Genomic DNA, 113,711 nt, shown 5'->3' with positions numbered 1-113,711 from the left:
GCGGGCGCGGGTGCGGCCGCGGCGCCGAACCTCGGGCTGCCGGCCAACCTCGAAGACCTCAAGAAGTGGAAGTTCGACGACTGGGAGAAGTGGGCGAAGGACTACGCCCTCCCGGCCGCCGCCAAGGGCTTCTGGACGCTGGACAAGCTGCTCAAGGCCAAGCCCAACGAGCCGCTCCCGCCGCCGCCCGCCGCGCCGCCGGCCGCTCCGGCCCAGCCGACCCAGGCCCCGGCGCAGCCCGGGCAGCCCACCCAGCCGCCGGCCCAGCCCGCGCAGCCGACGGCGCCCGGCGCTCCCAGCGCCCCGGCCACGGCGCCCGCCAAGCCGCCGGCCGGCCAGCCCACCCAGCCCGGGCACCCGACCCCGCCGCCCGCGGCGCCGAAGCCGTCGAACACCCAGCAGCCGGCCTCGCAGGCCCCGGCCCCGCCGGTCCAGCCCACCCAGGCCCCGCCGCAGCCCGCGCAGCCCACCCAGGCTCCGGCCCAGCCGTCGCAGCCGGCCAAGCCCGCCCAGCCGTCGCAGGCCCCGGCGCAGCCCGCCCAGCCGACCCAGGCCCCGGCGCAGCCCGCGCAGCCGGCCGACAACGGCAACGACCCGCTGCCGAAGACCGTCAACGCCCAGCCGCTCCCGCACCCGTACACCAAGCTCGCCGTGCACGGGAAGCTGTTCGCGGACGCGCCGGGCAGCGGTGCCGAGGCCGCCGCCGGACTGAACCACTACCAGTGCTCCGCCACGGTGGTCGCCGACCCGGCCCACCCCGGCAGGAGCAACCTGGTCTGGACGGCCGGCCACTGCATCCACCAGGGCAAGGGCGGCAAGTACTTCAGCAACATCTCCTTCATCCCGGCGTTCAACAGCAGCGGCGCGCTGAGCGGCGGCAAGCAGGCCGAGGAGGCGCAGTACGCGCCGCTCGGCATCTGGAACGCCACCCAGGCGGTCACCTCGCCGCAGTGGAAGGCCGAGGGCGGGGACGGCGGTTCGCCGGCCACCCAGTACGACTTCGCGATCATCCGGGTGCAGCCCGGTGAGGGCGGCAAGTCGCTGGAGGAGACGGTCGGCGACGCCGTGCCGGTCTGGTTCAACGCCCCGCGCGAGCAGCTCAGCATCACCGAGTACGGCTTCCCGGCCGCCCCGCCGTTCGACGGCATGGAGCTCAACCGCTGCGAGAGCGGCCGGCCGAGCCGGATCTCCTACGACCCGGCCCGCCCGCCGATGCACGCCATCGGCTGCACCATGACCGGCGGTTCCAGCGGCGGTGGCTGGCTGGCTGTCAAGGACGGCAAGCCGGCGCTGGTCAGCAATGTCTCGGTCGGCCAGCACGTCGGGGACCCGAAGTACCAGGCCGGTCCGTACCTGGACGACGTCGCCGCCGGTGCGTACGACTTCATCTCCAAGAAGGGCTGACGCCCGCCGGACGCAGGACGGCCGCCCCCGCGCACTCCGGTGTGCGGGGGCGGCCGCGTTCACGCCCGACCCGGTGACTCGGCCGGCGACCGGATTCGGCCGGCGACCGGGCTCGGTCGGCGGACCGGCTCGGCCGGCGACCGGGCTCAGTCGGCGAACGCCGTGAGGTCCAGCGCGGCCAGCCGCTCCGGGTCGGTGAGCACGTCGATCGCCGCGATCAGGCCGTCCACCACGGTGAACGCCATGATCGACACCGGCCGCCCGTTCGCCCCGATCACCACGACGCCCGCCGCGCCGTTGACCAGCGCCGGCCGCGCGTACGGCGACAGGCTGCGGAACATGACCGCCTGGCCCGCGACCGTGCGGGCCCCGTTGAGCACCACCGGACGCCGCTGCTCCCGCCCGGCGGCGGCGCCGTCGGCGCGCAGCACCACGTCCGGGTCCAGCACCGCGAGCAGTGCGTCGAGGTCCCCGGTGCGGGTGGCGGCGAAGAACGCGTCGACGGCCACCCGCTGGCGGGCCAGGTCCCGGTCCGGCGCGGGCGCCCGGCCCTGCACCTTGCGCCGGGCCCGGCTGGCCAGCTGCCGGGTGGCCGCCGCCGTCTTCTCGACCAGCGGGGCGATCTCCTCGAACGGCACCGCGAACATGTCGTGCAGCACGAAGGACACCCGCTCGGCGGGCGAGAGCGACTCCAGGACCACCATCAGCGCCAGCCCGACCGAGTCGGCCAGCAGCACCTCCTGCTCCGGGTCGGGCGCGTCCGCCCGTCGGAGCAGCGGGTCCGGTATCCGCGACGGCTCGACGTCACCGCCCCCGCCGCCGGCCGCGAACCGGCCCTCGAAGGACTCCTCGCGCCGCTGGGCCCGCGAGCGCAGCTGGTTGAGGCAGATCCGTCCGATCACCGTGGTCAGCCAGCCGCCGAGGTTCTCCACCGCGGAGGTGTCGGTGCGGTCGTAGCGCAGCCAGGTGTCCTGGACGGCGTCCTCGGCCTCGGCGATCGATCCGAGCATCCGGTAGGCGACGGCCCGCAGGTGCGGCCGGTGCGCCTCGAACGATTCCGCGTCCCCCGACCCGGCGCCCACCGCGGTGTCGGCGTCCCCCGACCCGGCGCCTCCTGCGGTGCCGGCGTCGTCCGCTGCTCCCGCCGCCAGAAAGTTCTCGTCCACCCGTGTCACATTCCTCTGCCGCCGTGGGTCAAAGCTCCGGAAGCACGAAACCTAGCGGGTCCGCCGGAAGCGCGGCCTCCGTTCGCCCAAGGAGTGACGATCATGACTCTCCCGACCAGCGCCCCCGTTCTCGTGACCGGCGGCACCGGCACCCTCGGCCGCCACGTCGTTCCGCTGCTGCGGGCGGCCGGCCGGGACGTCCGGGTGCTCACCCGGAACCCCCGCCCGGCCGCCGACGGCGTCGAGTACGCGGCCGGCGACCTGCTCACCGGCGCCGACGGCAAGGGCGTGGACGCGGCCCTGGCCGGGGTCGAGGTGGTCCTTCACCTGGCCGGCGACGCCAAGAACGACGAGGCCACCACCCGCAACCTGGTCGCCGCCGCCCGGCGGGCCGGGGTGAAGCACCTGGTGTACATCTCGGTGATCGGCGCCGACCGGGTGCCGCTCGGCTACTTCCGCGCCAAGCACGCCGCCGAGCGGCTGGTCGCCGAATCGGGCATCCCGTACACCACGCTGCGCGCCGCCCAGTTCCACGACCTGACCCTGAAGACCGCGGCCGCGATGGCCAAGCTGCCGGTCGTGCCGAAGCTGGGCGGCATCCGCTGGGAGCCGGTGGACTCGCGCGACGTCGCCGAGCGCCTGGTCGAACTCGCCCTGGCCGCGCCCGCCGGGCTCGTCCCGGACCTCGCCGGCCCGGCCGTCCGCACGCTCGGCGACCTCACCCGCGACCACCTGCTGGCCGCCGGGAAGCGCCGCCCGATGCTGCCGCTGCGGGCCCCCGGCAAGGTCGGCCGCTGCTACCGGGAGGGCGTCAACCTCGCCCGGCCCGGCGCCGCGCGGGGCACCCGCACCTGGGAGGCGTTCCTCGCCGAGACCTTCCCGGCGGGCGCGACCGCGGCCGCCGGGAAGGTCGGTACCCGCTGACGTCCGCCGGGTCAGGACCAGGTGACGGCGGCGGGCTCGCCGCTCTTCGCCGCCGAGGCCACCACGGCGGTCGGCACCACCTTCGCGAACCGCATCGCGTGCAGCACCGTGGCGGTGGCGCGGGCGAGTTCGGCGGCCGGGACGGTCACGCCGTCCGGCCCGGTCAGGTCGAAGGCGTGCATGGCGTCGACCGGGAAGACCGTGTCGTAGCCGAGGTTGCCCGCCATCCGGGCGGTGGTCTCACAGCACACGTTGGTGATGATCCCGGTCACCACCACCTGCCGGGTGCCCCGCTCCTGGAGCCAGGCGTGCAGGTCCGGGGTGCCGTAGAAGGCGCTGTTGACCGTCTTGGTGATGTGCAGCGCGGGCTCGACCGCCGCCACGAAGTCCTTCAACTCGTAGCCGGAGGTGCCCGGTTCGAGCGGGCCGCCGGTGGTGGCGTGCTGGACGACCACGATCGGCCGCCCGGTTGCCCGCCACACGTCGATCAGTTCGCCGATCCGCTGCTCGGCCCCGGGGTTGTCGCGCCCGCCCCAGAACGCGGTGTCCTCGAAGCCCTTCTGGACGTCGATGACGACCAGGACGGCGTCGGTGTCGATGGTGAGCGGGGCGTCGAAGGCGCTGGTGTTCGTCATGCGTCCATGCTGCGGCGGGCCCGGGCGCACCCGTGAGCGGCGGTGGAGCCACCTGTCGATACGATCCTGCCACTACGCTTCCCCCCATGCGCACGGTGGGGTGTCTGGTCTTCGACGGGGTGCGGCCGTTCGACTACGCGGTGATCGGCGAGGTCTGGGCCGAACGGTCGGGCCTTCCCGGCATCCCCGGTTTCGAGCTGCGGGTCTGCGGCCCGGACGGTGCCCGGGTGCGGCTCGGCGGCGGGCTGGAACGCGTCCCGGACTTCGGCCTGGACGCGCTGGCCGCCTGCGACCTGGTGGTCGTGCCGGGCGTGGAGCGGCCGGAGGAGTCGCGCGACCCGGCCGTGCTCGCCGCGCTGCGCGCCGCCCACGAACGCGGCGTCACCGTCGCCTCGCTCTGCGCGGGCGCCTTCGTGCTCGCCGAGGCGGGCCTGCTGGACGGCCGCACCGCCACCACCCACTGGGCCCTCGCGGAGGACCTCGCGGAGCGCTTCCCGGCGGTCGACGTGCGGCCCGAGGTGCTGTTCACCGGCGAGGGCCGGCTGTGGACCTCCGCCGGGGTGGCGGCCGGCATCGACCTCTGCCTGCACCTGGTCCGCGCGGCCCACGGCGAACGGGCGGCCGCGTCGATCGCCCGCGCGATGGTCACCGCGCCCTTCCGCTCCGGCGGCCAGGCCCAGTTCATCCCCTCCCCGGTCCCGGAGCCCGCGCCCGCCGGCGACGACCCGCTCGCCCGCGTCCGGACCGAGGTCCTGGCTGCCCTGGACACCCCCTGGACGGTCCGCCGGATGGCCGTCCTCGCCCTGATGTCCGAACGCACCTTCGCCCGCCGCTTCGCCGCCGCGACCGGCACCACCCCGCTGCGCTGGCTGCTCGACCAGCGCATCCTCACCGCCCAGCGCCTCCTGGAGGACACCGACCTCCCGGTGGACGCGGTCGCCGTCCGCTGCGGCTTCGGCTCCGCCGTCTCCCTCCGCCCGCCCTTCACCACCCGCCTCGGCGTCCCGCCGCGCGAGTACCGCAGGACGTTCCGCGGGCGCGACGTGGGCTGACGTCCGGAGCGCTGGCCGCGCCGCCGCGCCGCCGCGGGGAATTCGGTGGTGTGGGGCGGAACCGGTGTGCGACGGTCGGCCCATGGGCAACTCCACGGCGTACCCCGTCCTGCGGACCACCGACGCGGCCGAGGCGTACGCGTGGGGCGAGCGGCTGCGCGCGCTGCTGGCCCACTGCGAGGACGAGGTCGGACTCGGCGCCGAACTGCTGACGGCCGCCGACGTCCGGCGGACGGCCGAGGTCCTGCCCGGCGCCCGCTTCCACTACGTGGACGCGCGGACCGGTCCGACGGGGGAGTACCTCCGGTTCGAGCTCGACCCCCGCACGGCGGACGATGCCGCGCTGGAGCCGCACCTCCCCCTGGACGTCACGGTGGACGTCCCGACGGGGAGCGTGGAGGAGCGCTTCGCGGCGGCCGTCGGCCGGGGCCGGGGCACGGCCACCGTGGACTGGCGCGGCCGGTGGCCGGACGACCCGGAGACCGGCAGCGTCGGCTCGCCGAAGTACGACGGGGTCCAGATCGTGTTCCACGGCGATTCGGCCCAGTGGGGTGCGTGGGCGGCCCACCACACCGTCTTCGTCCATGCGGGCAAGTTCGGTGACGAGCGGCGGGCGCGCGAGCTCGCCGAGGCCGTCGGCGGCGAGGTGCTGGGCGAGCCGCAGCTCGGGTGGTGAGACCGCACCCGGGGAGGGGCCTCGGCCGCAGGCCGCCGCCGCGCCCTCAGTCGCGGGCCGCGCCCTCGATCCGGGGCGTGAGCCCGTCCAGGAGGGTGGTGAGGCCGGACTCGAAGAGGGTGTCGAGGTCGAGGTCGTAGCCCTCGTCCAACTCGGCCGTCAGGCGGGTGAAGACCGGGAAACGGGCCGCGGCGGCGCGGGCGTCGAAGGCGGCGAAGCGGGTGTCGGTCCACTCGTCCCCGGTGAGGCCGGTGGCGGCCTGGGCCCGGGCCTCGCGTTCGAGGTTGGCGGCGAGGCCCTCGACGTAGCTGTAGAACAGCACGTGGATGTCGAGGACGGTGCCGGCCGGGAGGCCGCGGCCGTCGAGGGCGGCGAGCGCCCATTCGGCGTGGGTGAGCAGGTTGGGCAGGAGCAACGGCCGGGTGACGGGGCCGAGTTCGGCGAGCCAGGGGTGGCGGCGGAACAGCGACCACAGGGTGCGGGCGCCGAGTTCGAGCCGGGGGCGCCAGTCGGCGGGCGGGTCGGCGGGGTAGCCGGCCTCGCCGAAGGCGGCGTCGGCGGCGAGCAGGACGAGTTCGTCCTTGCTGGTGACGTACCGGTAGGCGGACATCGGGGCGACGCCGAGCCGGGCCGCCACGGCGCGCATGGACAGGGCGGCGAGCCCTTCCGCGTCGGCGATCTCCAGGGCGGCCGCGATCAGCCGCTCGCGGCTCAACTCGCCCTCGGGCGGCGCCGGTCGGGGGGCGGCGGGGGACGAGGGAGCGGCAGCGGCAGCGGCGACCACGGTGCCGACCCGGGGCCGGGCCTCGACCAGGCCCTCCGAGCGGAGCACGGTGAGTGCCTTGGTCGCGGTGGCGAGGGCGACGCCCCAGTCCTGGGCCAGCCGCCGGTTCGAGGGGACGCGCGCGCCGGGGGCGAGTTCGCCGGTGCTGATCCGGCGGCGGAGGTCGGCGGCGATGCGGCGGAACGGCGGGTCCGTCTCGGGTGCCACGGCGGCGCCCTCCTGTTCGGGAATCTTTTCGCGGCCGCGCCCGGCCTGTACTAGCGCAGACGCTACCAGGGGAATCAGGCCTGAACCGCCCGCTGTCCTAGCTCAGAAGCGGCTCTGACCTGCGGGTTTCGTGCTTGCGGGGCTCTGCATGTACAGCGTACATTCAGATTGTTCGCGGCGGACGACGCCGCACCGGCACACCGAACCAGGGAGCAGTCATGCAGAACGTCCTCGTCTCCGGCGGCGGCATCGCCGGCACCTTCCTCGCCCACTGGCTGGCCCGCCGCGGCTTCGCCCCCACCGTCGTCGAGCTGGCCCCCGGCCCGCGTACCGGCGGCCAGGCCGTCGACATCCGGGGCGTCGCCCTCGACGTGATCGAGCGGACCGGCCTCACCGAGCAGGTCCGGGCCGTCCGCACCCGGATGCGCGGCATGTCCGTGCTCGGCGCCGACGGCACCGAGCTGCACCGCTCGGAGGAGTCCACCTACAGCAGCGGCCGGCTGGACAGCGAGGACGTCGAACTGCTGCGCTCCGACCTGCTGGAGATCCTCTACGACCACACTCCGGCGGGCGTCGAGTTCGTCCACGGCGACAGCGTCACCTCGCTCCAGGAGGACGCACGCGGGGTGCACGTCACCTTCGCGCACGGGCGGCCCCGCACCTTCGACCTGGTGGTCGGCGCGGACGGTCTCCACTCGCGGGTGCGCCGGCTGGCCTTCGGCGCGGAGGAGCGGTTCCTGAGCCCGCTCGGCACCCATCTCGCGATCTTCGGCGCCGACAACTTCCTCGGCCTGGAGGACTGGCAGGTCTGGCAGCGCGACGGCGACGCCGGTTACGGCATCTACCCGGTGCGCGGCAACACCGAGCTGCGCATCGTCTTCGGCTGGGGCAGCGACGCGCCCGCCGAGCGCGACCCCGAGGCGGCCCGCAAGGCGGTCGCCGACCGGATCGCCGCGCTGTCCTGGGAGCGGACCAGGCTGCTGGACGCCCTGCACCGTTCGACGGACTTCTACGCGGACGTGATGGCGCAGGTCCACCTGGACTCCTGGTCCGCCGGCCGCACCGTGCTGCTCGGCGACGCGGGCTACTGCGCCTCGCCGCTCTCCGGCCAGGGCACCAGCCTGGCCCTGGTCGGCGCCTACGTGCTCGCCCAGGAGCTCGGCCGGGCCCGCGACCACGGCACCGGCCACCGCGCGGCCTACGGCAGCTACGAGCGCCGGATGCGCCCCTTCGTCACCCTCAACCAGGCCCTCGCCACCGAGAACCCGGGCGGCCCGGCGGCCGAGGAGTCCGTCGAACGGGCGAAGAACGCCATCCTCCTGGACGCCGCGTAGCCGGGCCGCGTGCCGGACGTACCGCCGTCGCCCGATACCCTTTGGTTCCATGACCGAGGTTTCCCGTCCCGTCCGCGTCCGTTTCGCCCCGAGCCCCACCGGCATGTTCCACGTCGGCGGTGCCCGCTCGGCGCTGTACAACTGGGCGACGGCACGACAGCAGGGCGGTGTCTTCGTCCTGCGGATCGAGGACACCGACGCCGCCCGCAACAAGCCCGAGTGGACCGACGGCATCATCAGTGCCCTCGCCGCGATCGGCATCCACGAGGGCGACGCCGCCTTCGAGGGCCCGTACTTCCAGTCCGCCAACGCCGGCACCCACCGCGCCGCCGCCGAGAAGCTGTACGCGGCCGGCCGCGCCTACTACTGCGACTGCACCCGCGAGCAGACCGCCGAGCGCACCGGCTCCGCCCAGACCGGCTACGACGGCTTCTGCCGCGAGCGGGGCCTGGAGTACGCCGAGGGCCGGGCCCTGCGCTTCCGCACCCCGGACGAGGGCGCCACCGTGGTGGTGGACCTCATCCGCGGCGAGCCGGCCTTCCCGAACTCCGCGATCGAGGACTTCGTGATCGCCCGCGGCGACGGCAGCCCGGTGTTCCTGCTCGCCAACGTGGTCGACGACCTGGAGCAGGGCGTCACGGAGGTCATCCGCGGCGAGGAGCACCTGTCCAACACCCCGAAGCAGCAGCTGCTGTGGGAGGCCCTCGGCGCCACCCCGCCGGTCTGGGCGCACCTTCCGGTGATCGTCAACGAGAAGCGGCAGAAGCTGTCCAAGCGCCGCGACAAGGTGGCGCTGGAGGACTACCTCGCCGAGGGCTACCTGCCCGAGGCGATGGTCAACTACCTGATGCTGCTGGGCTGGGGCCCCAAGGACGACGTCGAGATCCGCCCGTACGCGGAGCTGGAGCAGCTGTTCAGCATCTCCGAGGTCAACGCGGGCTCGGCGTTCTTCGACGTGGCGAAGCTGCGCTCGTTCAACGGCGAGTACATCCGCGCCCTGACGGTGGACGCGTTCATCGCCGCCTGCGCGCCGTTCCTGGCCGCCGACCGCGCGCCGTGGGCCGCCGAGGACTTCGACCCGGTCGCGTTCGCCGAGCTGGCCCCGCTGGCGCAGTCCCGGATCGCGGTGCTGGGCGAGATCGTCGAGCAGGTCGACTTCCTGTTCCTGCCGCAGCCGGTGGAGCACGAGCAGTCCTGGGCGAAGGCCATGAAGGACAAGGACGGCGCGCTGGCCCTGCTGCGCACCGCCCGCGAGAAGCTCACCGCCCTCGGTGAGTGGAAGGCCGAGCCGCTGAAGGCCGAGCTGGAGGCCGTCGCGGCCGAGCACGGGCTGAAGCTGGGCAAGGCGCAGGCGCCGATCCGGGTCGCGGTCACCGGCCGCACCGTGGGCCTGCCGCTGTTCGAGTCGATCGAGGTGCTGGGCCGCGAGCGGACCCTCGCCCGTCTGGACGCGGCGGCGGAGCGCCTGGCCGCAGCCTGACGCGAGCGCTGTTCCGAGGGCCGTACCCCGCACGGGCGGGGTACGGCCCTCGGGCGTTCCCGGGGTGGTCGGCGGCGGAAATTGACCCACGTTTCCGGTGCGGAAATGCACCCGTCAGCGGGTCGATCGGGTCAATAGAGTGATCATCACAAGGCCACGGCAGGGGAGCCGGAGCCGCCCGAGACGGGGAGAACCACCATGAACGCCAGCCCGGCCAAGCCGATCCTGACCCGCGCCGCCACCGCCGAGACCACCAGCGACCCGAGCAGCGTGATGACCCTGCTCGCCGACCACGGCACCGACGGCAGCCCGGTCACCAGCTACCGGTCCACCTTCGCCAAGGGCGCGGTCGGCGCCCCGGCCCACTTCCACACCAGGGCCTCCGAGCTGTTCTTCGTCATCGGCGGCCAGCTCCAGGTCCTGCTGGACGAGAAGGTCGAGACCCTGGAGAGCGGCGACTTCCTGCTCGTCCCGCCGCACACCCCGCACGCCTTCGCCGCCGCGCCCGGCTCCGAGGCCGACGTGCTGTTCGTCTTCACCCCGGGCATGCCGCGCTTCGACTACCTGCGGCTGCTCGGCCGGGTGATGCGGGGCGAGGCGAGCCTCCAGGAGATCAAGGACTCCTCGGAGCTGTACGACAACCACTACGTCGACAGCCCGCTGTGGCGCGCGACCCTGGAGGCGGCGGCCGGGAAGTGACGCTCGGGCTGTCGCGCTCAGACCGTCACGAGTCTCGGCGACCGGCCGAAGACGAGATCGGTGAACCCGGGCGCGGGGGTGACCAGCACCCAGACGAACTTGCCGATCCCGCCGGCGCGGGGGCACCAGCCCCAGCGCTCGGCGAGTTCGTCGACGAGGAGGAGACCGCGTCCGGACTCCTCCTCGGGGTCGACGGAGGGGCGGAGGACGGGGCGGCCGGTACCGGCGTCGTGCACCTCGAGCCGGAGGCGGTCGGCGGGGACGACGGCGAACCGGACTTCGATCAGCCGGTCCGGCGGGGCGTCGCAGTGCCGGACGGCGTTGGTGACGAGCTCGCCGAGCAGCAACTCCGCGATGTCGGAATAGCGTTCACCGCGGGGGAGTCCGGCGAGGTAGGCGCGGAGGAAAGAGCGGGCGAGGGGGGCGGAGTCGGTCCGGGAGGGGAGCCGGGCGGCGAACTCGCGGGGCCGGCGGGGGATGCGGAGACAGGGCATGGCGAGGCCTTCGGGTGAGAGGGGGGAGTGGAACAGGCTCGCGAACGGGGCGCGATATTCACGCTGTGCGAGGAGAAGACTGCGTTCCGCCACAATCATCTACTTGTGACGGGTACGGTGACGACCAAACCGCAGTGCAGGGCATGTGCAGCACGTGAGGGGGCCGGTCGTGGCACACCGGAGGAGCAAGCTCGAACCGACAGCGAGCTCGGCGGTGATGTTCGGCGAGGAGCTGCGCTTCTACCGGGAACTGGCCGGCTACACGCAGGAGGAGTTGGCCAAACTCCTGCACTGCGATCGCACGGTGCTGACGCGTTGTGAGGGCGGAAGGCGACGGATGCAGCCTGAGATGGTCGAGGATGCCGACCGGTTGTTGAACACCAGTGGGCTGTTGAAGCGGCTCTGGGAGCGGGTCGACTGGAATGCGGAGATCGAGCATCCGGACTGGTTTCAGGAGCACGTCGAGATGGAGGCCGAGGCTGTCGGCCTTCGAGTGTTCCAGTGCTCAGTCATGCATGGCTTGTTGCAATGCTCCGCGTATGCGAGGGCAGTGTTCGAGGCAGGGGATGCAGCAGGAAATCCGTCCTTGATCGAGGAGCGGATCTCGGCGCGACTGGCCAGGCAGGAACGCTTTCGCGATCCCCTGGGTCCTCTGCTCGTGGTCATCCTGGACGAAAGCGCCATTCGGACCGTCTATGGCGGTCCTGGAGTGATGCGGCGCCAGATGGAGCACGTGTTGACCGTTGCCGAGCAGCCCAACATCGTCGTCCAGGTCGCGCCGTTCGCCGACCGGCGAACGATCATCGACAAGTCCATGGTCCTGCTGGAGATGCCTGACGGCCAGCACTGGGTCTACTCGGAGAGCCTTGATCGCGGCCATCCGAGCAATGATCCGACCATCGTTTCGAGTCATCAGCGCAGCTATGATCGCCTCCGCGGGGAAGTGCTCTCGATGGACGACTCGCTCGCGCTGATTGCCGGGGCGCTGGAAGGGTTCAGCTATGACGAGGAACATGCTCGACGGCGCCGAGTGGCGCAAGAGCAGCTACAGCGGGGGCAACGGCGGCGACTGCGTAGAGGTGGCCCTCACGTCCCCTACCCCCGCCCTCGTCCCGGTGCGTGACTCCAAGGACCCCTCCGGTCCGGTCCTCCTCTTCCCCGCCGCGGCCTGGGATTCCTTCCTTGCCGCCGTCCGGGACGGGTCGCTCCCGGCCGGCTAGCACCCTGATCGCCGATGAGACGGAGGATCCGCCGTGATGGAGAACATGACGTCGGCCTGGCGCAAGAGCAGCTACAGCGGGAACAACGGCGGCGAGTGCATCGAGGTGGCCCTCACCTCCCCTGCCTCCGCCCTCGTCCCGGTGCGTGACTCGAAGGACCCCTCCGGTCCGGTCCTCCTCTTCCCCGCCGCCGCCTGGGGTTCCTTCCTCGCCGCCGTCCGGGACGGGTCGCTCCCGGTTGGTCAGTAGCACCCCTGGGGATGGGCTAGTATTTACCCATCACCCAGTTGCGCGGGTGGCGGAATAGGCAGACGCGCTGGATTCAGGTTCCAGTGCCCGAAAGGGCGTGGGGGTTCAACTCCCCCCTCGCGCACACAGAGAACGGCCGGTCGGATCCTCGGATCCGACCGGCCGTTCTGTTTCCACCCCCCAGCTCGGCCTACTCGCCTGGGTCGGATCGAGCGCATCCCGACCCACACTGCTGCTTGTGGTGAAGCCCCTTCCGTCGAAGCGCTCATGTTCAGCCCATGTGCACCCCGAGGTGGCGACGAACACGATCGCCGCCAACACCTCCCGGTCCCCGTAACGGCGCCGACCACCACCCTGCGGCCGAACCGGCACCTCCGGCACCACCACCTGGAACAGCTCCCACAACTCGTCCAGGACGAGACGCTCCACGATCGTCACGGAAACAGCCCGTTCAGCTACCCAAACAGGTTGCTCACCCGTTGCTTCCTGCGATGAGCAGGCGATAGCCGTAGTCCACGGACTCCCGCTCCAGCAGGTCCGCGTGGCGTCGCCGCCAGGCCCCGGAGGCGAGGTCGGCGCGCAGTCGTTCGATCGCCGGTTCGACCACGGACGGCGGGAGTTGGGCGAACGTCGAACTGGCCTGCCGGACCACGGCATCGAGGTAGCACTCCGGCCGCCGCCAGTAGGCGATCTGGAAGCCGTCGGTGAAGTCCTGCGGAATCTCGAAGGGCAGCACGGTGTGCGCGCCCAGCGCCTCCACCACGGTGGACAGGGGCGTGAAACGGGCCTGTTCGAGGCGGCGGATCTCGGGCAGGTACTCCTCGATCAGCCACAGCCCGGGCCGGTGCCCGGGATCCCAGGTGAAGACGACCTGCCGGCGCGCTACGCGCCGCAGCTCGCCCAGGCCGCGGCGCAGGTCGGGCCAGTGGTGCACCGTCATCACCGCCATCGCAGCGTCGAACGCGCCGTCCTCGAAGGGAAGTTCCTCCGCACCGGCCAGAACCTTGCGCTGTCCGGGATGCTGTTCCAGCATCACCCGCGAGGGGTCCACCGCGGTGACCTCGGCGTCGGACGGCTCGTAGGAGCCGGCGCCCGCACCGACGTTGACGACCGTACGCGCTCCGGCCAGCGCCCGGTGGATCAAATCGGCCAGGCGCGGGTCAGGGCGGCGGACAGCCCGGTAGCCGACACCGATGCGGTCGTACACCGCCGTCGCCGGGGTTCCCCCGGCAGCAGAAGCAGAAGTCATGTGCCGGAGTCCACCACCACGGTCCCCGGCCGGGCGAGAGATTTAGTATGGGCCGAATGTTGCTGCTCCGGCTCGATGTGGAAGCCCTGGCCTCGGTCCGGTTCGCCTGCTCCCCCCTGCAGGAGACCGTTCAGAGCCTGCGGGCCTGGCGCAGCCCCACCCGCTACGCCGTGCACCAGCCGCTCTTGCGGCAGGCGGCACCCCGCCTCCGGCACCTCGACTGGCCACTGCTGCAGGCACTGGTCGGCCCGACCCGGCTGGCCCCCGACTTCCTCACCCCCCACCCGCCCCGGCCGAACACCGACATCGACGACGAGTTCGCCGCCCTGCGCTCGACGCCGGCGCGGCGCGTGACACACGAACTGCTCCAGGCCGCCGACGGCCACCCCCTGAACCCGCTGCTGTCCGACGCCCAGGCAGACCCGCTCGGCCTGCTGGAACGCATCGCCCAGGCCCTGCACACCTACTGGCTCCTGGTGATCGCACCGCACTGGCCACGCATGCACGCCGTGCTGCGCGCCGATGTCCTCCACCGCGCGCGCCGCCTCACCGACGGTGGCGCGGCCGCCCTGTTCGCCGACATCGACCCGGGCCTCACCTGGCAGCCGGACCCCGGCACCCTGGCCGTCGACGCCTTCCCCGCCGAGCACCACGACCTGGTCGTCGACGGACACGGCGTGACGTTCACACCCTCCCTGTTCTGCGACCACGCCGTCACCGTCGTCGACCTCGGCCTGCCGCCCCGGATCTGGTACCCGGCCCGCGGCCTCGCCACGGCCTGGCACAGCACCTCGACCGCACCGCCGGCGGCACTCGCCGACCTGCTCGGCCGCACCCGCGCCCGGATCCTCAGCCACCTCGCAGAACCGGTGAGCACGACCGAGCTGGCCCACCGGCTGAACGTCAGCCCCGGAACGGTCAGCCAGCACCTCGGCGTCCTGCACCGCGCCGGACTGGTCACCCGCGCCCGCCACGGGCACCTCGTCCTCTACCTGCGCAGCCCACTCGGCGACCAGCTCCACACCTGAACGCGCCCTCTCGCATTGCGGAGAGGCAACGACGTGACGACGGCGCGCCCGGGCCCGCCGGAGCACCCGCCATCGCCTGCCGGAACAACTCCCGACCGTCGCCCAGCACCGGACCTGTGGCTTTCTGCACGGCCAGCCAGGACTCAACGGCCCAATTGAGACGACCTCTAAGGATCATGGTCGGATCCGGGGATCCGACCGGCCGTTCTGGTTGTGTCTCGTGGTGCCGCCGCAGGCCGGGGCCGGTCGGGGTCAGATCCAGGTGTAGTTCTCGTCCGTGATCGGCGCCAGCTCGAAGTGGCGGACCGGGGCGGTGGGGCTGTCGAGGGCGGCGATCTGCTTGCCGATCGGCGGGAAGAGCGGCAGACCGTCCACCTTGCGGTAGTCGTGCCACTCGACGGTGCCGACCTCGTGGCTGCCGTCGGGCAGCTCGTCGAACTCCTGGGTGGCGAGTCGTGCGCGGACCTCGGGGGTGACGTGGAGCCGGTAGATCAGGTGGAACTTGCGCGGCGGCGGGGTCGGGCCGGGCCGGCTGATTCGGGCGTCCGCCATCCAGATCAGCTCCGGTGCGGTGGTCGCCAGGGCGGGCGTGAGGCCGAGCTCTTCTTCGAGCTCGCGCAGGACGGCCTCGCGGTAGTCCTCGCCGTCGTGCACGTTGCCGCCGATGGTGCTGTAGTGCACGGAGTCGGCCCGGTTCCGTCGCAGCAGCGCGACATCGTCGCCGCAGAAGACCAGGCCGGTGACGCGAACCTTGATCCTGCTGAACGGCTTGGGCGTCTCGGTGGTGCTCATGGGGTTGGTTCTCCTTGATGGGGATGGTGGTGTGCTGGGGTCACCCGTAGGTCTCGCCGCTCAATGCCAGTGAGGAGTCGGTGTGTTGAGGGTTCCTGGCTTGCCCCGGGGGGGTGAAACGGCGGAGCCGGCGGCCGGTGGCGTGCATGACCGGGGCGAGGTGACAGGGGTCCATCTCCTCGATGAGGACGGTGGGCTGCTCGGTCGGGGGGTTCTTGAGGCCCGTGACGGAGACTATTCCCCGGTTTCAAGGCCGGACGTGGTGCCTCGTTGTCCGAGTGGGGCGTTCAAGCCCCCCGTCGCGCAAACAGAGAACGGCCGGCCGGACTCTCGGGTCCGACCGGCCGTTCTGTCTCTCGGATCTGCGGATCGCCCCTCACGGCACGGTGAGGGGCGACCCGATGCGGTGCCGTTCAGCCCAGGAAGTCGACGCGGTCGATCAGGCCGTCGCGCACGCGGTAGGCCACCAGGACGCGGAGCGGCTCGGCGGACAGGCCGTGGGCGATCTCCTGGTCGACCACCCAGTCGCCCTCGGTGAGCCGCCCCACGATCTCCGCCCGGCACCGGCCCTCGGCGAACTGCCCGGCGTACGTGTCCCGCAGGGCCGACCTGCCCTGGAGGAGGCTGCCGTCGGTCCGTCGGATCGTGACGTCCTCGGCGTAGGTGGCGACGAAGGCGTCGAGGTCGTGGCTGTTGTAGGCGGCGAGCTGCTGCTCGACCACGTCGCGCGGTTCGGTCATGTGCGTGGACGTTCCTTCTTCGATGGGTGGTTCAGCCCGCGAGGCGGCGGGCGGCGAGCTCGGCGTAGAGCGCGGCGCCGTCGGGGAGGACCGCGTCGTCGAACTCCGCATGGGGAGAGTGGTTGGACGGCAGGTTATCGGGGTCGCTGCCCTTCGGGGCGGCGCCGAGCCAGGCGAACGAGCCCGGGACCGCTTCGAGCACCCGGGAGAAGTCCTCCGACCCGGGGATCGGGTTCGGCAGCGTCCGGAAGCGCTCCTCGCCGAAGACCTCCCGGACGGTGTCCCCCAGGAAGTCGGTCTCGGTCCCGTCGGTCACGGTCACCGGGTACTCGGGGAGGTACTCGATCTCCGCGCGCAGGCCGTGGGCGGCCGCGATGGCCCGGACCAGCTCCACCGAGGCGTCGGCGACCTTGGCCTGTGCCTCGGCGGAGAAGGTGCGCACGGTCGCCTCGAAGCGGGCGGTGTCGGGGATGATGTTGCGCCGGGTGCCGGCCTCGAGGACCCCGACGGTGATCACCACCGGGTCGAACACGTCGAAGCGGCGGGTCACCATGGTCTGCAGGGCGGTGACGATCTCGCAGGCCGCCGGTACGGGGTCCTTGGCCCGGTGCGGCACCGCGCCGTGGCCGCCCGCACCGTGGAGGGTGACGTGCAGCGCGGCGGACGCGGCGAGGATCGGTCCGCGCCGGGAGCTGAACTCCTTGTGCGGCATGGTCGAGGACACGTGCAGGGCGTACGCGGCGACCGGGCGCCGGCCCGCCGCGTCCAGCACGCCCTCCGCGAGCATGGCGCCGGCGCCGTCCCAACCCTCCTCGCCGGGCTGGAACATGAGGACCACGTCGCCGTGCAGTTCCTCCCGCCGGGCGGCCAGCAGGTGCGCGGCGCCCGCGAGCATGGTGGTGTGCAGGTCGTGGCCGCAGGCGTGCATCGCGCCGTTCTCGGCGGCGAACGGAACTCCGGTCTTCTCCACGACCGGCAGGCCGTCCATGTCGCCGCGCAGCAGCACGGCCGGTCCCGGCCGGCCGCCCCGCAGCACCGCGGTGACCGAACTCAGGCCGGTGCCCAGGCTCACCTCCAGCGGCAGCCCGTCCAGGGCCCGCAGCACCCGCTCCTGGGTGCGCGGGAGGTCGAGGCCCACCTCGGGGAAGCGGTGCAGGTCCTGGCGGAGCCGGACCAGGTCCGGGGCCAGCGCGAGGGCGTCGTCGTGCAGGGACACAGGTACCTCCATCGGACCCGCGGGCGGCGGGATTTGTGCGGAGCGGTCTCGTACCGGGATTCTGGGCCTCGCGGCGGGAGTCTCCCGCGGATTCGCAGGATCACGCCACGAAGGGGCCCTCCCGTGAACGAATCGTCCGGAAGCCGACGGTGACCGGCGCGACGGTGACCGGTGCGGAGGTGGCGGGCAAGGAGGCGACCGGCGCCGAGGCGACGGTCGACGAGCTGGACCTCGCCCTGGTGAACGCGCTGCAGCTGCGGCCCCGGGCGCCCTGGTCGCTGCTCGGCCAGACCCTCGGGATCAGCCCGGTCACGGCGGCCCGCCGCTGGCGGCGGCTCTCGGAGGCCGGGATCGCCTGGGTGACCGCCTACGGCCTGCCGCACCCCGAGGACCCCGGGTGCGTCGCCCACCTCGACCTCGACTGCGCCCCCGACCGGATCGGGCGGATCGCCGGCGAACTGGCCGAGGACGCGCACGTGCTGAGCGTCGAGCACTTCTCCCAGGGCTGCGACCTCGCGCTCACCGCGGCCTTCACCGACCTGGCGGCGCTCTCCCGGTACACCGCCGAACGGCTCGGCCGGCTCCCCGGGGTGACCGCCGTCCGCGTCCACCTGACGACGGGCTACTACGCCGAGGGGGTCCGCTGGCGCCTGGACTCGCTGGACCCGGCCCAGCGGGTGGAACTGCACGACGACCACTCGGCGGGTCACGGGAAGCCGCCCGGAGCGCGGGCCGAAGTCCGGGAGGAGGACCGGGAGCTGCTCGTCAGGCTGGGTGTCGACGGCCGCCTCGACCAGGTCGGGCTGGCCGCCGCCACCGGGCTGAGCCCGTCCACGCTGCGCCGCCGCCTCGACCGGCTGGCCGGCTCCGACGCGATCCGCTTCCGCTGCGAGATCGCGGCCCGCGACGCCGGCCGGCCGGTCCTGGCGACCTTCCGGGCCGACCTCCCCCCGGACCGGCTCGACGAGGTCGGCCCCCAGCTCGCCAGACTCCCCGAGGTCCGGCTGTGCGTGTCCGTCACCGGCGCGCACAACCTCCTGCTCTCGGTCTGGCAGCGCTCCCTCGCCGACGTCCAGCGGCTGGAGGCCGCGCTCGCCCGCAGGTTCCCCGACCTGCGGGTGGCCGAGCGACGCGTGGCGCTGCGCACGGTGAAGCGGATGGGCCGCATCCTCGACGCGGACGGTCGCGCCGTCCGCGCCGTTCCGATGGACATCTGGCGGGACCCGGTCCCGGCTCCGTGACGGCCGGCCGGTCCCGAGGGTTCTGACAGCCGGCCGGTCCCCGCGTCCTGACGGCCGGATCCCTGGGTCCGGCCGGAGTGGCTCAGCAGACGGCGGGCACCGTGACCGTGGCGGTGGCCGGCGGCCGGCCCGCCCTGGTGGTGGTGAAGGTGGCGGTGATCCCGGTGCCGCACGGGACGGTGCTCGCGACCGGGCCGACCGTGATTCCGCCGGCGGGCACCACGGCGCCGAGGTCCTCGCGCTCCAGGCTCGCGCCGGCGGTGGTGCCGAGTTCCAGCCGGAACGAGGCGGACTGCGGGGGCCCGCCGGCCGGGCCCGCGAAGCCGGTGGCGGACGCGAGGCGTCCGTCGACCGTCAGACAGACCTGGGCCCCGACGCCGTAGCCGCAGGTGGTCGTACCCGGGGGCCGGGCGGTGGCCTGGCCGGCCCCCGCGATGCCGAGCCCGGACAGGACGGCACCGGCCGCGAGGACGGCGACGAAACGCTTCATCGGAGTTCTCTCCTTCGAGGACAGGAGGAGCCGTGGCCCTCATGTGTTATGTCACGCTGCACATGGCACATGTTCCACGGGGCCGCGACTCCACTCCCGATCGGGCCCGACTCCCGGCAGGAGTACCGGATCCGGTCCCTCGATGGCGCGAATCCGAGCCCGACCCGCCGTTCCGGTGCTCCGGGGTGCCGCCTCACCGGGCCCGGCGGGCCTGCTTCAGCTCCTCGTGCACGGCCCAGGCGTCGGCGACCGGGCCGAGGTGGGCGAGCTTCTCGGGGTTGGTGACGGAGCGGACGCTCTGCACCCGGCCCTCCAGGACGTCGAGGACCAGGACGGTCAGCACCCGGCCGTCGCCGTCGCGGAAGACGGCGCCGGGCTCGCCGTTGACCTCGTGGACCTCGAAGGTGACGTCGATCCGCGCCATCAGCGGCACGATCGCGGCGAGCAGGCGGGCGACGTTCGCCGCGCCCGCCACGGCGCGGGCGAGCTGCGGGGTCCTGCCGCCGCCGTCGCCGACCATCGTGACGTCGGCGGCCAGGAGGTCCTGGAGGCCGGCCATGTCGCCCTCCCGCAGGGCGTCGAAGAAGCGCGCCGCGAGTTCGTCCCGCTCCGCGCGCTCGGGCTCGAAGCGGGGGCGGCCGTCCCGCATGTGCTTGCGCGCCCGCACCACCAGCTGCCGGCAGGCCGCCTCGGAGCGGCCCACCGCCGCGGCGACCTCGTCGAAGCCGAAGCCGAACACCTCCCGCAGCACGAACACCGCCCGCTCCAGCGGACTGAGCCGCTCCAGCAGCAGGAGCGCCGCCATGGAGACCGAGTCGGCCAGTTCGGCCGCCCTGGCCGGGTCCTCGTACGGGTCGGTGAGCAGCGGCTCGGGGAACCACGGGCCGACGTACGCCTCGCGCCGGACCCGGGCGAGGCGCAGGACGTCGATCGAGATCCGGGTGACCGTGGTGGAGAGGAAGGCCTTCACCGAGTCGGGCCGGGTCGGTGAGGCGTCGTAACGCAGCCAGGCCTCCTGTACGGCGTCCTCGGCCTCGGCCACGCTGCCCAGGATCCGGTAGGCGATCGAGAACAGCAGCGGCCGCAGTTCCTCGAACTCCTCGACCTTGCTCACGCCGGTTTCCTCCCCCTCGAACGGACGGTTCTCGAAACGATCATGCCGGTGGCCCGCCGGGTCCGCAGTCGCGGCCCCGGCCCGCCGGGTGCCGGGGCCGCCGCCCCGGCACGCCGCGGGCCCCGGCGCCAGGCGGACCCGGGCGGTCAGTGGAACTGCCCGGCCACGTAGTCGCCGGCCGGCTGCTGGGTGATGATGTTCGCCCGGTTGGCGAGGTTCATGAACGAGATCAGCATCACCAGGGCCGCCAACTGCTCCTCGTCGTAGTGCTGGGCGGCCTTCGCCCACACCTCGTCGGGGACCCCGCCGGCCCCGTCCGCGACCCGGGTGCCCTCCTCGGCGAGGGCCAGGGCGGCGCGTTCGGCCTCGGTGTAGACCTTGGCCTCCCGCCAGGCCGCGACCAGGTTCAGCCGCACCGCGCTCTCGCCGGCGGCCGCCGCGTCCTTGGTGTGCATGTCGATGCAGAAGGCGCAGCCGTTGATCTGGCTCACCCGCAGCGCCACCAGTTCCTGGGTGGCGGCGGGCAGCGGCATGGCCTTGATCTCCTTGCCCAGCCCCATCAGGACCTTGATGGCCTTGGCGCCGGTCGGGTTGCCGAAGAAGTTCAGTCGCGCGTCCATGGGTGTGCTCCTCGGTGGTGGTCGGTGCTCCGCTCGGGTGCTTCACCCTCAAGACGGGACGGCCCGGCTCGCTGTGACACGGTCCGGAGTGACGCGCGTCACTCCGTCGATCCCGCCCCGTTTTGCAAAACCTTTGCGAAGTCCGTTGACAGGTATAGACCTTGGCGTGTTGAGTCGTCGCCGCCCAGTACCGGGCGCACCCTGCGGACTCCCTGCGCCGTCCACCGTTCCCACGATCGTGCGGCCCACCGCACTAGGGGTGATCTCGTCCATGCGTGACCGACTCTCCACCCGCCTGACCTTCGGCGCCGCCACCGCGGCCGTCCTGGCGCTGCTGGCCCCGCTCGCCCCGGCGGCCGCGGCCGCCGACCTCGACGGGGCGGCGGACTCCGCGCGCCACGGCGGGGCCGCCTACAAGCGGGTCGGGTACTTCATCCAGTGGGGCATCTACGCCCGCAACTTCCACGTCAAGGACCTGGAGACCAGCGGCACGGCCGGAAAGCTCAGCCACATCAACTACGCCTTCGGCAACGTCGGTCCGGCCGGCACCTGCCAGATCGGCGGCCCGGGCTCCGACGGGTGGGCCGACTACGTCCGGCCGGTCGGCGCGGAGGAGGCCGTGAACGGCGTCGCCGACACCGACGGCCAGGCCCTGGCGGGCAACTTCAACCAGCTGCGCGAGCTCAAGGCCAAGCACCCCGACCTCAAGGTCATGATCTCGCTGGGCGGTTGGAGCGGTTCGGCGTACTTCTCGGACGCCGTGCGCACCGAGGCGGGCCGCAAGGCGCTGGTCTCCTCCTGCATCGACCTCTACCTGAAGGGCAACCTGCCCAAGGACGGCGCCCGGGGCGGCGCGGGCGCGGCCGCCGGGATCTTCGACGGCATCGACCTCGACTGGGAGTGGCCGGGTTCCGAGGGCAACCCCGGCAACGGGATCCGCCCGGAGGACAAGCAGAACTTCACCAAGCTGGTGCACGAGTTCCGCACCCAGGTGGACGCCTACGCCCGGACGCTGAAGGGCCGCAAGCACTTCGAGCTGAGCGCGTACGTGCCCACCGCGCCCGCCAAGATCGACGCGGGCTTCGAGGTCCGGAAGATCATGAAGGACTTCGACTTCGTCAACCTCCAGGGCTACGACTTCCACGTCTCCGGCGAGAAGACCACCGCCCAGCAGTCGGCGCTGTACGCGCGCGACGACTTCAGCCTGGACGGCACCGTCGACGCCTGGCTGCGGCGCGGCGCCCCGGCGCGCAAGCTGGTCACCGGCCTGCCCTTCTACGGCCAGGGCTGGACCGGCGTCACGGGCGGCGGCAACGGTCTCGGGCAGCCGGCCGCCGGGCCCGCCCCGGCGACCTGGACGGCCGGCACCGAGGACTACAAGGCGCTGAAGAAGCTCGCCGACTCCGGCACCTACAAGCTGTACCGGGGTCAGCGCAACGGCCACGCCTGGCTGTTCGACGGCACCGCGCTGTGGACGTACGACGACGCCACCGTGCTGCGCACCAAGGCCGAGTACGTGCGCCGCGAGGGCCTCGGCGGGGCCATGATCTGGTCGCTGGACGGGGACACCCCGAACGGTGAGCTGATCACCGCGATCGACAAGGGCCTGAGCCGCCGGTAGTCGCGCCCCGGCGCACGCGGACGCGGGTCCGCCCCTCGGGAGGGACGGACCCGCGTCGTGCAGCCTGCGGCCGGTGGATCAGGCGTTGATGCAGGTGTTGCCGAACGCCGGGTTGAGCGCACCGACCAGGTTGATCGAGTTGCCGCAGATGTTGATCGGGATGTGGACCGGGATCTGGATCTGGTTGCCGGACAGCACGCCCGGGGAGCCGAAGGCCAGGCCGTTGGCGGAGGCGTCGGCGGAAGCGGTGCCGGCGCCGGCCAGCAGGGCGGCCACGGCCAGCACTCCGGCGGCGAGGGCGGTGCGAGTACGCATGTCTCTCCTTGGTGTGGATGAGTCAGCAGATCAGATCACCAATCACACCGGCGGAGGGTCCCGATCCCCCCGTATTGGTCGGAACGCGGGCGTGTCCCCGGCCTCGCCCGAGCGTGTCCCGGCATCGCCCGCCCGGGTGGGCGGTGCTCCGGGCCGGGGTGGCACCGGGGCCGGCCCTCCCGGTGCGGGAGGGCCGGCCCGTGGCGCGCTCAGCGCGCGGTCTGCTGGTCGAACTGCTGGATCAGACCCTCGGCGATCTGGGTGGTCAGGTTGCCCCGGGTGAGGTCGAACAGGTGGCTGGCCCAGGGGAGTTCGACGCTCCGGAGCGGCCGGCCCGACCCCGCCCCCGGCGGCTTCCGGCCTCAGCCGGCCGGGATCTCCTGCTCCGCCCAGATGGTCTTGCCCCGGCGGGTGTAGCGGCTGCCCCAGCGGGTGGTGAGCTGGGCGACCAGGTAGAGGCCGCGGCCGCCCTCGTCGGTGAGCCGGGCCCGGCGCATCCGGGGCTGGGTGGAGCTGGGGTCGGACACCTCGCAGGTGAGGCGCTCGGCCCGGATCAGCCGGACGCCGACCGGGCCGCCCGCGTACCGGATGGCGTTGGTGACCAGTTCGCTGAGTACCAGCTCGGTGGTGAACTCCAGCTCCTCCAGCCCCCATTGCCGCAGCTGCGCGGTGGCGGCCTCGCGGACCCGGCCGACCCCCGACGGGTCCGCCTCCAGGGTCCAGCCGGCGGTGTCCGCGGCCGGCACCGCGCGGGTCCGGGCGAGCAGCAGGGTGACGTCGTCGGTGAGTCGGTGCGCCGGCAGGTCGGCGACCAGGTCCCGGCCGAGCTGCCGCAGCGAGGCCCCGGCCGGGGTGACGGCGCCCTCCGGCGGGGAGGCCGCGGCGGCCAGCCGGTGGGCCAGCGCGTCCATGCCCTCCTCCAGGTCGTCCGCGTACCCCAGCAGCAGCCCGTCGGTGTAGAGCGCGAGCAGGCTGCCGGGCTCCAGCTCGACCTCGGTCACCTCGAACGGCAGCCCGGTCACACCGAGCGGCGGGCCCGGCCGGATCGGCACGTAGGTCACCCGGCCGTCCGGCGCCGCGACGGCGGGCGGCGGGTGCCCGGCGGAGGCCATCGCGCAGCGCCGGGACACCGGGTCGTACACCGCGTACACGCAGGTGGCGCCGAACGGCACGGTCTGCTGCTCGTCCGTGCCGTCCCCGGTGCCGTCCGACCACACGCCGTGGCCCACCGGGGGCCGGGAGGCCGCGCCGGCGCCGTCCAGGGCACCGGTCCCGGCGTCGAGGTCGTCCGGCCCCTCGTCCTCGTCCTCGTCCGGCCGCTCCGCCTCCACCATCAGCTGGGCCACCAGGTCGTCCAGGTGGACCAGCAGTTCGTCCGGTTCCAGGTCGAGGTCGGCCAGCGTCCGCACCGCCGTCCGCAGCCGCCCCATGGTGGCGCTGGCGGCCAGACCGTGCCCGACCACGTCGCCCGCGACCAGCGCCACCCGGGCGGAGGACAGCGGGATCACGTCGAACCAGTCGCCGCCGATCCCGCTCGCGGTGTCGGTGGGCAGGTAGACGCTGGCGGTGGAGACGGCGGTGGTCTCGGCCTGCGAGGGCGGCAGCAGGCTGCGCTGGAGGCCGACGGCGGCCCGGTGCTCCCGCGCGTAGCGGCGGGCGTTGTCCAGGGCGAGTGCCGCCCGGTCGGCGATCTCGCGCAGCAGCTCCAGGTCGGCCGGCAGGTAGGGCGGCCGGTGCGGGGCCCGGTGGACGGCCACCCGGCCGAGCAGCCGGCCGCCGGCCCGGAGCGGGACGGCCATCGAGGCGGGGAAGTCGGTGTGCACGCCCTGCTCGTCGGGGTGGGCGTGCACGGCGCCCCCGACCGGTGGCGGCGGTGGCGGGGCGACCGGACCGCCCGGGCCCGCGGCGGGCTCGCCGGGCGGGGCCGACACCGCGACGGCGGCGCGGCGCAGCAGCACCCGCCCGTCCCGCCCGGGCGAGGGCTCCCCGCCGGTGAACACCGCCTCGGCGACGTCCACCACCGCCAGGTCGGCCAGGCCGGGGGCGGGCTCGGCGGCCGGGTCGGCGCCGCCCGGTCCGGTCCGGGCGGCGGGCGGCGCGAGGACGGCGGCCAGTTCCTCCGCCGTCCCGGCGACCGAGAGCGAGCCGCCGACGGCGGCCGTGGCCCGGTGCAGCAGGGCGAGCCGTTCGCCCGATCGGTGCAGTTCGGTGACGTCGGTGAACAGCGCGGTGACCCCGATCACCTCTCCGTCCGGGGCCTGGAGCCGGAACGCCGAGATGGCCATCACCGCGCCGCCGGCCGGGTCCTCGATGGTGCGGACGATCTCCTCCGCGCCGATCAGCGGCCGGCCGGTGCGCAGCACGTCGTGCAGCCCGCGTTCGACGGCGGCGGCGTCCTGCGGCTGGAGGAAGTCGCCCAGCCGCCGGCCGCGCAGGTCCGGGGGGAGGCCGCTGTAGGGGAGCAGATGGGTGTTGGTGCGGACGAGGCGCAGCCGCTCGTCGAAGACGGCCAGGCCGACCCGGTCCTGGAGGAACAGCTCGCTGGTGAACGCCTGGTCCTGGCGCCAGCGGGCGATCTGCGGGGTGGGGGCGGCGAGCACCAGGTAGCGGGCCGTGTCGGAGCCGTCCGCGACCGCCGGAGCGTCCAGGGGCAGGACCTGGAAGGAGAGCCCCAGCAGTTCGCCCCGGCCGGAGCGGAACACCGCCTCGCCGGACCAGCCCGCCGCCCGCTGCCCCTCGGTGAGCTCGGACATCGCCGGCCACCCCGAGGGGTCGGCGAGCAGCTCGTGCACCGGCCGTCCGTGCACCTGCCCGGAGCCGAGGCCGAACATCCGGGCCGCCTCCGGGGTCCAGCGGACGATCCGGCCGTCCGCGTCGAGCAGGGCGCCGACGGCGTTGTCGACGAACGGGGATCGGCCACGCTGCAGCGGGTCCGCCGTGCTCATCCGGTCGGCTCCTCTCCGTCGGCGGGATCACGGCCGCGATCTCTCCATCATCCTCCGGCCCGCCGCGCCCGCCAGTTCCCGCCGGTCCCGGTCGGCGGCCCCCGTCGCGCAGGAGGCGGTGCACGGGGGGTTCTCGGGCGTCGGCTCTTATTGTAATCTCCGTCAATAAGCGCGGGCCGACGCCGCGGAGGCGAGTCCCCGCGCAGGCCACGCACCTGACGGAGGCAGCCATGGCTCACTCGGCGCAACGCACCCCCACCCTCACCCCAGGCGCCCCAGGCGGCCGCGGACGGTCCCACAGCGCCGCCGACGACGACGTGTCCGAGCGGCTGCTCGACTCGGCCGCGACGCTCTCCTACGACCCGGCCACCGAGATCGACTGGGACGCCCCGCTTGAGCCCGGGCACTACGGGCTCAACCCGGAGTGGAGCACCCTCTACGGCACCCCGCTCTGGTCGGAGATGACCGAGGAGCAGCGGGTCGTGCTCACCCGCCACGAGGTCGGCTCGATCATGACCACCGGCATCTGGTTCGAGATGATCCTCCAGCAGATGGTGCTGCGCGACCAGTACCTCAAGGACCCGGCCAGCGCCGAGTTCCGCTTCGCGCTCACCGAGATCGCCGACGAATGCCGCCACTCGATCATGTTCGCCCGGGCCTGCGAGAAGATGGGTGTCCCCCAGTACAAGCCCAACCAGCTGGTCGCCCAGGCCGGGCGCGCCTACAAGGCGCTCGCCCGCGGCGAACTCGCCTACGGCGGCATCCTGGTCGCCGAAGAGGTGCTGGACGTGATGCAGCGCGACTGGATGCGCGGCGAGAACGTCCTCGACATCGTCCGCGGCACCTCCCGGATCCATGTGGTCGAGGAGTCCCGGCACATGAAGTTCGCCCGCCAGGAGATCCGCGAACGGCTGCGCGGGGCCGGTACCCTGCGTCGCCGCAACGCCGCCTTCGGCATCGCCGCCGGCGCCTACGTCATCGTCACCAGCATGGTTCACCCGTCCGTGTACAAGGCGGCCGGACTGGACGTCGCCCGGGCCCTCGCCGAGGTCCGGGCCAGCGAGCACCGGCGCGCCATGATGCGCACCAGCAGCCGCCACCTGATGGCCTTCCTCGCCGAGAACGGCCTGCTCACCGGGCCGTCGACGAAGCTCTACCGCCGCATCCACATGCTCTGAGCACCGCGCCCCGCATCCCCGCACGCCGACCCCCACCCAGCGAGGAACCCCGCCCCCGCCATGGCCTACGCGATCACCCGGTCCTGCTGCAACGACGCCTCCTGCGTGTCCGTCTGCCCGGTCAACTGCATCCACCCCACCCCCGACGAGCCCGACTTCGGCCGCACCGACCTGCTCTACATCGACCCGGCCGCCTGCATCGACTGCGGCGCCTGCGCCGACGCCTGCCCGGTCGACGCGATCTTCCCGGTCGACCGGCTCGCCGGCCCCGACGCCGTCTACGCCGACCTCAACCGCGACTGGTACCGCGACCACCCCACCGACCACGCCTGGGGCGCGCCCGTCTTCCCGCGCAGCCTGCCCACCGGCCTCGACCTCGGCACCGGCCCGCTCCGGGTCGCCGTCGTCGGCACCGGCCCGTCCGCGAGCTACACCGCGCAGGCCCTGCTGCGCACCACCGGCGCCGAGGTCACCATGATCGACCGGCTGCCGGTGGCCGGCGGACTGCTGCGGCACGGGGTCGCCCCCGACCACCAGTCGACCAAACGGATCGCCGAGAGCTTCGCCTCCGTCTTCCACGACCCCCGGCTGCGGGTCCACCTCAACGTCGAGGTCGGCACCGACCTCGACCACGCCGAACTCGCCGCCCACCACCACGCGGTGGTGTACGCGGTCGGCGCCGCCGCGGACCGCCGGCTCGAGGTGCCCGGCGAGGACCTCCCCGGCAGCCTGCCCGCCACCACCTTCGTCCGCTGGTACAACGCCGAACCCACCGTGCCCGCCGACGCGGTCGCCCTCGGCGCCGGAACCGGCCCCGGCGCCGAACGGGCCGTGGTCGTCGGCAACGGCAACGTCGCGGTCGACATCGCCCGGATCCTGCTCACCGACCCGGACCGGCTGGCCGCCACCGACATCGCCGACCACGCCCTCGCCGCGCTGCGCCGCAGCCCGCTCCGCGAGGTCGTCCTGACCGCCCGGCGCGGGCCCGAGCACGCCGCCTGGACCGCCCCCGAGTTCCTCGCCCTCACCCGGCTCCCGGGCGTCGAGATCGTCGTGGACGACCGGCCGGAGGTGAGCGCGGCCCTGGCCGCCGCCCCCGCGGGCTCCGAGCTCGCCCTGCTCGCCGCATTGCCGAGGGAACGCCTGGACGGCTCCGCTCCGCCCCGGCCGGGCCGCCGCATCGTGCTGCGCTTCCACGCCGCACCCGTCGAACTCCTGGGCGGGGAAAGGGTCGAGGCCGTCCGCCTGGCCGGCGACGACCGGCCCCTGAGCGCCGCCCTGGTGGTCCGCTCCATCGGCCACCGCGGCGTCCCGCTCCCCGGGCTGCCCTTCGACGAGGCCACCGCGAGCGTCCCGCACCGGGGCGGTCGCGTCCTCGATCCGGCGACCGGCCGGCCGCTGCCCGGCACCTACCTCGTCGGCTGGGCCAAGCGCGGCCCCTCCGGCGGCATCGGCGCCAACCGCGCGTGCGCCGAGGAAACCGTGCACGCCCTCCTGGCCGACGCCGTCGCGGGCACCCTGCCCCACCCGACCGGTGACCGCAGGGCCTTCGACCGCCTGGTCCGCACCCGCCGCCCCGACGCCCTCGGCCTGCGCCAGCTCCGCGCCATCGACCGCGCCGAACGTGCCCGCGGCGAGGCCACCGGCCGCCCCCGCGTCAAACTCCCCACCGTCCCGGCCCTCCTGGCGGCGGCCCGACGCTGACCCGCGTTCAGACCACCTCGGCCCCGACGGCACGCAGCACGTCGCCGAGCCACACGAAGCCGTACCCGACGGTGCGCGACTCGTCCTCGGCCATCCGCCGCAGTTGCTCCCAGGCCTCGGAGGTCATCCCCAGAGTGAGCTGCGGTGGTCCCCCGTAGACGTCGGCCGCCTCCGCCGTCGGCACCGACCAGTACGGATCCGCCACGGCGATCCGTCCCTCGGAGGCCTGCGCCTCGGCCCGGCGCACGAGCACGTCGAGCACCCGCCGCAACTCGGCGAGCGGGATCCGCACGGAGGGCTCGGTGGGAAACAGGGTTCCCGGCCGGTCGAAGGCCGTCCGCAGGGCGTGACCGGTCTCGGGGGCGGTGCGCAGGTGCAGCAACTGCTGCCAGCCCTTGAGGTAGCCCTCCAGCTCGTCCAGGGGGACGTCCTCGACCTCGGCCTCGAAGCGGGCGAGGTCCGGTCCGGTCAGGGTCTCGCGGAACTCGCGGATGGTCCGTGGGCTCCCGGGGCGAGCGCTCATGGTGGTGCCTCGATTCGGCCGGGCGCGCGGAATCCGCCACCGCGGGAACGCCGTGCCCGAACCTACCCCCCGCCCGTGCCTCGGTTGCCCGGGCTCGAACAAGTCGGATCATCCTCCGAATGCCCGTCAGCTGAAGAGGGCGCTCAGGTCCAGCGGCGTGATCAGGTAGCTGTCGCTGGACGCGTCGTGGGCGTGCAGGAGGGCGGTGCGGCCGGCCGGGACGGTGGGGTCGCCGGGCGGGGTGCGGACCGCGACGAGGAGCGGCGAGCCGTCGTCCGCGGTGACCTCGGCCCAGCCGCCGGCGGCGGTGGCGTCGCCCGGGAGGACGAAACAGGAGCGGCCGACCAAGGGGAAGGGTTCGGAAGCGAGCAGGTCGCCGGGAAGCTCGTCGGGAAGAACCCCGGGCACGGCGTCGACATGGGGATCGGCGCCGCACCCCCCGTTCCGGGTCCCGGTGGCGTGGCCGACGTCGTGTCCCCCGGACACGACGTCGGCGCCAAGGCCGCTGAGCAGGGCCAGCATCCAGTACTCAGCGGTCGCCACCAGAGTCGGAAAGCCGGGTGCGGCTCTGAAATTCCCCCGCAACCGCCCCGCCCCCCAGACTCTTCCTGCAGCGCCGGATCCCCCGTGCGCCGCAGTGATCCTGTCAGGGCGAAGGCATCCGCACACTGCCAGGATCCGGCAATCTTGACGAGGTTTTGACACCCTGAAAATATCCGGAAAACGCAAGCAACGCGGGGCGGTCCGAAACGTCTGACGGAACGGATCACAGCGGCTGGTCGGGCCAGTCGAGCAGTCGCGCGCCCATCACGGCGGTCTCCAGGGTGTAGCGGTGCAGGGCGTCCGCCGGGTCGTAGCCGGTGAGGTCGCGGATGCGTTCCAGTCGGTAGCCGAGGGCGCGCACGCTCAGCCCGAGCCGCCGGGCGGTCTCCGCGTTCACGTACCCGGCCTCGGCCTGGACGGTGATGGTCCTCAGCAGTGGACGGGCGCCGCCGCGCGCGGTGGTGAGCGGACCGAGCACGGTCCGCACCAGGTCGGCCATGGCGGCCCGGTCCCGCATCAGCACCGGGAAGACCAGCAGTTCCTCGGCCCGCAGCCGGGCCGCGGGCAGGCCGAGCCGCTCCGCGTACTCCAGCGTGGCGAGCGCCTCCTCGTAACTGCGCACGATGCCGCCGGTGCCGGCGTGCCGGCGGCCGGTGGCCACCCGCAGGGCTGGCGGGTAGCCGGGTCCGGGGCGCAGGGCGAGGTCGGTGAAGGCGGCGAGCACGGCCTGTTCGCCGTCGGAGGCGATGCAGACCAGCCGCCCGTCGCGGACTGCCAGCAGCAGGGTGCGGTCGTCGTAACGGCCGGTCAGTTCGCGCAGGACCCGGTGCGGGGTGGGCGCGCCCTCCAGGTAGGCCTCGGCGCCGACGGCGACGGCGACGGTGTAGCCGGCGGCGAGCCGCAGGCCGAAGCGTTCGGCGCGTTCGGCGAGCCGGCCGAGGTCGGTGCGGCCGTGCAGCAGGTCGTTCACGAGTTCCCGCCGGTTGGCCTCCTCCTGGCGGACGGCCATCCGCTGGGCACGTTCGTGGCCCTCGGCGACGGCGCCCAGCGCGGCCTGGGTGGCGGCGAGCACGGCGTCGCCGGTGCGCCGGACCTCGGCGGTGGTGACGGCGGTGAGGCCGGGGAAGGTCTGCCAGGACGCCCGGGTGGCGCCGAGGCAGACGCCGACGAGGTCGCGCAGGCCGTGGCCGGCCTCGGCGGCGCGTTCGCCGAGGTCCCGCAGGCGTTCCAGTTCGGCGCGGCGGAGCAGGCGGCCGGTGCGGGAGACCTCGGTGAGCAGGGCGAGGCAGTGGTCGGCGAGCCGGCCGGGGATGTCGGGGGTGCCGGTTCCGTTGGCCGCCGTCATGGTGTCGTGTCCGCCCCGGCCCGTGGGTTCGGTGCGGTCGTCCGGCGGGCCGTCCGGTCGGCCGATCGGCCTCTCCGCCGGTCGGCCGGACCGCCGGGCCGTGGGCCGGTCGGCCGGCCACCCAGCCCGGGAATGCTATCGGGTCGGCCGGCCGCCGCCCCCGGCCGCCGGGGAGGCCGCCGCCGGGGAGGCCGCCGCGATCGGCGCCGCGACCGGCAGCAGCGGCCGGTGGCAGGCGACCGTCCGCCCCGGCGCCACCTCGCGCAGCTCCGGCACCTCGCGCGCGCACCGCTCGTCGGCGAACGGGCAGCGGGTGCGGAACCGGCAGCCGGACGGCGGGTCGAGCGGCGAGGGCGGATCGGCGGGGAGCAGCCCGGTGTCCCCGAGCGGCCGCCCGGGCTCGGGGACGGCGGCGAGCAGCGCGGCCGTGTAGGGGTGGGCCGGTGCGGCGAGCACCTCCTCGGTGGGGCCCTGCTCGCAGAGCCGGCCGAGCTGGAGCACCGCGACGTCGTCACTGACCGCGCGGACCACACCGAGGTCGTGCGAGATGAACAGGCTCGCCAGGCCGCGTTCCTCGGTGAGCCGGCGCAGCAGGTTGAGCACGGTGGCCTGGGCCGAGACGTCGAGCGCGGACACGGCCTCGTCGGCGATCAGGACCCGGGGTTCGGCCGCCAGCGCCCGGGCGATGGCGACCCGCTGCGCCTGGCCGCCGGAGAGCTGGCCGGGCCGGCGTCCGCCGAACAGGGCGAGCGGCAGCCCGACCGCCTCCAGCTGGCGTTCGACCACGGCGGCGCGGTCCACCGCCGGGTCCGGGTGGGCGTCGAGCGGTTCGGCGACGAGGTCGCGGACGGTGCGGCGCGGGTTGAGCGAGGAGACCGGGTCCTGGAACACCATCTGCAGCCGGGGCCGCAGCGCCCGCAGTGCGCGGGGGGCGAGGGCGGCCAGGTCGGTGCCGTCGACGGTGACGGTGCCGGCGGTGGGCGCGGGCAGCCGGAGCAGGGCCTTGGCGATGCTGCTCTTGCCGGAGCCGGACTCGCCGACCAGGGCGAGGGTGCGGCGTTCGCGCAGGGTCAGGTCGACCTCGCTGACGGCGTGCAGCGGGCCGGAACGGGTGCGGTGGACCACCGACAGGCCGGTGGCCCGCAGCACGACGGGGGACGGTCCGGGGGTGGGGGCGACGGTGGTCATGCGGTCTCCTGGGCCTTCGTCACGGACACGGCCGACGAGGCCGACGGTGCGGAGAGCGGGAAGTGGCAGGCGGCCGTGTGTCTGTCGCCGGCCCGGTGGAGCGGGGGCGCGTCCGTCGAGCAGACCGCCTCGGCGCGCTCGCAGCGCGGCGCGAAGGGGCAGCCGACGGCCGGCCGGAAGAGGTCCGGCGGCGAGCCGGCCACGGCGGGCAGGACGCGGCGCAGCGGCCCGGTGACCCTCGGCACCGAGCGCAGCAGCGCGGCGGTGTACGGGTGGGCGGGCGCCTCGGTGACGGCCTCGGTGGGTCCGGTCTCGACGATCCGCCCGCCGTACATGACGGCGATCCGCCGGGCCCGCCCGTACAGCAGGCCGATGTCGTGGGTGATGAGCAGGGTGGCGAGGCCGCGCGTCCCGCGGTGCCGGTCGAGCAGGTCGAGCACGGTGCGCTGGACGGTGACGTCGAGCGCGGTGGTGGGCTCGTCGGCGAGCAGCAGGGCGGGGGAGCCGGCCAGCGCGGCGGCGATGCCGACCCGCTGCCGCAGCCCGCCGGACAGCTCGTGCGGGTAGGCGCGGGCGCGTCGGGCCGGGTCGGGCACGTCGACGGCGGCGAGCAGTTCGGCGGCGGTGCGCAGCCGTTCCCGGCGCCGCATCCGGCGCCGGTTGGTGAGCGACTCGGTGACCTGGTCGGCGATCCGGACCACCGGGTTGAGCGAGGTCATCGGGTCCTGGTGGACCATGGCGACGCCGGTGCCGAGGAGTTCGGCGCGCCGGCGCGGGGCGGCGGTGAGCAGGTCCTCGCCGTTCAGCAGGATCCGCCCGGTGGCGGTGGCCCGGGTGGTGCGGGGGTGGACGCCGAGCACGGTGCGGGCCAGGACGGACTTGCCGGAGCCGGACTCGCCGACCACGCCGAGGCACTCCCCGGCGTCGATGCTGAGGTCGATGCCGTGCAGGACGTGCAGGGTCCGGCCGTCGGGGGTGTGCAGGGTGGTGTCCAGCGCGCGGACTTCCAGGACAGGGGTGGTCATCCCCGGCCTCCCTTCGAACGGAGCTGCTCGCCCAGGTAGTTGAGGGCGAGGACGGTCAGGCAGAGCACCGCCGCCGGGGCGAGCGAGATCCACGGCGCGCTGCCGAGGGTGGTCCGGCCCTCGGCGATGATGCCGCCCCAGGACGGCTCCGGCGGGCGCAGGCCGAAGCCGAGGAAGCTGAGCGAGCCCTCGGCGACGATCGCGACCGTGGTGGCGGTGAACGCGAAGGTGAGCGCGACGGGTGCGACGTGCGGGACCACCTCGCGGCGCAGGATGCGCAGGGGTGCGGTGCCGATCATCCGGGCGGCCTGGACGAAGCCGCGTTCGCTGAGCGACAGGACGACGGCGCGCACCACCCGGGTGAAGTGCGGCACGGTGAACAGGCCGATCAGCGTGCCGATCACGGTCAGGCTCGGGCCGCGCAGCGCGACCGTGATCATCACCAGGATCAACGAGGGCACCGACATCAGCAGGTCGGTGGCGAAGCCGATCACCTTGTCCACCGGGCCCCGGAACCAGCCCGCCGCCAGGCCGAGCGCCCCGCCGCCGAGCAGACCGACGGCGATGGTCAGCCCGGCGACGGCGAAGGAGGCGCGGGCGCCGGCCACGGTCCGTTGCAGGACGTCCCGCCCGGCGGCGTCGGTGCCCAGCCAGTGGCCGGGGCCGGGGGCGGCGGCGGGGTGGGCGAAGTCGCCGTGCAGCGGGTCGAACCCGGGCAGCAGCGGGAGCAGCAGGGCGGCCAGCGCGACCAGCGCCAGCCAGGTCCCGGCGGCGAGGACCCCGGGGGCCGGGCGGCGCGACGCCGTCCGGCGGCCCGCGGCCGTCGCCCCGGTCACTGTTCCGGTCGGTCCGGTGGGTCCGGTCGCTTCCGTTGCTTTCGTTGCTTCGGGAAGGGCGGTCTCAGCGGCGCTCATCGGCGATCCTCGGGTCGACGGTGCGGTACAGCAGGTCCACGGCAACGGTGGCCGCCACCACGCCGACGGCGCTGACCACCACCACGGCCTGCACCACCGGGAAGTCGCGGCCGGCGATCGCGGTGGCCGCGAGGGTGCCGACGCCCGGCACCGCGAACAGCGACTCGACCAGCACCGAGCCGCCGAGCGACATTCCGATGCCGATCCCGACCAGGGTGACCAGCGGCAGCGAGGAGGGCCGCAGCGCGCGCCGCAGCAGCAGTCGCACCGTGCCCATGCCGCGGCTGCGGGCGGCGGCCACGTAGGTCTGGTCGAGGGTGTCGATCAGCTGGCCGCGCAGGGTGCGGGTGAACACGGCCGCCTCGGTGAGGCCGAGGGTGAGCGCGGGCAGCACCAGGTGGCGCAGGTTGTCGAGCGGGTCCTCGGTGAACGGCGTCCAGCCGGTGGCGGGCAGGATCCGCAGCTGGACGGCGGCGAGCCAGATCAGCACCAGGCCGAGCACGAAGCCGGGCACGGCGAGCCAGACGAACGCGCCGGCGGTGGCGATCCGGTCGACCGCGCCGCCCGGCCGCCAGGCCGAGTACAGGGCCACCGGCAGGGCCAGGCCGAGCGCCACCAGCTGGGCGGCGACGAAGAGTTCGAGGGTGACCGGGATCCGGTCGGAGAGTTCGGCGGTGACGGCGGCGCCGGTGGAGAGCGAGTGGCCGAGGTCGCCGTGCAGGGCGTTGCCGAGCCAGCGCCAGGCGGCGGCGAGCACGTTGTCGTCCAGACCGAGCCGGGCCTCGTACGCGGCGACCTGTTCGGGCGTGGCGGTGGGTCCGAGGGCGGCCAGGGCTGGGGAGCCGGGCATCAGGTGGGGCAGGGCGAGCGCCGAGACGGTGACCAGCAGCAGCACCGAGGCGGCCCGCCCGGCCCGTCCGGCGGCGCGCCCCGCCGTCCGGAGGGCGGGCGCCGGCGGGGTGGAGGTCACTTCTTCACCCACAGCACGGCGGGGGAGACGCTGACCACGGTCCGCCTGGAGACGTCGGGCAGCCCGCCGACCTTGGCGGAGGCGAGCAGGCCGACCGGGTTCTCGGTCAGGAAGAGCATCGGGGCGTCGGCGACGATCTCCCGCGCGGCCTCCTGGTAGGCGCGGGCCCGCTGGGCCGGGTCGACGGTGCCGTGTCCGGCGGTGATCGCCTGCGCGGCCTTCGGGTTGTTCCAGCCGATGAAGTTGTAGGGGGAGTTGGGCAGGTACAGGCTGGTCAGGGCGGTGTCGGTGTCACCGAACATGCTGGTGACGAAGTCCATCACCTGGAACTGGCGCTGGTACATCGCGGTGCCGAGGGCGGCCGGGTCCAGCGGCTTGATGGTCATCCGCACGCCCGCCTCGGCGAACATCTGCTGGAGCACGGTGGCCCGCTGCTGGGCCTCGGGCCGGCTGTCGACCAGGTAGTCGAACGCGAGGTCGGCGTGGCCGGCCTCGGCGAGCAGGGCCTTGGCCTTGGCGGCGTCGTGCGCGGGGTAGCCGGGGTCGGCGCTGCCCCGGTAGGGCGAGGTGGAGCCGATCGGGCCGTCCGAGACCTTGCCCTGGTCGAGGTGGACGACCCGCTCGACGGCGGTGCGGTCCACGGCGTACTGGAGCGCCCTGCGGACCTTCGGGTCGTCGAAGGGGGCGGACTTGGTGTTGAACAGCACGGTGGAGGTAGAACCGGGGCCGGTCGCGGCGCGCAGCCCGTCGCCGGCGGCCTGCTTGTACTGCGCGGGGGTCTCGGTCCAGACGAGGTCGGCGTCGCCGGAGCGCAGCGACTGGTAGCGGCTGTCGGTGTCCGGCAGCACCTTGTAGACGAGCTTGTCGGCGTGGCCCTTGGGGCCTCGGTAAGCGGGGTTGCGCACCAGGGTGGCGGAGACGCCGGGCTGCACGCTCTCCACCGTGTACGGGCCGGAGCCGACGGCGGGGCTGTCGGCGGCGGCGGGCGCCTCGGAGATGTAGCCGAGGGAACGGGTGAACAGGTTGGGGAAGGCGGCGTTCGCGGTCTTGAGGGCGAAGCCGACGGAGGTCGGGGAGTTCACCGTCATGGCGCCGATGGTGGCGGCGTCGACGGCGCAGCCGCACTTGGCCTCGGGCTTGGCGAGCCGGTCGACGTGGTCGACGACGGCCTGCGCGTCCAGCGGCTTGCCGTCGCTGAAGGTGACGCCCTCGGGCAGCTCCAGCGTCCAGGCGGTGGCGTCGGCGTTCGGGGTGAAGGACTTGGCCAGGTGGGGCTGGACGGCGCCGTTGTCGGCGTTGACCATCAGCGGGTCGTAGAGCGCGTTGGCCAGGATCATCAGCGGCATCGAGGTGAGTCCGCCGTCGGCCGGGTCGAGCTTGGTGAACGGCCGGTCGAGGCCGATTCTCAGGGTGCCGCCGTCGACGGCGGGCCCGTCGTCCTTGGGCGCGGAGCCGGTCGCGCCGCCGCCGGAGAGGGTGTCGTCGGAGGCGGAGCAGGCGACGGCGGTGAGGGCGAGAGCCGCCGTGCAGACCGCGGATGCCAGAACGTGCGTGTGCCGCTTCATGGTTCCTCGTGGGGTTCGGTGGGGGCGGGGGAGGGGCCGGGCAAAGGGGGAGAGCCCGGGGGAAGCCGGGGGAGAGTGAGCGGTCCGGACCGGACCGGTCGCCGTCGGTGCCCAGCTTTTGGAAGTGGCACAACTGCCAATTGGCAGTTGTGCAAACTTCACATGACGAGCTGACGACGACTTCGCACGCGGCTTGAGCGGCTGCTCCGGGCGTGATTCGGTACGACTACGGCCGTTCGCGGCAGAGCAGTTGACGAGGAGCGAGCAGGATGCAGGGGCAGGGGACGGACACCGCGGCGGAGCCCGGGCTGCGCGACCGCAAGCGCGCGCGGACCAGGCAGGCGATCCGTACGGCGGGGCTCGACCTCTTCGAGGAGCAGGGCTTCGAGAGCACCACGGTGGACCAGATCTGCCGGCGCGCGGACGTCGCCCACCGCACCTTCTTCCGGTACTACGAGTGCAAGGAAGCCCTGCTCTTCGGCATGGACTTCGGGCTGGTACTGCTGGACGCCTTCGCCGCCGCGCCCTCCGGGCTCGGGATCTGGGAGGCCTTCGAGCACGCCAGGGTCACCACCGACGGGCAGTTGGAGGAGCTGGCCGAGCACACCGTGCGGCGCCGGGAGCTGCGGCGCCGGTTCATCGGGATCCGCAGCGTGCACGACTTCGCCCTGATCATGATCGACGCGTTCTCGCAGCGGGCGGCGGCGATCGCGGCCGACCGGCTGGGCGTGGACGTGACCGCCGACCTGCGGCCGCAGGCGCTGGCTGCCCTGCTGGCGGGCATGACCCGGCGGCACGTCGTCAACGGCGAGGAGGGGCGGCCGCTGGAGGACTGGGCGGTGGCGTTCCGGCAACTGCTCGGGCCGCTCGCGGAGCCCGGGGGCGTGCCCGGTCCGGGGCCCGTTCCGCTGTCGCCCGGGCCCGGGGTGGCCTCCGCACCCGTCGGTGGCGCCGGGTGAGCGCGCCCGGCTACCGGGCGGGCCCGGACCCCCCGGTGCCGGCCGTCCCGCCCGGCTCGCGGTAGTGCAGCACGAACCGCGCGCTGCTGCCGTCGATCCGCCGCCGCACGTACAGCGCCGGCGTGCCGTCGGGCGTGCAGCTGACGCCCTCGCGGACCAGCAGCGGGGTGCCCGGCGGCACCCCGAGCAGCTCCGCGTCCGCGAGGTCCGCGCCGATCGCGCCGAACGCCCGCCAGTCGTACTCCAGCTCCACCCCGGCCGCCCCGGCCAGGGCGGGCACCATGTTCCCCGGCCGTCCGGGCTGCAGCAGTTCGGCCGGCAGCGGCCGGGTCGGCACCCAGTAGCTGTTCGCCACCCGGGGCCGGCCGCCGATCCGGATCACCGTGTCCACCCGGGACAGCTCCCCGGTGGCGCGGCCCAGGTGCCGGGCGGCCTCCTCGTCCTCGGCGGAGCCGCCGACGGCCGGTGCCGCCACCACGGCCTCGCCGTCGCCCTCGACGGTTCCCGCCGCCCCGTCCGGCAGCTCGGTGCCGAGCGGCAGGGCGCGGTGGACGCTGCCGAGGTCGAACCGCTGGCTGCGCGGGTCGACGGCGATCGAGACCCGGACCGACGGCGGGCGGACGAAGGTCCCCACGCCCCGGCGGATCTCCAGCACCGCGGCCCGCTCCAGCTCCGCCACCGCCTGCCGGACGGTCAGCCGGTTGACGCCGAAGTCGGCGCTCAGCTCCGGCTCGCTGGGCAGCCGGGAGCCCGCCGGGTACGTCCCGGCGTCGATGCGCTCCTGGAGCTGCCGGGCCAGCCGGCGGTACAGCGGGGTGTCGCTTCGGTGCGTTGCCACGCGCCCGATCCTACGGAGCCGCGGGGCGCCTCCCGTCCGGGCTTGTCCGGAAGTTCACCCCGGCGCCGCTTGCCCCGGCCCCGATCCTCCGGGTAGACATCTAGATGTCTGGACATCTAGATGTCTTGTCCCCCAGCTTTCCCGCTCTCCCGCTCGTCCCCCCACCGAAAGGCCCCGTCATGACCCTGGTCAACTTCCGCGACCCCGCCACCCTCGCCGACCCCGCCGGCCGGTGGATCCGCCCCGGCGTCCTGCACCGCTCCGCCCAGCCCTTCCCCCAGGACGACGCCGGGATCGCCGCTCAGCTGCGCACCGCCGGCGTCCGCACGATCGTCGACCTGCGCGGCGACGGCGAGGCGCGGGACGAGGACTGGGCGGTGTCGGCGGCCGACGGCGTCGAGGTGGTCGCCGCCCGTATCCAGCCCACCACCGCGGAACTGGAGGCGGCCATGCAGGCGATGGTCACCGACGCAGACCTCGGCGCCTTCTACCTGCTGATGGCCGAGTCCGCCCCCGAGGCCGTCAGGCTCGCCGTCGAGGCCGCCGCCCGCCCCGGCGGGGTGCTGCTGCACTGCGCCGCGGGCAAGGACCGCACCGGCTTCCTGACCGCCCTGCTGCTCGACCTGCTCGGCGTGCCCGCCGAGGAGATCGTCGCCGACTACGCCCGCACCGGCGCGGCGCTGACCCAGATCTTCCAGGGCCTGGCCGAGCGCAACCGGGCCGCGCTGAACGACTACACGACCGGCAACCTGGTCGTCCCCCGTCCGCTGCTGGAGGCCCCGGCCGGCGCGATGGCCGCCTTCCTGGAGCTGGTCGGCAGCCGCTACGGCGGCACCGAGGGCTTCCTCGCCCACTGCGGCGTGGACGCCGCGACCGTCGCCGCCTTCCGCGCCAAGGCCGCTCCCGCCGCCGTCCCCGCCGTTCCCGCCGGGCCCACCGGGCCCACCGCCGCTCCCGCCGGGGTGACGGCGTGAGCACCGTGAGCCGCCCGCCGCTGCTGCGCCACACCGACGGCACACCGTTCCGCGACCTCAACCACAACGGCACCATGGAGCCCTACGAGGACCCCCGGCTGCCCGTCGAGGCGCGGGTCGAGGACCTGCTGGCCCGGATGACCCCGGCGGAGAAGGCCGCCCAGATGCTGCACGGCCGGATGCTCCCCGGCAACCAGGGCCCCTTCCCCTCCGGCGAGCACCTCATCACCGAACGCGGCCTCACCGCCTTCGGCATGATGGCCGTCCCCGACGCCCGCGCCATGGCCGAGTGGAACAACCACGTCCAGGACCTCGCCGCCGCCGCCCGGCTCGGCATCCCGGTCACCCTCGCCTCCGACCCCCGGCACGGCTTCACCGCCAACCCGGCCACCGCCTTCACCGGCGGCGGCTTCTCCACCGGCCCCGAGCCGATCGGGCTGGCCGCCACCGACGACCCGGAACTCGTCGAGCGGTACGCCGCGCTGATCGGCCGCGAACTGCGGGCCGTCGGCATCCGGGTCGCCATCCACCCGATGGCCGACCTCGCCACCGAACCGCGCTGGGCCCGGATCAGCGGCACCTTCGGCGAGGACCCGGACCGCGCCTCCCGGATCATCGCCGCCTACATCCGCGGCCTCCAGGGCGAGCGGATCGGCCCGGACAGCGTCGCCTGCATGACCAAGCACTTCCCGGGCGGCGGCCCGCAGTTCAAGGGCGAGGACTCGCACTTCGCGGCCGGCCGCCGGCTGGTCTACCCGGGCGGCGCGCTCGACCGGCACCTGCGCCCCTTCGAGGCCGCGTTCGAGGCCGGCACCGCGCAGATCATGCCCGCCTACGCGATCCCCTCCGGCAGCGGGCTGGCCGAGGTCGGCGCCAACTTCAACCACGACGTCATCACCGGTCTGCTGCGCGGGAAGTACGGCTTCGACGGTGTGGTCTGCACCGACTTCAACGCCATCACCGGCATGGACGTCCCCGGCATCGTCAGCCTGCCGCCGCGCCACTGGGGCGTGGAGGAGCTGTCCGTGCCGGAGCAGGTGGCGCTGACCCTGCACGCCGGGGCCGACCAGCTCGGCGGCGAGACCGACCCGGAACTGATCCTCGGCGTGGTCCGCTCCGGAGCCGTCACCGAGGCGCGCCTCGACGAGTCCGTCCGCCGGATCCTGCGCGACAAGTTCCGCCTCGGCCTCTTCGACGACCCGTACGTGGACGTCGAGGCCGCCGTCGAACTGGTCGGCGCACCCGGGGGACGCGCGCTGGGCCGCGAGGTCCAGGCCCGCTCGCTGGTGCACCTGGCCGGCCGCCCGCTCACCGGCACCCGCCTCTACGTCGAGGGCGTCGACCCGGCCGTGGCCGCCCGCTACGGCACCGTCGTCGACCGGCCCGAGGACGCCGAGCTCGCGGTGCTCCGGCTCGCCACGCCCTACGAGAAGCGCGAAGGGCTGCTGGAACAGGCCTTCCACTCCGGCTCGCTGGAGTTCGAACCGGCCGAGGCGGACCGGCTGGCGGAGCTGGCCCGGGCACTGCCCACGGCGCTCGTCGCGCAGCTGGAGCGCCCCGCCGTCCTCACCCCGCTGGCACCCCACGCGGCCCTGCTGGTGGGCGAGTTCGGCGCCGCCGACGACATCGTCCTGGACGCCGTGTTCGGCCGCACCCCGATGACCGGCACCCTCCCCTTCGACCTCCCGCGCTCCGACGCGGCCGTCGACGCCGCCCGGGAGGACGTCCCCTTCGACACCGCCGACCCGCTGTTCCGCTTCGGCCACCCGACCGCCCCGCGCGGCGAGGCGGGCTGACCGGGTCCGCCCCCGCACGACACAAGCACTGTCGACACGGCGGCACCGCCGGACGCCCGCCGTCCGGCGGTGCCGCCGTGTCGCCGCGTCGGACGCCCTGCACCGCCCGCGGGTCGACGCGGCGGCGGCCCGCTGCCCCAAAGGCCGTGCGGCTACGAATGTTTCAAGCCATCCGAATCTCATACGGCTAACAACCCCTTCGGCCCTGCCACCGACGAGCCGTCCGGCGAACGGCGGCGGTCCGCGCTCTCATGTGCCTGGGCATCCCACGCCCCACGGGAAGGCAGGAACATGAGGAGATTCAGGCACACCGTCACCGGCTCGGCGCTGGCCCTCGCGGCCTCGGCGGTCCTCCTGGCCGCGGGCGGTACGGCCAGGGCGGAAGCCGGCTACGACCAGATCACCATGCTGAAGCAGGAGAAGACCCAGTGGTGCTGGTCGGCCTCCGGGCTCACCATCGCCAAGTTCCAGGGCTACGGCAGCACCCAGGCGGACTTCTGCAGGCGCGCCTCCTCGTACGCGGGCGGCCCGAGCTGCGACAACCAGCCCGCCAGGCTCGAGGACATGGCCAACGCCTGGTACGACCTGGGCATGGCCAACCCCGGCACCGGCCTGGTGCGCGCGGCGTCGTTCGCCGAGGTCACCAGCGACGTCAAGGCCGCCCGGCCGATCGGCGCCCGGATCGGCTGGAAGTCCGGCGGCGGCCACATGAACGTCGTCTACGGCTTCGACACCTCGAACAACACCATCGCCGTCGGCGACCCGTGGCCGGACACCACCACCTACACGTGGTGGAACTACAACGACTACGTCAACAACAGCTCGTTCCGCTGGACCCACTCCCGTACCGGCATCTCCCGCTAGACCGAGAAGACAGAGAAGGAGTGACGACACATGCGTGACCGAGTCGAGTCCGCCGGCCGGAAGTCCCCCCGGTTCTCCCGGCTGTCCCTGGTCGCGGCGCTGGGCGCGTCCGTGCTGCTGTCCGCGGCCGGCCCGGCCCGGGCGGCCGACATCCCCGACTTCCAGGCCGCCCTGGACCTGGTGCGGTCGGCCGGCGTCCACGACGCCGTCTGCCGTTTCCTCGCCACCCCGCTGCCCGCCGCCGGGCCCGACGGCGGGCCGGGCGGCGCGGTGACGGTCCCCGACACGCCGGACCCGTGCGCGGGCCTGCCCGCGTTCACCCTCAACGACCCGCTCGCGGTGCACGAGATCACCCCGGAGTTCGCCGCGGGCACGGCACTGCCCGTGCCGACCTCGGCGGTCAGGCTGAGCAACCTGGTCTCCTCGCTCGGCGCCGCCGTCAACGACCGCACCGCCACCGTGCTGCTCGCCCCCACCGAGGGCGGCGGCTGGCACCTGGCGGGCGTGCGGGACGGCGACAGCGACGCCGGGTACGCGGGCAGCGCGACCCCGGGCTCGCTGGTCTTCACCGAGCCGCAGATCCGCGGCTGGTACCGGTTGACGCTCACCACGGTGGAGCCGCTCAACGACCAGGCCAGGGAAGGGCTCCGCGGCCGCTCGTCGATGTCGCTTGCCGACTACCAGCAGGTGCTCAAGGGCCGCTACGCCGACAAGCTGCCCGGCTCCGAGTACGACACCCGGGGCATGTCGAGCGGCTACGGGCCGGACGGCGGGGCGGCCGAGCCGTCCGACCGCACACCCCTGCTCGCGGGCGGTTCGATCGCGGCCCTGGCCCTCGCGGGCGGAGCCGCCGCCCTCGGCCGGTCCCGGCGCCGCCGCCGCGGCACGGTCTGAGCACCGCCGCCGCCCGGGCCGCCGTCCCACGGCGGCCCGGGCGGCGGCCGGCTCCCCGGGCTCCTTGCGCACAACCCCTAGGCGCCGAGAGCCTTGCCGTACATCGACGAGGTGCGCCGGACGGTCATCCCCAACCGCTGGTACAGCGGCAGCGCGCCCGTCTCCGAGTGCGTCCACAGGGTGCACCGCTCCCGGCCGTGCCGGTGGAGCGCGCCGAACACCTCGCCGAGCAGCAGCCGCGCGATCCCCCGGTGCCGGTGGTCGCGGCGGACCGCCAGTCGCTCGACCTGGCCCTCGCCGCGGTCCGGCAGGTCCAGGGCCAGCGCCGCGCCGACCATGTCCCCGCCGGCGAAGGCCACCCGGGAGAGCGCGGGCGCGAAGGCGTCGTGCCCGACCGTCCGCGGTGCCCACTCCTCGTAGGGACTGCGCCGCACCTGCCACTCGTCGAACGCGTCCTCGGTCGTCCGGTGCGCCGCCCGCTCGTCGCCCGGGCGGAACGGCCGCACGGAGATCCCCGCCGGCGGTCCGGCCGCCATCGGGGCGGCGGGCAGGGCGATCCCCAGCTGCCACTGGGAGACGAACGGCAGGTAGCCGCGTGAGCGCAGCAGCCCCACGGCGGCCCGGTCGCCGTCCTCGACGGCCTGCGCGAGCCGCTCCCCGCCCGCCCGCCGGGCCCGGTCCTCGGTCCAGTCGAGCAGCCACCCGCCCAGCCCGGCGCCCCGGTGACCGGGGTGGACGTCGACCCGGCTGCGCCGTCCCCCGCGCACCCACGCCCAGCCGGCCACCTCGCCGCAGGCGTCCCGCACCAGCAGGGTGTCCCGGGCGGGGTCGAGGCCGGGGTGCGCGAGGTCGGCGGCGACCTCGCCCGGCGTGCTCTCGGGCCGGCCGAGCAGGTCGCGCTCGCAGGCGGAGACCAGCCGGGCGACGGCGGGGGCGTCGGCGACGGCGGCCGGGGCGGACCGGTACTGGGCGGGGAGCGGCGGGAGTCCGGCGAGGTCGGTCATGCGTCCTGACTCTGCGCCACCCGCGCCGGTCCTGTCGACCGGATTCGGCGGACCGGTTCGGCAGACCGGTCCGGTGGCCCTGACCCGGTGGCCCGGTCGGGCCCGGGGACGGAGGAGGGGGCCGCCTCCTGGCACGATCGCAGGAGATCGGAGGCGGCCCCCGGGACGGACCGGTCCTGGACCACGCCGCTGACTGGGCATCGACCGCGTGGCTCGGACCGGTCGCGATCCGTCACGCGCCGGTCGGGCGACCGGGCGTCCGGGTCACGTCCCCATCCGACAACCTCAACCGCGGATGAGGTCAAGCCCCGCCGTCCGGAGGCCGGTCCCGCCGCCCGCAGGACCGCCCCGCAGGACCGCCCCGGACGGCCCGGCAGGACGGCTCAGGAGGACGCCCGCAGCTCCCGGATCCGGGTGATCCGGCCGCGGGCGTCCACGACCAGGTCGTAGGTGTCGCCGTAGCAGGCGTAGGGGGGTTCGGGCTCGCCGCCGGACAGACAGGTGTCGAGGTGGTCCAGCAGGACGGGCAGCTGGACCTCCTTGGCCGGCTCGTCGTGCGGGAGGTCGACCAGGGTGGCGGTGGCGTGCGCCGCCAGGGCGAGGTCGGCCGGTTCGGCGTCGGCGGGGCAGCCCGGGGACACCGGGCGGACGCTCAGCCGGCCGTCCCGGACGTCGAGGACCTGGACCACCCGGCGACCGGCCCCGGTCTCGCAGGCGGTGGGGGAGACGGCGGTGGGGGAGACGCCGGCGGGGGAGGCGGCCGGGGAGGCGAGGTCGAGGTCGGCCCCGGCCTCGGGGGCCGCCCAGTACTCCTCGGTGTCCGGGTACCAGTCCTCCGCGGCGTCCTCGGTGTCGTCGGCGTCCTCGGCGTCGCGCACGTCGCCGACCTCGTCGGAGGACATCGCCAGGGTCGGGTCCTCGTCGATCGGGGTGCAGGCGGCGAGGCCGGTGGTGACGGCGCAGCAGAGCAGCACGGCGAGGAGGAGGCGGCGGGGCGCGGTCATGGGACGAGTCTTCCAGGAACGTGACCGGAGGAGACACCCGCGTACAGGTGGAATCCGTCCGACCGGTTCCGCTCCACCGAATCCGCCGTCCACCGTTTCCGCCCCGGACGCGCGACCGCCCCGGACGTACGACCGCCCCGGACGTACGACCGCGCGTACCCAGGACCGCCCGTACGCACGATCGCCCGTACACAGGACCGTCCCCGCCGGGCGTGCGGGCCCGGCGGGGACGGAGGACGGAGGGCGGACGGAGCGGACGGAGCGGACGGAGCGGGGCTACGCGGCCACGGAGTGCGCCGGGTCGTAGGCCCGCCGCACCCGCTCCTGCGCCTGCGGCCCGGCCCGCAGGTGGTCCAGGCCCAGCAGGACCGCGCCCAGCACCGGCGGCGCGACGACGATCCGGGGCTCGGCGAGCGGTGCCTCCCGGGCCAGGCGCGCCGTCAGGTTGTCCAGCAGCAGTGACTGCCGGGCGGCCAGCACTCCGCCGCCGAGCACCACCGGCGTCGGCGTGTCCAGCAGGTCGAGGCGGCGCAGGGCGACCAGCGCCAGCCGGGTGATCTCGTCGGCCTGCCGGTCGATCAGCTCCAGCGCCGCCCGGTCGCCCTCCCCGGCGACCGCGAACAGCACCCGCACGATCTCGTGCAGCCGGGCGAACGGCAGGTGGCCGAGATGGACGGCCTCGGCGACGGCACCGGCGCTGGGCAGGCCGAAGTGCTCGGCGATCGCGGGCGCGAGCGCGGTCGGCCCGCCGCGCCCGTCCTCCGCGCGGACGGCGTGCCACATGCTGCTGACGGCCAGGCCCGCGCCGCCGCCCCAGTCGCCGGTGAGCTCGCCGAGGGCGGGGAAGCGGGCGGTACGGCCGTCCGGCAGCAGTCCGACGCAGTTGATGCCGGCGCCGCAGACGACGGCGACCCCGCGCGGGCCGTCGGTGCCGGCCCGCAGCAGGCCGAAGGTGTCGTTCACGACGGTGTTGCTGACGCCCCAGGGGTGGGACTCCAGCGCCACCCGCAGCGCCTCCTCCTCGACCGGGAGGTCGGCGTTGGCCAGGCAGGCGCTGACGTGGCTGGTCAGCGGGCCGGTCCAGCCGGTCAGCCCGGCGGCCGCGGCGGCCTCCTCGACCAGCGGGGCGAGGCCGGCCACGGCGGCGGCGCCGCCGGTCTTCTGCGGTGTGAAGCCGCCGCCCCGGGCGGAGCCGAGAACACGGCCGTCGGCGCCGACGAGGGCGACGTCGGTCTTGGAGTTGCCGGCGTCGATGGCGAGGACGCCGGGCAGGTGTGGTTCGGGCTGGTGGGTCATCGGGTCCCCGCGGCTCGTCGTACGTGGCCCGGCCGGGGGTCTTTCCCGGCCGGGGATGGCTTCTCCTCCCGGTCTCCGCCGGGCGCCGGGCGCCGGGCCGCGGGAGGCCCGGCCCGCACTCCCCCCACGGAGTGCGGGCCGGGGGACCGAGGCCCGGTCCGGCGCCGGGACGGGACCGGCACGGAGGCCGGGCGGGTCAGGCCCAGGCGAGGTGCTCGCGGTTGTGGGCGAGCAGCCGGTCCGTGAGCCGGTCGGCGAGTTCGATCTGGCCGACCAGCGGGTGGGCGAGCAGTGCGTCGAAGACCCGGTCGCGACCGCCGCGCAGGGCGGCGTCCAGGGCCAGGTGCTCGTAGGAGGTGACGGCGGCGACCAGGCCGGCGTACAGCGGCTCCAGCGGGCGCTGCGGCAGCGGGCGCACGCCCGCCGCGTCGACCTCGGCCGGCACCTCGATCACGGCGTCGTCGGGCAGGAACGGCAGCACTCCGTCGTTGCGGGTGTTCACCACCTGCACCGAGGTCCCGCCGCCGGTGCCGAGCAGGGCGGCGATGAGCTGCACCGCCGCCTCGGAGTAGAACGCGCCGCCGCGCCGGTCGAGCAGCTCCGGCTTGGTGTCGAGGGCCGGGTCGGCGTACAGCTCCAGCAGCTGCCGCTCGATCTCGGCGACCTCGGCGGCCCGGGAGCCCTTGACCTTCAGCTCCTCCACCACCAGGTCGTGCTGGTAGAAGTACCGCAGGTAGTAGGACGGCACGACGCCGAGCCGCTCGACCACCCGCTGCGGCAGCCGGATGTCGTCGGCGATCTCCTTGCCGAAACCGGCGAGCAGTTCCGGCAGCACCTCCCGGCCGCCGGCCGCGCCGGGCGCGTCCAGCAGGGTGACGCCGCGCTCCCAGCTGAGGTGGTTGAGGCCGACGTGGTCGAGGCGGACCAGCTCCGGGTCGACCCCGAGGTGCTTGGCGAAGCGGCGCTGGAAGCCGATGGCCACGTTGCACAGGCCGACGGCCTTGTGGCCGGCGTTCCGGAGCGCGCGGGTGACGATGCCGACCGGGTTGGTGAAGTCGACGATCCAGGCGTCCGGGTTGGCGCGGCGGACCTTCTCGGCGATGTCGAGCACCACCGGGACGGTGCGCAGCGCCTTGGCGAGGCCACCAGCGCCGGTGGTCTCCTGGCCGACGCAGCCGCACTCCAGCGGCCAGGTCTCGTCCTTGTCGCGGGCGGCCTGTCCGCCGACCCGCAGCTGCAGCAGCACCGCGTCGGCGTCCGCGACGCCGGCCTCGATGTCGGTGGTCGTGGTGACGACCGCGCCGTGGCCCTGCTTGGCGAAGATCCGCCGGGCCAGCCCGCCGATCAGCTCCAGCCGGTCGGCGGCCGGGTCGACGAGGACGAGTTCGCCGATCGGAAGGGTGTCCCGGAGCCGGGCGAAGCCGTCGATCAGCTCCGGGGTGTACGTAGAACCGCCGCCGATGATGGCCAGCTTGAGTGCGGACATCAGCCCTTGACCCCTGTCAGTGTCACGCCTTCGATGAAGGCCTTCTGTGCGAAGAAGAAGAGGACGATCACCGGGGCCATCACCAGCAGGGTGGCGGCCATGGTGAGGTTCCAGTTGGTGTGGTGGGCGCCCTTGAAGGACTCCAGTCCGTAGGAGAGGGTCCAGGCGTCGTGGTTGCTGCTGGCGTAGATCTGCGGGCCGAAGTAGTCGTTCCAGCAGTAGAAGAACTGGAACAGCGCGACGGCGGCGATGGCCGGCTTGGCCATCGGCAGCACCACCCGCAGCAGGGTGCGGAGTTCGCCGCAGCCGTCGATCCGGGCCGCCTCGATGTACTCCTTGGGGATGGTCAGCAGGAACTGCCGCAGCAGGAAGATCGAGAAGGCGTCGCCGAAGGCCATCGGGATGATCAGCGGCCAGAGCGAGCCGCCGAGGCCCAGCTGCTTCGCCCAGAACAGGTACATCGGGATGATGGTGACCTGCGGCGGCAGCATCATCATCGAGATGACCGCCATCATCGCCAGGTTGCGGCCGCGGAAGCGGAACTTCGCGAGCGCGTAGGCGACCGGCAGGCTGGAGACGATGGTCAGCACGGTGCCGGCGAGCGCGTAGAGCAGGGTGTTGCGCCACCAGGTCAGGAAGCCGGGGGTGTTCCAGACCTTGCCGTAGTTGCCCCAGTTCCAGGAGGTGGGCCAGTAGTCGGTGGTGAGTGCCTGGCTGTCGGTCATCACCGAGGTGAGGAAGACGAAGACGAACGGCAGCAGGAAGAAGAGGCCGGCGGCGATCGCCAGCGAGTGGACGGCCACCCAGTTGAGCAGCGCGCGCCGGCGGGCGACCCGCTCGGCGGCGGTGACGGGGCCGCGGGTGGCGCCCCGGCCGGTCCGCTTCCCGGGGGCCTCGGAGGGGAGGGTCGAGCTGAGAGTCATGATCGTGTCCTCACTGGGCCGCTAGTCGTCGCTGGCCATGAAGCCGGACTTGCGGCGCATCAGCACCGAGGTCACGGCCATCGAGATGACGAACAGCACCAGGGCCACGACGCACGCCGCGCCGTAGTTGAAGCGCTGGAAGCCGAGGTTGTAGACCATCTGCGGCAGGGTCCAGGTGGAGCCGTTCGGGTAGCCGGGCTCGAACTGCTGGCCGGAGTTGCCGGCGTTGCCGGCGGCGACCCGCCCGGCGACGAACGCCTGCGTGTAGTACTGCATGGTCTGGATGACGCCGGTGACCACCGCGAACATGATGATCGGCGAGATGTTCGGCAGGGTGACGTAGCGGAACTTCTGGAACGGGCCGGCCCCGTCGAGCTCGGCGGCCTCGTACTGCTCCTTCGGGACGTCCAGCAGGGAGGCCATGAAGATGACCATCAGGTCGCCGACGCCCCACATGGCGAGCAGGGTGAGCGCGGGCTTCGACCAGTTCGGGTCGGCGAACCAGCCGGGCTGCGGCAGTCCGATCTCGCCGAGGAAGTGGTTCACCGGGCCGGTGCCGGGGTTGAGCAGGAAGGCGAAGGCGACGGTGGCGGCCACCGGCGGGGCCAGGTACGGCAGGTAGAAGGCGGTGCGGAAGAAGCCGACCCCGGTCTTGATCTTGGTGATCAGCAGCCCGATGCCGAGACCGAACGCCACCCGCAGGCTCACCATGACGACGACCAGCCACAGGGTGTTGCGCAGGCCCTGCCAGAACGCCGGGAGGTCGTTGAAGACGTAGTCCCAGTTCTTCAGGCCGGTGAAGGTGGGCGAGCCGAAGCCGTTGTACTTGGTGAACGAGAAGTAGATCGTCGAGATCAGCGGGTACAGGAAGAAGACGCTGAACCCGATCAGCCAGGGGGAGAGGAAGGCGAGGGTGCGGGCCGCCGCCCGGCGGCGCTTCCGGCGCAGCAGCTGCTGCACGGGAGGCGCCGCCGGGGCGGTCGCTCCGGCCCCCTTGCGGGTGGCGGACGCGAGTGACATGGGAGCTCCGAGGACGGGCCGGGCGTGCGGGGTGCGGGGTGCGCGCTACTTGGCCTGGGCGATGGCGGCGTCGATCTCCTTGGCGGTGGCGGCGAGGCCGGCCGTGAGGTCGGTCTGCTTGCCGGACTCGTAGTCGTAGCCGAGGTTCTGCACGGAGACCAGGTAGCCGCCGCCGTTGACGACGGCCGGCGTGGTGCCGGAGCTGGCGTGCTTGGCGATGTTCACGAAGGTCTTGAAGTTCTCGTCGGCGACCAGCTTCGGCGACTCCAGCGCGGCGAAGGTGCTCGGCACGTTGTGGATCGCGTTGGCGAAGGAGACGACCGCGTCGGTGTCGGTGGTCAGGAACTTCACGAATTCCCAGGCGGCGGCCTGCTTCTTGCTGGTGCTGGCGATGCCGACGATGGTGCCGGTCTGGTAGCCGCGGCCGTAGGTGTCCTGCTGGTCGTCCGGCACCGGGAACGGCGCGGTCGCCCAGTCGAAGTCCGGCTTGTCGGTGGCGAGCGAGGCGGTGCGCCACTCGCCGTCGATGGCCATCGCGACCTGGCCGGTGTGGAACGGGTTCTTGGCGCTGAACTCCTCGCCGAAGGTGGCGCGGTACTTCTCCAGCTTGTCGTAGCCGCCGAGCTTGTCGACCATGCTCTTCTGCCACTTCATCATCGCGGCGACCTTCGGGTCGGTGGCGACGGTGGACTTGCCGGCGGAGTCGAAGTACGTGGGGCCGTACTGGCCGAGGAAGTGCTCGGTGGTCGACTCGTAGCCGTGGTACAGCGGCATGAAGCCGAGCTGCTTGTAGCCGTCGCCCTCGGGGACGGTGAGCTTGTTGGCGACCTCGGCGAACTCGGTGAAGGTCTTCGGCGGGTTGGTGATGCCCGCGTCGGCGAAGGCCTTCTTGTTGTAGTACAGGCCGAAGGCGTCGCCGAGCAGCGGCAGGGAGCACTGGTTGCCCTGGAACTGCGTGTAGTTGAGCATCGCGGCCGGGAAGGTCTTGGCGGCGTCGATGCCGTCCTTGGCCAGCAGCGGCTTGAGGTCGACGAAGGCCTTGGTCGAACAGAACATGCCGACGTTGTTGGTGGTGAAGGAGGACACCACGTCGGGGGCGTCGTCGCCGCCGGCCCGCAGGGCCTGGTTGACCTTGTCGTCGGCGATGTTGCCGACGGCCTTGACGTGGATGTTGGGGTGGGCCTTCTCGAAGGCGGCGATGTTGTCGTTGATCGCCTTCACCTCGGAGTCCTGGCTCCAGCCGTGCCAGAAGGTGATCGTGACGTCCTTGCCACTGGCGGAGTCGTCGCCGGAGCCGCCGTCGCTGCTGCCGGTGCAGGCGGTGGCGAGCAGGGCGAGGACGGCGCTGCCGGTGACGGCGGCGAGCGTCCGGCGGCTTCTGCGGGCGGGAGAGGTGGTGGATTGCACTTCGAGGTCCTCCTGGGGGTGCCGCGGGCAGGCGTCATTGCCTCGGGTCCCGCGTTCGGGATGGGGAGAGGTGGGTGCAGGGTCGAGCGGTGCGGGCCGTGCGTCGGGCTGTGTGCGTGGGCCTGTGTGCGTGGGCCTGTGTGCGGGGGACGTCAGTGGGTCGAGAAGACCGCCTCGCGGGCGGCGGCCAGCGCGCGGGCCAGCGCGCCGATCAGGACCGGTGAGCCGGTCAGCGTGCTGCCCCGGACCTCGGGCCGGGCGGGCGAGATCCTGGCCAGCTCCTCCTCGACCAGGGCCCGCAGCCGTTCGCCGCCGGCGGTCGGGACCCCGCCGGAGAGCACCACCAGCCGGGGGTCGACGACGGCGACGATCACGGCCAGGCCGACGGCCAGCCGGGCGGCCAGCTCGGTGAGGAAGGAGTCGCCCGCGCCGGGGGTGTCGAGGGCCCGGGCGACCGCCTCCTCGGCGCTCGGCGCGGCGATCCCGTGCTCCTTGGCCAGCGCCCGGACGGCGGGGGCGCCGACGAGTTCCTGGAAGCCGCCGGAGTTGCGCCGGCGGGCGTCCCGGACCGGCGAGCCGGGCACCGGCATGTAGCCGACCTCCCCGGCGCCGCCGGTGAAGCCGCGGTGCAGCCGGCCGGCGATCACGATCGCGGCGCCGGTGCCCTCGCCCGCCCACAGCAGCACGAAGTCCTCGAAGCCGCCGGCCGCGCCGGAGGACTGCTCCGCGACGGCGGCGAGGTTCACGTCGTTCTCGATCGTCACCGGCGCGCCGATCGCCCCGGCCAGCCCCTCGGCCAGCCGCGGCGCGTGCCAGCCGGGCAGGTGCGAGGCGTACCGCAGCTTGCCGGTGACCGGGTCGGGCGCGCCGCCGACGCCGATCACCACGGTGTGCAGGGCGTCCTCGGCGAGCCCGGCGGCGCGGACCGCCCCGGCGACCGCGTCGGCCACCCGGGGCACGGTCGCGGCGGCCTGCCAGCCCTTGGTGGGGACGACGTGCTCGGAGAGGGTGGTGCCGCTGATGTCGGCGACCGCGACCCGGACGTGGCTGTTGGTGACGTCCAGTCCGGCGACGTAGCCGGCGGCGGGATTCACCTGGTACAGCTGCGCGTTGGGCCCCGGTCCGCCGGCCGTGGTGCCCACCGGCAGCACCAGCCCGGCCGCTTCCAGCCGCGCCAGCAGCTGGGAGGCGGTCGGCTTGGAGAGTCCGGTGAGGGTGCCGATCTGGGTGCGGGAGAGCGGCCCGTTCGCCAGCAGCAGTTCGAGCGCGGCGCGGTCGTTGATGGCCCGCAGGAGGCTGGGAGTGCCGGCGAGGGGGGTCTTGGTGTGGCTTCTGGTCACGGGACGATCCTCCTCCTCGGGGCGGCCGGGATTCCGGTCGGGCCAGGCGCGAACTGTTAGGAAACTTTCCAGTCGCTTGGGACAGGACCGTACGGGCCCCGTCAGCGGAGTGTCAATGGCCCTTCGCACGGAGGATGCCGACTCGTTACCCGACGGCCCCGGGACAGCACGGAGCCCCGCCTCCGAGTGCTGCGGAAGCGGGGCTCCGGGAGGCCTGCGCCGATCGGTCAGGGCGCCTTGGTGCCGTCGTCGGGCGGGCGCACGGGGGCCGGTATCGGGGTGGCCGCCTTGTAGCCCGCCGAGGACGGGTCGGCCAGCGCGGACGGCGGGGCCGGATCGGTGCCCGGCGCCGGGGCCGCGGCCGCGCCGAGGACCATCGCGGCGGCCGTCCCGGCGGCCGCGCCCGCGGCGACGGCCGGCCCGACCTCCTCCTTGACCTTGATCCCGGCCTCGTCGAAGACCTGCTTGAGCCGCTGGCGCAGCGCCCGCCCCACGCTCAGCGACTTGCCGGGGGCGGTCCGCGCCTCGACCCGCAGCACCACCGAGTCCGCCGCCACCGACTCCACGCCCAGCACCGAGAACGGCGCCCAGACCAGCTCGTCGAACGGCGACTCCTTGGCCAGCGCCTCGGCGGTGTCCTTGATCAGCGCCTCGACCCGCTCCAGGTCCTCCTTGTAGCCGACCTGGACGTCCACCGAGGCGGTCGACCAGCCCTGGCTCATGTTGGCGATGCGCTTCACCTCGCCGTTGCGGATGTACCAGATCTCGCCACCCGCGCCGCGCAGCTTGGTCACCCGCAGGCCGACCTCCAGCACCGTGCCGGTGGCCACCCCGGTGTCGATCTCGTCGCCGACGCCGTACTGGTCCTCCATGATCATGAAGACCCCGGAGAGGAAGTCGGTGACCAGGTTGCGGGCGCCGAAACCGATCGCCACACCGGCCACACCGGCACTCGCCAGCAGCGGCGCCAGGTTCACCCCGAGCGCGGACAGCACCATCAGCGCCGCCGTGCCCAGGATCGAGAACGACGCGACGCTGCGCAGCACCGAGCCGATCGCCTCGGCCCGCTGCTGGCGCCGCTCGGGGTTGACCACCCCGGTGTTGGCCAGCAGCCCGCCCAGCCGGCTGGGCTCGTCCTCGTTCTCGCCCGGCCGCACCATCCGCGTTATCAGCTGGGTGATCACCTTGCGCACCATCGCCCGCAGCACGAGGGCCAGCACGATGATGAAGACGATCCGGACACCGCTCGCCAGCCAGTCCTGCCAGTGCGAGTCGAACCAGCTGGCGGCCTGCCGGGTGGTGTCGGAGACCTCCTGCGCGCTGGTCGGGATTCTGAGGTCCGGCAACTCCGGAGCGGTGGGGGTCGGGGACGGCGCGGGCGTCGAGGCCGGCGTCGTGGTGGACGCGTCGGCGAGGAGGCCGGCGGCACCGGAGCGGAACACGTACGGGACCTTCCTGCAGGGGTCGTGACCCGGTCCGCCGCCGCGGCGCCCGCCCGGGACTGGCACGCCCCTGGCCTGCGGACCGTCCGTCTACCCTAGCCGCCGTCCGGCCGCCGGCTCGACACGCCGAACGGTCCGGGCCGGTCCGCCGCAAGGCGCGCGCACCCGTCCGGACGCCCCGTCAACGCGTCCGCACGCCGGGTTCCGCGCTGCTCCGCTCGGCCCAGCGGTACCCCGGCGGGGCACCGGAGTGCAACCCGCGCTTCCCCCGGGCATACCGGGTATGACAGAACCCACACCCGGAGTTCACACCGGGTCCGTTACACAGGAGTGGTGGCGCCGTACAAAGGCGTAAGGCGACACTGGGGTGGATCACGCACCCGTTGCGCGATCGAACCGCTCGTCCCGGCGCGAGCCACGCGCCGCAGGCGTCCAAGGAGGCATCCGTGCCGCATGTCCTGGTCCTCAACGCGTCCTACGAGCCGCTCGGCGTCGTATCGATGCGCCGCGCACTCATCCTCGTCCTCAATCACAAGGCGGTCAGCCTGGAGGACTCGGGGGTCACTCTGCACAGCGCCACCAGCGCCCTTCCGGCGCCGTCCGTCGTCCGTCTGACCCGCTTCGTCCGGGTCCCGTTCTGCGGGCCGGTCCCGCTCACCCGCCGGGCGCTGTTCGCCCGCGACCACGGTCGTTGTGTCTACTGCGGGGCCGCCGCCACCAGCGTCGACCACGTCATCCCGCGCAGCCGGGGAGGCCAGCACCGCTGGGACAACGTGGTGGCGGCCTGCCGCCGCTGCAACCACACCAAGGCCGACCGCCACCTCACCGAGCTCGGCTGGCGGATGAAACGACCACCCGCGCCGCCCAGCGGCCTGGCCTGGCGGATCATCGGCACCGGGATCAAGGACCCGCGCTGGCGGCCCTACCTGGAACCGTACGGCGGGAACGACCAGCTGCGCGCCCCGCAGTGGGGCGAGTACGAGCACCACGACCATACCGACCCGGCCCACCCGGTCCCGCTCGGCCGGGCCCACGCCGGCCACCCCGCCCCCGTCCGCCGCGGTGAGCAGCCGGAACCGCTCTCCGCCTGAGTCCGCACCACAAGGGCTTGCCCGTCATATTTCCCGGTACGCCTCATGGGCCGCCGCGCACCCCGCACCGGGGAGCGCGGCGGCCCGCCGTCCGCCCCGGTACGGGACGCGCGGCGGGCCGCAGGACGCGCGGCGGGACGGAGGTCAGGGCTTCGGCCGCGGACCCGTCGGACTGCCGCTCGGCGTGCCGGCCCCGGCACCCGGGCCGGTGGCCGTCGGGGAGGGAACCGGTCCGGTCGGGGAGGCCGAGGGTGTCGGCACGGCCGGCGGCGTGGTCGCCGTCCCGCCCCCCGGGCCCTCGGGCCGGCCGCCCGACTGCTGGCCGCCGCCCGGCTGCCCGGTCGGCGGTGTCACCGGCGGGGTGACCGGAGGCGTCACCGGCGGCACCACCTGGTCCACCGGGGCGACGGCGTACAGCTCGACGCCCCAGAGCGAGTAGCCGTACTTGGTCGCCCTGGCCACACCCTGGATCCGCAGGAACTTCGCGCCCGGCGCGTCGAAACGCACCGTCTCGTTGCCGCCCCTGCCGTCCCCCACGGTCGCGACCGTGGTCCAGGACCGCCCGTCCGCCGAGGACTGGATCTTGTACGCGGCGGCGTAGGCGGCCTGCCAGTGCAGCACCACCGAGCCCAGGTGGGTCGCCTTCGGCAGCTCCAGCTGCACCCAGGCGTCGTCCGCCGCCGGTGAGGACCAGCGGCTCTTCGGGTCCTGGTCGGCCACCGCCGCGGCCGGGAAGTTCGGGGTCTCGTCGCCGGAGGAGGTGGCCTGCGCGGTGATCGCCAGATCGGGACCGCCGGTCGGCGGCACGACATGCACCTGGAGCACCTGGCGGACCGTCGTCTGCCCGGCCACGAACACCACCGGCACCTGGTACGTCCCGGACGGCGTCTCCGGTCCGGCGGTGACCAGCAGCGGCACGCCGACCTTGCCGCCGCGCGGCACGCTCACCCCGGTCACCGGCGCCACGGTCAGCCCCTTGGCGACACCCGGCACCTCGGTGCGCAGCTCCCCGGTGACCCCCTCCGGCCGGCCGGCCTCGACGGTCACGCGGGCCTGCACCGGCGCGGCCTCGCCGATCACCGCGTCCACCGAGGCGTCGGCCAGGCTCAGCCGGGCCGCCGGGGCGTCCGCGTACCAGGGGATCACCTGGTTGACCACGGGCGGCTCCCCGCCCGGCTTCCAGGCCAGCCGGAACGCGTCGGCGGGCTGACCGCCGGCCGCGAGCTCGTTCCACCCCGGCTGCACGGTGCCGATCTCGGTCCAGGTGCCGTCCGGGTGCCGCACCGCGACGGCCGCCGAGGCCCGCACCCCCGGATCGGTGAGCACGGTCAGCCGGTCCAGCGGCCGGGCGGCGCCCAGCTCGACCGTCAGCGGCTCGTCCTGCGCGGTCGGCGCGGTGGCCGCGCGGTAGGCGGTGTCCGGATTGCCGTCCAGCACGGCGGCGGCCGAGGAGCCCGGCAGCGCGGCCGGGCCGCCGGAGACACTGGCCGGCAGCTCGTCGGGCGCGGTCACCGAGAACTCGCGCACCGCGACCGCGGTCTTCTGCGCGGCGGTGGCCCGCAGCCGCACCGCCCGGACCACCGTCCCGGCCGGGACCTGCGCCGAGACGGACTTCTGGTTCTTCACCGAGGCGAGCTTCTTCCAGCCGCCCTCCCCGGTGGAGTACTCCAGCACGCCGTCCCGGATGTAGTCGTCCAGGGCGCTCTGCCCGTCCGGACCGTTGCCCCAGGAGCCCATCAGCACGGTGACACTGCCGACCGGGCGCCCGTCGCCGAGGTCCAGGCCGACCGAGTCGCCCTGCTGCGGCGGTGCCGAGCTCCAGTAGAAGGTGTCCGCGACGCCGTCGGCCATCAGCGCCGGCAGGTGGTCGTGCGCGGTGCCCAGGGTGGTGGTCGCGGTGACGCCGCCGCCCTGCACCCCGGCCCAGGTGTCGGCCGCCTGCAGCGCCCGCTCCAGGAACGGGCCGAGCACGCCCGCGCCGACCGTCGCCGGGCTCTGGCCGAGCTGCTCGCGCAGTTTGGTCAGCTCCACCCGGGCCTTCCAGGCGGCCCCGCCGTCGCCGCCGCGCTGGGCCAGCAGCATGTCCAGGGCGGACTGCCCGGCCAGCCCGAAGTCGCGCAGCGGCGCCAGCCAGGGCGCGGCCTCGGCGGCCAGCGGGGCGGTCGCCTGGGCGGCCGCCAGGGTCTGCTGGGCGTCGGCCATCGCCGTGAACGCCTCCCGCAGCGGGGCGGCCGACTCGATCAGCCTCGTCAGGTCCGGCGCCGCCCCCGAGGTCGGCTCGGCGGACGCCCAGAACCGGTCCATCAGCGGCAGCAGGTAGCCGGACTCCTGCTTGGCCAGCGGCGAGGACACGCTGTTCCCGGCCAGCGCGGTGACCGCGGCCAGGGTCTCCCCGGTCGGCGTGGCCGTCGCGCCGGTCGGCCCGGCCAGCGAGCGCAGCGCCGCCCGCCAGGAGTCCTCCGCCTTGTAGGCGGACGGGTTCCAGGCGAAGTCGCCGGCCGTGGAGAGGGCGATCCGGGAGGCCACCGGCTGCCGCATCGCACCGGTCAGCATGACCGCCGACCGGGTCGCCACCTCGCTGTCCCGGCCGGTGTAGGCGCCCAGGAAGAGCCGGTCCGGGGTGGCGTCGTTGACCGGGTAGTTGTCCATGGTGACCAGCGGGTGCCCGTACAGGCCGCCGGTGTCCGCGACCTGGGTGCCGGTGATCCGCTCCGGGATCACCCCGACACCGCTCCAGGCCACCTGCACGGCGGGGGGCAGCGCGGCGGCCAGCGCCGTCCGGTACGGGCTGGAGCCCTGCTGGTGGTACTCGGTGGGGACGACCGACAGCGGCGCCAGGCCCGGGTTGCGCGCGATCAGCCGGTCCTGCACCTTGGCCGCCAGCTCCGCCTGTGCCTTCGCGGCCGCGGTCGGGCCGGTGCCGTACCTGGACCGGTCGTCGGAGCAGTGCCACTCCTCGTAGGACACGTCCAGGAACTGCAGCTGGAAGGCCGAGAAGCCGAGCCGGCGCAGCCCGTCCAGCTTGGCCACCAGCGCGTCCGCGTCCTTCCCGGAACTGAAGCAGAAGGACTGCCCGGGGTCGATCGCGTACCCGAGGGTGACGTGGTCGCGCGCGGCGCGGACGCCCAGCGCGCGCAGGTCGTTCTCCCGCTCCTGCGGGTAGGCGTCCCGCCAGCGGGCCAGCCGGTACGGGTCGTCACCCGGCGCGTAGAGGTAGAAGTTCTGCTTCGACCGGCCGAGGAAGTCCAGCTGGTCGAGCCGCTGCTGCTGCGTCCACGGGGTGCCGTAGAAGGCCTCGGCGGTCCCGCGCACCGGCGCTCCGGACGGCCAGTCGCGCAGCACGATCCCGGGCAGCCCGAGCCCGGCCGCGCCGGGCAGCTGGCCCTGGTCGGCCGGGACGGCCGCCAGCAGCTGGCGCAGCGACTGCGCGGCGTAGAAGGTGCCGGCCGCGTCGGTCCCGGCCAGCACGACCGCCCCGTAGCTGCCGCCGCCGGCCACCGGCAGCTGACCGGCCGCCAGCACATGGCCGCCGGACGGCAGCCCGGCGGCGGTGGGCGCGGCGGTGTCCGTGCCGCCGGCCGCCACGGTGAGCTCGCGCAGGATCCGGTCGGTGTCGCCGCCCGCGCCCTCGGCGGGGCCGCCGACGTACACCACCAGCGAACCGGCCACCGGCGGGTTCGGCGCCGGCCGCGCGGTCACGTCGGTCGCGCCGGCGATGCCGAGGACCTCCCGCACCGCGGCCACCGCGCCGGGATCCGCGTTCGGCGCGGTGACCAGGGTGACGGCGCCCGGCACGGTGACCGGCCGCCCGGTCACGCGCTGCTCCTGCGGACGCGGGAACACCTGGGGGTCGCCCAGGCTGCCGAGCGGGGTCTGCGGAACGCCGCCCGCGGTGCTCACCACGTCCGGACCCGGCGGGTACCCGGGCGCCACCGCGTACGCGGCCGGGCCGCTCACCAGCAGGCCGCCGACCACGGCGGCCGCCGACAGGGTGGCCGCCACCTGGAGGGTCCGCCGGCTCGGCGCCCCCGGGCGGGCGGCCCGGGCGCGCTCGGCCCGGACCGAAGGCAGCAGCGGCGAGGTGCCCTTGAGGTCGGCGATCAGCCGATCGGCCGTCCTGGGGGCCAGTTGACGGCATGTCCGTGCGGTGGCCCGGCGGGCCGCGAGCGCCGTCGGGTGCTGGAGCACTTCGCGCAGCGCCGGGCTCTGCTCCAGCTGCTGACGGAACCGCCGGCCGGCCACCTCGGACACTCGGGCTTGCACAGGAGCCTCCTAGCCAGGCCGGAACCACATCGCGGCACAGCCCACCAGCTCTGTTTCACGGTGTCAACGTCGTCGACGGGTATGCCGATTTTGTCCGTTTCACCCGCGACTGCAACCCTTCGTGCGCACCTCTTTTTTGGGGCTCGGCTTGCCTCCGGGGCGCTTTGGTCCGGTGCCGACGGTCGGTGCTCCCTCGCTCCTTCGTCGCTCCCTCGCGCTCTCCCTTTCGGCACCGGCGCGCCCCTTCGGCTCGCTCGCGGGCCGTGCCTGGGGGGGCAAGGACTCACCCGCGGGTGGTTGCCCCGGACTTCGCCCGCGGGTGGTGGCGCTGGACTCACCCGCTCGTGGTGCCCTGTCGGTTCCCGGTTCCGGTCCCCGTCGTGTCGCGCCGGGTCACCGGGCCGTCACCCGGGTAGGACTGTGCCTGTCCTGACTGGGCGTTGCCGAGACATCGCAGGAGCCGCGAGTGGCCGCTTATCTCGACCGTGACGGAGCCGACGCACTGGAGGTGCCGGCCCAGGACGCACCCCCGCCGCCGCCCGAGCTGGTGGCGCTGGCACAGGCCCACGGGGTGGACACCCGCCACGGCCCCGGCGGGCTGCCGGCCGGCGGCCGCACCCTGGTCGCCGTCCTCGCCGCGCTCGGGGTGGACGCCGCCACCCCGGACGCCGCCCGCGAGGCCCTCGACCGCCACCGGGCGGAGCAGCGCGCCCGCCTGCTGCCCCCGACCGTGGTCGCCCGGGCCGGGCGCCGCACCGCGCTGGACCTCCCCGCCGACACCCGGCTCACCGTCGTCCTGGAGCAGGGCGAGCGGTGGCGGCTGCCGAACGGCCACGCCCACTGGCTGCCCGACGACCTCCCGCCCGGCCGGCACACCCTGCACGCCGAGGCCGCGGACCGCACCGCCACCGCCCACCTGATCGTCGCCCCCGACCGCCTCCCCGCCCTCCCCGGCCGGGGCTGGGGCTTCCTCGCCCAGCTGTACTCCGTGCTCTCCGACCGCTCCTGGGGCATGGGCGACCTCGCCGACCTGGCGGACCTCGCCACCTGGGCGGGCTCCCTCGGCGCGGGCTTCGTCCAGATCAACCCGCTGCACGCGGCCCTGCCCTCGACGCCCTCCGACCCGTCCCCCTACCGCCCCTCCTCCCGGCGCTTCGCCGACCCGGTCCACCTGCGGATCGAGGAGGTGCCCGAGTACGCCTACCTGGCCGGCGAGGAGCGGGCCGAGGCCGACGAGCTGCTCGCCCGCGCCGCCCGGCTGCGCGCCGAGGTGCTGGTCCACGACGGACTGATCGACCGCGACGAGGTCTGGGCCCTCAAGCGCCGCGCCCTGGAGCTCCTGCACGCCGAGTACCGCCGGTACGCGGACGGGCACGGCGCCGTCCGCACGGCCGCGTTCGACGCCTACGGGGCCCGCGAGGGCGAGTGGCTGGAGCGGTACGCGGTCTGGAACGCCCTGGCCGAGCGCCACGGCGCCGACCACCACCACTGGCCGAAGGGCCTGCGCCGCCCCGACTCCCCGCACGTCCGGCACGAGGCCGCCGAACTGGCCGACCGGGTCGCCTTCCACCGCTGGCTCGCCTGGCAGGTCGACGGCCAGCTCGGCCGGGCCCAGCAGGCGGCCCGCACCGCCGGCATGCCGGTCGGCCTGGTGCACGACCTCGCGGTCGGCGTCCACCCGGACGGCGCCGACGCCTGGGCACTCCAGGACGTCCTGGCCGCCGGGATCTCGGTCGGCGCGCCGCCGGACGCCTTCAACGCGCACGGCCAGGACTGGGGCCTGCCGCCCTGGCGCCCGGACGCGCTGGCCGCCGTCGGCTACGCGCCCTTCGCCGAGCTGATCCGCTCCGCCGCCCGGCACGCCGGCGCCGTGCGGATCGACCACGTGATGGGCCTGTTCCGGCTCTGGTGGGTGCCGGCCGGGCACGCCCCGACCGAGGGCGTCTACGTCCGCTACGACGCGGAGGCGATGCTCGCGGTGCTCGCCCTGGAGGCCCACCGGGCCGGCGCCGCCGTGATCGGCGAGGACCTCGGCACCGTCGAGCCGGGGGTGCGCGAGGAACTGGCGGAGCGCGGCGTCCTGGGCACCTCGGTGCTCTGGTTCGAGCGGGACTGGCAGAGCGGGGGCGCGATCCTGCCCCCCGGGCGCTGGCGCCCGGGCAGCCTGGCCACCCTGACCACGCACGACCTGCCGTCCACCGCGGCCCGGCTCTCCGGCGAGCACGTCGAGCTGCGCCACCGCCTCGGCCTGCTCTCCCGCGCGCTCGGCGAGGAGCAGGCCGAGGCGGCCGCCGAGCTGGCCGACTGGCGGGCCGAGCTGCTCCGGCTGGGCCTGCTGTCCGGGGACGAGCCGCTGTCGGCCGCCGCGCTCTACCGCTTCCTGGCCGGCACCCCGGCCGAGCTGGTCGGCGTCTGGCTGCCGGACGTGGTCGGCGACCCCCGCCCGCAGAATCTGCCCGGCACCTGGGACCAGTACCCGAACTGGCGGCTGCCGGTCGCGGACGGCTCGGGGCGCCCGGTCACCCTGGACGGCCTGGCGGCCGCCCCGGACGCGCGGACCCTCGCCGACCTGCTGCGCTCCGTGGGCGCCCGACCGGCGGCCGGGCCCGGACCGGCTCCCGAAAGGCCGACCCCGCCGAGCGGCCCGGCGTAAGTCACGGGTAAGTTGGCACCGTGGACAAGAGGAACGCTTTGCGAGCCGGCGCGGTCACCGCCACGGTCACGCTGATGATGCTGCTGTCGTCGCCCGCCATGGCCCTCACCCGGGACGACGGCGACGACCCGGGTAGCGGCCTGAGCGTCGCCCAGACCCTCGGCCTGTACGTGCTGCTCCCGATCGCGGCCTTCGTGATCATCGGCGGCCTGGCCGCGATGCCGTACGGCAACAAGGACAAGAAGAAGTAGCCGAGGGCCCTCCGCCACGGAGCCCAGCACAGACCCCGAGGGGGCGCCGGACGAGGTCCGGCGCCCCCTCGGGCGTTCTCCGCTCCGGGTGAGGCACGGCCCGGTGCGAGGTGCGACCCGGTGCGGGGTGCGTCCCCCTCCGTGCGGGAGGGGGACGCACCCCGCCGGTGTCAGCGCTGTCCGGCGGCCCGGTCCACGGCCTGCGCCTTGAGCGCCCGCTCCACCCCGGCCCGCGCCTCGACGACCTGACGGCGCAGCGCCGGCGCCGGCTCCGCGGCGGTCAGCCAGGCGTCGGTGGCGTCCAGCGTGCCCTGCTCGACCAGCAGCGCCGGGTACAGCCCGACGATGATCTGCTGCGAGATCTCGTGGCTGCGGTTCTCCCAGACGCCCTTCACCGCGGCGAAGTACTTCTCCGCGTACGGTGCCAGCAGCTCGCGCTGGTCGGCCTGCTGGAAGCCGCCGATCACCGCCGCCTGCACGTAGTTGGTGAGCTCGTCCGAGTCGACCACGGAGGCCCAGGCCGCCGCCTTGGCCTCGGCCGTCGGGCGCGCCGCCCGGCAGCTGGCCGCGTGCTCCTGGCCGGCCGCGGTGTTGTCGCGGGCGAGTTCGGCCCCGATCGCGGACTCGTCGGCCCGGCCGGTCGCGGCGAGGCGGCCCAGCAGAGCCCAGCGCAGCTCGGTGTCCACGGCCAGACCGGGGATCACGGTGCCGCCGTCCAGCAGCCCGGCCAGCAGGTCGAGCTGACCGTCGGTCCGGGCGACGGAGCCGAGCACCCGGGCCCAGGCCAGCTGGTGGTCGCTGCCCGGCTCGGCGTCGCGCAGCGCCTGCTCGGCGGCCTCGGCCCAGCGGGCCAGGCCCTGCTCCCGCCACTCCGGGTCGGCGTAGACGTCGAGCGCCAGCTTGACCTGCCGCTGCACCGACTGGACGACGCCGATGTCGCTCTCCCGGGGCAGGCCGGAGAGGGCCAGCGTCAGGTAGTCGCGGGCGGCCAGCTCGCCGTCACGGGTCATGTCCCAGGCGGAGGCCCAGCACAGTGCGCGCGGCAGCGCCTCGGTGAAGCCGCCGAGGTTCTCGGTGACGACGGCCAGCGAGTCCTCGTCGAGGCGGACCTTGGCGTAGGTGAGGTCGTCGTCGTTGAGCAGGATCACCGCGGGGCGGTGGCGGCCGACCAGCTCCGGCACCTCGGTGCGCGGGCCGTTGACGTCCAGCTCGATCCGGTCGGTGCGCACCAGCGCGCCGTCGTTGAGCTCGTACAGGCCGACGGCGATCCGGTGCGGGCGCAGCACGGCCTCGCCCTTGGCGCCGGCGGGGAGCGCCGGGGCGGTCTGGAGCACGGCGAAGGACTCGATCTCGCCGTCGCTGTTGAGGGTCAGCGCGGGGCGCAGCACATTGATGCCCGCGGTCTCCAGCCACGCGGCGGACCAGGACCTGAGGTCGCGGCCGCTGGCCTTCTCCAGCGCGCCGAGCAGGTCGCCGAGCCGGGTGTTGCCCCAGGCGTGCTGCTTGAAGTAGGCGCGCACGCCCTCGAAGAAGGCGTCCTGGCCGACGTACGCCACCAGCTGCTTGAGCACCGAGGCGCCCTTGGCGTAGGTGATGCCGTCGAAGTTGACCTGGACGTCCTCCAGGTCGTTGATCTCGGCCATGATCGGGTGGGTGGACGGCAGCTGGTCCTGCCGGTACGCCCAGGTCTTCATCTGGTTGGCGAAGGTGGTCCAGGAGTTGGGCCACCGGGAGCCGGGGGCCTCGGCCTGGCAGACCGCCTCGGCGTAGGTGGCGAACGACTCGTTCAGCCAGAGGTCGTTCCACCACTCCATGGTGACGAGGTCGCCGAACCACATGTGGGCGAGCTCGTGCAGGATCGTCGCGGCGCGGGCCTCGTACGCGGCGTCGGTCACCTTGGACCGGAACACGTACTGGTCGCGCAGGGTGACGGCACCCGCGTTCTCCATCGCGCCGGCGTTGAACTCCGGCACGAACAGCTGGTCGTACTTGGCGAACGGGTAGGGGAAGTCGAACTTCTCCTGGAAGTAGTCGAAGCCCTGCTTGGTGACCTCGAAGATCGCCTCGGGGTCCAGGAACTCGCGCAGCGAGGGCCGGCAGTAGATGCCCAGCGGCACCTTCTGCTCGCCGTTCTCGTAGCTGTCGAAGACCCCGACGTAGGGGCCGGCGACGAGTGCGGTGATGTACGAGGAGATCCGGCCGGTCGGCGCGAAGCGCCAGACCCGGGTGTCGCCCTCGCCCTCCGGCTCGGGGGTGGGCGAGTTGGAGACCACGACCCAGTCGGCGGGCGCGGTCACGGTGAAGGCGAACGCGGCCTTGAGGTCGGGCTGCTCGAAGGAGGCGAAGACCCGGCGGGCGTCCGGCACCTCGAACTGGGTGTACAGGTAGGTCTCGCCGTCGACCGGGTCGACGAACAGGTGCAGACCCTCACCGGTGTTGGTGTAGGCGCAGTCGGCGACCACCCGCAGCTCGTTCTCGGCGGCGAGGTCCGGCAGCGCGATCCGGCTGTCGGCGAAGGCGCTGTTGTCGAGCCGCACGCCGTTGAGGACGATCTCGTCGACGCTCGGGGCGACCAGGTCGATGAAGGTGGCCGCGCCCGGGGTGGTGGCGGTGAACCGGACCACGGTCGTGGACCGGAACGTGCCCCCCTCTCGGGCCGAGCTCAGGTCGAGCTCGATGTCGTACGCGTCCACGTGCAGGAGGTCGGCCCGGGTGCGGGCCTCGTCACGGGTCAGGTTGGTGCCGGGCACTCGCAGGACTCCTTTGTCGGGCTGATGCCTGGCATCCTGCCATGTCCGCCCGCGAGTGCCGGAGGAATACTCCCCGGGTACGACGCGGGCGGGGCGGTACGGGCCGTCGGGCCCGCACCGCCCCGCCCGGGGTGTCCTACTTCTTGACGAACTTGAACACCGGCGGGTCGATGCTGCTGCGGGAGAACCCGTAGAGCGCGCCGTCCGAGTTCAGCACGAACTCGTTGCTGCTCAGGCTGATGCTGAAGGAGGAGGAGTCCTTGCCGAGCGCGATGGTGCCGAGCTCGCCGACGGCGCCGTCGGCGGGGGCGAGCGTGGCCAGCTTGGCGTCGGCGCCGTAGCCCATGTCCATGACGACCCGGACCTTGCCCTCCTTGTCCGTGCCGGAGACCAGCCGCAGGCCGTCCTTGGCCTTGCCGTCGGTCGACCAGATCCGCTTGCCGGTGTTCAGGTCGTAGGCGTTGACCGAGGGCTTGGTCGGGTTGGTCTGCACGTACAGGGTCGTGCCGCTGACCACGCTCTGGGTGATGGCGTCGCCCAGGCCGCTGAGCCGCAGGCTGTCGTAGCCGGGCTCCTTGACGGGCATCTGGGTGCCGGCCTTGTTGGTCTTGTCGAACGGCAGCACGTAGTCGCCGTTCGGGCCGCTGGTCACCGAGACCACGAGCGGCTGCTCGGAGAGCACCTTGTCGACCCGCTCGATGCTGCCGGTCAGGGTGATCGGCGCGGGCGAGGCGACCTTGCCGGTGTCCGTCTCGACGATGACCAGCTGCGACTTGACGGTGGTGTTGAGGCCGTAGCAGCGGTCGGTGACGACGATCTGGGCGCCGGCGACGGTGCCGTAGACGCTGCAGTCCTTCTCGCGCGGCTGGAACGACCAGGCCGCGGAGCCGTCGGCGATGTTGACCGCGGCGGCCGTGTTGGCGCCGATGCCGACCACCTTGTCGGTGACGGTCAGGGTGGGGGAGGACATCCGGCTCTGCCCGACCTTCACGGTCCAGCTCAGCTTGCCGGTGGTGAGGTCGACCGCGGCGATGGTGGAGCAGTCGCTGTCACCGGTGTTCAGCGCGATCGCGGCGATGTGCTTGGAGTTGGCGCTGTACGAGGCGGAGCAGAACTCCTTGGCGCCGGAGGGCACCGGGATGTTCCAGGCCTCCTTGCCGTCCGAGGTGTTGACGGCGCGGATGCCGGTGGTGTCGGCGCGCACCGCGACCTTCTCGGCGCCCCAGATGGCGAGCATCCGGGTGGAGCCGCTGACCGAGCTGGCCGGCTTGTCGGCCGCCCAGGCCGGGTTGTAGGCGCCGGCCTTGCCGCCGCCACCGCCGCCACCGGTGCCGCCGGTGCCGCCGCCGGTGGCCGGCGCGGTGACCGTCCCGCCGGTGGCGGTGGCGTCCCCGCCGGTCCCGCCGGTGACCTGGCCGGTGGTGCCGCCGGACGCGCTCGGCTCGTCGTTCTTCTTCTTGTTGTCGTCGGTGAACAGCACGATCAGCGCGGCGACGATGGCGATCGCCAGCACACCGCCGATGATGCCGCCCCAGACCATCACCGGGTTGCGCTTCGGCGGGGCGACGGGCGCCGGGGCACCCGGGTAGCCGTAGCCCGCGCCCTGCTGCGGGTAGCCGTAGCCGGCGGCTCCGCCGTCGGCGGGCGGGGCGGTGTACCCGTACTGCTGGCCCGCGGCCGGGGCGCCGAACTGCGGCTGGCCGGGGGAGGGGTCGTACGGGCCCACCGGCGGGGCCTGCGGCGGGGCGCCCGCCGGGCTCTGCGAGGGGAAGGCGGGGGCGGTGGGCGCGTAGGCGTACGCCCCGGCGGCCCCCGGTGCCCCGGCCGGCGGCGCGGGCGGCGCGGCCGGGGCCGGCGGTGCGGCCTGCCCGGGGACCGCGGCCCCGTCGAGCTGTGTCTGCTGGTCGGCCACGGCCGCCGGGTCGACGCCGCCCGCCGGGCGTCCGAGCGAGACGCCCCGGTTGTCCGGACCGCCGCCGGAAGCTTCGCCAGCCCCCGGTGTAGGGTTGTCCCCTGCCATCTGATGCCCCGTCATGTCTGGAATCGTCCCGGGAGCGGCGCGCATCCGCGGCCGCAGGGACGGGTGAGATTGGGCACCATCGTACGGGGGGCCGGTTTTCGGACCGGCGCCGGAACCGGAGCTCCCGGCCGCCCCCGCGCCGACCTGCGGCGCTGTCAGCCCCCGGCCCGCCCCGCCGACCTGGACCGGGACCGCTCCGACCACCCGCCCGCGCTCCTCGGCGGCCTCTCCTCCCTCACCACCTCTTCGCCCACTCTCCCCCGTGCCTTCACCGGCAGACAGGCCCTAGGCTTCAGGAGTTGAAAGGGGACACCCGGCGGAGGGGTCCCCGGCCCCCTTGGGAGGGTGGATCATGTCGACGGACACGCCGGGCTCACAGTCCTCGCTGCACCGGGCCAACCTGGAGCGGGTGCTCCGCGCGGTGCGGATGGCCGGCTCGCTGACCCAGGCCGAGATCGCCCGCGGGACCGGACTCTCGGCGGCCACGGTGTCCAACATCGTCCGAGAACTGAAGGAGAGCGGCACCGTCGTGGTGGCCGACACCTCCTCCGGCGGACGCCGCGCCCGCAGCGTCTCGCTCAGCGGTGACGCCGGCATCGTGGTGGGGATCGATTTCGGCCACACCCATCTGCGGGTCGCGGTCGGCAACCTCGCCCACCGGGTCCTCGCCGAGGAGAGCGCCCCGATGGACGTCGACGTCTCGGCCGCGCAGGGCTTCGACCGGGCCGAGGCCCTGGTCGAGCGGCTGCTCGCGGAGGCCGGCTTCCGCCCCGACAAGGTGATCGGCGTGGGCCTGGGTGTGCCCGGCCCGATCGACGTGGAGACCGGGGCGCTGGGCTCCACCGCGATCCTGCCCGGCTGGACCGGGATCGCCCCCGGCCGCGAGCTGGCCGAGCGCCTCGGCATGCCGGTGCACGTGGACAACGACGCCAACCTCGGCGCCCTCGGCGAGCTGGTCTGGGGCGCCGGCCGGGGCCTCGGCGACCTCGCCTACATCAAGGTGGCCAGCGGCGTCGGCGCGGGCCTGGTGGTCAACGGGCAGATCTACCGGGGCCCGGGCGGCACCGCGGGCGAGATCGGTCACATCACCCTGGACGAGGCCGGCCCGGTCTGCCGCTGCGGCAACCGGGGCTGTCTGGAGACCTTCGTCGGCTCCCGCTACCTGTTGAACCTGCTCACCCCGACCCTCGGCGCCGAGCTCAGCCTGAGCCGGGTGGTGGAGCTGGCCCACCAGGGCGACCTCGGCTGCCGCCGGGTGATCGCCGACGCCGGCCGGCAGATCGGCACCGGTGTGGCCACCCTCTGCAATCTGCTCAACCCGCGCCGGGTGATCCTCGGCGGCGAGCTCGCGGACGCCGGCGAGCTGGTGCTCGCGCCGATCCGCGATTCGGTGGCCCGGTACGCGATCCCCAGCGCGGCCCGCCAGCTGTCGGTGGTCCCCGGTACCCTGGGCGGCCGGGCCGAGGTCCTGGGCGCGCTCGCCCTGGTCATGAGCGAGGCGGGGGACTCCAGCGCGCTCGCGGTCGCCCGGCACTGAGTCCAGGCGCCGCCCCGGCCGGGTGCAACGACACGCCGGTTTTCCACGTTCACCCGAAAGAGTGACCGCCGAGGTGGCTGGCGCGTACCGGCCGTCGGTACCGGACGCCCCGCCCGGCGTCCGGTGGGCGGACATTAGACTCGACCGGTCGACACCGGGCAGCGACGCCCGTCGGACCTCCGGTCCGCGAACACGAACGAGGAGGAACGGGTGGCCCTGCTGACCCGCATTCGGGGACCGCGCGATCTCGACCGGCTCACGCCCGGACAGCTGGCCGCACTGGCCCAGGAGATCCGGACCTTCCTGGTGACCGAGGTCTCCAAGACGGGCGGCCACCTGGGCCCGAACCTCGGCGTGGTGGAGCTCACCATCGCGCTGCACAAGGTGTTCGACTCCCCGCGCGACCGCATCCTCTTCGACACCGGCCACCAGAGCTACGTCCACAAGCTGCTCACCGGCCGCCAGGACTTCTCGGGGCTGCGGACGAAGGGCGGCCTGTCCGGCTACCCCTCGCGCGCCGAGTCCGAGCACGACGTGATCGAGAACTCGCACGCCTCCACCGTGCTCTCCTACGCCGACGGTCTGGCCAAGGCCAACCAGCTGCTGGGCAAGCACGACCCGGTGGTCGCGGTGATCGGCGACGGCGCGCTCACCGGCGGCATGGCCTGGGAGGCGCTCAACAACATCGCCGACGCCGAGGACCGCCCGCTGGTCATCGTCGTCAACGACAACGAGCGCTCCTACTCGCCGACCATCGGCGGCCTCGCCAACCACCTCGCCACCCTGCGCACCACCCAGGGCTACGAGCGCTTCCTGTCCTGGGGCAAGGACGCGCTGCAGCGCACCCCGGTGGTCGGCCAGCAGCTGTTCGAGACCCTGCACGGCGCCAAGAAGGGCCTCAAGGACTTCATCGCCCCGCAGGGCATGTTCGAGGACCTCGGCCTCAAGTACATCGGCCCGATCGACGGCCACGACCTCACCGCCCTGGAGTCCGCGCTCACCAAGGCGCGCGGTTTCGGCGGACCGGTGATCGTGCACTGCCTCACCGAGAAGGGCCGCGGCTACCACGCCGCCGAGAACAACGACGAGGACCGCTTCCACGCGGTCGGCGTCATCCACCCGGAGACCGGCCTGCCGATCAAGAGCTCCGGCAAGGACTGGACCTCGGTCTTCGCCGAGGAGATGGTGGCGCTCGGCCACGAGCGCGAGGACATCGTCGGCATCACCGCCGCGATGCTCCACCCGGTCGGCCTGGCCCCGTTCGCCGAGGCCTTCCCGGACCGGATCTTCGACGTGGGCATCGCCGAGCAGCACGCCGTCACCAGCGCGGCCGGCCTGGCCACCGGCGGGCTGCACCCGGTCTTCGCGGTCTACGCGACCTTCCTCAACCGCGCCTTCGACCAGGTGCTGATGGACGTCGCCCTGCACAAGCTGGGCGTCACCTTCGTGCTGGACCGCTCCGGTGTCACCGGCACCGACGGCGCCTCGCACAACGGCATGTGGGACATGTCGATCCTCCAGGTCGTCCCCGGCCTGCGGCTCGCCGCCCCGCGCGACGCCGACCAGGTCCGCGCCCAGCTGCGCGAGGCCGTCGAGGTCAAGGACGCCCCGACGGTGGTCCGCTACTCCAAGGGCTCGGTCGGCGAGGCCGTCCCGGCGGTCGCCACGGTCGGCGGCATGGACGTCCTGCGCGCCGCCGTGCCGGACTCCCTCGGCGAGGCCGAGGACGGCCGCCGGGCCGATGTGCTGATCGTCTCGGTCGGCGCGCTCGCCCCGATGTGCCTGGAGGTGGCCGACCTGCTGGCCGCCCAGGGCATCAGCTCCACCGTGGTGGACCCGCGCTGGGTCAAGCCGGTCGACCCGGCGCTGCCGGGCCTGGCCGCCGAGCACCGGGTGGTCGTCACGGTCGAGGACAACGGCCGGGTCGGCGGTGTCGGCGCGACGATCGCCCAGGCGCTGCGGGACGCGGACGTGGACCTGCCGGTCCGTGACTTCGGCATCCCGCAGGAGTTCCTGGACCACGCCTCGCGGCCGGAGATCCTCGCCGAGATCGGCCTGACCGCCCCGGACATCGCCCGGCAGGTGACCGCCCTGGTCTCCCGGCTGGACGTCGCCACCGTCGAGGCCTGACCGCTCCTCCGGGGGAGTACCGCCGTCCGGGGGAGAGCCCCGGACGGCGGTACTCCGCCCCGGCTCTGCGACAGCTCTGCAACAGTGAGGCCGATAATCGCACCAAAGGCGGGACCGGCGCTGCCCGTGCCGATTCCGCCCGGTAGGTTGTCATCCGTGCCGACCCCCACCCGATCCCGCTTGACCGCGCTCACCGAGCGCCTGCCCTTGGGGGTACCCCCGGCCGACGGCTGGGAGCGGGTGAAGACCGGTTACTGGTCGCGGCTGGTGCCGCTGCTGGCCCTGGTCGCGCTGCTCACCCACCTGCCGTCCTTCGTCCGCCCGGTCTGGAGCCCCGACGAGGGCTTCCTGGCCACCCAGGCCCGGATGCTCGCCGACGGCGGCGTGCTCTACGACACCGTGGTGGACCGCAAGCCCCCGCTGCTGCCCTGGCTCTACCAGGCCTGCTTCACGGTCTTCGGCTCCGCCTCGCTCTGGCCGCTGCGCACCCTCGCGGTGGCCGCCCACCTGGTCACCGCGATCCTGCTGGCCTCGATCGCCCGCGGCCGCTGGGGCAACCGGGCCGGCGCCGGCGCCGGACTGCTCTACCTGCTGGTCTCGATCGGGCTCTCCCCGGAGGACACCCAGGCGGCGACCTTCGAGGTCTTCATGCTGCCCGCGATGGTGGCCGCCTTCCGCTACGCCGAACGCCGCCGCTGGCTGGCCGCCGGCATCGCGGTGGCGCTCTGCTCGCTGACCAAGCAGACCGGCGGCGCGGTGCTGCTGCCGGTGCTCTGGATGCTCTTCCAGGACGCCCGGCAGCGCGGCGTCCGCTGGATCCCCGCCCTGTTCAAGATCGGCTTCGGCTTCACCCTGCCGATAGCGCTGGTCGCGGTGATCCTGACCAAACCCAAGGGCTTCCTGTTCTGGGTGGTCACCGGCAGCGGCGACTACGCCACCTCGGGCGGCGCGTGGCTGCAGATGGTCGGGCGGGCGCTCGGCAACTCGGCGATCCTGATCGGCGCCGGGCTGGGCTTCCTGCTGCCGGTCGGCCGGAGGCTGTGGCTGAAGTACCGGCACCGCCCGCTGCCGGTCGCCGGCGAGGAGCACGGCTCCACCACCGACCTGTGGATGTGGCTGCTCTCCTCGGTGGTGGCGGTCAGCGTCGGCTTCCACTTCTTCGGCCACTACTACCTCCAGCTGATGCCCCCGCTGGTGCTGCTGGGCACCGGCGCGGTCGCCACCTCGGCGGTCCGCTGGAAGCCGGTGCTGGTGTACACCACGGCCGCCGCCACCGTCTTCTGGGGCCTCGCGCTGGCCTGGCCGGGGGAGCGGCTGGACCGCACCACCGAGGTCGCCACCGCCGTCGCCGCGCAGACCACGCCCAAGGACACCGTGCTGGTCTGGGGCATGCACCCGGAGCTGTACTGGCTCGCCGACCGCAAGCCCGCCACCCGGTACCTCACGGCCGGTTTCCTGACCAACTACAGCGGCGGCAAGGACGGCAGCCCCAACGTCGGCGAGCAGTTCTCGATGGCCAACGCCTGGCAGACCTTCGACCAGGAGATCGCCAAGGGCCTGCCCGAGGTGGTCGTCGACGACTCCGGCCTCGCGCCGTACCAGCCGGGCATGATCCCGAAGATCGAGAACCTGCTGGACACCCACTACGAGATGGTCGGCGTCTTCGCCGACACCGTCGTCTACCGCCTCAAGCGCTGACGACACCCTCCCCGGGGCCGGGGAGGCCCGGGCGGCCCGGGCCCCCGTACGGGCCGCGATGGCCTCCGGTACGGGCCGCGGCGAACGACAGAGGGCCCCGGTGACCGATCAAGGTCACCGGGGCCCTCCGCGTCATCCTCAGGCGGGCACGGAGGCCAGGCCCGGGGCGAGGAAGCGCTTGCCGTTCACGCGCTCCGAGATGCCCTCACGGTCCAGGTACGGGGTGATCCCGCCCAGGTGGAAGGGCCAGCCGGCGCCGGTGATCATGCAGAGGTCGATGTCCTGCGCCTCGGCGACGACACCCTCCTCCAGCATCAGACCGATCTCCTGGGCGACGGCCTCCAGGGCGCGGCCCAGCACCTGCTCCTCGGTCAGCACGGTGTCGCCGAAGGTGAGCAGCTCCAGCACCTCGGGGTCGAGGACCTGCTGGCCGTCCACCCAGGTGTAGAAGCCGCGCTTGCCGGCCTTGACCACCCGGCCGAGGTTCTCGGAGACGGTGAACCGCTCCGGGAACGCGCCGTGCAGGGTCTCCGAGACGTGCAGCGCGATGGCCGGGCCGACCAGCTCCAGCAGCACGATCGGGGACATCGGCAGGCCGAGCGGCTCGACGCCCTTCTCGACCGTGGCGATCGGGGTGCCCTCGTCGATGATGCCCTGGATCTCGCCCATGAAGCGGGTCAGGATCCGGTTCACCACGAACGCCGGGGCGTCCTTGCAGAGCACCGCGGTCTTCTTCAGCTTCTTGGAGACGCCGAAGGCGGTGGCCAGCGAGACGTCGTCGGTCTTCTCGCCCCGGACGATCTCCAGCAGCGGCAGGATCGCGACCGGGTTGAAGAAGTGGAAGCCGACGACCCGCTCGGGGTGCTTCAGCTTCGACGCCATCTCGGTGACGGAGAGCGAGGAGGTGTTGGTCGCCAGCACACAGGTCGGCGAGACCACGTTCTCCAGGTCCGCGAAGACGGTCTGCTTGACGCCCATCTCCTCGAACACGGCCTCGATCACGAAGTCCGCGTCGCCGAAGGCGGCGGCCTTGTCGAGCGAGCCGGAGACCAGGCCCTTGAGGCGGTTGGCCTTGTCCTTGCCGATGCGGCCCTTGTCGAGCAGCTTGTCGATCTCGGCGTGGACGTAGCCGACGCCCTTGTCGACGCGCTCCTGGTCGATGTCGGTGAGGACCACCGGCACCTCCAGCCGGCGCGCGAACAGCAGCGCCAGCTGCGAGGCCATCAGACCGGCACCGATGACGCCGACCTTGGAGACCGGACGGGCCAGCGACTTGTCCGGCGCGCCGACCGGGCGCTTGGCCCGGCGCTGCACCAGGTTGAAGGCGTAGATGCCGCTGCGCAGCTCGCCGCCCATGATGAGGTCGGCCAGCGCCGCGTCCTCGGCGTCGAAGCCGGCCTGCAGATCCTGGTCCTTGACCTGGGCGATGATGTCCAGCGCCCGGTACGCGGCCGGGGCCGCCCCGTGCACCTTGGCGTCGGCGACCATCCGGCCCCAGGCGACGGCGTCGTCCCAGGCCTTGCCGCGGTCGATCTCCTCGCGCGCGACGGCGACGTCGCCCTTGAGGACCCCGGCCGCCCAGAGCAGCGACTGCTCCAGGAAGTCGGCCGGCTCGAAGATCGCGTCGGCGATCCCCAGCTCGAACACGTCCTTGCCCTTGAGCTGCTTGTTCTGCGCCATCGAGTTCTCGATGATCACCTTGACGGCCTTGGCCGGGCCGATCAGGTTCGGCAGGATGCTGCAGCCGCCCCAGCCGGGGACGAGGCCGAGGAAGACCTCGGGCAGCGAGAACGCCGGGACGCCCGCCGACACGGTGCGGTAGTCGCAGTGCAGGCCGACCTCGACGCCGCCGCCCATGGCCGCGCCGTTGTAGAAGGCGAAGGTCGGGACGGGCAGCGCGGCGATCCGCTTGAAGACCTCGTGGCCGCCCTTGCCGATGGCGAGCGCGTCCGCGTGCTCCTTGAGCAGCTCGACGCCCTTGAGGTCGGCGCCGACCGCGAAGATGAACGGCTTGCCGGTGATCGCGGCGCCGACGATCGTGCCCTCGGCCGCCTCCGCCTCGACCTGGTCCAGCGCCTCGGACAGCTTGAGCAGCGAGCCCGGGCCGAAGGTGGTCGGCTTGGTGTGGTCGAAGCCGTTGTCCAGGGTGATCAGGGCCAGCCGGCCGGCCTGCAGCGGCAGGTCCAGGTGGCGGACGTGCGCGGTCGTGACGACCTCGCCGGGGAAGAGCTCGGCGCCGCGGGTCAGCAGCTCGGTCGTGGTGCTCATACTCACTTACCACCCTCGAAGTGGGGGTTCTCCCAGATGACGGTGGCACCCATGCCGAAGCCGATGCACATCGTGGTGAGGCCGTAGCGGACGTCCGGGCGCTGCTCGAAGCGGCGGGCCAGCTGGTTCATCAGGCGCACGCCCGAGGAGGCCAGCGGGTGGCCGAACGCGATCGCGCCGCCGAACGGGTTGACGCGCTCGTCGTCGTCGGCGATGCCGTAGTGGTCCAGGAACGACAGGACCTGCACGGCGAACGCCTCGTTGACCTCGAACGCGCCGATGTCGTCGATGGTCAGACCGGCCTTGGCCAGTGCCTTCTCGGTGGCCGGCACCGGACCGATGCCCATGACCTCGGGCTCGACGCCGACGTAGGCGTACGAGACCAGGCGCATCCGGACCGGGAGGCCGAGCTCCTCGGCGACGTCCTCGGCGGCCAGCAGCGAGGCGGTGGCGCCGTCGTTCAGACCGGCCGAGTTGCCCGCGGTGATGTTGCCGTGCGGGCGGAACGGGGTCTTGAGACCGGCCAGGCTCTCCATCGTGGTGCCCGGGCGCATCGGCTCGTCCGCGGTGGCCAGGCCCCAGCCGGTCTCGCCGACCTCGGGGTTGGTGTTGCGGATCGAGATCGGCACCAGGTCGGGCTGGATGTCGCCGTTGGCGTACGCCTTGGCGGCCTTCTCCTGGGAGCGCACGGCGTAGGCGTCGCAGCGCTCCTTGGTGATGTGCGGGAACCGGTCGTGCAGGTTCTCCGCGGTCATCCCCATGAACAGGGCGGACTCGTCGACGAGCTTCTCGGAGACGAAGCGCGGGTTCGGGTCGACGCCCTCGCCCATCGGGTGGCGGCCCATGTGCTCGACGCCACCGGCCACGACCACGTCGTAGGCGCCGAAGGCGATGCCGCCGGCGGTGGTGGTCACGGCGGTCAGCGCGCCGGCGCACATGCGGTCGATCGCGTAGCCGGGGACGGACTTCGGCAGGCCCGACAGCAGTGCTGCGGTGCGGCCGATGGTCAGACCCTGGTCGCCGATCTGCGTGGTGGCCGCGATGGCGACCTCGTCGATGCGCTCGACGGGCAGGTTGGGGTTACGACGCACGAGCTCCCGGATGCACTTGACGACGAGGTCGTCGGCACGGGTCTCGTGGTAGATGCCCTTCGGGCCTGCCTTGCCGAACGGGGTGCGGACGCCATCGACGAAGACGACGTCCCTCGCGGTACGAGGCACGGGGGCTCTCCTCCCAGGGACCAACGGTTCAGTGGGCAGGCTGCCGCGAGCCGTCGCACGAATGGACGTGGGCGGCGCCGCCCACGGCCATGCTACCCGCCGGTAACCAGCCTGCCCAGGCCCGGAAGCCGCAACACCGGATGTGTTGTCGCCCACTCTGTATTTTCGCCCGCTCGCCTCCGGGGCGCTCTTGTCCGGTGCCGACGGTCGGCGCTCCCTCGCTTCGCTCCCTCCCGCTCTCCCTTTCGGCACCGGCGCGCCCCTTCGGCTCGGGGCGGGTTCGGAGCCGGCCGGGGTCAAGGCGTGGTCGGCTCGGGGTGGGTTGTGGTGGCGGGTACGACGAAGGGGATGCCGCCCCGCTCCGGGCGGCATCCCCTTCGTCGTACGTACCGGCTCAGCCCTGCTGCGCGGCCGTACCGGCCTTGGTCTCGGCCCCGGCCCTGGCGGCCTCGACGAAGGCCGCGGCCAGCACCGGCGCGACCAGGTCCACCTGCCACTGCCGGGCGCCGAGCCGCCGCAGTGCGGCGGCCACGTTGGCGGCCGAGGCGTCGGCGGGCGGCTCCCAGGAGACCCGGCGGACCAGGTCCGGGGTGATCAGGTTCTCGGCCGGCAGGTGATGGCGCTCGGCCAGCTCGGTGACCGCGGCGCGCGCGCCGCTCAGCCGGGCGGCCGCCACCGGGTCCTTCTCGGCCCAGGCGCGCGGCGGCGGCGGGCCGTCGTGCGGTGCGGCGGCCGGCGGCAGCTGGTTCTCCGGCACCTCCCGCCCGCGCTGGACGGCGGCCAGCCACTGTTCCAGCTGGCGCCGGTGCACCCGGGGCCCGAAGCCCTGGACACCCTGCAGCGCGGCGATGTTCAGCGGCATGGCCAGCGCGGCGTTGACGATCGCGGCGTCCGACAGCACCCGGCCCGGCGAGACGTCCCGCTCCTGGGCCGCCCGGTCGCGGGCCAGCCACAGCTCGCGCACCACGGCGAGCTGGCGGCGCCGGCGGACCTTGTGCAGCTGCGAGGTGCGCCGCCACGGGTCGGTCCGCGGGGCCGGGCGGGGGGCGGCGGCGATCGCCGCGAACTCCTCCAGGGCCCAGTCGAGCTTGCCCTGGGCGTCCAGCTCCCGTTCGAGTGCGTCACGCAGCTCGACCAGCACCTCGACGTCCAGAGCGGCGTAGCGCAGCCACGGCTCGGGCAGCGGACGGGTGGACCAGTCCACCGCCGAGTGCTCCTTGGCCAGGCTCAGCCCGAGCACGTTCTCGGTCATCGGTCCGAGGCCGACCCGGGCGAAACCGGCGATCCGGCCGGCCAGCTCGGTGTCGAACAGTCGCTGGGGTCTCATGCCGACCTCGGCCAGGCAGGGCAGGTCCTGGGTGGCGGCGTGCACCACCCATTCGGTGTCCGCGAGGGCCGCGCCCAGCCCGCTGAGGTCGGGGCAGGCGATCGGGTCGATCAGCGCGGACCCGGCGCCCGCGCGGCGTAGCTGGATGAGGTACGCCCGCTGGCCGTAGCGGTAGCCGGAGGCCCGCTCGGCGTCGACGGCGACCGGTCCGGATCCCGCGGCGAAGGCGGCGACGGTCTCGGCCAGCGCCCGCTCGTCCGCCACGACCGGAGGGATCCCCTCCTTCGGCTCGAGGAGCGGGACCGGGGCTGCTTCTTCTGGGATGGCTGCTACGGCGTCGGTCACCTACCAAGGGTACGACGGACCCCGCGACCGGGAGTGTTGTCGGACTGGTCAGACCGATGAAGGGGTCCGCCCGGGGCGCTCCGGACGGGCCCGGGAGGGCGTTCCCGGTCGCGGCGCGCGGCGACCCGGGAGGAAACGTTCCTCCTGGGCCGCCGCGGCGGCGCCGGGACTCAGTGGATGATGCCGGTGCGCAGCGCGACCGCGACCATGCCGGCCCGGTCGCCGGTGCCGAGCTTGCGGGCGATCCGGGCGAGGTGGCTCTTCACGGTGAGCGCCGAGAGGCCCATCGCCACGCCGATCGCCTTGTTCGACTGGCCCTCGGCCACCAGTCGCAGCACCTCGACCTCACGGCCGGACAGCTCGCGGTAGGCGGTCTGCTGGGCGCCCGGCGCGCCGTGGGCACCGGGCGCGCCGCCGGGAGCCCCGGCCGCACCGGGCATGCCCGGCATCCCGGGGCGCCGCATCCGGCCGGCCAGCCCGGCGGCGCCGAGCGGCAGGCCCGGGCGGCCCGGCATGGCGACATTGGTGCGGGTGCCGGTCACCACGTAGCCCTTGACCCCGCCCGCCAGGGCGCTGCGGACGGCGCCGATGTCGTCGGCGGCGGACAGCGCCAGCCCGTTGGGCCAGCCGGCGGCACGGGTCTCGGCGAGGATGGTCAGTCCCGAGCCGTCGGGGAGGTGGACGTCGGCGACGCAGATGTCGCGCGGGGTGGAGACCCGGGGGCGGGCCTCGGCGATCGAGGACACCTCGATCACGTCCCGGACGCCGAGCGCCCAGAGGTGACGGGTGACGGTGTTTCGGACGCGGGGATCGGCGATGACCACCATGGCGGTGGGCTTGGTCGGGCGGTAGGCGACCACGTTTGCGGGGTGCTCAAGAAGGACCGACACCAGGCCTCCTGCGGGAGTGGCGGACGGAACCCCGAGGGGGCGGTCGGAGTGTTCCGCGTTCGGAAAGGGTCACAGTCTGCTTCGGCAGCATCCGTGCCCGGCTTTAGCGAAAGATCACGATCTAGTGAGTAACAATACGGACAAATCGCGCAGGTGACTGATTACGACATGCCTGGAATTCGCACAAAATCGATCAGACTCGACGCGAAGCGGTCGGACTCGGCCGGATTATTGACGGAGAGCCGCACCGAAGTCACACTCCGTCAGCCCTGGGGGTGGCGTCGCCTCCGGTGATGACGCCACGGCGGCGCCACTCCTCAGTGCGAGCGCGGACGTCGCCTCGCGGGCATCGGGACCACTCCACCGAGTGACGTGACGTCGGCGGGCGCGTGCGGCGCCGCAGCCGCGGGGGGCAGGCCCGCGCCGATGCAGAGCAGGTCCCCCCAGGCCGCCAGATGCCGCTCGAAGCGGCCGTCGGCCGGTGTCCAGGACGCCCTGATCTCGATCTCGGTGGTCGACGCCCGGTCCGCCAGCCCGCCGAAGTACTGCGAGGCGCAGAGCGACACGGTGCCCGACGGTTCCGCGTACCCGGCGCCGTGCGCCTGCAGCGCGTCCAGCAGCCAGGCCCAGCCGACCTCGGAGAGCATCGGGTCGCCGGCCATCTCCGGCTCCAGCTCCGCCCGGGTCATGGTGACCACACGGAAGTCCCCGTTCCAGGCTTCCTGCCCGGCCGGGTCGTGCAGCAGCACCAGCCGGCCGTCGGCCAGCTCCTCGCCGTCGACCTCGACGGTGGCGGTCAGCGCGAAGGAGTACGGTGCCAGCCGGCGCGGGGCCGGGGCGGGGGAGAGGACGAGCTCGGGGCGCAGCCGGGCACCGGAGAACGCCTCCACGGCAGCCCGGAACTCGCTCGGCGCCGCCTCCCGACCCGTTCCGCCACCTGCTCCGCCACCCTGTGCGGGGTGCCCTCCGACCGCTGCCATGACCCGAAGACTAGGTCGAAAACCCGGGTAATCGCCGTAACTTCTGCCCGCGCGGCGCGCCGGGGCGGCAATCCGGCCAGATCTCCGGCCCGGTCCCCGCCGCGGTCCCGCCCGCGGTCCCGCCCGGATCCCGGTCCGGCCCGGCCCGGGATCCTTGTCCGGATCTCCGGTCGGATCCCTGTTCGGATCCTGGAGGAAGCGACGGGACCGCCGGGACGGGCGGGTCCGGGCCGCGTGCGAAGATTTGGAGCGTGAGCGAGACGACGGCAGTCCCCCCGACCGGTGCCACCCCCGGTCAGCAGCCCGACGCGCGCCGCGGCGCCGCGTACGACTCGGCGTTCCTGCGCGCCTGCCGGCACGAGCCGGTACCGCACACCCCGGTGTGGTTCATGCGCCAGGCGGGCCGCTCGCTGCCCGAGTACCTGAAGGTCCGCGAGGGCATCCCCATGCTGGAGTCCTGCATGCGGCCCGAGCTGGTCAAGGAGATCACCCTCCAGCCGGTGCGTCGGCACAAGGTGGACGCGGCGATCTTCTTCAGCGACATCGTGGTGCCGCTCCGGGCGATCGGCATCGACGTCGACATCAAGCCCGGCATCGGCCCGGTCATCGCCGACCCGATCCGCAGCTTCGCCGACCTGGAGCGGCTGCGCCCGCTGGAGCCGGACGACGTCCCCTACATCACCGAGGCCGTCGGCCTGCTCGTGGACGAGCTCGGCCCGACCCCGCTGATCGGCTTCGCCGGCGCCCCCTACACGCTCGCCAGCTACCTGATCGAGGGCGGGCCGTCCAAGAACCACGAGAACACCAAGGCCATGATGTACGGCGCGCCCGACCTGTGGGCCGCGCTGCTCGACCGCCTGGCCGGGATCACCGCCGCCTTCCTCGAGGTGCAGATCGAGGCCGGCGCCTCGGCGATCCAGCTGTTCGACTCCTGGGTGGGCGCGCTCGCGCCGGACGACTACCGCCGCTCGGTGATGCCCGCCAGCACCAAGGTGTTCGACGCGGTGGCCGGGTACGGCGTGCCGCGGATCCACTTCGGCGTCGGCACCGGCGAGCTGCTGGGCCTCATGGGCCAGGCCGGCGCGGACGTGGTCGGCGTCGACTGGCGGGTGCCGCTGAACGTCGCCGCCGAGCGGGTCGGCCCCGGCAAGGGCCTCCAGGGCAACCTCGACCCGGCGGTACTGTTCGCGCCCACCAGGGCCGTCGAGACCAAGGCCCGCGAGGTGCTGCACGCCGCCCAGGCGCTCGGCAGCAGCGGCCACATCTTCAACCTCGGCCACGGTGTCATGCCCAGCATGGACCCGGACGCGCTCAGCCGCCTGGTCGCCTTCGTGCACGAGGCCAGCGCCCGCTGACCCGCCGTCCGGTGGCGGCCCCTCCCCGGGGCCGCCACCGGCGGGCCCGGCTCAGTGCGCCGGCTCGTCCTCCTCTTCCTCCGCCTCGTCCTCCTCCGCCCGGTCCTCCTGCTGCTCCGGCGCCACCGGGACCGGCTTCCGCCGCCGGCGCAGCGCCCACACCACCGCCGCCACCGGCGCGGCCACCAGCAGGAACGGCAGCACGGCGGCCACCGCCATGACGGTCACCCGGACGATCACGGCCAGCACGTGCCAGCCGCCGCCCAGCGCCGCACCGACCGAGGCCCAGAACCCCTTCTCCCGGTCCGGCGCGTCCGGCACGTCCTGGACCGGACCGGCCTTCTGCCGCACGTCCAGCGTGATCGTGGACAGCGACGTGCGCGCCGACAGCTCCTTCACCTGCTTCTGCAGCGACTCCAGGTCCGACTCCCGCCGGCTCAGCTCGCTCTCCAGACTGACGACCTCGGCCAGCGTCTTCGCCTGCGCCATCAGCGCGCGCACCCGGTCCACGCTCGCCTGCTGGCTCTGCATCCGGCTGTTGACGTCCGCGACCTGCTGGGTGAGGTCCTCCGCCTGGCTGCGCCGGGACAGCACCTCGCCGAGCCCGGCCAGCTGGTCCAGCGTCGGCCGGAACGCCGCCGAGGGCACCTTCACCGTGATCTGACCGCTCTGCGGGCCGCCGTCCCCGCCGGAGCTCCCGGTCTCGCTCGCCACGTAACCGCCCGCCGCGGCGGCCAGGTCCCCGGCCTTCGCCAGCGCCGTGTCCACCTGTGCCGTCCGCACCGTCAGCTGCGCCGAGTACGCGATCTGCCGGGCGTCCACCACCGGCACCGCGCCCGGCTGCCCGGCCGACGGCGCCTTGGGCGCCACCGAGGCCACCCCCGGCGCCCCGACCGCGGCGTCCCCCTTGGCCGCCTCCCCGGCGGCGGCCTGCGCCGGGGCGGCCGCCGACATGTCCTTGGCCCCGCCGTCCCGGCCCGCCGAGCAGCCCGCCGCCAGCACCGCCGCCAGGGCCACCGACGCCAGCGCCCCCGCTCCGCGCCGCCCTCGTCCTCGTCCCACGTCCGGGCCCTCCCCGTCGTCCGATGGTTCCGGCACCCCCTCCCGGGGCACCCACACCATTTCGACGGACCCCGGGCCGATCCGGACCCGGCCGGGAGGTCGCAGCTCGATCACGTCTCGGCTGCGGAGCGGACAAGGCACGGCCCCTCCCGCACCGGACCGCGGTCCCGCCCGCACACCTTTTGTCCGTAGGGGCCCGACGACCCCACGACCGCCCCGGAGTCGCTACCGTGCGCTCCATGAGCGACTTGCCGGACTGGATGTACCCGCCCCGTGCCGAGGGATGGTTCGCCGAGGACCTCGACCGCCTGCCGCAAGCGCCCCGCCACACCGAACTGATCGACGGAGCGCTGGTCTTCATGATGTCCCCGCAGCGCTCGTGGCACAGCCGGGCCGTGACGGCGCTCACCGCGGTGCTGGAGGAACTGGTGCCGGACGGCCTCCTGGCCGAGCGGGAGATGACGATCAGGCTCGACGGGCGGAACCGCCCCGAGCCGGACCTGGTGGTCGCGGAGGTCGACTACGACCCGGACCGGACCTGGTTCGACGCCGCCGACGTGAGGCTCGTCGTCGAGGTCGCCTCCCCCGAGTCGGCCCACCGGGACCGCACGGTCAAGCTGCGGAAGTACGCCGAGGCCGGGATCCCGCACTACTGGGTGATCGAGGAGGAGGAGGGTCTGCCGGTGGTCCACGTCTACGAACTGGACCACCCGACGTCCGCCTGTGCCGTGGCCGGGATCTTCCACAAGCGGCTGGAGCGGCCGGTGCCGTTCCCGGTCGATGTCGACCTGGACGCGCTCGTGCCCGCCCGCAAGGGGCAGAAGCGGGCGGATTGAGGCAAAGGTGTAAAGACCTGCGAGACTGCGGGGCATGGCGCAAGCACATGTCGTGGTGATCGGCGGCGGGATCGCGGGGCTGACCGCCGCCGCTGTGGTCGGCGGGGGTGCGGGGGAGCCGGCGCGGGCGCGGGTGACGCTGCTGGAGGCGTCGGAGCGGCTGGGCGGGAAGCTGCGGGGCGGCGAGGTCGGCGGGGTCCGGGTGGACCTCGGAGCCGAGTCGATGCTCGCCCGGCGGCCGGAGGCGGTCGAGCTGGCGCGGGCCGTCGGGCTCGCGGAGCGGCTGGAGCCGCCGACCACCGCCAAGGCCGCGATCTGGACCAGGGGCGCGCTGCGCCCGCTGCCCGGCGGACAGGTGATGGGCGTCCCCGGGGACCTCGCCGCGCTGGCGGACTCCGGTGTGCTGAGCCCCGAGGGGCTGGACCGGGCCCGGCACGAGGTGCTCGGGGAGGCGGTCGCGGACGATGTCGCGATCGGCCGCTACGTCGCCGACCGGCTCGGCCGCGAGGTCGTGGACCGGCTGGTGGAACCGCTGCTCGGCGGTGTCTACGCCGGGCACAGCGACGAGATCTCGCTGCGCGCCGCCGTGCCCGCGCTGCTGCCCGTCGCCCGCGGCGGCGGCTCCCTGGTCGAGGGCGTGCACCGGCTGGCCACCCGCCCGACGACCGTCGGCACCCCCGTGTTCCAGGGCCTGCGCGGCGGCCTCGGCACCCTGCCGGATGCGGTCGCCGCGGCCTGCGCCGCGGCCGGCGTCGAGCTGCGCACCCGGACCGCGGTGACGGAGCTGCGCCGCACCCCCGACGGCTGGCGGGTGACCACCGGCGACGGCGAGGTGCTCGCCGCGGACGCCGTCGTGCTGGCCGTGCCCGCGCCGGCCGCCGCCCGGCTGCTGCGCGCCGACGCGCCCGCCGCGGCCGCCGAGCTGGACACCGTGGAGTACGCCGGGATGGCGCTGGTCACGCTGGCCTTCCGCCGCGCCGACCTGGCCCGCACCCCCGCCGGCAGCGGCTTCCTCGTCCCGCCCGTGGACGGCCGGCGGATCAAGGCGTCCACCTTCTCCTCCAACAAGTGGGGCTGGCTGGAGCGGTCGGCGCCGGACGCCTTCGTGCTGCGCACCTCGCTCGGCCGGCTGCGCGAGGAGGAGCCGCTGGAGCTGGCGGACGAGGAACTGGTCGCCCGTTCGCTGGCCGACCTGGGCGAGGCGATCGGCCTGACCGCCCGCCCGTACGACACCGCCGTCACCCGGTGGCGGGCCGGACTGCCGCAGTACCCGGTCGGCCACCTGGACCGGGTGGCCCGGATCCGGGCGGCGGCGGACCGGGTGGGAGCGCTGTCCCTGTGCGGGGCCGCGTACGACGGCGTGGGCATCCCGGCCTGCGTCGCGAGCGCCCGGGCGGCCGTCGCCGCACTCGACCGAGTACTGACCCCGCTCACCGGGGCGAACGTCACCGAGAGGACAATGGGCGCATGACTGAGACCGCTGAGCAGCAGGCCGCCGAGCAGCCCGCCAAGTTGAAGGCGCGGGACCTGAACCAGGTCATCCGCTACACCATGTGGTCGGTGTTCAAGCTCAAGGGCGCGCTGCCCGAGGACCGCACCGGCCTGGTCACCGAGGTCGAGGAGCTGTTCGCCCAGCTGGAGGCCAAGGACGTCACGGTGCGCGGCACCTACGACGTGTCCGGTCTGCGCGCGGACGCCGACATCCTGGTGTGGTGGCACGCCGCCGACTCGGACGACCTCCAGGAGGCGTACAACCGCTTCCGCCGCACCGGCCTGGGCCGGCAGCTGGAGCCGGTCTGGTCGAACATGGCGCTGCACCGCCCGGCGGAGTTCAACAAGTCGCACATCCCGGCGTTCCTCGCCGACGAGCGTCCGCGCGACTACGTCTGCGTGTACCCGTTCGTGCGCTCCTACGAGTGGTACCTGCTGCCGGACGCCGAGCGGCGCGCGATGCTCGCCGAGCACGGCCAGATGGCGCGCGGCTACCCCGACGTGCGGGCCAACACGGTCGCCTCGTTCGCGCTGGGCGACTACGAGTGGCTGCTCGCCTTCGAGGCGGACGAGCTGCACCGGATCGTGGACCTGATGCGCGACCTGCGCCCGTCCCGGGCCCGGCTGCACGTCCGCGAGGAGGTGCCGTTCTTCACCGGCCGCCGCAAGCCCGTCGCCGAGCTGCTCAACGGCCTGGTCTGAGCACACCCGCGTGCCGCGGCACGCCGAAGGGCCCGTCCGCACGGCATTCGTCGGCGGACGGGCCCTTCGGCGTGTCAGTGGCGGCGCAGGGCGGCGCGCAGCCGGGCGTCCGGGAGGGCGGCGGGGCCGTTCATCGCGACGGCGGTGAGCAGTTCGCGCTCGTCGTCGTCGGTGAGGCCGTGCTGGCGCGGCGGGCGGACCTCGCGGAGCACCTCCTGGCCGATCGGCGAGGCCCAGCGGGTGTACGGGTAGACGTCGACCCGGGCCATCAGCAGGGTGCCCGAGGTGAGCACCAGCGGCAGCGAGAACCAGGCCAGCGCGGTCACCGTGTCACCGCCGGTCAGGCCGCCGACGACCAGCGCCACGGCCAGCAGGACCACCGAGAGCAGCAGCGCCTGCCGGACCTGCCTGACCACCAGCACGGTGTGCCGCCGCACCGTGGCCGGGGTGGCCAGCCCGGCGAGCGAGAGCCGGCTGCCGATCTCCAGCACGGTGGGGTGGGCGGCCATCGCCAGTCGCAGGTCGTCGGTGCGGCACTGGCCCTCGGGGCCGACGGTGGCGATCACCGCGCGTTCCAGCCGGCTGCGGCCGCGCGGGTCGACGACCGTGGTCCAGCCGGTGTGGGCGAGGTGCAGCCGCCCCCGGGAGGCCATCAGGACGAGCGCGAGCTCGACCACCCGGTCCGGTCCGCCGGCCAGGTACGCGGTCTCGTACAGCCCGATCCCGACCGCCTCGGCCGGCCGGGGGCCCTCCTGACCGGACAGCGCGTCGGCGGTGGCGGTCGTCCGGACGAGCCGGATGCAGGAGAGCACCGCGGCGACGCAGGCCGGGAGGAGGAAGAGCAACCACATGGGCTTGTTGTAGTCCCGGCCGCGCCGCGCGCGGAACGTCTTCCCGGACCGCGATACCGAACTGTGACGTCCGGTGGGCCGTCGGCTCCCGGTCGGGGCTCAGGATCCGCAGCCCCCGCCGCCGCAGCTGGAGCCCGAGGAGGAACCGCAGCCGGAGGAGCCCGAGGAGCAGCTCGAGCCCGAGGAGCCGGAGGAGCAGCTCGAGCCCGAGCAGCCGAAGGAGCTGCCGCAGCCCGATCCGGAGGAGCCCGAGGAGCCGGAGGAGTCCGAGGAGTCGGAGGAGGAGCCGCACCAGACGGCGGGGCCGGTGGCGCAGGAGGAGCCGGACGAGGAGCCGGTGCCGGCCGCGACGGCCCGGGCCGACTGGTCGGCGCCCGCCGCGGCGAGCATCGCCTCGTGCAGTTCCGCGTCGCCGAGGCCGTCGGGGCCGAGCAGGGCCAGGCCGCCGAGCGCGACGGCGCCGAGCAGGACGGCGTCGGCGCCGGACACGAACGCGCCGTGGTGCGGCTGCCAGGGCTTGCCGGTGTCCATCAGACCGAGCTGGCGGCGCCCGGCCGGGGTGACCCGGCCCTTGGGCGGACGGGTGACCAGCAGCGAGACCAGGCCGAGGACGAGCAGCAGCAGCGGGGGCCAGAGCGCGGGGCCGTCGCTGCCCGGCTCGTCGGAGGCCAGCAGCGGGGCGGCGACGGCGAACGCCGCCGTGACCGCCAGGGCGAGCCAGATCGTCCGGTGCGCGGTCCTGGCCCGGCGCAGCCGCTCCGGGTTGCGCAGCAGGCCGCGGGCGGCCAGCGCGTCACCGACGGCCTGGACGGCGGGTGCGCGCATCACCGCGACGCGCAGCGAGTCGAGGTCCCGGCTGCGCGAGGCGCCGATCGCGTCGACGATCGCGCCGTCGACCTCGTCGACGGGCTCGGCGGCGGTCAGCGTGACCAGTCGGGAGCGGCTGACCACGACGTGGCCGCGCCGGTGCATCCGGACCAGGGCGGTGTCGAAGACCCGGCCCGGGCCCCCGGCCAGGAAGGCGGCCTCGAGCAGGGCGATGCCGCGGCCGGGCAGGCCCTTGGGGTCGCTGACGCGCCGGGCGGCCCGCTTGGCCTGCTGGGCGACGAGGACGGTGGCGGCCAGCAGGAGGCCGGGTACGACGTAGTAGCTGTTGTGCCACATGAGTGGTTCCCCCGGGTGGTGAGACGTGGTTCGGGCGCGCGTGGCGCCTTCGTGGGGTGGTGGGGCGGTGCTGGGGTGCGGTCCGGTCCGGACGCGCGGCCCGGGCGGGCGCGGTACCGGGGCGGACGGGCACGGGTGCCGCGGGAGCGGTGCCGACGCGGGTGCCGCGGGTGCGGCGCGAGTGCGGCGCTCAGGCGTCCCGGCCGGGCCGCAGGGTGCGGCGCAGACGGGCGAGCGGGCCGGGCCGGCGTTCGGAGCGGTGCGGCACCGGGTGGAGCCAGTGCTCCAGGGCCCGGCGCTGGTCCTCGGAGGGTTCCGGCCGCCCGCCGAGCGCCCACTCGGCGAAGGCCCGGGCGTCGGCGCGGTAGCCGCCGGTCTGCGGACGATTGCGGGCGTAGGCGAGGAACAGCGGCCCGTACAACGCGCCGAGCAGCCGGGGCAGCTCCGGGGCCACCTTGGCGGCGGTGTCGCGCCGCTTGGCGGCCAGGCCGGTCGCCTGGGCCCGCACCTGCGCCGGGTCGAAGCCGGGCGGCACCGGGCCGCCGGCCACCAGCGCGGTGAGCAGTTCGGTCTGCCGGGCGGCCAGCCGGGCCCGGGCGGCGTCGGTGCCCCCGTCGACGAGGCCGTCCGGGCCGCGGCCGGCGGTCACCGGCCGCCCTCCAGTACCCGCCGCACGGCGTCGAGTTCGGCCGCCAGCTCGGCCGGTGGCGGGAACGCGGCGTCGCGCTCCAGCAGCACCCCGGGCGGCGCGACCCGGGCGCACAGTTCGGCCAGCACCTCCAGCACCGGTTCGGTGACCGGGTGGGCGTGGGTGTCGTGCCAGACCCCGTCGACCATGGTGCCGCCCGCGACGTGCACGTAGGCGAGCGCCTCCAGCGGCAGCCGGTCCAGTTCGGCGGCCGGGTCGATGCCGAGATTGACCCGGTTGGTGTGCAGATTGGCGACGTCGATCAGCAGCCGGACGCCGGTCCGCTCGACCAGTTCGGCCAGGAACTGGCCCTCGGTCAGTTCGTCGTCCGGCCAGGCCAGCTGCGCGGCGATGTTCTCCAGGGCCAGCGGCACCGGCAGCTGGTCCTGGGCGATCCGCACGTTCTCGGCGATCACCCGCAGGGCGTCGCGCGAGCGGGGCACCGGCAGCAGGTGGCCGGCCTCCAGGCCGCCGGCCCGGACGAACGCCAGGTGCTCGGTGACCACGGGGGAGCCGAGCAGCTCGGCCGTCCCCGCGAGCCCGGCCAGCCGGGCCGGGTCGGGCCGGTCGGCGCCGCCGAGGCCGAGCCCGACCCCGTGCGGGACCACGGTGACGCCCCGGTCGAGCAGGATCCGCAGGGAGGCGGGGAGGTGGCCGTCGCAGATGTTCTCGGCGACGACCTCGACCCAGTCCAGGCCGGGCTGCCGCTCGACCACGGTGTCGATCTCGCTGCGCCAGCCGAGGCCGACGCCGAGCCGGCGCGCGGTGCCGGCGGCGGTAGCGGTGGTAGTGCCGGTGCCGGTAGTGGCGGCGGTGGTGCCGGTCGTGCTGCCCGTCGTCGTTGCGGGCGACTGCGGAGCGGTCCGCAGGGTGGGGGAAGTCATCGGGCGCCCCCTTCGGAGGGCTGGGTGGAAAGCCGTCGGTCGGCGCGGGCCTCGTCGCCAGGGCCACCGGGCTGTGGTGCTGAGCATGTCCCCGGACGGAGCGGCTGCCAAGCCTCGACCGGTCATCTCAGAGCATTACTTGAGCTTGGCGTCGAGTCAATCCGCGACCTGGGCCGGGATTTCCCCCATCGCCGCAGGTGGGACCGGTTCCGGCGGCGAACAAACCGGGTGCGGGGCGAACCGGCGGCCGCTACGGTGAGCCGAATATGACAACGCTGATAATTCGTGACTTCCGCCCCGACGACGCCGAGGCCGTGGCGGCCGCCCACCGGGCCGGGCGTGAACACCTGGTGCAGACGCCCGAGATGTTCGTGTGGCTGGACGCCCAGCAGGCGAAGGGCCAGCACTACCGCACCTTCGTCGCGGAACTGGACGGCCGGGTGGTCGGCTCGGTCCGCTGCGGGGTGGTGACCGGGACGACCGTCACCGGCATCGGCCACGCCAACGGCAGCGTCCTGCCCGAGTACCGGCGGCGCGGGGCCTTCACCGGGCTGCTGGCCGCCGCCGAGCGGCACCTGGCCGAACACGGCGTGACCGAGGTCCACAGCTGGGTGGACGAGGAGCCCGGCCCGCGTGCCTTCGCCCTGGCCCGGGGCTTCGCCGAGGGGCGGACCGCCCACTTCGGCGGCCGGGACCTCGCCCGCCCGCTGCCGGAGAGCCCGCCGCTGCCCGCCGGGGTCGAGCTGCGCCCGGTGAGCGACTGGGCGGCCGACCCGCACCCGGTGTTCCTGGTCGAGGCGGACGCGATCCGGGACGAGCCGGGCGAGGTGCCGATGGACGCGGCCGACTACGAGGAGTGGCTCGCGGGGGAGTGGCACCGCCCGGCCCTGGACACCGCGCTGAGCATCGTGGCCGTGGTCGACGGCCGGCCGGCGGCGTTCACCGCCGTCCACACCGACGGCGCGGACCGGTACTGGTCGGCGTTCACCGCCTGCCGCCGGGAGTTCCGCGGCCGGGGGCTGGCCAAGCTCGCCAAGCTGGAGTCGCTGCGGCTGGCCCGTGCGGCCGGTCTGCGGCACGCGTACACGTCCAACGACGCGACCAATGCGCCGATGCTGGCGATCAACGAGTGGCTGGGCTACGAACGCTGCGCGAGCGAGCGGAAGTTCATCAAGCGACTGGATGGCTGACCCGGTCCCTCGGCGCGGGCGGGGGTGACGGAGCGTGATGCCCGGAGGACGGGTGGACTGAGCCGGACGGGTGAATCGGGCGTGCGACGGGGCGTGGACGCCGGGTGTCGGCCCGACTCGGGAGTTCCCGGGGTTCTACGGGGCATCACATCGGCGCACACAGTTCGTGCCCGAGTCATCGCGGGGGTGCCATGGAGATCCTGCTCCAGATCCTGGTCGGGTTCGTCCCGGCCGTGATCGGCTTTCTCGCGGCGCGGTCGCTCGCCCGGACCCGCCTCTTCCTGCGCTACGGCTTCCTGCGCGCGCTGCTCGGCCCGTACGGCCGGGTGCAGATCGTCACCCCGAGTATCGAGGTGGGCGAGTTCGCCTACGCCAAGGACGGCTGCCGGCTCACCAGCCGGGGGCCTCGGAACGTGCTGTTCATGCCGATGGCCGAGGCCCGGGCGATCGCCGAACTCACCGACCTGCTGCGGAAGATCAACCGCAAGGCCACCATCGAACTGGTCACCGCGGGTGCGCAGGACCCGCGGATGCCGACCTTCTCGGTCGGCGGGCCGAGCGTCAACGCCTACTCGGCGGGCGTGCTGGCCACCGCCTTCCCGGACTTCCGGCTGGAGCACCCGCAGGCGGCCCGGGCCCGCTGGGGCGGGATGGCCTTCGAGGCGCAGTACAACGCGGCCGACGAACTCGTCCGCGACCACGGCTTCGTGTTCGTCACCCGCACCTCCCGGCAGGCGCCCTGCGTGGTGCTCTGCGGGGTCTTCGCCTTCGGTTCGGCGATGGCGGTGGAGGCGCTCGCGGCGGCCGGGCGGCAGTCCCCGCTGGCCGGGCTGTTCCGCTCGGGGGAGAAAGGATTCGTCGCCGTCGAGGGCCGGGTGATCGGTCTGGACACCGTGGACGTGACGGTGGAGGTCTGCCGCGTCCTGCCGTCCGGCTGACCCGGCGTCGGCCGCGCCGTCCGTCCGGTCCGCGCCGACGGGAACCGGTGCCTGACCCGGTGCCTGACCCCGTGCCTGACCCCGTGCCCGTGCCCGGACCGGTGCCCGGGCCCGTGCCCGACCGGATGCCGGGACGCCCGCTGACCGGATCCCGGAACGGCGGCGGGCGGTGAACCGGGAGGAAAGGGGCGGGACGGGAGAGTCCGGGGCGGGGAATGGCCGAAAACGCCAGGGTTTCGCTCCACCGCTGTCGCATCATCGGCATAATCGCGCCCATGACGATCAACCGTGCGAACGTGAGCGCGATTGCCGAGGACCTGTACGTCTGGCTTCCGCCGAAGCGGGGCTGGGGACTGGCCAACTGCGGACTGCTCGCCGGGCAACGGACCGCGTTGTGGATCGACACCCCCTACGACCCCTCGCTGGCCGCCGAGTTCCTCGCCGAGAGCCGCAAGCGGCTGGCCGACGGCGTCGACGTCGACCGGATCGTCGTCACCCACGCCAACGGCGACCACCTCTGGGGCGCGGGCGTGCTGCCGGACGCCGAGGTGATCGCCACCCGCGAGGCGCTGGAGCACATCCACTGGGAGCCGACGCCCCAGCAGACCCACGCGCTGGTCACCGGGAGCGACCCGGACTCGCCGCTCGGCGACTACCTCCGGCGCCACTTCGGGCAGTTCGACTGGTCCGGGACCGATCCCGTCCATCCGGACACCGTCTTCCAGGGCGAACTGGAGCTGCGGGTGGGGGACTACCCGGTGCAGATCACCGGCCTGCCCGCGGCCCACACGGGCGGCGACCTCATCGTCCATCTCCCGCACCAGCGCGCGGTGTTCACCGGCGACGTGATCTTCGGTTCGACCGCCGCCCAGCCCGGGGACCACCCCTCGCACTGGGCCGGTCCGCTGGAGAACATCATCGCCGCCTGCGAGCGGATCCTCGCCACCGGCGCCCGGATCGTCGTGCCCGGCCACGGTCCGGTGCTCGACCGCCCCGGCGTCCACGAGCACATCGCCTACCTCGGCCACGTCCGCGAGCGCACCCACGCCCTGCACACCGCCGGACTCACCGCGCTGGACGCGGCGCGCCGGATCATCGCCGAGCAGCGGTACCCCGAACTCGGGCTGCCCGAGCGGCTGGTGCTCACCGTCGCGGCCGAGTACCGGCACCTGGACGGCAGCGAGGTGCCGAACATCCTCGCGGCGATGAACCAGGTGGCACTGGTGGCCCGTGAGATCGACGAGGACACCGACCGCCGGGCGCCCCGCCCCCGCGCGAACGGCCGCGCCACGGCCTGAGCCCGGTCCGGGGCACCCGGACCCCGGTCCGCGGTACCCGGCACCCGGCCGGTGGTACCCGACCGACCCCGTTCTTCGTACAAGGAAACTCCGAGGACGTCGATGACGCAGTTCCTGGTACCGGCCCTGGCGCTGATCGCGCTCGCCGCGCTCGTGGCCGCCGCGCTCCTGGCGCGCGGCCGCTCGCGCGCCGCGGCCCGGGCCGAGGCCGCGGAGACCGCCTCGGGCCTGGCCGCCGAACGCGCCCGCGCCGCCGAGGGGCAGACCGCCCGGGCCGAGCAGCAGGCCCGCGAGGCCGGGGCCGAGGCAAGGCAGGCGGCCGTGGAGGCCAGCGGCGCGGCCGACCGCGCGCTGGCCGCCGAGGACCGCGCCCACCGGGCCGAGAACCGTGCCGCCGAGGCCGGACAGCGCACGGCCGAGGCCGACCACCGGGCGGCCGGGGCCGAGCAGCGGGCCGACGCCGCGGAGCAGCGCGCCGCGGCGGCCGAGGCCGGTGCCGCCGCCCTGCTGGCCGAGATCGGCCACCTCGCCACCGAGCGGGTGGCCGCCGCCGCCCTGCGGCTGAGCCACCCCAACGCGCCGGTCGCCGGACCGCTCGCCGCCGACGCCGTCGGCCCGGCCGCCGTGCAGGCCCTGCAGGCCGTCCTGGACGCGGCCTCCGCGGCCGTCACCGACGAGCGGGAGCGCGTCGACGCCGCCGCCCGCTCCGCCATGCGCGGCGCCACCTCGAAGATCCAGACCCTGCTCTACCAGATCCAGAGCCTGGTCCAGCAGCTCCAGGACGACAACGACGACCCCCGGCTGCTGGAGGTCGACTTCCGCAACGAGGTCGCGCTGCGCCGGATCCAGACCGTGGCCGTGCTCTGCGAGGCCTGGCCGGGCCTGGCCCGCACCGACTCGCCGCTCGCCGAGGTGGTGGTCGGCGCGCTCTCCCGGGTGCCCGGCTACGCCCGCATCAAGGTGGCCAACCACCTGCGCGAGGGCCGGCTGGCCGTGGTGGCCCGGGCCGCCGAGCCGGTGGCCATCGCGGTCGCCGAACTGCTCGCCAACGCCACCGCCTACTCGCACCCCGAGACGGACGTCCCGGTCACCCTCCAGCAGGGCGGCCGGGGTGCGCTGGTGATCGTCGACGACAGCGGCATCGGCATGGAGGAGGACCAGCTCCGCCGGGCCCGCCGGCTGCTGGCTGGCCCGTCCGAGGTACTGCTCACCGAGCTCGGCAACCCGCCGCGGACCGGGTTCGCGGTGGTCGGCAAGCTGGCCCGGCAGTACGGCTTCTCCTGCCACGTCGAGCCCTCCCCGTACGGGGGGATGCGGGCCCTGCTCCGGATCCCGGCCGGGCTGCTGACGGTGGTGGACGAGGAGCAGCCGCTGTCGGTGCTGACCCCGTTGCCGCTGCGGGCCGGAGCCGGCCCGGCCGGACCGGCTCCCACCGCGGGCGGACGCGCCCGCGAGGGTGTCCCGGCGATCCACGTCGTCCCCCCGGTACCGGACCCGCCGGACCTGCCGGTGCCGTCCGGGCTGCCGCGCCCGTCCGACGGACCGCCGGTGCAGGCCGTCCCGCCGGTGCGGGCGGTGCCGGACGAGCCCGCCGCGCCCGACGACGGCACCGGGCTGCCCAGCCGCCGCCGGAGGCGGCCGGTGTCCGCGCCGCCCTCGCCGGCCGAGGGTGCCGCGGCACCCGGGCCCGGCGCCGTCCGCCCGGTGCGGACGCCCGAGCAGGCGGCCGCCCGCTGGCAGGCGCTCCAGCACGGCACCGGCTCCGGCCGCGCCGCCGTCGCGGAGGCCGTCACCGCGGAGGCCGTCGGGGCCGCTGCCGCCGAGACCGTCCTCGCGACCGTCGACGCCGCCGCCACCGAGGCCGTGACCGGGTCCGCCACCGAGGCCGTGACCGGGTCCGTCACCGAGGCCGTGACCGGGTCCGTCACGGAGGTCGTCACCGAGGAAGCCGCCGAGGCCGTCCCCGTGACCGTCCCCGAGGCCGCCGGCGCCGAGGCCGGCACCCCCCAGAGCCCCCACTCCCCGTCCCCCGAGGCGACCGGCCCCGCCGGCGCCGACCGGGCGGCCCCGCCCCGCCCCGACGCCGCCCGCACCGGCGCCGGTCCCGCGGCGGCGTCCGGCCGCCGGAGCACCCAGACCTCCTGAGGAGCCGCGCCGTGAGCAGCACGTCCAGCCCCAGCACCGCCACCGCCACCCCCGCACCGGCCGGTTCGCCCACCGGCGCCCCGGCCGCCGCCGAAGGGATCGGGTGGGTGCTGAGCCCGCTCCTGGAACTGCCGGGCGTCGTCCACGCGGTGATCGCCACCGGTGACGGCCTGGTCGAGGCCGCCTCGTCCGGCCTCGGCCGCGCCTCCGCCGAGCGGGTCGCCGCGATGACCGCCACCGTCCACGCGGCCGCCCGCGCGTTCACCACCGCCTTCACCGACACCGAGCAGCCCCGGCTGGCGCAGACCGTGGTCGAGTCCGAGCTGGGCTTCGCCGTCGTCGTCCCGGCCGGGGAGAACACCTCGCTCGCGGTGTTCACCACACCCGAGGCCCAACTCGGCAACGTCGCCTACCAGATGCAGGTCCAGGTGGCCGCCCTCGGCCGAGCCCTGGCCAGCCCGGCCAGGCGGCAGGACGCCCCGCGGTCATGACCGCCGTCCCCCGCAGGCGGATGGTGCCCGCCTACCTGGCCACCGGCGGCCGGGCCCGCGCCGGCACCGACGGGTTCGAACGGCTCACCGTGCTGTTCGCGACCGGCGCCGGGCAGCCGGAGGCGCTCACCGAGCTGGAGGCCGAGCACCGGCGGCTCTGGGAACTGCTGCGGCCCGGCGCGCTCACCGTCGTCGAGGCCGCCGCACATCTGCGGCTCCCGGTCAGCGCGACCGTCTTCCTCGCGGCCGATCTGGTCGAGGCGGGCTGCCTGCACGCCCGCGCGCCGATCCCCCGCGCCCAGCAGACCGACCGCTCCCTCGTCGAGAGGCTCCTCGTTGGACTCCGCACTCTCCGGTAGGCCGCCCGCTCCGGGGCGCCCGGACCGGGTGGGCTACCTGCCCGACCCCGAACAGACGCTGATGAAGCTGGTGGTCGCCGGCCCCTTCGGCGTCGGCAAGACGACCTTCATCCGCACCCTCTCGGAGATCCCCACCCTGCACACCGAGGAGGCGATGACCGAGACCGGCGCCCCCGTCGACGACCTGGCCGGCCTCCCCGGCAAGTCCACCACCACGGTCGCGGTCGACTTCGGCCGGCTCACGCTGCCCGGCGAGGTGGTGCTGTACATGTTCGGCACCCCCGGCCAGCGGCGGTTCTTCCCGCTCTGGCAGGACATCGCGCGCGGCGCCCTCGGCGCCCTGGTCCTGGCGGACACCCGCCGGCTGGCCGACTCCTTCGAGATCATGGACATGGTCGAGGAACAGGGCCTGCCGTACGCGGTCGCCGTCAACCGCTTCCCCGAATCGCCGGCGCACCCGCCCGAGGTGCTCCGCACCCACCTCGACCTGCATCCGGCCACCCCGCTGGTGCTCTGCGACGCCCGCGAGCGCGGCTCCAGCCTGGACGCCCTGATCGCCCTCACCGAACACGTCCTGCACGGCCTGCCGCCCTCCGCACCGGAGCAGTCATGACCACCCCCACCGCACAGCCCCCCACCGCACAGCCCCCTGCCGCACAGTCCCCTGCAGCACAGCCCCCCGCCGCGCCCGCCCCGACCGCCCTCCACGGCCCGGCCTTCGCCGCCGACCCGCAGACCGTCTACGAGCGGCTGCGCCGACAGGGCCCGGTCGCCCCGGTGGAGATCGCGCCCGGCGTCGGGGCCCTGCTGGTCACCGACTACCAGGCCGCGCTGGACCTGCTGCGCGACACCGACACCTACTCCAAGGACTCCCGGGCCTGGCAGCAGACCGTCCCCCCGGACTCCCCGCTGCTCCCGGTGCTCGGCTACCGGCCGACCGCGCTGTTCAGCGACGGGGAGACGCACGCCCGCTACCGGCAGGTGATCACCGACGGCCTCGCGCTGCTGGAACCGCACCTGCTGCAGCGCCGGGTGGCCGAGGTCGCCCACCGGCTGATCGGCACCTTCGGGGCCACCGGCTCCGCCGACCTCATCGCCGACTACGCCCGCCGGCTGCCCGTCCACGTGGTGACCACCTGGTTCGGCGTGCCCGACGAGCACCGGGAACGGCTGGTGGCCGGCATCGTCGGCATGATCGAGTCCACCCGGCAGGCGGTGACCGCGTACGCGGACCTCGTCGCCGTGGTCACCGCGATGGTCGCCGAGCGCCGCGAGCGCCCCCGGCACGACCTGACCTCGTGGTTCCTCACCCACCCGGCGGGCCTCGACAACGACGAGGTGGTCCGGCAGATCACCCTGACCATGATCGCCGGGAACGAGCCGACCACCAACCTCATCGGCAACGCCCTGCGCCGGCTGCTCACCGACGCCCGCTACGCCGGTTCGCTGTTCGGCGGCGCGATGACCGCCCACCAGGCGATCGACGAGGTGCTCTGGCACGAGCCGCCGCTGGCCAACCTCTCGGCCCACTACCCGCGCTGCGACACCGTCCTGGCCGGCCGGGCGATCCCGGCCGGCTCGCTGGTCCTGGTCTCCTACGCCGCCGCCAACTCCGAGGCCGCGCCGCCGGCCGACAGCCCGGACACCGCCGGGCTGCGCAGCGGCGAGTCGGCCCACCTGGCCTGGGCGGCCGGCCCGCACGCCTGCCCGGCCCGCGACCCGGCCCTGCTGATCGCGATCACCGCGGTCGAGCAGCTGACCAGCCGGATCGGCGACCTCGAACTCGCCGAACCCGCCGACACCCTGCGCTGGCGCCCCGGCCCCTTCCACCGCGCCCTGGTCCGCCTCCCGGTCCGCTTCACCCCGGTGGCCGGGTAGCGCCGGGCCGGACGGCAGGTGGGCCGGACGGCAGGTGGGCCGGACGGCAGGTGGGCCCGGCACCCCGCCGGGGTACCGGGCCCACCTGCCGCCGTTCGCCGCTACTCGGCCGGCTTCAGCGTCAGCGAGACGCTGTTGATGCAGTACCGCTGGTCCGTCGGCGTGCCGTAGCCCTCGCCCTCGAAGACATGGCCCAGGTGGCCGCCGCAGCGCGCGCAGCGGACCTCCACCCGGCGCATGCCGAGCGTGGTGTCCTCGATGTACTGGACACGGTCGCCGGCCAGCGGCGCGTAGTAGGACGGCCAGCCGCAGTGGCTGTCGAACTTGGTCTCCGAGCTGAACAGCTCGGCCCCGCAGGCCCGGCAGCCGTACACGCCGACGGTCTTGGTGTCGGTGTACTTGCCGGTGAACGGGCGCTCGGTGCCGGCCTCCCGGAGCACGTGGTACTCCTCCGGGGACAGCTCGGCACGCCACTCGGCGTCGGTCTTCTCGATCTCGTAGCTCATGACGGCTCCAGGTCGGGGGGACTCAGACGTTGGTGGAAACGTTCGCGAGGTGCCCGAGGATTTCCGGACCCAGATTGGTGACGTCGCCGGCGCCCATGGTGAGCAGCAGGTCGCCCGGGCGGGCCAGGCCGGCCAGCAGGGCGGGGGCGGCGGCGAAGTCGTGCTCGGCGGTGACCTCGGCGCCGGCGCGGCGGGCGGCGTCGAGGATCAGCTCGCTGGTGACACCGGGGATCGGGTCCTCGCGGGCCGGGTAGATGTCCAGCACCACGGAGGCGTCGGCGAGCGCCAGCGCGGCGCCCATCTCCTCGGCGAGCTGCTGGGTGCGGCTGAACAGGTGCGGCTGGAACACCACCAGCACCCGGCCCTCGGTGGCCTCCCGGATCGCCTCCAGGTCGGCGGTCATCTCGGTCGGGTGGTGGGCGTAGGAGTCGATCACCTGGACACCGCCCGCCTCGCCCTTGAGCTGGAGCCGGCGGCGCACACCGGTGTAGGCGCCGAGGGCCTTCGCCAGGTCCGCGGCCGGGACGCCCAGCGCGACACCGGCGGCCAGCGCGGCGACCGCGTTGTGGGCGTAGTGGCGGCCGGGCACCGAGACGGTGAAGTGCAGCTCCTCGCCGTCCAGCAGCACGGTGACCTCGCTGGTCATGCCGCGCGCGACGACCGACAGCACCCGCAGGTCGGCGTCCTCGGCGGCGCCGACGGTGACCACGTTCAGGCCCTCGCGGCCGGCCACCCGGGCGGTCAGCTCGCGGGCGCCGTCGTGGTCGGCGGAGACCACCAGGGTGCCGCCGGGGGTGATCCGGGCGACGAAGGTCTCGAAGGACTCGTGGATCTCGTCGATCGAGGCGTAGTTGGCGTGGTGGTCCAGCTCCACGTTCAGCACGATCGCCACCTCGGGCGCGTACTTGTGGAAGCTGCGGTCGCTCTCGTCGGCCTCGGCGACGAAGATCTCGCCGGTGCCGTGGTGGGCGTTGGAACCGGGGGCGTCGAGGTCGCCGCCGATCGCGTAGGACGGGTCCAGGCCCAGTTCGCCGAGGGCGACCGCGAGCATGCTGGTGGTGGTGGTCTTGCCGTGGGTGCCGGCCACCGCCAGCGCCCGGCGGCCGCCCATCAGCGCGGCGAGCGCGTCGGAGCGGTGCACCACCGGGATGCCGCGCTCGCGGGCCTCGGCCAGCTCCGGGTTGTCGGCGCGGATGGCGCTGGAGACCACGATGCTGCTCGCGCCGTCCGGCACGTGCTCGGCGGCGTGGCCGATGTGGACGGCCGCGCCGAGGGCGCGCAGCGCGAGGACGGTCTCGGACTCCTTGGAGTCGCTGCCGGAGACGCTGGCCCCGCGCACCGCGAGGATCTTCGCCAGGCCGGACATGCCGGCGCCGCCGATGCCGATGAAGTGCGGGGCGTGCAGGTCGTGCGCGGCGTCGTTCAAGGCGGGGCTCCGTACGGGGCGGGGACGGGGGAGGTGCGGACGACGGTCGGGTCGTCCTCGCGGCCGGGGCGCGCCGGACCGCAAGGACGATTCTGCACCACGACGGCGTCCGGACCCCGCCCCGCCCGACGCGGGGAGGGCCGGGGTCAGGAGTCGCTGGCGAACAGCCGCAGCACCGGGACGCCCACCTTGTGGCGGGCCTGGGAGGCCCAGTCGCGGTGGAAGAACTCCTCCACGAAGTGCGGGGACGTGAGCACCACCACCTCGTCGGCCCGGTGCTCCTCCACCACGGCGCGCAGCCGGTCCAGCGGCTTCTCCTCGACGAGTTCGCCGACCGCCTCGGCGCCGGCGTCGCGCAGGTGGCGCAGGCTGTGCTCGAGCGACTCGGTGGCCACCGTGGGCCCGCTCTCGGACTCGTCGTGCTCGCGCACCACCTTGTCGAGGTGGCCCAGGGCCACGTCGTCCAGCGCCCGCAGCAGCTCGTCCTGCTTGCCGCGCGGCTGCATCAGGACGACGAAGGACACCTTCTCCTCGCTGTGCAGCGTGGTGACGAGTTCCACGTCGGCGTCGGAGAGCGCCTTTTCGATCATCAGTACCGTCTTGAACACGTGAGTCCCTTCCAGACACCGGCCCCCGGGCCCCGGCTTCGCATCCCATACTGCCCGGCGGAAGCTTTCCGCACGCTGCTCACCCGGCACACGGGCCACGCGGAGGAAGTCCCAGAAGGGAGCGGGATCACGGTCCGGGGGTCACGGGGTCGGCGGACGCAGGTAACGGGTGAAGAGGAATCCTTTCTGCTCGATCAATGAGACCAGCCGCATCCGCCGCACGTCAGGCATTTCCGCATCGTGGATGATGCGCGGCGCGTCGCCGCCGGTGATCAGCGGGGCCAGCGTCAGGCACAGCTCGTCCAGCAGGTCCGCGGCGGCCAGCTGCCCGAGCAGCCGGGGGCCGCCCTCGGTCAGCATCCGGGTCCAGCCCCGGTCCGCCAGTGCCGCGACCGCCGCCCGCAGGTCCACCGAACCCCGTCCGACCGCGATCACGTCGGCCACCTCGGCCACCGCGTCCAGGCTGCGCGCCGGCGCGTCCTCGGTGGTGATCACCACGGTGCGCACCGGCGGTTCGGTGAACAGCGGCGCCGCGAGGTCCAGGCCCAGCGAGCGGCTGACCACCGCGATCACCGGGGCGGGTGCCTGCCCGGCCGCCCGGCGCGCCGCGGCGGACCAGGCCGGCGCCGCGGCCGGCCCGTACCCCTCCGCCCGCACCGTCTCGGCGCCCACCAGCACCACGTCCGACAGGGCCCGCAGCACCCCGAAGATCTTCTTGTCGGCCGGGCTCGACAGGCCGTCCGAGAGCCCGTCCAGCCGGGCGGCGCCGTCCAGGCCGGCCACCATGTTGGCGCGCAGCCACGGGCGGCCGCGATTCACCTGCCCGGGGTACGCGTACACGGCGGCGAGCGCCTCCGGCGACTCCGGATCCTGGAACACCGCGTCCGGCGGACTGATCAGCTGCTGCATGCCTCCAGTCTCGCAGCGGCCGGGGTCGGAGTCCGCGCCGAGCGGGCGTACCCTTGACCACCGTGCCCGCAGCCTCCCGCCCCGACACCGCGACCGAGCCGATAGCCGGCGTCACCGGTTCGCCGATCGCCCTCACCGACCGCCGTCCGGTCGTGCCCGCCGAGCGCCTGGTCGCCGAGATGGTGCCGCCGCCGCGCTTCTCCGACGTGAGCTTCGGGACGTACCTCCCGGACCCGGGCCAGCCCAGCCAGTACGAGGCCGTGCAGGTGCTGGAGCAGTTCGCGGGCGCGCTCAACGGCGGCAACGGCGCCGCGCCCAAGCGGGGCTGGTTCCGCCGCGGTGCCCCGGCCCCGGTCGGCCCGGCCGGCATCTACCTCGACGGCGGCTACGGCGTCGGCAAGACCCACCTGCTCGCCTCGCTCTGGCACGCCGTCCCCGGCCCCAAGGCCTTCGGCACCTTCGTCGAGCTCACCAACCTGGTCGGCGCGCTCGGCTTCCAGCAGGCCGTGCGGACCCTGTCCGACCACCGCCTGCTGTGCATCGACGAGTTCGAGCTGGACGACCCGGGCGACACCGTCCTGGTCTCCACCCTGCTCGGCCGCCTGGTCGAGAACGGCGTCAAGCTCTGCGCCACCTCGAACACCCTGCCGGAGAAGCTCGGCGAGGGCCGGTTCGCCGCCGCCGACTTCCTGCGCGAGATCCAGGGCCTGTCGGCGCACTTCCGCCCGATGCGGATCGACGGCCAGGACTACCGCCACCGCGGCCTGCCGGACGCCCCGCCGCCGTACCGGGACACCGAGGTCGACGCCGTCGCCGCCCGCACCCCGGGCGCCTCGCTGGACGACTTCGACACCCTGCTCGCCCACCTCCCCGCCGTCCACCCCAGCCGCTACGGCGCCCTGCTGGACGACGTGACCGCCGTCTGCCTGCGCGGCGTCCGCCAGGTCGACGACCAGTCCACCGCCCTGCGCCTGGTCGTCCTCGCCGACCGCATGTACGACCGCGAACTCCCCATCACCGCCTCCGGCCTCCCCTTCGACCAGGTCTTCCCCGAGGAGATGCTGCGCGGCGGCTACCGCAAGAAGTACCTCCGCGCCGTCTCCCGCCTGGTCGCCCTCGCCCGGGACAGCGCGAAGAGCTGACAGCGTGACCTCCGCGCCGGTCGGGCGTTGCTCCCTGCGGAGCGGAGGGGGAGCAAGTGACCGGCGACCGGCAGGCCTGGACGATCGAGATCGAGCCCGAGGTGCGCGCTTGGCTGCGCACCTGCTCGATCGCGGAGTACCGGGCAGCGGAACGCGCTGCCGACCGACTGGCCGACGACGGGGAGCTGCTGCCGTTCCCGCTGGCCAGCCACCTCGGCGGCCCGGTGCGGGAACTGCGGATCGGGCCGATGCGGATCACCTACTGGCTCGCCCCAGCCCGGCGGGCTGTGCTTCTGACCGTCTTCCGCAAGACTAGGAACCGCGAGAGCGACGAGGTGGGACGGGCGCACCGGGCCCAGAAGCTGTGCGAGGCCGAGCATCGCCCCGCGGGCGACCACCAGGTCTACGACAGGGACGAGGAGGAGCGATGAGCAGCGGCTACCACACCCGCTGGGTCGTGCCGCCGGAGCACCGGGAGACCGAGGAATACCGGGCGGCCGGGCGGCGAATGGCACTGGCCGAGGCCGTGCACACCCGCCGGTCGGTGCTCGGGTGGACCGCCGCCGAGCTCGCCGAGCGGGCCGGACTGGACGAAGCGATCGTCGAGAGCATCGAGGAGAGCGGGGTGGATCCCACCCTGCCGTTGATCGAACGACTGGCCGCCGCCTTCGACTCCGCAGTCCGCATCGACCCTTCCGGAGACCCCGCCATCAGGTTCGAGGCCCACGCGGCCTGAGTGAACGGTCTCCGCTTGTCGGTGGTGGGTCGTACGGTGGTGGCGTGCGACCCATCACGAGTATTGAGCGGTCAGTGGCGCCCTTCGAGGTCGTCAGTCCCTACCAGCCCAACGGTGACCAGCCGGCGGCGATCGCCGAGCTGGAGCGGCGGATCCGCGGCGGGGAGAAGGACGTCGTCCTGCTCGGTGCCACCGGTACCGGCAAGTCGGCCACCACGGCCTGGATGATCGAGAAGCTGCAGCGGCCCACCCTGGTGATGGCGCCGAACAAGACGCTGGCGGCCCAGCTGGCGAACGAGTTCCGCGAGCTGCTGCCCAACAACGCGGTCGAGTACTTCGTCTCGTACTACGACTACTACCAGCCCGAGGCGTACGTCCCGCAGACGGACACCTACATCGAGAAGGACTCCTCGATCAACGAGGAGGTCGAGCGGCTGCGCCACTCGGCGACCAACTCGCTGCTCACCCGCCGGGACGTGGTCGTGGTCGCGTCCGTCTCCTGCATCTACGGCCTCGGCACCCCGCAGGAGTACGTGGACCGGATGGTGCGGCTGAAGGTCGGCGAGGAGATCGACCGGGACGTGCTGCTGCGCCGCTTCGTCGACATCCAGTACACCCGCAACGACCTGGCCTTCAGCCGCGGCACCTTCCGGGTCCGCGGCGACACCATCGAGATCTTCCCGGTGTACGAGGAGCTGGCCGTCCGGATCGAGATGTTCGGCGACGAGATCGAGGCGCTGTACACGCTGCACCCGCTCACCGGCGAGATCATCAGCCAGGACGACTCCGTGTACGTCTTCCCGGCCTCGCACTACGTGGCGGGTCCGGAGCGGATGGAGCGCGCGGTCACCGACATCGAGAAGGAGCTGGAGCAGACCCTCGCCAGGATGGAGAAGCAGGGCAAGCTGCTGGAGGCCCAGCGGCTGCGCATGCGCACCACCTACGACATCGAGATGCTGCGCCAGATCGGCACCTGCTCCGGGGTCGAGAACTACTCGATGCACTTCGACGGCCGCGAGCCGGGCTCCCCGCCGAACACCCTGCTGGACTACTTCCCGGAGGACTTCCTCCTGGTCATCGACGAGTCCCACGTCACCGTGCCGCAGATCGGCGCCATGTACGAGGGTGACGCCTCGCGCAAGCGGACCCTGGTGGAGCACGGTTTCCGGCTGCCCTCGGCGATGGACAACCGCCCGCTGAAGTGGGAGGAGTTCCTGGAGCGGATCGGCCAGACCGTCTACCTGTCGGCGACCCCGGGCAAGTTCGAGCTCTCCCGGGGCGACGGCCAGGTCGAGCAGATCATCCGCCCGACCGGCCTGATCGACCCCGAGGTGATCGTCAAGCCGACCGAGGGCCAGATCGACGACCTGGTGCACGAGGTCCGCAAGCGGGTGGAGAAGGACGAGCGGGTCCTGGTCACCACGCTCACCAAGAAGATGTCCGAGGACCTCACCGACTACATGCTCGGCCTGGACATCCGGGTCCGTTACCTGCACAGCGACATCGACACGCTGCGCCGGGTCGAGCTGCTGCGGGAGCTGCGGGCCGGCGAGTACGACGTGCTGGTGGGCATCAACCTGCTCCGCGAGGGGCTGGACCTGCCCGAGGTGTCGCTGGTGGCGATCCTGGACGCGGACAAGGAGGGCTTCCTGCGCTCCGGCACCTCGCTGATCCAGACCATCGGCCGCGCAGCCCGCAACGTCTCCGGCCAGGTCCACATGTACGCGGACCGGATCACCCCGGCGATGGAGAAGGCCATCGACGAGACCAACCGCCGCCGGGAGGTCCAGCAGGCGTACAACAAGAAGCACGGGATCGACCCGCAGCCGCTGCGCAAGAAGATCGGCGACATCCTGGACACCCTCGCCCGCGAGGACGTCGACACCGACGAACTGCTGTCCACCGGGTACCGCGCGCCCGGCGGCAAGGGCGCCAAGGGCAAGGCGCCGGTGCCGGCCCTGGGTGCCGACCGCAAGCCGGCGAAGTCGATGCCGGCCGCGGAGCTGGCCGAGCTGATCCAGTCGATGACCGAGCGGATGCACGCCGCCGCGACCGACCTGCAGTTCGAGGTCGCGGCCCGGCTGCGCGACGAGGTCAAGGAGCTGAAGCGGGAGCTGCGGCAGATGCGGGAGGCCGGTATCGCGTAGCGGCCGACCGCGGGGCGTGGCCGGTTCTCCGCCCGGCCGCGCCCGCCGGTGCGTCGTCGCCCCGGTGAGGGGGTACACGGCGGAAAAGGCGTGGACGAAAGGGCCTAGGCTGGTCCGCGGTGCGGCCCTTGTCGGGCGGCCGGTAAGAGGGGGCCTCAGCCGGGGGACGGCAACGGGGTGTTCCACCGTGGAGCCGGCGCGGGGATCCCGTGCGGCTGGGCAGAGAGGACAACCGCCGTGTCGGTGAACCTGGCCAAGGGGCAGCGGGTCAGTCTGCAGAAGGGCCCGGGGGAGACGCTCACCGTGGTCCGGATGGGCCTGGGCTGGCGGGCGGCGCCCCGGCGGGGGCTGTTCGGCAGCCGGACGCGGCAGATCGACCTGGACGCCTCGGCGCTGCTGTACGCCGAGCGGACCCCGTCGGACGTGGTCTTCTTCCAGCACCTGGAGAGTTCCGACGGCTCGGTCCGGCACACCGGGGACAACCTGGTCGGCGGCTCCGGGGTGGGGGAGGACGACGAGGCGATCCTGGTGGACCTGGCGCACGTGCCGCCGCACATCACCCAGGTGGTGTTCACGGTCAGCTCCTACACCGGACAGACCTTCGCCGAGGTGCAGAACGCGCACTGCCGGCTGGTGGACGAGGCGACCGGGCTGGAGCTGGCCCGCTACGACCTGACCGGCGGCGGTCCGCACACCGGGCAGATCATGGCGAAGGTGTTCCGGGACGGCTCCGGAGGCTGGGAGATGCAGGCGATCGGCGCCCCGGCGAAGGGCCGTTCCTTCCAGGACCTGCTGCCGGCCATCGAGCCGTTCCTCTGACGGTTCTTTACCTTCTTTACCTTTCTTTGGGAGTGCTGTTACCCTTCTTGCAGCGGAGGGGAGTATTCCCTCGCAGTCGTCCCCGTCATCACGGATGCCTGTCACGGCATCCCGGGGCGCTGGTCCACGGGTGCGCGGTCGCGCGTCCGACGGGCGGAAGAGACCTCCGGCAGTGACGATGACTGTCTCGCCTACCTGCCGGAGGAGCAGTAGTGGACGTTTCCGTAAGTTTGTGGGTCGGCACGATCGTGGTGCTGTTGGCACTGGTCGTGGCCGATTTCTTCATCGGCGGGCGCAAGCCGCACGAGGTCTCGATCAAGGAAGCCGGCATCTGGACCACGGTCTGGGTCGTGCTGGCGGTGATCTTCGGCGGTTTCCTCTGGTGGCACTCCGGCGCGACGCCGGCCGGTGAGTTCTTCGCCGGCTACATCACCGAGAAGTCGCTCAGTGTCGACAACCTGTTCGTCTTCATCCTGATCATGGGCAAGTTCGCGGTGCCCAGGATCTACCAGCAGCGTGTGCTGATGTTCGGTGTGATCATCGCCCTGGTGCTGCGGGCGGTCTTCATCGCCGGCGGTGCCGCGCTGGTCGCCCAGTTCTCCTGGGTCTTCTTCATCTTCGGCGGCTTCCTGATCTGGACGGCCTGGAAGCTGATCAAGGAGGCGCGGGCCGACGAGGAGGACGAGGAGTTCGAGGAGAACCGCCTGCTCAAGTCGATCGAGCAGCGCTTCCCGTCGACCGACAAGTACCACGGCACCAAGCTCTTCATCAGGGAGAACGGCCGCCGGCTGATGACCCCGATGCTGATCGTCATGCTGGCGATCGGCACCACCGACGTCCTGTTCGCGCTGGACTCGATCCCGGCGATCTTCGGCCTGACCCAGGACCCGTACATCGTCTTCACCGCCAACGCCTTCGCCCTGATGGGCCTGCGCCAGCTGTACTTCCTGATCGGCGGCCTGCTGAAGAAGCTGGTCCACCTGTCGTACGGCCTGTCGGTCATCCTGGGCTTCATCGGCGTGAAGCTGGTGCTGCACGCGCTGCACGAGCAGGGTGTGCACGTGCCGGAGATCGGCATCCCGTTCTCGCTGGGCTTCATCGTGGTGGTGCTCGCCGTGACCACCGTGACCAGCCTGATGGCCTCCAAGAAGGCGGCCCTGGCCGAGCAGGCGGAGCAGGGCGGCCGGGGCGAGCCGGAGAAGCTGGACGCCTGACGCACCTCTCCGTGAACCGGGCGGGCCCGCGACCGAGCAGTGGTCGCGGGCCCGCCCCTGTTCGTGGCCGGGGTCTACCAGCCGCGCTCGCGCCACTCCGCGAGGTGCGGGCGCTCCGCGCCGAGCGTGGTGTCGTCGCCGTGGCCGGGGTAGACCCAGGCCTCGTCCGGCAGCACGTCGAAGATCTTCCCGGTGACGTCCCGGAACAGGCTCGCGAAGGCGTCCTTGTCGCCCCAGGTGTTGCCGATGCCGCCGGGGAAGAGGCAGTCGCCGGTGAACACGTGCTGGTGGCCCACCGGGTCGTCGTAGACCAGCACGATCGCGCCGGGGGTGTGGCCGACCAGGTGCCGGACGGTGAGCTCGCAGCGGCCCACCGCGAGGGTGTCGCCGTCCGCCAGCGGCAGCGCGGTCGGGACGTCGATGCCCTCGGCGTCGTGCTCGCCCGCCGCGGTGCGCGCGCCGGTGGCGGCGACCACCTCGGCCAGCGCACCCCAGTGGTCGTGGTGGCGGTGGGTGGTGACCACGGTGGCCAGCCGCTCGCCGACCGTCTCCAGCAGCACCGGCGCCTCGGCCGCCGCGTCGATCAGCAGCTGCTCGTCGGTGTCGCGGCAGCGCAGCAGGTAGGCGTTGTTGTCGTGGGGGCCGACCGCCACCTTGGTGATGATCAGGTGCGCCAGCTCGCGCACGTCCGGCGGCCCGCCGACCTTGACCGCTCCGTGGTACGTCATCCGTCCGCTCCTTGTCGGGCTACAGGGTCAGGGCCATCCTCGCGCCTGCGAGGGGGCTCAGCCCAACGGGGGGAGGACCGGCAGGTCGGTGCCGGGGGTGCGGCGCAGGCCGGCGCCGTCGGCCCGGCCGGAGAGCCAGGCGAGCAGGGCGCGGACGGGGCCCTCGACGGTCAGTGCGGGGGCGCCGGCGCCGATCACGGAGCATTCGGCGGTGTCCTCGGCCAGCAGCTCGACGGCGGGCAGCCCGGCGCCGGCCGGCCCGGCCAGCTTCTCGGCGAGCCGGCGGTACTCGGCGGTGGCGAACTCCTCCGGCCAGTGCTCGGGGGTGTAGCCGGCGTCCAGGTCGACGTGGTGGTACTCGACCTCCGCGAGCCGCTTCCAGGGGATCTCCGCGGCCGGGAAGACGGCGCCGCTGCGGTGCCGGACCTCGGCGGCCCAGGCCTCGTCCGGCAGCAGCGCGGCCGCCGCTCCGAAACGGGCGTCGGAGGCGCGCAGGTCGGCGAGCTGCTCGTCGACCGGGCGGGGTGCGCCGTCCTCGATGCCCCGGTCCCGGGCCTCCTCGCTCGGGTACTGCGGGATGTCGGTGCCGGTGCGGGCGCCGTCCAGCAGGTTGACCAGCGAGTCGGCGTTGCGGGCGAGGTGGGCGAGCACGTGGCCGCGGGTCCAGCCGGGCAGCGCGGAGGGCCCGGCGACGGCCTCCGCCGCGATCCCGGCGACGGTCCGCAGCAGTCGGCGGGTGCTCTCCTCGACCTCGGCCAGGTGCCGGGCAGCGACGGAGGAGGGGGAAGCGGCGGGCTCGGTCCGCGGGTCGGTCTGTGCGTCGGTCATCGATTCGGCCTTCGGTGCGGGGCGGGGCGTTGCCCCGAGGGGGCTTCGCTCGTTGACCAGGCGACGCTACCGCCGTCGCCCGCCGCCGAGCAGGGACTTTTCGGCCCCCGCGTCAAGACTCCGCGCATCGTCCTCACTCGTTCGGGTGGACCCGGCTGGACGAGCTCGATAATCGAACGCGTGAGCTAGTAGGCTGGCTGCCGCATCCTGGAAGAAGTACACCCCTCGTCACCCAGCCCTCTCGTCCCGGAGAAAGGCGCCAGAAGCAGTGGCCGACCGCCTCATCGTGCGCGGTGCTCGCGAGCACAACCTCAAGAACGTCTCGCTCGACCTGCCCCGCGACTCCCTCATCGTCTTCACGGGCCTCTCCGGCTCCGGCAAGTCCTCGCTGGCCTTCGACACCATCTTCGCGGAGGGCCAGCGCCGCTACGTCGAGTCGCTGTCCTCCTACGCCCGGCAGTTCCTGGGCCAGATGGACAAGCCGGACGTCGACTTCATCGAGGGCCTCTCCCCGGCCGTCTCGATCGACCAGAAGTCCACCAACCGCAACCCCCGCTCGACCGTCGGCACCATCACCGAGGTCTACGACTACCTGCGGCTGCTGTTCGCGCGCATCGGCAAGCCGCACTGCCCGCACTGCTCCCGCCCGATCGCCAAGCAGTCCCCGCAGGCCATCGTCGACAAGGTGCTGGAGCTCGCCGAGGGCACCCGCTTCCAGGTCCTCAGCCCGGTGGTGCGCGAGCGCAAGGGCGAGTTCGCCGACCTCTTCGCCGACCTCCAGTCCAAGGGCTACGCCCGGGCCCGGGTGGACGGCGAGACGGTCCAGCTCGCCGAGCCGCCCAAGCTGAAGAAGCAGGAGAAGCACACCGTCGAGGTGGTGGTCGACCGCCTCACCGTCAAGGACAGCGCCAAGCGCCGGCTGACCGACTCGGTGGAGACGGCCCTGCGGCTGAGCGGCGGCATGGTCGTGCTCGACTTCGTCGACCTCCCCGAGGGCGACCCCGAGCGCGAGCGGATGTACTCCGAGCACCTCTACTGCCCGTACGACGACGTGTCGTTCGAGGAGCTGGAGCCGCGCTCGTTCTCCTTCAACTCGCCGTTCGGCGCCTGCCCGGACTGCTCCGGCCTCGGCAACCGGATGGAGGTGGACCCGGAGCTGGTGGTGCCCGACGACGAGCGCTCGCTGGACGAGGGCGCCATCCACCCCTGGTCCGGCGGCCACACCAAGGAGTACTTCCAGCGGCTGATCGACGCCCTCTCCGGCGAGCTGGGCTTCCGCACCGACATCCCCTGGGCCGGGCTCCCGGCCCGCGCCAAGAAGGCGCTGCTGTACGGCCACAAGCACCAGGTCGAGGTCCGCTACCGCAACCGCTACGGGCGCGACCGCTCCTACACCACCGGCTTCGAGGGCGCGGTGCCCTTCATCCAGCGCCGGCACCAGGAGGCCGAGAGCGACTCCAGCCGTGAGCGCTTCGAGGGCTACATGCGCGAGGTGCCCTGCCCGACCTGCCGGGGCAGCCGGCTCAAGCCGGTCGTGCTGGCGGTCACCGTCGAGGGCCGCTCGATCGCCGACGTCTCCTCGATGTCGATCAGCGACTGCTCCGACTTCCTCGGCGCGATGAAGCTCAACGCCCGGGACAAGCAGATCGCCGAGCGGGTCCTCAAGGAGGTCAACGAGCGGCTGCGCTTCCTGGTCGACGTCGGCCTGGACTACCTCTCGCTGGACCGCGCGGCCGGCACCCTCTCCGGCGGCGAGGCCCAGCGGATCCGGCTCGCCACCCAGATCGGCTCCGGCCTGGTCGGCGTGCTCTACGTGCTGGACGAGCCGTCCATCGGCCTGCACCAGCGCGACAACCACCGGCTGATCGAGACCCTGGTCCGGCTGCGCGACATCGGGAACACCCTGATCGTCGTCGAGCACGACGAGGACACCATCAAGATGGCCGACTGGGTGGTCGACATCGGCCCCGGCGCCGGCGAGCACGGCGGCAAGGTGGTGCACTCCGGCTCGCTGAAGCAGCTGCTCGCCAACAAGGAGTCCCTCACCGGCCAGTACCTGTCCGGCAAGCGGAGCATCCCGATCCCGGCCGCCCGCCGCGCCCGGGACAAGAAGCGCCAGCTCACCGTGCACGGCGCCCGCGAGCACAACCTCAAGGACGTCACGGTCGGCTTCCCGCTCGGCACCTTCACCGCGATCACCGGTGTCTCCGGCTCGGGCAAGTCCACCCTGGTCAACGACATCCTCTACACCCACCTCGCCCGGGAACTGAACGGAGCCCGCACGGTGCCCGGCCGGCACACCCGGATCACCGGCACCGACCTGGTGGACAAGGTGGTGCACGTGGACCAGTCGCCGATCGGCCGCACCCCGCGCTCCAACCCGGCCACTTACACCGGCGTCTTCGACCACGTCCGGCGGCTGTTCGCGGAGACCCAGGAGGCCAAGGTCCGCGGCTACCTGCCCGGCCGCTTCTCGTTCAACGTCAAGGGCGGCCGCTGCGAGAACTGCTCCGGCGACGGCACCATCAAGATCGAGATGAACTTCCTGCCGGACGTCTACGTGCCCTGCGAGGTCTGCCACGGCGCCCGCTACAACCGGGAGACGCTGGAGGTCCACTACAAGGGCCGGTCCATCGCCGAGGTGCTGGACATGCCGATCGAGGAGGCGCTCGGCTTCTTCGAGGCTGTGCCGGCGATCGCCCGGCACCTGCGCACGCTCAACGACGTCGGCCTCGGCTACGTCCGGCTCGGCCAGTCCGCGCCGACGCTCTCCGGCGGCGAGGCCCAGCGTGTGAAGCTCGCCTCCGAGCTGCAGAAGCGCTCCACCGGCCGGACGGTCTACGTGCTGGACGAACCCACCACCGGACTCCACTTCGAGGACATCAGCAAGCTGATCAAGGTGCTCTCCGGTCTGGTGGACAAGGGCAACACGGTCATCGTGATCGAGCACAACCTCGACGTCATCAAGACCGCGGACTGGATCGTCGACATGGGCCCCGAGGGCGGCTCCGGCGGCGGTTCCGTGGTCGCCGAGGGCACCCCCGAGGAGATCGCGGCCGTCTCCGAGAGCCACACCGGCAAGTTCCTCCGGGACATCCTGCCGGGCGGCCTCGAGGAGGCCCCGGCCGCGCCGGCCAAGGCCAAGGCCCCCCGCAAGCGCGCCGCGGCGGCGCGCAAGTAGCGGACGGGCGTCGCCGCCCGCCTCCGCCCGCCCCCGGCACCCCGGGGGCGGGCGGAGGCGGGCCGCATAGAATTCCGGGCGGCCCGCAGCCGCGAAGCCGCCGCCGAACGCCGCCGCCGAAACCAGGAGCACCCTCATGTCCGAGGCCCCCGAGAGCCCCGCCCCCTCCCGCCGCACCCTGCTCTGCGGAGCCGCGGCCGTTCTCGCCGCCGGCGGCACCGTCGCCGTCACCGGCTGCTCCTCGGCCTCCTCCGGCTCCGACTCCGCCGCCAAGACCCCGGTCGACCTCGGCCCGGCCTCCGGCGTCCCGGTCGGCGGCGGCACCGTCTTCCGCGAGAAGAAGATCGTCGTCACCCAGCCCGCCGAGGGCCAGTACAAGGCGTTCAGCGCCAAGTGCACCCACGCCGGCTGCATCGTCGACCAGGTCAAGAACCAGAAGATCCAATGCCCCTGTCACGGCAGCCTGTTCGGCATCACCGACGGCGCCGTGCTGGACGGCCCGGCCCCGACCCCGCTGCCCGCGTACGACGTGGCGGTCGAGGGCGGCAACCTCAAGGTGACCCCGCGCTGAAGCAGTTGATCTCCCGCACGCGCCCCCGGCCCGAGTCGGTACGGTGGACCCATGGCTGACCCGTCCACCTACCGTCCGGCGCCGGGGGCGATCCCGACCTCGCCCGGTGTCTACAAGTTCCGCGACGCCCACGGGCGGGTCATCTACGTGGGCAAGGCCAAGAGCCTCCGGCCCCGGCTGTCCTCCTACTTCCAGGACCTCGCCGGACTGCACCCGCGCACCGCGACCATGGTCACCACCGCCGCCTCGGTGGAGTGGACCGTGGTCGCCACCGAGGTCGAGGCGCTCCAGCTGGAGTACTCCTGGATCAAGGAGTTCGACCCCCGGTTCAACGTCAAGTACCGGGACGACAAGAGCTATCCGGAACTCGCTGTCACCCTCAACGAGGAGTTCCCGCGGGTCCAGGTGATGCGCGGCGCGCACCGCAAGGGCGTGCGCTACTTCGGGCCCTACGGCCACGCCTGGGCGATCCGCGAGACCGTCGACCTGCTGCTGCGGGTCTTCCCGGTCCGCACCTGCTCCAACGGCGTCTTCAAGCGCGCCGCCCAGGTCGGCCGCCCCTGTCTGCTCGGCTACATCGGCAAGTGCGCCGCGCCCTGCGTGGGCCGGATCACGCCGGAGGACCACCGGGCGCTGGCCGAGGACTTCTGCGACTTCATGGCCGGCCGCACCGGCAACTACCTGCGCCGGCTGGAGACCGAGATGCAGGAGGCCGCCGCCGACCTGGAGTACGAGAAGGCGGCCCGGCTGCGCGACGACATCGGCGCCCTCAAGCGGGCCATGGAGAAGAACGCCATCGTCCTCGCCGACGCCACCGACGCCGACCTGCTGGCCGTCGCCGAGGACGAACTCGAGGCCGCCGTCCAGATCTTCCACGTCCGCGGCGGCCGGGTCCGGGGCCAGCGCGGCTGGGTCACCGACAAGGTCGAGGACGTCGACACCGCGGGACTGGTCGAGCACGCCCTCCAGCAGCTCTACGGCGGCGTCGGCGCCGAGGAGCGCGGCGAGGGCGTGCCGCGCGAGGTGCTGGTACCCGCGCTGCCCGACCCGGTCGAGCCGGTCCGGGAGTGGCTGGGCGGGCTGCGCGGAGCCCAGGTGGACCTGCGCATCCCGCAGCGCGGCGACAAGAAGGACCTCATGGCCACCGTGCAGCGCAACGCCCAGCAGGCGCTGGCGCTGCACAAGACCAAGCGCGCCTCCGACCTCACCACCCGCAGCCGCGCCCTGCAGGAGATCACCGACGCGCTGGAGCTGGACAGCGTCCCGCTGCGGATCGAGTGCTTCGACATCTCCCACCTCCAGGGCGAGGACGTGGTCGCCTCGATGGTGGTCTTCGAGGACGGCCTGGCCCGCAAGAGCGAGTACCGCCGCTTCGAGATCAAGGGTTTCGAGGGTCAGGACGACGTCCGCTCGATGCACGAGGTGATCAGCCGCAGGTTCCGCCGCTACCTCCAGGAGCGCGAGCGCACCGGCGAGTGGGCCGTCCCCGAGGAGGGCCCGGAGGACGCCGCGGACGCCGCCGCCGACGGCACCGCCACCCGCGCCGAGGACGGCCGCCCCCGCCGCTTCGCCTACCCGCCGCAACTGCTGGTCGTCGACGGCGGGCAGCCCCAGGTCGCCGCCGCCCAGCGGGCCCTGGACGAACTCGGCATCGACGACATCGCACTGTGCGGCCTGGCCAAGCGCCTCGAGGAGGTCTGGCTGCCCGGCGAGGACGACCCGGTGGTGCTCCCGCGCAGCAGCGAGGGCCTCTACCTGCTCCAGCGGGTCCGCGACGAGGCCCACCGCTTCGCCATCGGCTACCAGCGCGGCAAGCGTTCCAAGCGACTCACCGCCGGAGAACTGGACTCCGTCCCCGGCCTCGGCGAGACTCGCCGTCAGGCGCTGCTCAAGCACTTCGGCTCGCTCAAGAAGCTTCGGGTTGCCACCGTCGACGAACTCTGCGCGGTCCCCGGCATCGGCCGGCGGACGGCGGAGACCGTTGCGGCGGCGTTGTCGTCCCGTACACCTGCCGCACCAGCCGTGAACACCGCCACGGGCGAGATCATCGAGGACGGCGCCGACGAGCCGGCGCCCGCGGCGCCCGAGACCGTACCCATTCAGGAGACGCCATGACGGCCGACGCCGCCCGTCAGCCGGCGTGCCCCGCGCCCACTCGTCCGAGTGGCGCCGGGAAGCATGCCCGCGCGACGCGCGTTCTCCACAGCAGAACCACCGAGAGCGGGGAACCGAAGTGACCGTGTC

96 protein-coding genes, 1 tRNA gene and 2 pseudogenes (2 of these 99 cut by a window edge) are annotated in these 113,711 nt (G+C 73.8%); 49 read left to right on the top strand and 50 right to left on the bottom strand.

Annotation, left to right across the window (positions count from 1 at the left end):
- Window positions 1-1,404, top strand: the 3' portion of a protein-coding gene (locus BLU95_RS13070) for a trypsin-like serine peptidase (protein ID WP_159424879.1). The gene continues 144 nt to the left of window position 1, outside the view; only the last 1,404 of its 1,548 coding nucleotides appear in the window; the start codon falls outside the window, past its left edge; it ends in the stop codon at window positions 1,402-1,404.
- Window positions 1,405-1,550: 146 nt separating this feature from the next.
- Here BLU95_RS13070 and BLU95_RS13065 read toward each other — a convergent pair whose 3' ends face one another.
- On the bottom strand, window positions 1,551-2,486 hold the full coding sequence (locus BLU95_RS13065) for a sigma-70 family RNA polymerase sigma factor (RefSeq protein ID WP_231978750.1): 936 nt from the start codon (window positions 2,484-2,486) through the stop codon (window positions 1,551-1,553).
- A 186-nt stretch (window positions 2,487-2,672) separates the two neighbouring features.
- Here BLU95_RS13065 and BLU95_RS13060 point away from each other — a divergent pair, with 186 nt between their 5' ends.
- Window positions 2,673-3,494, top strand: coding sequence for an SDR family oxidoreductase (locus BLU95_RS13060; protein WP_093860180.1), 822 nt, complete (start codon window positions 2,673-2,675; stop codon window positions 3,492-3,494).
- An 11-nt stretch (window positions 3,495-3,505) separates the two neighbouring features.
- Here BLU95_RS13060 and BLU95_RS13055 read toward each other — a convergent pair whose 3' ends face one another.
- Window positions 3,506-4,129, bottom strand: coding sequence for a cysteine hydrolase family protein (locus BLU95_RS13055; protein WP_093860179.1), 624 nt, complete (start codon window positions 4,127-4,129; stop codon window positions 3,506-3,508).
- Window positions 4,130-4,215: 86 nt separating this feature from the next.
- Here BLU95_RS13055 and BLU95_RS13050 point away from each other — a divergent pair, with 86 nt between their 5' ends.
- Together BLU95_RS13050 and BLU95_RS13045 are read left to right on the top strand one after the other, a co-directional pair.
- Window positions 4,216-5,181, top strand: a complete 966-nt coding sequence (locus tag BLU95_RS13050; RefSeq protein ID WP_231978544.1) for a GlxA family transcriptional regulator — start codon at window positions 4,216-4,218, stop codon at window positions 5,179-5,181.
- An 82-nt stretch (window positions 5,182-5,263) separates the two neighbouring features.
- Window positions 5,264-5,857, top strand: a complete 594-nt coding sequence (locus tag BLU95_RS13045) for a hypothetical protein (protein WP_093860178.1) — start codon at window positions 5,264-5,266, stop codon at window positions 5,855-5,857.
- Between the two features lie 46 nt (window positions 5,858-5,903).
- Here the strand turns inward: BLU95_RS13045 and BLU95_RS13040 are convergent, their stop codons facing one another.
- Window positions 5,904-6,848 carry a TetR/AcrR family transcriptional regulator C-terminal domain-containing protein gene (locus tag BLU95_RS13040; protein WP_093860177.1) on the bottom strand — a complete coding sequence of 315 codons (945 nt, stop codon included), beginning with the start codon at window positions 6,846-6,848 and terminating at the stop codon, window positions 5,904-5,906.
- Between the two features lie 218 nt (window positions 6,849-7,066).
- Between BLU95_RS13040 and BLU95_RS13035 the strand changes: the two genes are divergently transcribed.
- The 3 genes from BLU95_RS13035 to BLU95_RS13025 all read left to right on the top strand — a co-directional run bounded on the left by BLU95_RS13035 (window position 7,067) and on the right by BLU95_RS13025 (window position 10,361).
- Window positions 7,067-8,182, top strand: a complete 1,116-nt coding sequence (locus BLU95_RS13035) for an FAD-dependent monooxygenase (protein ID WP_093860176.1) — start codon at window positions 7,067-7,069, stop codon at window positions 8,180-8,182.
- Between the two features lie 103 nt (window positions 8,183-8,285).
- The gene (gltX, locus tag BLU95_RS13030) at window positions 8,286-9,662 is read left to right on the top strand and encodes a glutamate--tRNA ligase (protein ID WP_231978749.1); all 1,377 of its coding nucleotides are present in this window, start codon (window positions 8,286-8,288) and stop codon (window positions 9,660-9,662) included.
- A 198-nt stretch (window positions 9,663-9,860) separates the two neighbouring features.
- Entirely contained in the window at window positions 9,861-10,361 is a 501-nt protein-coding gene (locus BLU95_RS13025; RefSeq protein ID WP_093860174.1) for a cupin domain-containing protein, read from the top strand.
- Between the two features lie 17 nt (window positions 10,362-10,378).
- On the opposite strand, the gene BLU95_RS13020 is transcribed toward BLU95_RS13025, so the two are convergent.
- Window positions 10,379-10,855 carry an ATP-binding protein gene (locus BLU95_RS13020; RefSeq protein WP_159424878.1) on the bottom strand — a complete coding sequence of 159 codons (477 nt, stop codon included), beginning with the start codon at window positions 10,853-10,855 and terminating at the stop codon, window positions 10,379-10,381.
- 169 nt (window positions 10,856-11,024) lie between these two features.
- Between BLU95_RS13020 and BLU95_RS44045 the strand changes: the two genes are divergently transcribed.
- From BLU95_RS44045 to BLU95_RS13000, 4 genes are all read left to right on the top strand, one after another.
- Entirely contained in the window at window positions 11,025-11,978 is a 954-nt protein-coding gene (locus BLU95_RS44045; RefSeq protein ID WP_159424877.1) for a helix-turn-helix domain-containing protein, read from the top strand.
- Complete coding sequence (locus tag BLU95_RS44040; protein ID WP_231978543.1) at window positions 11,935-12,075, top strand: DUF397 domain-containing protein; 141 nt, start codon at window positions 11,935-11,937, stop codon at window positions 12,073-12,075. The genes BLU95_RS44045 and BLU95_RS44040 overlap by 44 nt, the downstream gene beginning before the upstream one ends.
- Window positions 12,076-12,111: 36 nt before the next feature.
- The gene (locus BLU95_RS13005; protein WP_093860170.1) at window positions 12,112-12,324 is read left to right on the top strand and encodes a DUF397 domain-containing protein; all 213 of its coding nucleotides are present in this window, start codon (window positions 12,112-12,114) and stop codon (window positions 12,322-12,324) included.
- 40 nt (window positions 12,325-12,364) lie between these two features.
- Window positions 12,365-12,448: transfer RNA gene (locus BLU95_RS13000), tRNA-Leu, on the top strand.
- A 152-nt stretch (window positions 12,449-12,600) separates the two neighbouring features.
- On the opposite strand, the pseudogene BLU95_RS44035 reads toward BLU95_RS13000, so the two are convergent.
- Window positions 12,601-12,762 (bottom strand): annotated as a pseudogene (locus BLU95_RS44035) (transposase); the annotation flags it as partial.
- 34 nt (window positions 12,763-12,796) lie between these two features.
- Window positions 12,797-13,573: a class I SAM-dependent methyltransferase gene (locus BLU95_RS12990; RefSeq protein WP_093860169.1), complete on the bottom strand. Its 777-nt coding sequence runs from the start codon at window positions 13,571-13,573 to the stop codon at window positions 12,797-12,799.
- A gap of 56 nt (window positions 13,574-13,629) precedes the next feature.
- Here BLU95_RS12990 and BLU95_RS12985 point away from each other — a divergent pair, with 56 nt between their 5' ends.
- Window positions 13,630-14,601 carry an ArsR/SmtB family transcription factor gene (locus tag BLU95_RS12985; RefSeq protein ID WP_107452543.1) on the top strand — a complete coding sequence of 324 codons (972 nt, stop codon included), beginning with the start codon at window positions 13,630-13,632 and terminating at the stop codon, window positions 14,599-14,601.
- A gap of 252 nt (window positions 14,602-14,853) precedes the next feature.
- Here BLU95_RS12985 and BLU95_RS12980 read toward each other — a convergent pair whose 3' ends face one another.
- From BLU95_RS12980 to BLU95_RS12970, 3 genes are all read right to left on the bottom strand, one after another.
- The gene (locus BLU95_RS12980; protein ID WP_093860167.1) at window positions 14,854-15,393 is read right to left on the bottom strand and encodes an NUDIX domain-containing protein; all 540 of its coding nucleotides are present in this window, start codon (window positions 15,391-15,393) and stop codon (window positions 14,854-14,856) included.
- A 413-nt stretch (window positions 15,394-15,806) separates the two neighbouring features.
- Entirely contained in the window at window positions 15,807-16,133 is a 327-nt protein-coding gene (locus tag BLU95_RS12975; RefSeq protein ID WP_093860166.1) for a nuclear transport factor 2 family protein, read from the bottom strand.
- A gap of 31 nt (window positions 16,134-16,164) precedes the next feature.
- Complete coding sequence (locus BLU95_RS12970) at window positions 16,165-17,349, bottom strand: M20 metallopeptidase family protein (RefSeq protein ID WP_093860165.1); 1,185 nt, start codon at window positions 17,347-17,349, stop codon at window positions 16,165-16,167.
- Window positions 17,350-17,498: 149 nt separating this feature from the next.
- Here BLU95_RS12970 and BLU95_RS12965 point away from each other — a divergent pair, with 149 nt between their 5' ends.
- A complete protein-coding gene (locus BLU95_RS12965; protein ID WP_231978542.1) occupies window positions 17,499-18,590 on the top strand; it encodes an Lrp/AsnC family transcriptional regulator in 1,092 nt (363 codons plus the stop codon).
- 82 nt (window positions 18,591-18,672) lie between these two features.
- Here the strand turns inward: BLU95_RS12965 and BLU95_RS12960 are convergent, their stop codons facing one another.
- The 3 genes from BLU95_RS12960 to BLU95_RS12950 all read right to left on the bottom strand — a co-directional run bounded on the left by BLU95_RS12960 (window position 18,673) and on the right by BLU95_RS12950 (window position 20,814).
- Window positions 18,673-19,080, bottom strand: coding sequence for a hypothetical protein (locus tag BLU95_RS12960; RefSeq protein WP_093860164.1), 408 nt, complete (start codon window positions 19,078-19,080; stop codon window positions 18,673-18,675).
- Window positions 19,081-19,273: 193 nt separating this feature from the next.
- Window positions 19,274-20,194 (bottom strand): RNA polymerase sigma-70 factor, encoded by a 921-nt coding sequence (locus BLU95_RS12955; protein WP_093860163.1) that lies wholly within the window; start codon window positions 20,192-20,194, stop codon window positions 19,274-19,276.
- Window positions 20,195-20,340: 146 nt separating this feature from the next.
- Entirely contained in the window at window positions 20,341-20,814 is a 474-nt protein-coding gene (locus BLU95_RS12950; protein ID WP_093860162.1) for a carboxymuconolactone decarboxylase family protein, read from the bottom strand.
- A 271-nt stretch (window positions 20,815-21,085) separates the two neighbouring features.
- On the opposite strand from BLU95_RS12950, the gene BLU95_RS12945 reads away from it, so the two are divergent.
- Window positions 21,086-22,435 carry a glycoside hydrolase family 18 protein gene (locus tag BLU95_RS12945; protein WP_093860161.1) on the top strand — a complete coding sequence of 450 codons (1,350 nt, stop codon included), beginning with the start codon at window positions 21,086-21,088 and terminating at the stop codon, window positions 22,433-22,435.
- A 78-nt stretch (window positions 22,436-22,513) separates the two neighbouring features.
- Here the strand turns inward: BLU95_RS12945 and BLU95_RS12940 are convergent, their stop codons facing one another.
- Complete coding sequence (locus BLU95_RS12940; protein WP_093860160.1) at window positions 22,514-22,750, bottom strand: chaplin; 237 nt, start codon at window positions 22,748-22,750, stop codon at window positions 22,514-22,516.
- A gap of 362 nt (window positions 22,751-23,112) precedes the next feature.
- Window positions 23,113-25,695, bottom strand: a complete 2,583-nt coding sequence (locus BLU95_RS12935) for an ATP-binding SpoIIE family protein phosphatase (protein ID WP_093860159.1) — start codon at window positions 25,693-25,695, stop codon at window positions 23,113-23,115.
- A gap of 230 nt (window positions 25,696-25,925) precedes the next feature.
- Between BLU95_RS12935 and BLU95_RS12930 the strand changes: the two genes are divergently transcribed.
- On the top strand, window positions 25,926-26,873 hold the full coding sequence (locus BLU95_RS12930) for an AurF N-oxygenase family protein (protein ID WP_093860158.1): 948 nt from the start codon (window positions 25,926-25,928) through the stop codon (window positions 26,871-26,873).
- Window positions 26,874-26,933: 60 nt separating this feature from the next.
- Entirely contained in the window at window positions 26,934-28,577 is a 1,644-nt protein-coding gene (locus BLU95_RS12925; protein ID WP_093860157.1) for a 4Fe-4S binding protein, read from the top strand.
- 7 nt (window positions 28,578-28,584) lie between these two features.
- Here the strand turns inward: BLU95_RS12925 and BLU95_RS12920 are convergent, their stop codons facing one another.
- The 8 genes from BLU95_RS12920 to BLU95_RS12885 form a co-directional block, all read right to left on the bottom strand.
- Window positions 28,585-29,100: a hypothetical protein gene (locus BLU95_RS12920; RefSeq protein WP_093860156.1), complete on the bottom strand. Its 516-nt coding sequence runs from the start codon at window positions 29,098-29,100 to the stop codon at window positions 28,585-28,587.
- A gap of 126 nt (window positions 29,101-29,226) precedes the next feature.
- Window positions 29,227-29,643 (bottom strand): hypothetical protein, encoded by a 417-nt coding sequence (locus BLU95_RS12915; protein ID WP_093860155.1) that lies wholly within the window; start codon window positions 29,641-29,643, stop codon window positions 29,227-29,229.
- Between the two features lie 223 nt (window positions 29,644-29,866).
- Window positions 29,867-30,988: a PucR family transcriptional regulator gene (locus tag BLU95_RS12910; protein ID WP_093860154.1), complete on the bottom strand. Its 1,122-nt coding sequence runs from the start codon at window positions 30,986-30,988 to the stop codon at window positions 29,867-29,869.
- A gap of 135 nt (window positions 30,989-31,123) precedes the next feature.
- Complete coding sequence (locus tag BLU95_RS12905) at window positions 31,124-32,176, bottom strand: ABC transporter ATP-binding protein (protein WP_197698755.1); 1,053 nt, start codon at window positions 32,174-32,176, stop codon at window positions 31,124-31,126.
- Window positions 32,173-33,201: an ABC transporter ATP-binding protein gene (locus BLU95_RS43265; RefSeq protein ID WP_093860153.1), complete on the bottom strand. Its 1,029-nt coding sequence runs from the start codon at window positions 33,199-33,201 to the stop codon at window positions 32,173-32,175. Before BLU95_RS43265 ends, BLU95_RS12905 begins: the two co-directional genes overlap by 4 nt.
- A complete protein-coding gene (locus BLU95_RS12895) occupies window positions 33,198-34,115 on the bottom strand; it encodes an ABC transporter permease (RefSeq protein WP_159424876.1) in 918 nt (305 codons plus the stop codon). Before BLU95_RS12895 ends, BLU95_RS43265 begins: the two co-directional genes overlap by 4 nt.
- A complete protein-coding gene (locus tag BLU95_RS12890; protein WP_093860151.1) occupies window positions 34,102-35,085 on the bottom strand; it encodes an ABC transporter permease in 984 nt (327 codons plus the stop codon). The genes BLU95_RS12895 and BLU95_RS12890 overlap by 14 nt, the downstream gene beginning before the upstream one ends.
- Complete coding sequence (locus BLU95_RS12885) at window positions 35,082-36,650, bottom strand: ABC transporter substrate-binding protein (protein WP_093860150.1); 1,569 nt, start codon at window positions 36,648-36,650, stop codon at window positions 35,082-35,084. The genes BLU95_RS12890 and BLU95_RS12885 overlap by 4 nt, the downstream gene beginning before the upstream one ends.
- 269 nt (window positions 36,651-36,919) lie before the next feature.
- On the opposite strand from BLU95_RS12885, the gene BLU95_RS12880 reads away from it, so the two are divergent.
- Window positions 36,920-37,609 (top strand): TetR family transcriptional regulator, encoded by a 690-nt coding sequence (locus BLU95_RS12880; protein ID WP_093860149.1) that lies wholly within the window; start codon window positions 36,920-36,922, stop codon window positions 37,607-37,609.
- Between the two features lie 10 nt (window positions 37,610-37,619).
- Here BLU95_RS12880 and BLU95_RS12875 read toward each other — a convergent pair whose 3' ends face one another.
- Window positions 37,620-38,447, bottom strand: a complete 828-nt coding sequence (locus BLU95_RS12875) for a GntR family transcriptional regulator (protein WP_093860148.1) — start codon at window positions 38,445-38,447, stop codon at window positions 37,620-37,622.
- A gap of 179 nt (window positions 38,448-38,626) precedes the next feature.
- On the opposite strand from BLU95_RS12875, the gene BLU95_RS12870 reads away from it, so the two are divergent.
- The 4 genes from BLU95_RS12870 (at window position 38,627) to BLU95_RS12855 (ending at window position 42,975) form a co-directional block, all read left to right on the top strand.
- Window positions 38,627-39,421 carry a tyrosine-protein phosphatase gene (locus BLU95_RS12870; RefSeq protein ID WP_159424875.1) on the top strand — a complete coding sequence of 265 codons (795 nt, stop codon included), beginning with the start codon at window positions 38,627-38,629 and terminating at the stop codon, window positions 39,419-39,421.
- Entirely contained in the window at window positions 39,418-41,217 is a 1,800-nt protein-coding gene (locus BLU95_RS12865) for a glycoside hydrolase family 3 protein (protein WP_353653559.1), read from the top strand. The genes BLU95_RS12870 and BLU95_RS12865 overlap by 4 nt, the downstream gene beginning before the upstream one ends.
- A 291-nt stretch (window positions 41,218-41,508) precedes the next feature.
- Window positions 41,509-42,081, top strand: a complete 573-nt coding sequence (locus tag BLU95_RS12860; protein WP_093860146.1) for a C39 family peptidase — start codon at window positions 41,509-41,511, stop codon at window positions 42,079-42,081.
- Between the two features lie 30 nt (window positions 42,082-42,111).
- Window positions 42,112-42,975, top strand: a complete 864-nt coding sequence (locus BLU95_RS12855) for a hypothetical protein (RefSeq protein ID WP_093860145.1) — start codon at window positions 42,112-42,114, stop codon at window positions 42,973-42,975.
- A gap of 77 nt (window positions 42,976-43,052) precedes the next feature.
- On the opposite strand, the gene BLU95_RS12850 is transcribed toward BLU95_RS12855, so the two are convergent.
- The 9 genes from BLU95_RS12850 to BLU95_RS12810 all read right to left on the bottom strand — a co-directional run bounded on the left by BLU95_RS12850 (window position 43,053) and on the right by BLU95_RS12810 (window position 53,897).
- Window positions 43,053-43,979 carry a GNAT family N-acetyltransferase gene (locus BLU95_RS12850; protein WP_093860144.1) on the bottom strand — a complete coding sequence of 309 codons (927 nt, stop codon included), beginning with the start codon at window positions 43,977-43,979 and terminating at the stop codon, window positions 43,053-43,055.
- 383 nt (window positions 43,980-44,362) lie between these two features.
- A complete protein-coding gene (locus BLU95_RS12845; protein WP_093860143.1) occupies window positions 44,363-44,983 on the bottom strand; it encodes a hypothetical protein in 621 nt (206 codons plus the stop codon).
- A 276-nt stretch (window positions 44,984-45,259) separates the two neighbouring features.
- Window positions 45,260-46,279 (bottom strand): N-acetylglucosamine kinase, encoded by a 1,020-nt coding sequence (locus BLU95_RS12840; protein WP_093860142.1) that lies wholly within the window; start codon window positions 46,277-46,279, stop codon window positions 45,260-45,262.
- 196 nt (window positions 46,280-46,475) lie between these two features.
- Window positions 46,476-47,765 (bottom strand): 6-phospho-beta-glucosidase, encoded by a 1,290-nt coding sequence (locus BLU95_RS12835; protein WP_093860141.1) that lies wholly within the window; start codon window positions 47,763-47,765, stop codon window positions 46,476-46,478.
- Window positions 47,765-48,688 (bottom strand): carbohydrate ABC transporter permease, encoded by a 924-nt coding sequence (locus tag BLU95_RS12830; protein ID WP_093860140.1) that lies wholly within the window; start codon window positions 48,686-48,688, stop codon window positions 47,765-47,767. Before BLU95_RS12830 ends, BLU95_RS12835 begins: the two co-directional genes overlap by 1 nt.
- A 21-nt stretch (window positions 48,689-48,709) precedes the next feature.
- Window positions 48,710-49,708 (bottom strand): carbohydrate ABC transporter permease, encoded by a 999-nt coding sequence (locus BLU95_RS12825; protein ID WP_093860139.1) that lies wholly within the window; start codon window positions 49,706-49,708, stop codon window positions 48,710-48,712.
- A gap of 45 nt (window positions 49,709-49,753) precedes the next feature.
- On the bottom strand, window positions 49,754-51,115 hold the full coding sequence (locus BLU95_RS12820; RefSeq protein WP_093860138.1) for an ABC transporter substrate-binding protein: 1,362 nt from the start codon (window positions 51,113-51,115) through the stop codon (window positions 49,754-49,756).
- A 152-nt stretch (window positions 51,116-51,267) separates the two neighbouring features.
- Window positions 51,268-52,455 (bottom strand): ROK family transcriptional regulator, encoded by a 1,188-nt coding sequence (locus tag BLU95_RS12815; protein ID WP_231978541.1) that lies wholly within the window; start codon window positions 52,453-52,455, stop codon window positions 51,268-51,270.
- A 227-nt stretch (window positions 52,456-52,682) separates the two neighbouring features.
- Window positions 52,683-53,897, bottom strand: coding sequence for a mechanosensitive ion channel family protein (locus BLU95_RS12810; protein ID WP_093860137.1), 1,215 nt, complete (start codon window positions 53,895-53,897; stop codon window positions 52,683-52,685).
- Window positions 53,898-54,343: 446 nt separating this feature from the next.
- Here BLU95_RS12810 and BLU95_RS12805 point away from each other — a divergent pair, with 446 nt between their 5' ends.
- Entirely contained in the window at window positions 54,344-54,988 is a 645-nt protein-coding gene (locus BLU95_RS12805) for an HNH endonuclease (protein WP_093860136.1), read from the top strand.
- A gap of 144 nt (window positions 54,989-55,132) precedes the next feature.
- Here BLU95_RS12805 and BLU95_RS12800 read toward each other — a convergent pair whose 3' ends face one another.
- A complete protein-coding gene (locus BLU95_RS12800; RefSeq protein WP_231978540.1) occupies window positions 55,133-59,251 on the bottom strand; it encodes a glycoside hydrolase family 84 protein in 4,119 nt (1,372 codons plus the stop codon).
- A gap of 466 nt (window positions 59,252-59,717) precedes the next feature.
- Between BLU95_RS12800 and malQ the strand changes: the two genes are divergently transcribed.
- Together malQ and BLU95_RS12790 are read left to right on the top strand one after the other, a co-directional pair.
- Window positions 59,718-61,904: a 4-alpha-glucanotransferase gene (gene malQ, locus BLU95_RS12795; RefSeq protein ID WP_093860135.1), complete on the top strand. Its 2,187-nt coding sequence runs from the start codon at window positions 59,718-59,720 to the stop codon at window positions 61,902-61,904.
- A gap of 20 nt (window positions 61,905-61,924) precedes the next feature.
- Window positions 61,925-62,155, top strand: a complete 231-nt coding sequence (locus tag BLU95_RS12790) for a hypothetical protein (protein WP_030395011.1) — start codon at window positions 61,925-61,927, stop codon at window positions 62,153-62,155.
- Window positions 62,156-62,325: 170 nt separating this feature from the next.
- On the opposite strand, the gene pepN is transcribed toward BLU95_RS12790, so the two are convergent.
- Complete coding sequence (pepN, locus tag BLU95_RS12785) at window positions 62,326-64,905, bottom strand: aminopeptidase N (protein WP_093860134.1); 2,580 nt, start codon at window positions 64,903-64,905, stop codon at window positions 62,326-62,328.
- Between the two features lie 136 nt (window positions 64,906-65,041).
- Window positions 65,042-66,940: an outer membrane protein assembly factor BamB family protein gene (locus tag BLU95_RS12780; protein WP_159424874.1), complete on the bottom strand. Its 1,899-nt coding sequence runs from the start codon at window positions 66,938-66,940 to the stop codon at window positions 65,042-65,044.
- A gap of 337 nt (window positions 66,941-67,277) precedes the next feature.
- On the opposite strand from BLU95_RS12780, the gene BLU95_RS12775 reads away from it, so the two are divergent.
- The 3 genes from BLU95_RS12775 to BLU95_RS12765 all read left to right on the top strand — a co-directional run bounded on the left by BLU95_RS12775 (window position 67,278) and on the right by BLU95_RS12765 (window position 72,290).
- Window positions 67,278-68,462 (top strand): ROK family transcriptional regulator, encoded by a 1,185-nt coding sequence (locus BLU95_RS12775; protein WP_093860132.1) that lies wholly within the window; start codon window positions 67,278-67,280, stop codon window positions 68,460-68,462.
- A 210-nt stretch (window positions 68,463-68,672) separates the two neighbouring features.
- Entirely contained in the window at window positions 68,673-70,592 is a 1,920-nt protein-coding gene (gene dxs, locus BLU95_RS12770; RefSeq protein WP_093860131.1) for a 1-deoxy-D-xylulose-5-phosphate synthase, read from the top strand.
- Between the two features lie 180 nt (window positions 70,593-70,772).
- On the top strand, window positions 70,773-72,290 hold the full coding sequence (locus BLU95_RS12765) for an ArnT family glycosyltransferase (RefSeq protein ID WP_231978539.1): 1,518 nt from the start codon (window positions 70,773-70,775) through the stop codon (window positions 72,288-72,290).
- A gap of 138 nt (window positions 72,291-72,428) precedes the next feature.
- On the opposite strand, the gene BLU95_RS12760 is transcribed toward BLU95_RS12765, so the two are convergent.
- The 5 genes from BLU95_RS12760 to BLU95_RS12740 form a co-directional block, all read right to left on the bottom strand.
- A complete protein-coding gene (locus BLU95_RS12760; RefSeq protein WP_093860130.1) occupies window positions 72,429-74,558 on the bottom strand; it encodes a 3-hydroxyacyl-CoA dehydrogenase NAD-binding domain-containing protein in 2,130 nt (709 codons plus the stop codon).
- 2 nt (window positions 74,559-74,560) lie between these two features.
- A complete protein-coding gene (locus BLU95_RS12755) occupies window positions 74,561-75,778 on the bottom strand; it encodes a thiolase family protein (RefSeq protein WP_093860129.1) in 1,218 nt (405 codons plus the stop codon).
- Between the two features lie 394 nt (window positions 75,779-76,172).
- Complete coding sequence (locus tag BLU95_RS12750; protein ID WP_093860128.1) at window positions 76,173-77,450, bottom strand: HRDC domain-containing protein; 1,278 nt, start codon at window positions 77,448-77,450, stop codon at window positions 76,173-76,175.
- 170 nt (window positions 77,451-77,620) lie between these two features.
- Window positions 77,621-78,340 (bottom strand): response regulator transcription factor, encoded by a 720-nt coding sequence (locus tag BLU95_RS12745; protein ID WP_045939925.1) that lies wholly within the window; start codon window positions 78,338-78,340, stop codon window positions 77,621-77,623.
- Between the two features lie 317 nt (window positions 78,341-78,657).
- Entirely contained in the window at window positions 78,658-79,320 is a 663-nt protein-coding gene (locus BLU95_RS12740) for a DUF3000 domain-containing protein (protein ID WP_093860127.1), read from the bottom strand.
- Between the two features lie 341 nt (window positions 79,321-79,661).
- On the opposite strand from BLU95_RS12740, the gene hemE reads away from it, so the two are divergent.
- Entirely contained in the window at window positions 79,662-80,675 is a 1,014-nt protein-coding gene (gene hemE / locus BLU95_RS12735) for a uroporphyrinogen decarboxylase (RefSeq protein ID WP_231978747.1), read from the top strand.
- A 51-nt stretch (window positions 80,676-80,726) separates the two neighbouring features.
- Here hemE and BLU95_RS12730 read toward each other — a convergent pair whose 3' ends face one another.
- On the bottom strand, window positions 80,727-81,737 hold the full coding sequence (locus BLU95_RS12730) for a DUF4349 domain-containing protein (protein ID WP_159424873.1): 1,011 nt from the start codon (window positions 81,735-81,737) through the stop codon (window positions 80,727-80,729).
- 239 nt (window positions 81,738-81,976) lie between these two features.
- Between BLU95_RS12730 and BLU95_RS12725 the strand changes: the two genes are divergently transcribed.
- Genes BLU95_RS12725 through hemQ form a run of 3 tightly spaced genes read left to right on the top strand, consistent with a single transcriptional unit; the run spans window position 81,977 to window position 84,766 of the window.
- A complete protein-coding gene (locus tag BLU95_RS12725) occupies window positions 81,977-82,573 on the top strand; it encodes a Uma2 family endonuclease (protein ID WP_093860124.1) in 597 nt (198 codons plus the stop codon).
- A 34-nt stretch (window positions 82,574-82,607) separates the two neighbouring features.
- A complete protein-coding gene (gene hemG, locus BLU95_RS12720) occupies window positions 82,608-84,044 on the top strand; it encodes a protoporphyrinogen oxidase (RefSeq protein WP_093860123.1) in 1,437 nt (478 codons plus the stop codon).
- Complete coding sequence (gene hemQ, locus BLU95_RS12715) at window positions 84,041-84,766, top strand: hydrogen peroxide-dependent heme synthase (RefSeq protein WP_030394996.1); 726 nt, start codon at window positions 84,041-84,043, stop codon at window positions 84,764-84,766. Before hemG ends, hemQ begins: the two co-directional genes overlap by 4 nt.
- Before the next feature lie 74 nt (window positions 84,767-84,840).
- On the opposite strand, the gene BLU95_RS12710 is transcribed toward hemQ, so the two are convergent.
- From BLU95_RS12710 to BLU95_RS12700, 3 genes and pseudogenes are all read right to left on the bottom strand, one after another.
- Entirely contained in the window at window positions 84,841-85,617 is a 777-nt protein-coding gene (locus BLU95_RS12710) for a TIGR04222 domain-containing membrane protein (RefSeq protein WP_093860122.1), read from the bottom strand.
- Window positions 85,618-85,716: 99 nt separating this feature from the next.
- Window positions 85,717-86,781: a TIGR04222 domain-containing membrane protein gene (locus BLU95_RS12705; protein ID WP_093860121.1), complete on the bottom strand. Its 1,065-nt coding sequence runs from the start codon at window positions 86,779-86,781 to the stop codon at window positions 85,717-85,719.
- A gap of 190 nt (window positions 86,782-86,971) precedes the next feature.
- A pseudogene (locus tag BLU95_RS12700) lies at window positions 86,972-88,194 on the bottom strand (MbnB/TglH/ChrH family RiPP precursor modification enzyme).
- A gap of 425 nt (window positions 88,195-88,619) precedes the next feature.
- Here BLU95_RS12700 and BLU95_RS12695 point away from each other — a divergent pair.
- The 8 genes from BLU95_RS12695 (at window position 88,620) to BLU95_RS12660 (ending at window position 96,652) form a co-directional block, all read left to right on the top strand.
- On the top strand, window positions 88,620-89,543 hold the full coding sequence (locus tag BLU95_RS12695) for a GNAT family N-acetyltransferase (protein ID WP_093860120.1): 924 nt from the start codon (window positions 88,620-88,622) through the stop codon (window positions 89,541-89,543).
- 191 nt (window positions 89,544-89,734) lie between these two features.
- Entirely contained in the window at window positions 89,735-90,481 is a 747-nt protein-coding gene (locus BLU95_RS12690) for a hypothetical protein (protein WP_093860119.1), read from the top strand.
- A 275-nt stretch (window positions 90,482-90,756) separates the two neighbouring features.
- A complete protein-coding gene (locus tag BLU95_RS12685; protein ID WP_093860118.1) occupies window positions 90,757-91,779 on the top strand; it encodes an MBL fold metallo-hydrolase in 1,023 nt (340 codons plus the stop codon).
- Between the two features lie 102 nt (window positions 91,780-91,881).
- Window positions 91,882-93,924, top strand: coding sequence for an ATP-binding protein (locus BLU95_RS12680; protein ID WP_093860117.1), 2,043 nt, complete (start codon window positions 91,882-91,884; stop codon window positions 93,922-93,924).
- Window positions 93,925-94,022: 98 nt separating this feature from the next.
- On the top strand, window positions 94,023-94,415 hold the full coding sequence (locus tag BLU95_RS12675) for a roadblock/LC7 domain-containing protein (RefSeq protein WP_093864835.1): 393 nt from the start codon (window positions 94,023-94,025) through the stop codon (window positions 94,413-94,415).
- Window positions 94,412-94,774 (top strand): DUF742 domain-containing protein, encoded by a 363-nt coding sequence (locus tag BLU95_RS12670; protein ID WP_093860116.1) that lies wholly within the window; start codon window positions 94,412-94,414, stop codon window positions 94,772-94,774. The genes BLU95_RS12675 and BLU95_RS12670 overlap by 4 nt, the downstream gene beginning before the upstream one ends.
- Window positions 94,752-95,387 carry a GTP-binding protein gene (locus tag BLU95_RS12665; RefSeq protein WP_400746097.1) on the top strand — a complete coding sequence of 212 codons (636 nt, stop codon included), beginning with the start codon at window positions 94,752-94,754 and terminating at the stop codon, window positions 95,385-95,387. The genes BLU95_RS12670 and BLU95_RS12665 overlap by 23 nt, the downstream gene beginning before the upstream one ends.
- Complete coding sequence (locus tag BLU95_RS12660) at window positions 95,384-96,652, top strand: cytochrome P450 (protein ID WP_231978538.1); 1,269 nt, start codon at window positions 95,384-95,386, stop codon at window positions 96,650-96,652. Before BLU95_RS12665 ends, BLU95_RS12660 begins: the two co-directional genes overlap by 4 nt.
- 101 nt (window positions 96,653-96,753) lie before the next feature.
- On the opposite strand, the gene msrB is transcribed toward BLU95_RS12660, so the two are convergent.
- From msrB to BLU95_RS12640, 4 genes are all read right to left on the bottom strand, one after another.
- Window positions 96,754-97,158, bottom strand: coding sequence for a peptide-methionine (R)-S-oxide reductase MsrB (gene msrB, locus BLU95_RS12655; protein ID WP_093860115.1), 405 nt, complete (start codon window positions 97,156-97,158; stop codon window positions 96,754-96,756).
- Window positions 97,159-97,180: 22 nt separating this feature from the next.
- Window positions 97,181-98,563: a UDP-N-acetylmuramate--L-alanine ligase gene (murC, locus tag BLU95_RS12650; protein ID WP_093864833.1), complete on the bottom strand. Its 1,383-nt coding sequence runs from the start codon at window positions 98,561-98,563 to the stop codon at window positions 97,181-97,183.
- A gap of 167 nt (window positions 98,564-98,730) precedes the next feature.
- Window positions 98,731-99,192 (bottom strand): indole-3-glycerol phosphate synthase, encoded by a 462-nt coding sequence (locus tag BLU95_RS12645; protein WP_093860114.1) that lies wholly within the window; start codon window positions 99,190-99,192, stop codon window positions 98,731-98,733.
- Window positions 99,193-99,333: 141 nt separating this feature from the next.
- A complete protein-coding gene (locus BLU95_RS12640; protein ID WP_093860113.1) occupies window positions 99,334-100,101 on the bottom strand; it encodes a pyrimidine reductase family protein in 768 nt (255 codons plus the stop codon).
- 53 nt (window positions 100,102-100,154) lie between these two features.
- Here BLU95_RS12640 and zapE point away from each other — a divergent pair, with 53 nt between their 5' ends.
- The 6 genes from zapE (at window position 100,155) to BLU95_RS12610 (ending at window position 106,159) form a co-directional block, all read left to right on the top strand.
- On the top strand, window positions 100,155-101,243 hold the full coding sequence (gene zapE, locus BLU95_RS12635; RefSeq protein ID WP_093860112.1) for a cell division protein ZapE: 1,089 nt from the start codon (window positions 100,155-100,157) through the stop codon (window positions 101,241-101,243).
- A 56-nt stretch (window positions 101,244-101,299) separates the two neighbouring features.
- Window positions 101,300-101,674: a type II toxin-antitoxin system RelE/ParE family toxin gene (locus BLU95_RS12630; RefSeq protein ID WP_093860111.1), complete on the top strand. Its 375-nt coding sequence runs from the start codon at window positions 101,300-101,302 to the stop codon at window positions 101,672-101,674.
- Entirely contained in the window at window positions 101,671-101,979 is a 309-nt protein-coding gene (locus BLU95_RS12625; RefSeq protein WP_093860110.1) for a helix-turn-helix domain-containing protein, read from the top strand. Before BLU95_RS12630 ends, BLU95_RS12625 begins: the two co-directional genes overlap by 4 nt.
- Before the next feature lie 44 nt (window positions 101,980-102,023).
- Complete coding sequence (gene uvrB / locus BLU95_RS12620) at window positions 102,024-104,126, top strand: excinuclease ABC subunit UvrB (RefSeq protein ID WP_093860109.1); 2,103 nt, start codon at window positions 102,024-102,026, stop codon at window positions 104,124-104,126.
- A gap of 237 nt (window positions 104,127-104,363) precedes the next feature.
- Window positions 104,364-104,945, top strand: coding sequence for a TerD family protein (locus BLU95_RS12615; RefSeq protein WP_093860108.1), 582 nt, complete (start codon window positions 104,364-104,366; stop codon window positions 104,943-104,945).
- A 212-nt stretch (window positions 104,946-105,157) separates the two neighbouring features.
- Window positions 105,158-106,159, top strand: a complete 1,002-nt coding sequence (locus BLU95_RS12610; protein WP_093860107.1) for a TerC family protein — start codon at window positions 105,158-105,160, stop codon at window positions 106,157-106,159.
- A 74-nt stretch (window positions 106,160-106,233) separates the two neighbouring features.
- Here the strand turns inward: BLU95_RS12610 and BLU95_RS12605 are convergent, their stop codons facing one another.
- Both BLU95_RS12605 and BLU95_RS12600 read right to left on the bottom strand, forming a co-directional pair.
- Window positions 106,234-106,887, bottom strand: a complete 654-nt coding sequence (locus BLU95_RS12605) for an MBL fold metallo-hydrolase (RefSeq protein WP_093860106.1) — start codon at window positions 106,885-106,887, stop codon at window positions 106,234-106,236.
- Between the two features lie 57 nt (window positions 106,888-106,944).
- Window positions 106,945-107,715 carry a maleylpyruvate isomerase family mycothiol-dependent enzyme gene (locus BLU95_RS12600; RefSeq protein ID WP_093860105.1) on the bottom strand — a complete coding sequence of 257 codons (771 nt, stop codon included), beginning with the start codon at window positions 107,713-107,715 and terminating at the stop codon, window positions 106,945-106,947.
- Between the two features lie 268 nt (window positions 107,716-107,983).
- Here BLU95_RS12600 and uvrA point away from each other — a divergent pair, with 268 nt between their 5' ends.
- The 4 genes from uvrA to rapZ all read left to right on the top strand — a co-directional run.
- Window positions 107,984-110,896: an excinuclease ABC subunit UvrA gene (uvrA, locus tag BLU95_RS12595; protein ID WP_093860104.1), complete on the top strand. Its 2,913-nt coding sequence runs from the start codon at window positions 107,984-107,986 to the stop codon at window positions 110,894-110,896.
- Window positions 110,897-111,032: 136 nt separating this feature from the next.
- A complete protein-coding gene (locus tag BLU95_RS12590; RefSeq protein ID WP_093860103.1) occupies window positions 111,033-111,467 on the top strand; it encodes a Rieske (2Fe-2S) protein in 435 nt (144 codons plus the stop codon).
- 51 nt (window positions 111,468-111,518) lie between these two features.
- On the top strand, window positions 111,519-113,582 hold the full coding sequence (gene uvrC / locus BLU95_RS12585; RefSeq protein ID WP_093860102.1) for an excinuclease ABC subunit UvrC: 2,064 nt from the start codon (window positions 111,519-111,521) through the stop codon (window positions 113,580-113,582).
- A gap of 118 nt (window positions 113,583-113,700) precedes the next feature.
- Window positions 113,701-113,711, top strand: partial view of an RNase adapter RapZ gene (gene rapZ, locus BLU95_RS12580; protein ID WP_369826124.1) — the beginning only. The gene runs 901 nt beyond the window's last position; only the first 11 of its 912 coding nucleotides appear in the window; it begins with the start codon at window positions 113,701-113,703; its stop codon lies off the right edge, out of view.

Origin of the sequence: Streptomyces sp. TLI_053, from assembly GCF_900105395.1 — a bacterium.
Lineage (GTDB): Bacteria > Actinomycetota > Actinomycetes > Streptomycetales > Streptomycetaceae > Kitasatospora.
Note: the sequence above shows the minus strand (reverse complement) of the source record. Positions and strands in the feature narration are given on the sequence as shown.

What these genes read in the sequence shown, in the direction of transcription:
- BLU95_RS12975 (WP_093860166.1), bottom strand. Translation starts at nt 16,133, where the DNA reads ATGACCGAACCGCGCGACGTGGTCGAGCAGCAGCTCGCCGCCTACAAC.
- BLU95_RS12590 (WP_093860103.1), top strand. Translation starts at nt 111,033, where the DNA reads ATGTCCGAGGCCCCCGAGAGCCCCGCCCCCTCCCGCCGCACCCTGCTC.
- BLU95_RS12695 (WP_093860120.1), top strand. Translation starts at nt 88,620, where the DNA reads ATGACAACGCTGATAATTCGTGACTTCCGCCCCGACGACGCCGAGGCC.
- BLU95_RS12640 (WP_093860113.1), bottom strand. Translation starts at nt 100,101, where the DNA reads ATGCAGCAGCTGATCAGTCCGCCGGACGCGGTGTTCCAGGATCCGGAG.
- BLU95_RS12860 (WP_093860146.1), top strand. Translation starts at nt 41,509, where the DNA reads ATGAGGAGATTCAGGCACACCGTCACCGGCTCGGCGCTGGCCCTCGCG.
- BLU95_RS12705 (WP_093860121.1), bottom strand. Translation starts at nt 86,781, where the DNA reads ATGTGGCACAACAGCTACTACGTCGTACCCGGCCTCCTGCTGGCCGCC.
- gltX (WP_231978749.1), top strand. Translation starts at nt 8,286, where the DNA reads ATGTTCCACGTCGGCGGTGCCCGCTCGGCGCTGTACAACTGGGCGACG.
- BLU95_RS12725 (WP_093860124.1), top strand. Translation starts at nt 81,977, where the DNA reads ATGAGCGACTTGCCGGACTGGATGTACCCGCCCCGTGCCGAGGGATGG.
- BLU95_RS12775 (WP_093860132.1), top strand. Translation starts at nt 67,278, where the DNA reads ATGTCGACGGACACGCCGGGCTCACAGTCCTCGCTGCACCGGGCCAAC.
- BLU95_RS43265 (WP_093860153.1), bottom strand. Translation starts at nt 33,201, where the DNA reads ATGACCACCCCTGTCCTGGAAGTCCGCGCGCTGGACACCACCCTGCAC.
- BLU95_RS12910 (WP_093860154.1), bottom strand. Translation starts at nt 30,988, where the DNA reads ATGACGGCGGCCAACGGAACCGGCACCCCCGACATCCCCGGCCGGCTC.
- BLU95_RS12985 (WP_107452543.1), top strand. Translation starts at nt 13,630, where the DNA reads ATGTTGCTGCTCCGGCTCGATGTGGAAGCCCTGGCCTCGGTCCGGTTC.
- BLU95_RS12945 (WP_093860161.1), top strand. Translation starts at nt 21,086, where the DNA reads ATGCGTGACCGACTCTCCACCCGCCTGACCTTCGGCGCCGCCACCGCG.
- BLU95_RS12950 (WP_093860162.1), bottom strand. Translation starts at nt 20,814, where the DNA reads ATGGACGCGCGACTGAACTTCTTCGGCAACCCGACCGGCGCCAAGGCC.
- BLU95_RS12855 (WP_093860145.1), top strand. Translation starts at nt 42,112, where the DNA reads ATGCGTGACCGAGTCGAGTCCGCCGGCCGGAAGTCCCCCCGGTTCTCC.
- BLU95_RS12670 (WP_093860116.1), top strand. Translation starts at nt 94,412, where the DNA reads ATGACCGCCGTCCCCCGCAGGCGGATGGTGCCCGCCTACCTGGCCACC.
- uvrC (WP_093860102.1), top strand. Translation starts at nt 111,519, where the DNA reads ATGGCTGACCCGTCCACCTACCGTCCGGCGCCGGGGGCGATCCCGACC.
- BLU95_RS12885 (WP_093860150.1), bottom strand. Translation starts at nt 36,650, where the DNA reads ATGAAGCGGCACACGCACGTTCTGGCATCCGCGGTCTGCACGGCGGCT.
- BLU95_RS12960 (WP_093860164.1), bottom strand. Translation starts at nt 19,080, where the DNA reads ATGAAGCGTTTCGTCGCCGTCCTCGCGGCCGGTGCCGTCCTGTCCGGG.
- BLU95_RS12940 (WP_093860160.1), bottom strand. Translation starts at nt 22,750, where the DNA reads ATGCGTACTCGCACCGCCCTCGCCGCCGGAGTGCTGGCCGTGGCCGCC.
- BLU95_RS13060 (WP_093860180.1), top strand. Translation starts at nt 2,673, where the DNA reads ATGACTCTCCCGACCAGCGCCCCCGTTCTCGTGACCGGCGGCACCGGC.
- BLU95_RS12710 (WP_093860122.1), bottom strand. Translation starts at nt 85,617, where the DNA reads ATGTGGTTGCTCTTCCTCCTCCCGGCCTGCGTCGCCGCGGTGCTCTCC.
- BLU95_RS12830 (WP_093860140.1), bottom strand. Translation starts at nt 48,688, where the DNA reads ATGACTCTCAGCTCGACCCTCCCCTCCGAGGCCCCCGGGAAGCGGACC.
- BLU95_RS12600 (WP_093860105.1), bottom strand. Translation starts at nt 107,715, where the DNA reads ATGACCGACGCACAGACCGACCCGCGGACCGAGCCCGCCGCTTCCCCC.
- BLU95_RS12660 (WP_231978538.1), top strand. Translation starts at nt 95,384, where the DNA reads ATGACCACCCCCACCGCACAGCCCCCCACCGCACAGCCCCCTGCCGCA.
- hemQ (WP_030394996.1), top strand. Translation starts at nt 84,041, where the DNA reads ATGACTGAGACCGCTGAGCAGCAGGCCGCCGAGCAGCCCGCCAAGTTG.
- BLU95_RS13035 (WP_093860176.1), top strand. Translation starts at nt 7,067, where the DNA reads ATGCAGAACGTCCTCGTCTCCGGCGGCGGCATCGCCGGCACCTTCCTC.
- BLU95_RS12905 (WP_197698755.1), bottom strand. Translation starts at nt 32,176, where the DNA reads ATGACCACCGTCGCCCCCACCCCCGGACCGTCCCCCGTCGTGCTGCGG.
- BLU95_RS12990 (WP_093860169.1), bottom strand. Translation starts at nt 13,573, where the DNA reads ATGACTTCTGCTTCTGCTGCCGGGGGAACCCCGGCGACGGCGGTGTAC.
- BLU95_RS12980 (WP_093860167.1), bottom strand. Translation starts at nt 15,393, where the DNA reads ATGAGCACCACCGAGACGCCCAAGCCGTTCAGCAGGATCAAGGTTCGC.
- hemG (WP_093860123.1), top strand. Translation starts at nt 82,608, where the DNA reads ATGGCGCAAGCACATGTCGTGGTGATCGGCGGCGGGATCGCGGGGCTG.
- BLU95_RS12835 (WP_093860141.1), bottom strand. Translation starts at nt 47,765, where the DNA reads ATGTCCGCACTCAAGCTGGCCATCATCGGCGGCGGTTCTACGTACACC.
- BLU95_RS13050 (WP_231978544.1), top strand. Translation starts at nt 4,216, where the DNA reads ATGCGCACGGTGGGGTGTCTGGTCTTCGACGGGGTGCGGCCGTTCGAC.
- BLU95_RS12845 (WP_093860143.1), bottom strand. Translation starts at nt 44,983, where the DNA reads ATGACCGCGCCCCGCCGCCTCCTCCTCGCCGTGCTGCTCTGCTGCGCC.
- BLU95_RS12930 (WP_093860158.1), top strand. Translation starts at nt 25,926, where the DNA reads ATGGCTCACTCGGCGCAACGCACCCCCACCCTCACCCCAGGCGCCCCA.
- BLU95_RS12740 (WP_093860127.1), bottom strand. Translation starts at nt 79,320, where the DNA reads ATGGCAGCGGTCGGAGGGCACCCCGCACAGGGTGGCGGAGCAGGTGGC.
- BLU95_RS13005 (WP_093860170.1), top strand. Translation starts at nt 12,112, where the DNA reads ATGGAGAACATGACGTCGGCCTGGCGCAAGAGCAGCTACAGCGGGAAC.
- BLU95_RS12605 (WP_093860106.1), bottom strand. Translation starts at nt 106,887, where the DNA reads ATGACGTACCACGGAGCGGTCAAGGTCGGCGGGCCGCCGGACGTGCGC.
- BLU95_RS12625 (WP_093860110.1), top strand. Translation starts at nt 101,671, where the DNA reads ATGAGCAGCGGCTACCACACCCGCTGGGTCGTGCCGCCGGAGCACCGG.
- BLU95_RS12680 (WP_093860117.1), top strand. Translation starts at nt 91,882, where the DNA reads ATGACGCAGTTCCTGGTACCGGCCCTGGCGCTGATCGCGCTCGCCGCG.
- BLU95_RS12780 (WP_159424874.1), bottom strand. Translation starts at nt 66,940, where the DNA reads ATGACGGGGCATCAGATGGCAGGGGACAACCCTACACCGGGGGCTGGC.
- BLU95_RS13020 (WP_159424878.1), bottom strand. Translation starts at nt 10,855, where the DNA reads ATGCCCTGTCTCCGCATCCCCCGCCGGCCCCGCGAGTTCGCCGCCCGG.
- BLU95_RS12760 (WP_093860130.1), bottom strand. Translation starts at nt 74,558, where the DNA reads ATGAGCACCACGACCGAGCTGCTGACCCGCGGCGCCGAGCTCTTCCCC.
- BLU95_RS12925 (WP_093860157.1), top strand. Translation starts at nt 26,934, where the DNA reads ATGGCCTACGCGATCACCCGGTCCTGCTGCAACGACGCCTCCTGCGTG.
- BLU95_RS12685 (WP_093860118.1), top strand. Translation starts at nt 90,757, where the DNA reads ATGACGATCAACCGTGCGAACGTGAGCGCGATTGCCGAGGACCTGTAC.
- BLU95_RS12850 (WP_093860144.1), bottom strand. Translation starts at nt 43,979, where the DNA reads ATGACCGACCTCGCCGGACTCCCGCCGCTCCCCGCCCAGTACCGGTCC.
- BLU95_RS12825 (WP_093860139.1), bottom strand. Translation starts at nt 49,708, where the DNA reads ATGTCACTCGCGTCCGCCACCCGCAAGGGGGCCGGAGCGACCGCCCCG.
- BLU95_RS12935 (WP_093860159.1), bottom strand. Translation starts at nt 25,695, where the DNA reads ATGAGCACGGCGGACCCGCTGCAGCGTGGCCGATCCCCGTTCGTCGAC.
- BLU95_RS12895 (WP_159424876.1), bottom strand. Translation starts at nt 34,115, where the DNA reads ATGAGCGCCGCTGAGACCGCCCTTCCCGAAGCAACGAAAGCAACGGAA.
- BLU95_RS12840 (WP_093860142.1), bottom strand. Translation starts at nt 46,279, where the DNA reads ATGACCCACCAGCCCGAACCACACCTGCCCGGCGTCCTCGCCATCGAC.
- BLU95_RS13045 (WP_093860178.1), top strand. Translation starts at nt 5,264, where the DNA reads ATGGGCAACTCCACGGCGTACCCCGTCCTGCGGACCACCGACGCGGCC.
- msrB (WP_093860115.1), bottom strand. Translation starts at nt 97,158, where the DNA reads ATGAGCTACGAGATCGAGAAGACCGACGCCGAGTGGCGTGCCGAGCTG.
- BLU95_RS12920 (WP_093860156.1), bottom strand. Translation starts at nt 29,100, where the DNA reads ATGAGCGCTCGCCCCGGGAGCCCACGGACCATCCGCGAGTTCCGCGAG.
- BLU95_RS12880 (WP_093860149.1), top strand. Translation starts at nt 36,920, where the DNA reads ATGCAGGGGCAGGGGACGGACACCGCGGCGGAGCCCGGGCTGCGCGAC.
- BLU95_RS13025 (WP_093860174.1), top strand. Translation starts at nt 9,861, where the DNA reads ATGAACGCCAGCCCGGCCAAGCCGATCCTGACCCGCGCCGCCACCGCC.
- BLU95_RS12870 (WP_159424875.1), top strand. Translation starts at nt 38,627, where the DNA reads ATGACCCTGGTCAACTTCCGCGACCCCGCCACCCTCGCCGACCCCGCC.
- BLU95_RS12690 (WP_093860119.1), top strand. Translation starts at nt 89,735, where the DNA reads ATGGAGATCCTGCTCCAGATCCTGGTCGGGTTCGTCCCGGCCGTGATC.
- BLU95_RS13055 (WP_093860179.1), bottom strand. Translation starts at nt 4,129, where the DNA reads ATGACGAACACCAGCGCCTTCGACGCCCCGCTCACCATCGACACCGAC.